The following is an 85,762-nucleotide window of genomic DNA, read 5'->3' on the forward strand; positions in this document are numbered from 1 at the left end:
TGTTCGCCCTGGCGGCGTCGGCAAAAACGAAGACATACGGCCCGAAGGAGGGCAAGGAAATTGCGCCCGGCATCAGAGTGGTGGAGGTCGGCACGGGAAACTCAGACATTCCTGCCTACAAAAGCATCTCAATCGTCGATGTCGTGTTTCAGCCCGGCGCACATGCTCCGGCGATGGTGATGGACAACGACATGGTATGCACCGTCACAGCCGGCGAATTCACGATCAAGAAGGCCGACAAGGAGTTCAAGCTCAAGGAAGGCGACATGTACACTTGCGCCAAGGGCAAGACCGACGAGGCGACGAATACGAGCGCCGAGGTCGGCGTGCATCGCATCGCCATGTTAATATCCGCGTAGGGAGGCGGGAATCCGTTTGAGCAGCGGAGGCACAGCCCGACGGGCCGGTGGCGTTGCCTTGGCATTGCCGCCGACCACCATGGTGGCCGCTTGGGTCTGGCTCACGCCAGCGTACGCTCGACAATATCGCTTAAATCCGCCGACAGGTTTTCGGCATTGGCGATCGAAAGCAGCGCTTCCCTGGCCTTGGCCTGCCGGCCAGGTTCGAGCGAACGCCACGACCGGAGCGCCGTTGCCAACCTTGCCGCCACCTGCGGATTGCGTTTTTCGACCTCGAGCACGGTCTGCGTGAAGAATAGGTAGCCTTCGCCGTCGGCGCGGTGGAAGCCGGTCTGGTTGGCACTGGAGAATGTGCCGATCAACGAGCGCACCCGGTTCGGATTGGCCATCGAGAAGGCCGGATGCGTGGTCAGGGCGCGAACCGTCTCCACCGCTTGCGGACCGGGTACGCTGGCCTGAATCTGGAACCATTTGTCCATGACCAGCGGGTCGGACGCATATGTCTCTTCGAAAGCCGCCAGTGCCTTGTTTGCCTCCGGCGAACCATGGTGGCGATGCGCGAGCACGGTCAGTGCTGCAGCGCGGTCAGTCATGTTGGTGGCCGACCGGAAGTGCTCCGCCGCAAGCCCGGCGCCGCCTGACAGCAGCGAGAGATAGTCGAGCATGACGTTACGCAGCGCACGCCGTCCGGCGGAAGCTGCGTCCGGGCTGAACGGGCCGGCGTCGGCAAGCCGCGCGTAGAGGCCGGCGAACGCATCGCGGTTAGCCCTGGCGATTGCCAGCGCCAGCGCCTCGCGGGCAGCGAAGATGGCGTCGGGTTCGATGTTCTTGCCGATGTCGCGCGCTATGTCGGTCTCGCCCGGAAGGGAAAGCGCTAGCGCCCGGTAGGCCGGCTCCAGCGTCTCGTCGCTCGCGATCCTGCCGGCAAGCTCGGTCAGTCGCGCGGTGAAGCCAGGCTCAGCGCCGCCGAGAATCTGGCGGAAGGCCAGGATCAATGCATCCGTAAGCAGCGTGTTGAAGGTCTGCCAGCGCGAGAAGCTGTCGCTGTCATGGCCGGCAAGGAAGAACTGGTCATCGGTCTTCTGCTCGACGGCAAGCGTTATCGGCGCCGAGAAGCCGCGGTTCAGCGAAACCGCCGGACGCTCGGCGACGCCTGAGAAGCGCACCACATGTCGGCGCTTGCGGATGTGGATGATGCCGTCCTCGACGCTGGCGCCGTCGACCGTGTCATAGGCGACCGGCTCGCCATCGGCGCCAATCAGACCGAAGGCGAGCGGGATGTGCATCAGCCGTTTGCGGCTTTCCGACGGGGTCGGCGGCACCGATTGCTCGATTTCCAGCGTGAATTCCCGCTCCGCCCGGTTATATGTCGAGCTCACCGCCAGGTTAGGCGTGCCGGCCTGATGGTACCAGAGCGCGAATTGCGACAAGTCGCGGCCGGACACCTCCTCGAACACTGTCAGGAAATCCTCGATCGTCGCCGCCGTGCCGTCGTGCCGCTCGAAATAGAGGTCCATGCCGGCGCGGAAGCTATCAGGCCCGAGGATGGTGCGGATCATGCGCACCACCTCCGAGCCTTTTTCGTAGACGGTCGCCGTGTAGAAATTGTTGATCTCGCGATAGCGGCGCGGCCTGACCGGATGCGCCAGCGGCCCCTGGTCCTCGGGGAATTGATGAGCGCGCAGCGTGCGCACCTCGGCGATGCGCTTGACCGCACGCGAACGTTGGTCGGCGGAGAATTCGTGGTCGCGATAAACGGTCAGCCCTTCCTTCAGGCAAAGCTGAAACCAGTCGCGGCAAGTGATTCTGTTGCCTGTCCAATTGTGGAAATACTCGTGCGCGATGATCGCCTCGATATTGGCGAAATCGGCGTCCGTCGCGGTCTCCCGGTCGGCCAGCACGTATTTGTCGTTGAAGACGTTGAGGCCCTTGTTCTCCATCGCGCCCATGTTGAAGTCGGACACGGCGACGATGTTGAAGACATCGAGGTCGTATTCGCGGCCGAATGCCTCCTCATCCCATTGCATCGATCGCTTCAAGGCATCCATGGCGTAGCCGGCGAGCTTCTCCTTGCCGGGCTCGACATAGATGCCGAGCTCGACCGTGCGGCCGGACATGGTGACGAAACTGTCGGCGACCCGGCCGAGATTGCCGGCGACCAGCGCGAACAGATAGGATGGCTTGGGGAAGGGGTCGTGCCAAATGGCATAGTGCCAGCCATCGCCGAGATCGCCCTTGTCGACCGGGTTTCCGTTGGACAGAAGCAGCGGCGCCTCGTCGCGGCGGGCTTCGATCCGCACGGTGTAGACGGAAAGGATGTCGGGGCGGTCGAGGAAATAGGTGATGCGGCGGAAGCCCTCTGCCTCGCATTGCGTGCAATAGACGTTGCTTGAGCGGTAGAGGCCCATCAGCGCTTCGTTGCCCGACGGCACCAGCTCGGTCTCGATCGACAGCCGAAAGCGACGCGCGGCCGGGGGCTTGAGGATGGTCAGTCGGTCGGGCGTCACGGCAAAATCCGTCGGCTTGGCTTTCCTGCCGTCGATCTCGACGCGCCTGAGCGTCAGCCCGTCGCCGTCCAGCACAAGCGGCGCAGAGGCCGTGACGCCATCGCGGCGCTCGACGGTCAAAATTGCCGTGACGATCGTCGCCCCTGGCGAAAGACGGAATTCAAGGCTCGTTTCCGGAATGAGATAGTCGCTGGGGCGATAGTCTTCGAGTTTGAAGACCTGGCCAGTGTCGGTGCGCATCCCGTGGTTCCTGTCTTTCCGGGCCTGTCCTGCCCGTCCAAAAATTTGAGGTCCGCGCTCTTTACACGAACCGGCGCCTCGACAAAACTGCGAGAAGGTCTATTCAGACCCTCCTTTCCAACATCGCGAGGCAGTCATGGCCGCCGTCTACGACGTCAGGCATATCGAGAGACCGGCAACGCCGGCGCGCACCTGGGCAGCCATGCGGGAAGCGGCGGGAGCGTGACAGCAGGCCCCGGCAACAGTGACAATACCGTAGGGTACAACACGCTCACTGGCATTATGCTGAAGATCGTCTCGGTGGCGGTCTTCGTCGGCATGTCGACCTGCATCAAGGCGGCGGGCACCGTGCCGGCGGGACAGATCGTCTTCTTCCGCTCCTTCTTCGCTATCTTTCCGATCATCGCCTTTCTGGCTTTCAAGGGAAATCTCGGCACGGCTTTCAGTACAAGCCGTCCGTTCAACCACATCGCGCGCGGCGTCGTCGGCGTCTGCGCCATGGGGCTCGGCTTCTTCGCGCTGACGCGGTTGCCGTTGCCGGAAGCAATCACGCTGAATTACGCCCAGCCGCTGTTGGTGGTGGTGTTCAGCTCGATTTTCCTCAGCGAAGCCATTCGTGTCTATCGCTGGAGCGCGGTCGCCGTCGGTCTCGTCGGTGTGCTGATCATCTCCTGGCCGGAGCTGACGCTCCTGAGTTCCGGCGAGGCGCTCGACGACCAGGAGGTGCTCGGCGTCATCGCCGCACTGATAGCTGCGGCGATTTCGGCCGTCGCCATGCTGCTCGTGCGCAATCTCGTGCAAAGCGAGCGCACCGCCACGATCGTGCTTTGGTTTTCGGTGACTGCGAGCGTCATGGCGCTGCTGTCGCTGCCGTTTGGGTGGCAGGCGCTGACGCCGGGGCAGGCGGCCCTTCTTGTCGCCGCCGGCTTCTGCGGCGGCCTCGGCCAGATCCTGATGACCTCGGCCTATCGTCATGCCGAGGCATCGGTCGTGGCGCCGTTCGAATACACCTCGATGATCCTCGGCGTCGTGGCCGGCTATCTCGTCTTCGGCGATGTCGCCACGCTGAACACGCTGGCCGGCGGCCTGATCGTCGTTGCCGCCGGCATCTTCATCATCTGGCGCGAACGTCAACTCGGCCTGGAACGCACCCGCACGCGCAAGGCCGCCCCACCGCAGGGGTGATCAGCACCGTTAGGCCCGCTCTTTGGCCAATCTTACCAGCGCCGTCCGCGTCTGCTCGTCGGCCGGAAAGAAGGACTCGATCGCCAGTTCCGACAGCGTCACGTCCAGCGGCGTGCCGAACACGGTGATGGTGCTGATGAACGACAGCACCTGATCCCCATGGGCAAGCCGCAGCGGATGCACGATGCCGCTCGGCTCGACCGGCGCCGGCCGCCCACTCTTCAGGCCGGACGGATAACCGCGCAACTCACGCTCCAGTTCGATCAGCACCGGATCGCCTGACGCGTCGTTCTGGTGCTTCAGGCGTTCCAGCAGGTGCGCCCGCCACTCCGCGAGATTGACGATGCGCGGCGCGACACCTCCAGGGTGCAGGCTGAGCCGCAGCACGTTGACTGGCGGCTTGAGCAGCGAGGGCTCGGAAATGTCGGCCAGGAACGGCCCAATGGCAGTGTTTGCCGAAACGAGGTTCCAGTGTCGGTCCACCGCGAGCGCCGGGAACGGCTCGTGCCCTCGAAGCACCGTCTCGACCGCCGCCATGGCCGGTGCCAGCGAAATGTCGGTCAGCGGCCTTTCGCTGAAGCTCGGCGCAAAGCCCGCCGCTAGCAAGAGCTGGTTGCGCTGGCGAAGCGGGATCGAAAGCTGCTCGGCCAGGTGCAGCACCATGTCGCGCGAGGGCGCGGCCCGCCCGCTCTCGACGAAGCTCAGATGCCGCTGCGAGATATCGGCTTCCGTGGCGAGGTCGAGCTGGCTCATCCGACGTCGGGTGCGCCATTCACGGATGAGGCTGCCGGCGGAGGTTTGAGGAGATGTCATGAGGGCATGGTTAGGGCGACGGCAGGCGCATTTCAATTACCCGCGAGGTCATGGAGAGGTGAGCGCTCTTAGCTTCGCCTTCACCTCGAGAAAATCCCGCCAGGCCAGCTTCTTGTGCGCCGGCGTCCTCAATAGATAGGCCGGGTGCAGCGTCGGCATCGCCGGAATAACGACGCCGGACGCTGTCGTGTGGGCGCGCCAGTTGCCGCGCAGCCGCAAGATACCTTCGCTCGTATTGAGAAGGGTCTTGGCCGAGGGCCCGCCGAGATTGACCAGCACCTTCGGCTTGACCAGTTCGATCTGCCTTTCGATGAAGGGCCGGCAGATCTCGGTTTCGTGCGGCGTCGGCGTGCGGTTGCCCGGCGGCCGCCAGGGGATGACATTGGCGATATAGGCGGATGTCCGGTCGAGCCCGATCGCGGCCAACATGCGGTCGAGCAGCCGGCCGGAGCGGCCGACGAAGGGCAGGCCTTCTATGTCCTCGTCACGGCCGGGCGCCTCGCCGACCAGCATCACCGATGCATCCGGGTTGCCGTCGGCAAAGACCAGGTTCTTGGCGGTGAACTTCAGGTTGCAGCCGTCAAAAGTCGACATGTGCTGGCGAAGCTCGTCCAGCGTCGAGGCAGCCGAGGCCAATTCACGAGCCAGCGCCGCCTGCGCCTCGTCGGGCACCGCCGAAATGGGCGGGCGCGCCGGCGGAGCGTTAGGCACGGCGCTCGCATCGAGACGCGGTTGGGCCGCGGGCCGCTCCGGTGCTCTGCTATCGCTCGGCGCGACAGCCGGCATCCGCTCCGCCGGCTTGGGCGCGGCTTCCGCGAAGCGGTTCACCGGCGCGTCCTCCAACGCCTCGTCGACGCCCGCGCTGGCATAGAAGGCGAGCAACTCGGCGACATCGGGTCGGCTGTTTGGGGAAGCGGCAGTCATAGCGCCACCATCGTTCGACTGGTCGCATATTGCAAGTTTGTGATTGGGGACATTGGCACAACCGGGCAATGAGGGCCTGTCTGTGGCGGCGTCATAGCTCACCGCAACCTAACCCGTCGGTATGCGCGGGTCCTGCACCAGATAAAAGGTCCAGCGCGGCGTATAGTCGGTGATCAGGAATTCGAACCTGGCGGTCTTGAGCGGGTCGACCTTGCCGTTCTTGAACAGCAGACGGTCATACGGTTCAAAATCGCGGTCGAAATCGGCAAAATTGCTCGACCAGATGTTGTCAGGCGTCTTGTTGCGCTGGTCGAACGAAAGTCCGTCCCCGAAGACGCTCGGCTGATTCAGGACCTCCTGAAGCTCGAACTGGAATTCGATCCAGGCCTGGCCGCTGTTGTTGAGCACGTCCAAGCGCAGATACATGATGCCGTTGGCGAACTCGCCCGCCTTGCCGAACGCCTGGATCGGCTTGGTTGCACGGATGGTCAACGTCACCGGCGTCGCCGAATTCAGCTCTTCGGTGATGACGAGCGGATCGTCTTTGGTGCCGGTGCCGGAAGCGCCGGTGATTTCGAACCCGCCAAGCTCGTCGGAGAAGGAGTAGGCACCGGTGGCCCAGACTTTCACCTCGTCGGCAAAGGCATGGACCGGCGCCAGCAGGGGGAGGGCCGAAAGGAACGCCCGGCAGGCCCTGCCGGGCGTCGATGGGAAGCGCGTTGATGAGAAGCCGGCTGGCCCAGGAATGCGCATGGTGCGAAGTATGGCCGATAAGCAAGCCGTCGAACAATTAAAAAACGTACGCGTCGCCGGCAGGTCGACGCAAAACGGGTGTCCTTCGGCACGATGCGCGACTTTTTGGCCAAATCCACGTTGTCACAGACGCGCCGGTTTCCTGTCGCGACTTGATGCGCTATGCAGCGCGGGAGCCAGCAAGATACGCGCAATAGCGACAAGCCAGTGCGGAGGGGTTGATGAGCGATATCGAACGCGAAAGCATGGAATTCGACGTGGTGATCGTCGGTGCGGGCCCGGCCGGCCTCGCCGCCGCCATCCGCCTGAAGCAAGTCACTCCCGAGCTTTCCGTGGTCGTGCTGGAAAAGGGCGGTGAGGTTGGCGCCCATATCTTGTCAGGCGCCGTCGTTGATCCGATCGGCATCGACCGGCTGCTGCCGGGCTGGCGCGACGAACAGGACCATCCGTTCAAGACGCCGGTCACGGCGGACCATTTCCTGGTGCTTGGCCCCGCCGGCTCTTTCCGGCTGCCCAACATGATGATGCCGCCGCTGATGAACAATCACGGCAACTACATCGTCTCGCTTGGCAATGTCTGCCGCTGGCTGGCGGCCAAGGCCGAGGCGCTCGGCGTGGAGATCTATCCGGGGTTCGCCGCGGCCGGCCTGCTCTATAACGAGGAAGGCGCCGTCACCGGTGTTGTCACTGGCGACATGGGCGTCGAAAAGGATGGCACACACGGCCCGGGTTTCGCGCCGGGCATGGCGCTGATGGGCAAATATGTGCTGATCGGAGAGGGCGCGCGCGGCTCGCTCGCCAAGCAGTTGATCGCCAGGTTCAGGCTTTCCGAGGGCCGCGAGCCGGGCAAATACGGCATCGGCCTCAAGGAACTGTGGCAGGTCAAGCCGGAGAAGCACAGGCCGGGTCTCGTCCAGCACTCCTTCGGCTGGCCACTCGACCTCAAGACCGGTGGGGGCTCTTTCCTCTATCATCTGGACGACAATCAGGTGGCGGTAGGCTTCGTCGTCCACCTCAATTACAAGAACCCCTGGCTGTCGCCGTTCGAGGAGTTCCAGCGCTTCAAGACCCACCCGGCGATCAGCGGTACTTTCGAGGGCGCCAGGCGGTTGGGCTATGGCGCGCGCGCGATTACCGAAGGCGGCTGGCAGTCGGTGCCGAAACTGTGCTTCCCGGGTGGCGCGTTGATGGGCTGCGCCGCCGGCCTCGTAAACGTCCCGCGCATCAAGGGCTCGCACAATGCCGTGCTGTCGGGAATGCTGGCGGCCGAGCATGTCGCCGAGGCCATCGCGGCCGGCCGCGCCAATGACGAGCTCTCCGCTTACGAAGCGGCCTGGCGGGCGACAGACATCGGCAAGGATCTGAAGAAGGTGCGCAACGTCAAGCCGCTGTGGTCGCGCTTCGGCACCATCGCCGGCGTTGCCATTGGCGGGCTGGACATGTGGCTGAACACTTTGTTCGGCTTCTCGCCCTTCGGCACGCTGAAGCACGGCAAGGCCGACTACGCCACGCTAGAGCCTGCCGCGAAGCACAAGAAGATAGACTATCCCAAGGCCGATGGCGTGCTGACCTTCGACCGCTTGTCCTCGGTGTTCCTGTCCAACACCAACCACGAGGAAAACGAGCCGGTGCATCTGCTGGTGGCGGACATGGAGCTGCAGAAGCGTTCCGAGCATGACGTCTTTGCCGGACCTTCGACGCGCTACTGCCCCGCAGGCGTCTACGAATGGGTCGACAAGGACGGCAATGCCGCTGCCGATCCGGCGGCAAAGGATGTGCGCTTCGTCATCAACGCGCAGAACTGCGTCCATTGCAAGACCTGCGACATCAAGGATCCGAACCAGAATATCGACTGGGTGCCGCCGCAAGGCGGCGAAGGCCCAGTCTATCAGAACATGTGAGCGTGCCGGCTAAGCTGTCACGAAGAACATGCGAGCGGCGGCGGACTTGTCTGTCGCCGTCGACCGCCTGCCTCGATCAAGCCCGTTGAAGCCTCCCGCCGAGTGTGGTCTGCTCGGATCCGACAAAGGAGGCGGACATGCGCCTGACCAGCCCGACGATGCTCGCCATGGCCTTCATGCTGCTTTGCGCATCAGCCGCATCGGCAGCCACAAAGCTCACCGTTCACATCCGCACCTATGATGTCGCTGGAAACACCGGAGCCGCCCTTGTCGAGGCGATGGACCGGCTGGGGCCCAAGCACGGCTATATGACGCGCGCCATCGCCGAAACCGGTTACGCCGTGCACTGGGATCTCGATATCGTCCGGCAGGATGGAGCCTGCCATCTGCGGCAGGCCAACGGGACGCTCAACCTGACCTACACTTTCCCGCGGCTCTCGTCGGCAAGCCCGGTCCTGCGCAAGCGTTGGGACCGTTTCATGGTCGGCGTTCGCAAGCACGAGCAGACGCATGGCGGTATCGCGAGGCGGATGATGCGGGCCACCGAGACCGCGCTTGCCGGCCTGCGGCGCCCGGACAACTGGTTCTGCACCGGCACGCACCTCGAGGCGCGGCGCCGGATCAAGGCCATCTATGTCGAATATGAAGGCAGGCAGAACGCTTTCGATGCGCGCGAACATCGCGGCGGCGGGCCTGTCGAGCACCTTGTCGAAGCGTTGACCAGGCCCTGAGAATGCCGAAGCATCAACCGCGCGGATTGTTTTGAAGGTCGCTCGCCGCGAGCGCGCTCTCATGCTCGTCATGGGGCTGCCTGTCGTCGGGGCGAAGCGAGAACTCCACGAGTACGGGAAGATGGTCGGAGCCGGTGTCTTCCAGTCGCGTTGACGACAGAATGGTCACGCCGCCCTTGCTGAACGCCTGGTCGATCGGGAGGCCTGCATAGCGGCGCAGGAAGTCGGGCAGCTTCCGGTGAATCCAGGTCGACCCGGCCGACGGCATGACGGTCAGTCCGCCGAGAGCGGCGACGCGCCGCACCGCGGCGCTCCATGGCACCGCGTTGCAATCGCCGGCCATGATGGCGGTTTGGCCGAGCGATGAAAGCTGCTCCGAGAGTTCGCCGATCTGCCAAAACTGTTCCCGGGGCCACGGCCAGCTGAGATGGATGGCGGCGACGTCGGCGCTTCTGCCGCCGAAATCGATGGTCGCAATGGCCATTGCACCCCGGCGCTCGCAATGTGGGGCGGTGCCGGCGACAAAGGGTCGCCGCGAGAGCAGCGCGACGCCGAAAACGCCGTTGGGATAGGGACAGAGGATCCGGTATGGATAGGCGCTGGCGATGTAGCCAAGCTCCGTCGCCCACATCGCCGACACCTCGTCCAGGGTGATGACGTCGGGATTGGTCCGGCCGATCAGTGACAGCACTTTCTTCGGCGTCGGGTTATCGTAGCGCAGATTCATCTGCAGCAGGCTGTAGACTGCCTGGTCGGTGGATTTGGCGACCGCCTGAACCGGCCATGGCCGGGGCAAGGCGGTCGAAGCGGTGGCAAGGGCTGCCACGGCAAAAACCAGGGCCGCGGCCGCTTGCAGGCGAAACGATGTCGCCAGCAGCGGCAGCGCGCAAAGCGCCATCAGCACGGCGAGGTGGATGCGGAAATGCGAAAATGAATCGAACGCCGGGTGCAAGGCGCCGAAGAACCCGGCCACCAGCGCGACCGAGAGCGTCATCATCACGATGAATACCAGTGAAGCCGCCATGTCTCGACTGCGTTTCATCGGATCAGATCTGCATGAGTTGCCAGCGATTGTCTTCGATCGGTTATCGGCAAAAATGCGGCTCAATCAAGATAGCGAATTGCTGGCAAGATAGCGAATCGCCGGCCAGACGGCGAATGGCTCTGGCAGCGCGCAGATCGGCTACTGGAAGGCCGTTTCCGAAAAACTTCTGAGCTTGCGCGAATGCAGCCGCTCCATCGGCATTTCCGAAAGCTTTTCCATCGCCCTGATGCCGATGGTCAGGTGCTGCGCCACCTGCCGCTTGTAGAACTCGGTCGCCATGCCGGGCAGCTTCAGCTCGCCATGCAGCGGCTTGTCGGAGACACATAAGAGCGTGCCGTAAGGCACGCGGAAGCGAAAGCCATTGGCCGCGATCGTTGCCGATTCCATATCAAGTGCGATCGCCCTCGACTGCGAAAGCCGCTGCACCGGTCCGCGCTGGTCGCGCAGTTCCCAGTTGCGGTTGTCGATGGTGGCGACAGTGCCGGTGCGCATGATGCGCTTGAGATCGTACCCCGATAGGCCGGTGACTTCGGCCACCGCTTCCTGCAATGCCACCTGGATTTCGGCCAGCGGCGGGATCGGCACCCAGACCGGCAGGTCGTCGTCCAGCACGTGATCCTCGCGCACATAGGCATGCGCCAGCACATAGTCCCCCAGCGCCTGCGTATTGCGCAGGCCCGCGCAGTGGCCGAGCATCACCCAGGCATGCGGCCTCAGCACCGCGATGTGGTCGGTGATCGTCTTGGCGTTGGAGGGGCCGACGCCGATATTGACCATGGTGATGCCGCCATGGTTCGGCTTCTTCAGGTGGTAGGCCGGCATCTGTGGCAGGCGCTGCGGCGCCACCCCTTCGCTCGGCGCGCTCTGCCCGGCTTTGGTGACCACGTTGCCCGGCTCGATGAATTCGGCATATCCGCCGCCGCCATTCTCCATCAGGTCGCGGGCGCGCGCCACGAACTCGTCGATATAGAACTGGTAATTGGTGAACAGCACGAAATTCTGGAAATGCTGCGGCGTGGTCGCGGTATAGTGCGACAGCCGGTGGAGGGAATAATCGATCCGCTGCGCGGTGAACGGCGCCAGCGGCCTTGGTTCGCCGAACGCCACTTCGAACGTGCCGTTGGCGATCTGGTCGTCTGTACCGTCGAGATCCGGCACGTCGAACAGGTCTCGGATCGGCCGCTGGATACGCTCGGCCGCCGTTCCGTCGACATGTGTGCCTTCGAGAAAGGCGAAATGCAGCGGGATGGGCGTTGTCGATTCCGAAACCGTGACCGCGACCCCGTGGTTGCGCATGATCAGACGCAATTGCTCGACCAGATAGCGTTCGAACAGGCTCGGCTGGGTGATGGTGGTGGAAAAATGCCCCGGCGTCGGCATGTGGCCATAGGCCTGGCGTGAATCGATCTGGGTGAACGAGTTCGTCGTGACGCCGATCTCCGGGTAGAAGGCGCGGTAGCGCTTGCTGCTGTCCCCGCCGGCGGCAAGCGCCGCGAAGGAGTCGCGCAGGAACTTGGTGTTGCGGTCGTAGAGGGCTTGCAGCGCCGCGACCGCCTTCTCGGCGGTGTCGAAGCTTTGCCGGCCAAAAGGCTCGGGCATGACCACAGATTCGATGGCCTGGGGATAGATTCGCTTTTCCATGGCCCAATATAGAGATTTGGAAAGGCGGTTGGGAGGGGTGTCCCGATCGAAGGCGCAATTTATCCGCGCTGCAGGCTGACCAGCAGTACGAAACCGACGCCGGATTTCTTTAGTGCCGGCGCGTCGATCGTGGAACCCGCATCGGCACGCATCATCGGCACGGCCAGGACCGGTGCGGCAAGGAACGCCAGGATGAGCGCCGCCCGCGGCAGAAGCCGAACGGTTTTGAAGAGGTTGGCGGCGATGCGGTTCATGGTCTTGGCTTTTCTTTCGAGGTCTTGGTTTGGTCAGGTCTTTGGTTTCTGTCTTTAGGGGCGAAGGCTGGTCGGGCAGGCGAGGCGGCAGGTTCTGGAACTGGCCTCGTCCCAGGAACGGGCCGAACGGCCCGCTTCGGCGACGAGGATGGCGAAGAACATTCCAAACAGGCTCACCAGCAGGCAGACGATGGTGAAGCGGCGGGCGAGCATTGGTCGTGTCTCCTTCAACACGCAGGAGAATGCCCGGGCACGACTGAACCGGCTCTGATGCCGGCGTTCATCTGCCGTTCAAATTGGTTGATGGGTTTTGAGGCGGCGCTGGCCATAAGGAGCATGGCCGCCGGCACAGCATGCCAGGATCATGGAACGAAAACGGGGCCTGCGGGCCCCGTTTTCATGTCGCAAGGATGGGGTCGATCAGAGCTTGTGCCAGGTCTGGCTCTTGCAGATCAGCCCGCCGAGCACGCAGCCGCTCATTTTCAGCGAGGTGCCCGACAGTGTCGCCTTGCCGGAGTAGGTTTTGTCGTTTGCCGGGTCGGTTATGCTGCCGGTGTATTTGTTGTCGCCGGACGCCTTGAGCGAACCGATGGTCTTGCCGGCATATTTGCCAGACTTCAGCGTGATGGAAAATGAACCCGAGCCCCCGATGGCCGCGGTATCGCCGGCCTGCGTCTTCCAGTTTCCCTCGATCGGATCGGCCCAGGCCACACCGGTCAGGATCAAAGTGGCCGCCAGGGCCAGGCTTGCTTTTCGAAACATCTTTGCTCCCTTGGATACCCGGCAGAAGGCTCCACCTCACCGGTCTGCCGCTTACGCAAACGTAAGCTAATCCAGCTTCCAGCAAAACAAAAGCGGTGCCGCTGCGGAAGCCCCGGCGATTTCAGAACCGCCAAAAGAAGCAATGTCGGCAGGGAACTGAGTGCATACGTAACCTCGTGTTTGTTTCGCGTGGTTAGCGGAGTGTTGATTCCGGTCACGGAAATTTTCGTCAAATTTGGCGCAATGGGGCTGAATCGCTGGCTTTGTATCCTTAACGAATTTCCATGTTTACCTATTGTTTTAGCTTTGTTTTCCTCAAATTAAGCACGCCATTTAACGACGGATTCAAGCCTGCGCGGCATTCTCGAAAGCATCGAACGAGCGGCCCGGACAGACAAACGGAGGCAGCTCTCGGGAGCCAGACAGGGCCGGAACAGGGGATTGAAAAATGGCACGTTTTGAAATGCTTGAAGCAGGCTTCGGCGCCATGGGGGCAACCGCCCAAGCCGACATTCTTTTCGAACTGGGGATGATGTATGCGACCGGCCGCGATTGCGAGACCGACGTCGTGGCCGCCCACAAATGGTTCAACATCGCCGCGATCAAGGGTTCGGCCCGCGCCGCGGAATTGCGCTCGGAACTGTCGGCTGCGATGTCGAAGGTCGAGATCGCCAAGGCGCTGCGCGAGGCCCGCGAATGGATGACGATGCACTGAATATAAGGCAGGGCGGCCTTCCGGTCCGCCGGACAAGGACAAGGCCGCGGTAAGACGGCCACGCGACAAAACCAAGAACGCGGTACGCCCGACAGGGCCAGCGGCGCGGCGGCCATGATCCGGTTTTCGGAAAAGAGCAGGGCCAGCAGGAAGACAGGGAAGGCGAGTTGGGTTCGAGTGCGGGGGGCACTTGAGAAACAGCTCGACAGGTAAAGCCGCGACCGGCCGGAACAAGGCCGGCGCGGCTTTTGCCTTTTTGCTCCAGCGATGCTTCGCAGGCCCAATCGAGCGCCGCCAATGCGCCTAGACAGGCCACACGAAGGATGAAATTGTCCGGCCTCTCTGGAAGAAGCGTGGCCGGGGCGGCCGCGCGTGAGTGGAGGAGTCATACCACAATGAAAAAATTGAGTATTTTGAACGCGGCCATTTTCGGCCTGATGATGAGCACGCCGGTCGCCTTTGCCGACGACATCACCTTTTCGGTGGTCGGTCCGATGACCGGACAGCTCGCCACCATCGGCGATCAGTTCAAGCAGGGCGCGCAGGCTGCCGCCGACGCGATCAATGCCGCCGGCGGTGTCGACGGTCGCCAGATCAAGCTCGATATCGAGGATGACCAGTGCGACCCGAAGCAGGCGGTTTCGGTCGCCAACCGTATCGTCGCCAACGGCGTCAAGTTCATCGACGGCCACGCTTGCTCGGGATCGAGCATTCCGGCTTCCGCCGTCTATGCCGAAGCCGGTGCCTTGATGATGAGCCCGGCCTCCTCGAACCCGGTGCTGACCGACGCCGCGGCGAAGGCCGGCTGGCCGACGATCATGCGCCTCTATACGCGTGACGACGCGCAGGGCGCCTTCATCGGTCCGTGGATCGCCAAGAAATATGCCGGCAAGAACGTCGTCATCCTGCATGACAAGAGTGCGTACGGTCAGGGTGTTGCCGATGCGGTCAAGGCTACGATGAATGCCGGCGGCCTGAAGGAAGTGGACTATGAAGGCATCAATGCCGGCGAGAAGGACTATTCGGCGCTTGTCACCAAGCTCAAGGACCTCAAAGCCGACGTTGTCTATTTCGGCGGTTACCACCCCGAGGCTGGCCTGATCCTGCGCCAGTCGGCGGAACAGGGCATCAAGTTCCAGCTGATCATGCCGGATTCGATAGCCTCGCCGGAGTTCTGGCAGGTCGCCGGCCCGGCCGGCGAAGGCACCATGTTCGTCTTCCCGTCGGATCCTCAGGCAAAGCCGGAAGCCAAGGCAGCCGTCGAGAAGATCAAAGCCGGCGGCTTCGTGCCGGAAGGCTTCACGCTGTTCTCTTACGCCACGATCCAGGCCTTTGCGGAAGGCATCAAGCGTGCCGGCAGCGATGATCCGGCCAAAGTCGCCGAGGCGCTGAAGAACGGGCAGCCGATCAGCACGGTTGTCGGCAATGTCACCTTCGACGAGAAGGGCGACCTCAAGAACGCCAGCTACGACATCAACCAGTGGCACGACGGCAAGTACGCGCCGATCCAGCCGTAATCGCGGCCTACATGGATGAAATGGCCGGGTTCGTCCCGGCCATTTTCATGTTTGCCTTGGACATATAACGGAGGTCGCGCCCCTTCTGTCCTGCCAAACATCGCGATTTGTCGTGCGGCAGCGAGGCTGTCAGCCTTGCATATCCTCGAACCGCACCAGCACGGTGCCGTCGGTAACCTGCGCGCCTTCGGTGGCGATCTCGGCGATCATGCCATCATGCGGCGCGGCGATGGTATGCTCCATCTTCATCGCCTCGAGAATAAGCAACGGTTGCCCCTTCATCACCGTATCGCCCTTTGTCGCCCGCACCAGCTTGACCAGTCCCGGCATCGGCGCGCGCAAGCTGCCTGACGCCGCCGCCATATCATCGCTTCTGGCCAACGGGTCCGGTACCGCGAAGGTATAGCCGATCGCGCCTTCGAATATCGTGATGTGGCCTGGCCAGCGGGCAAGGCGAGGAACGGCGCGAAGGTCATGCGAATTGGCGCTGTCATAGGGTGCATGGAGCGACACCTGGGAACGCCGGTCTGGCCCTACCGAAACCTTTGCCAGAATATCCTCATCGCCAAACCTCAGCCGGATCCGTCGCGCCATGCCATGGAAATGCGTGTAGCCGGCAAGCGACGACCATGGATCGTCCGATGGCGCCAGCACTCCCGCCCCGGAGGCCGCAATGGCCGCGGCCGCGACCGTTTCGCCGCTCGGCGGCGCAATCTCGGTCAGCGCCTGCTGATGCCGGCCTATCAGGCCGGTATCGACATCGCCCGCCGAAAAGTCCGGATCGGTCACCAGTGCGGCGAGGAAGGCGGTATTGACGATCGAACCGGCGACCTCGGTTCGCGTAAGCGCCACGCCGAGTGCCTCCAGCGCAGCCGGCCTGTCCCTGCCATGCACCACCAGCTTGGCGATCATCGGATCATAATAGGGAGAAATGGCGTCGCCGGCCCGCACGCCGGTTTCGACACGCATGGCCGCCCCTTGGGGGACCATGTCGGGAAATTTCAGATGATGCAGCGTGCCGGTCGCAGGCAGAAACTCCCTTGCGGCATCCTCGGCATAGAGGCGCGCCTCGAAGGCGTGACCGGCAAGCTTTATCTCGCCTTGCGTTTTCGGCAGCTTCTCGCCGGATGCGACGCGCAACTGCCACTCCACCAGATCGGTGCCGGTGACCATCTCGGTGACCGGGTGCTCGACCTGCAGCCTCGTGTTCATCTCCATGAACCAGAAGCGGTCAGGCTTCAGGCCTTGCGAGGCATCGACGATGAATTCGATGGTGCCGGCGCCGCAGTAGCTGATCGCCTTGGCGGCCTTCACCGCCGCCTCGGTCATCGCCTTGCGGAACGCTTCCGTCATGCCAGGGGCGGGGGCTTCCTCGATAACCTTCTGATGGCGTCGCTGCGCCGAGCAGTCGCGTTCGAACAGATGGACGGCATTGCCGAAATTGTCGCCGAAAACCTGCACCTCGATGTGGCGCGGCTTGTCGATATATTTTTCCACCAGCACACGGTCGTCTCCAAAAGCGGATTTCGCCTCGCGTCGCGCGCTGGACAGCGCTTCGGAGAACTCATCGGGGTGCTCGACCCGGCGCATGCCCTTGCCGCCGCCGCCGGCGCGCGCCTTGATCAGCACGGGGTAGCCGATTTCGCGTGCCTTGGAGGCCAGGATCACGATCTCCTGCGCCTCGCCATGGTAGCCCGGCACGACGGGCACGCCGGCCTTTTCCATCAGACGCTTGGCGGCATCCTTCAGCCCCATGGCGCGGATAGAGGCCGCCGACGGGCCGATGAAGGTCAGCCCCGCGGCCACCACCTGGTCGACGAAATCAGGATTTTCCGACAGGAAGCCATAGCCGGGATGAACGGCCTGCGAGCCTGTCGCCAAGGCAGCCGCGACGATCCTGTCGCCGCGCAGATAGCTGTCGCTGACAGGCGAGGCACCGATATGCACCGCCTCGTCTGCCATCTCGACATGCAGGGATTTCGCATCTGCATCGGAATAGACGGCGACGGTGCGTACCCCCATCCTGCGCGCCGTGCGGATCACCCGGCATGCGATCTCGCCCCGATTGGCAATCAGGATCTTTGTGAACATGGAGCCTCCGTGGCCTGCGTTTGCCTCGAGGATGCAACGGCCTCACGGTATAGTTCGGCTATTTGTTCGTCGAAGCAGCAGAAGATGACGGTCTGCGGCGTCGTATTTCCGCTCAAGAAGCTGTTTACGGCGCCGACAGCGATTGCTGCCGCCTCATCCCTCGGATAGCGGTAGATGCCCGTCGAGATCGCCGGAAAGGCGACCGAGCGGCATTCCTTCTCGACGGCGATTTCGAGCGAGCGCCGATAGCAGGAGGCGAGCAACTCCGCCTCGCCCTCGCCGCCGCCCTGCCAGACCGGACCGACCGCATGGACGATGTAGCGGGCCGGCAGCCGATAGCCCCTCGTCAGCTTTGCATCGCCGGTCTTGCAGCCGTTGAGCGTGCGGCATTCGGCGAGGAGTTCCGGCCCCGCCGCCCGGTGAATGGCGCCGTCGACCCCGCCCCCGCCGAGCAGCGAGGAATTGGCCGCATTGACGATGGCGTCGACATCCAGCTTGGTAATGTCGCCGACGTGAATGCGGATCCTGTCCTGCACCTCGCCCATCTCACATCCTGAACACGCCGAAGCGCGTTTCCTCGATCTCCGCGTTGAGCGCGGCGGAGAGGCTGAGCGCCAGCACCTCGCGCGTCCTTGCCGGATCGATGATGCCGTCGTCCCATAGCCTTGCCGAGGAATAGAGCGGGTGGCCTTCATGCTCGTATTTCATCAGGATCGGCTTCCTGAACTTCGCTTCTTCCTCGGCGCTCCATTCGCCGCCCTTGCGCTCGATCCCCTCGCGCTTGACCATGGCCAGCACCGTCGCCGCCTGCTCGCCGCCCATCACCGAAATGCGGGCGTTCGGCCACATCCACAGGAAGCGGGGCGAGTAGGCGCGCCCGCACATGCCGTAATTGCCGGCGCCGAACGAGCCGCCGATGATCACGGTGACCTTGGGCACGCGGGCGGTGGCGACTGCCATCACCAGCTTGGCGCCGTCCTTGGCGATGCCGCCTGCCTCATATTTGCGCCCAACCATGAAGCCGGTGATGTTCTGCAGGAAGACCAGCGGAATCTTGCGCTGGCAGCACAGCTCGATGAAATGAGCGCCCTTCAGCGCGCTTTCGGAAAACAGCACGCCATTGTTGGCGATGATGCCGACCGGCATGCCGTGAAGATGGGCAAAGCCGGTGACGAGCGTGGTGCCGTAATTCTGCTTGAACTCATCGAACTCCGAACCGTCGACGAGGCGCGCGATTACCTCGCGCACGTCATAGGGCTGGCGCAGATCCGTCGGCACGATGCCGTAGACCTCATCTGCCGGATGAAGCGGCGGAATCGGTTTCCGCACGGCAAGGCTTACGTTCTTGTTCCGATTGAGGTTCTTGACGATGCGCCGGCAGATGGCCAGCGCATGTTCATCGTCGAGCGCGTAGTGATCGGCGACACCGGAGAGCCGTGTATGGACGTCGGCGCCGCCGAGATCCTCGGCGCTGACATCCTCGCCGGTGGCGGCCTTCACCAGCGGGGGGCCGCCGAGGAAGATGGTCGCCTGGTTGCGCACCATGATCGTCTCGTCCGACATTGCCGGCACATAGGCGCCGCCCGCCGTGCACGACCCCATGACGCAGGCGATCTGCGGGATGCCTGAGGCGGACAGGTTGGCCTGGTTGTAGAATATGCGCCCGAAATGCTCGCGGTCGGGAAACACCTCGTCCTGGTTGGGCAGGTTGGCGCCGCCGCTGTCGACCAGGTAGACGCAAGGCAGATTGTTCTGCAGCGCGATCTCCTGCGCCCGCAGATGCTTCTTCACCGTCAGCGGGTAATAGGTGCCGCCCTTCACCGTGGCATCGTTGACGACGACCATCACTTCCGTGCCTTCGACGCGGCCGATACCGGCGATGATGCCGGCGGACGGAATGTCCTCGCCATACATCGACCACGCGGCGAACTGGCCGATCTCGAGGAAGAGCGAGCCGGTGTCGAGCAATTGCGCCAGCCGCTCGCGCGGCAGCAGCTTGCCGCGCGCGACGTGCCGCTCGCGCGCCTCCTCCGAGCCACCGCGCTCGACGCTCGCACCCTTTTCCGCGATATCGGCGACCAGCGCCCGCATGCGTTCGGCATTGGTGTGGAAGGTATCGGAGGAAGGGGAGATCTGGGTCTGGAGGACAGCCATGCTATACCCCCTCCGCCATGATCTCGCGGCCGATCAGCCATCGCCGGATTTCGCTGGTGCCGGCACCGATTTCATAGAGTTTGGCGTCGCGTAGCAGCCGGCCAGTCGGATAGTCGTTGATGTATCCGTTGCCGCCCAGAAGCTGGAGCGCGTCAAGCGTCATCTGCGTTGCTTTTTCGGCGGCAAAAAGAACGCAGCCTGCGGCATCCTTGCGACTGGCCTGGTCGCGGTCGCAGGCGGCGGCGACCGCGTAGACATAGGCGCGCGCGGCGTTCATCGTCGTGTACATGTCGGCGAGTTTGCCCTGCACCAGCTGGAATTCCCCGATCGCCTGGCCGAACTGCTTGCGCTCATGCACATAGGGCACCGCGACGTCGAGACAGGCGGCCATCAGGCCGATCGGGCCACCGGCCAGCACCGTGCGCTCGTAGTCGAGACCAGACATCAGAACCTCGACGCCGCGCCCTTCCTCGTGCAGCACGTTGTCGAACGGCACCTCCACATTGTCGAAAACCAGTTCGCCGGTGTTGGAGCCGCGCATACCGAGCTTGTCGAGCTTTTGCGCAACCGAAAATCCGGCAAAAGCCTTTTCGACGATGAAGGCGGTGATGCCGCGCGCATGGCGCTCCGGATCGGTCTTGGCATAGACCACCAGCGTCTCGGCGTCCGGGCCGTTGGTGATCCACATCTTGGTGCCGTTGAGCACGTACCGGTCGTTGCGCTTTTCGGCGCGCAGCTTGAGCGAGACGACGTCGGAGCCGGCGCCGGGCTCCGACATGGCCAGCGCGCCGACGCGCTCGCCCGAGCAAAGCGGCGGCAGGAATTTCTCCTTCTGCGCCGGCGTCGCCCAGCGGTTGATCTGGTTGACGCAGAGATTGGAATGAGCGCCGTAGGACAGGCCGACCGAGGCCGAGGCCCTTGAGATCTCCTCGACGGCGATCACGTGGGCGAGATAGCCCATGCCACTGCCGCCGAACTCGGGATCGGCGGTGATGCCGAGGAGCCCGAGATTGCCGAGTTCCGCCCAGAGATGCGCCGGGAATTCGTTCGAGCGGTCGATTTCCGCCGCGATCGGCGCGATCCTGTCCTGGGCGAAGCGCCGCACCAGGTCGCGCAACGCCTCGATATCCTCGTCATGCCCGAAGCTGAGCGTGTTCGTGTACATCGGGTTCCTCCTGCCGCATGACCCCGAAATCGCCTTGGATTTCGGAAAGGCCATGCGCGAAAATCAAAATGCTACAGCATCCTTTGCGCGTCCAAACGGACGCGCGGCGCTGTAGGCGTCGGTCCTCGCGCCGACGAGCCGCATTGTCATCGAAAGATATATCGCTGTGACTTCAGCGATCGACAGCCGCTCGCCCGGCCTGAACCAGACGATGACGCCGGTCATCATCTGGATCAGCGCCATGGCGGTGAGGCCGGTGTCTTCGACGCTGAACACACCTGCTTCGGCGCCGTCACGCAGAATGGCGCGCAGTTCCTTCTCATAGGCCGTGCGCATCCGCAGTATCTGCGTCAGCCTTTCGGGCGACAGGCTGCGCAGTTCCATGTTCGAAACATGCGTCGCATGGCGGCGGGCGATGTGGAAGGCGATGTGGTTCTCGACATAGGCCGAAAGCCGGCTTGCCGGATCGGCATCGGTGGGCCGTGCGGCGTTCCAGGCTGCGATCAGCTCCTCCATATGCTCGCGCATCAGCGTGAACAGCAAATCCTCCTTGGTCGGGAAATAGCGATAGAGCGCGGCCGCCTGCACGCCGACTTCGGCCGCCAGCTGGCGCATCGACATCGCCTCATAGCCGAGCCGCGCGATCAGGTTGACCGCAGCCTCGCGGGCTGCCGCCTCGGTCTTCCCGCCATCGGATCCGGTAGTGCGCGCCAAATGAGCCTCCTCGACATGAATTAATAAAACGAACGTTCAATTAATTCAAGAGCTATGCCGAACCCCGCGTCACGCGTCGATCCGGAAGCCGGTAGGGAGATTGCCGGACGCCGCATCTTCAACGTCAACGCGGGAGACCGATGCTCCCGGCGGTCCTTTCCAAAATCGTTCGATCATGGTCGAGACGGCCGCGCCTGTCCCGACAATTTCGGCGGTCACCGAGCCGTCCGCTTCATTGCGCACCCAGCCTGCAAGCCCAAGGCTGGCAGCCTGGCTCCGGACCCAGATCCTGTAGCCGACGCCTTGCACCTTGCCGCGGGCCTGCACACGCACTGCCTTGCGATCGTCAGCCATGTGTCTCTCCTGAGGCTTGTCTGCAGAATCTGGCGCAGGCGAGGGGGAATGCAACAGGCCGGTCGAATGAGAAGGAGGGCCGCGTCAAAACTGATTTAGTTGACTCAGTCCACTAAATTTCTCACACTGTGGGCCGTCACAATCTAGGGCTGAACGCAGATGCTGGACCAACGCAGCGCTTTGGTGGCCGATATCAGGCACTTCAACCGTTTCTACACCCGCACCGTCGGCCTTCTCGACGAGACCTTGACGCAGAGCTCGTTCACGCTCACCGAGGCGCGTGTCCTGTTCGAGCTTGGCCACCGGGATCGCCCGGCGGCGGAAATCGCCGGCGAGCGAGGCTTCCTTTCGGAAGCATTTGACATTGATGTCGGCCCGGCCGCTTCCGACATCGCCAAACAACTGCGTCTCGACGCGGCCTACCTGACGCGGATCCTGCGAAAATTCGCTAGCGAAGGCCTGACCGAGACCCGGACCGATCCGGTCGACCGGCGAAGGCGTATCCTGTCGCTGACGGCAAGGGGGCAGGCCGCCCTTGCCGGTCTGCAGGCCGCGGCGGACCGCGACACCTCACGGCTCATCGAGAACCTGCCCGACCACCGCTTGGCCGAACTCGGCGACGCCTTGCGCAAGGCGGCGGAGCTGCTGGGCGATCCGGCGGCTGAAGGCGAGGCGGCCGCCCCGGCGGTGACGTTGCGTCCGCATCGCGTCGGTGACATTGGCTGGGTGGTGCAGCGTCAGGCCCAGCTCTACGCCGAGGAATATGGCTGGAACATCGAGTTCGAAGCCTTGGTCGCCGAAATCGGGGCCGACTTCATCCGCAATTTCAAGCCAGGGCGCGATTTCTGCTGGATCGCCGAACGCGCCGGCCTGCCGCTCGGCGCGGTGTTTCTGGTTCACCAGGACGACGAGGTCGCGAAGCTGCGGCTGCTGCATGTCGAGGCGGCGGCGCGCGGTTTGGGTATCGGCAAACGGCTGGTCGCGGAATGCGTGAACCAGGCGCGTGCCTGCGGCTACATCAAGCTCGTTCTGTGGACGAATGACATTCTCGTCGCCGCCCGCGCGATTTATGAGCGCGCCGGGTTCAGACTGGTTTCACAGGAGCGCCATCACAGTTTCGGCAAGGAACTGACCGGCCAGAACTGGGAACTCGATCTCTGACGGGCCGGCAAGTGTCGCCGCGATGGCAACACTCGTTCAGTTTCCACGGGCGGCGGCCAGTGCGCCGGGCAGTTCCTCGGCAAAAATGTCGAGCTCGCGGTCCAGTCCGACGCTGACGCGGATGCAACGATCGAGCCCCGGCGCCATCGGCTTGCGGATGAAGACGTCGCGCGACAACAGGCCTTGCAGGATCTTCAGCGCGAAAGCGCCGTCGCGGCCGCAATCGATGGTAACGAAATTGGTCGCCGACGGCAGCGGCGTCAGCCCGTTCTGTTCGGCTATCTGCGCGATGCGCCGGCGCCCCGCCGACACCCGCGCCACCACTGAATCCAGATAATCCTGGTCGGCGAGCGCCTCGACGCCCGCGACCTGCGCCATGCGGCTGACGCCGTAGTGATTGCGGATCTTCTCGAAATCGCTGATCACCTGGGCCTCGGCGACCGCATAGCCGCAGCGTATGCCGGCAAGCCCGTAAGCTTTCGAAAAGGTGCGCATACGAATGACATTCGGCCGCGAGACGTCGATGGGCGGCAGTGCGGAGGCTGGCCCCAATTCTCCATAGGCTTCATCGAGCACGAGCATGGTGGTTTCCGGCAGCGCTTCGATGAAGCGCGTCAGTTCGGCCGCTTCCCACCAGCTCCCCATGGGGTTGTCCGGATTGGACAGATAGACCAGCGGCGCTTTCTCCCTGGCGGCCGCAACCAGCAGCCCTTCCAGATCCTCGTGGTCGTTCGCATAGGGCACGGTGACAAGCCGCCCGCCGACACCGGCAATGTGGAAGTTGAAGGTGGGATAGGCGCCGAGCGAGGTGACCACCGCATCGCCAGGCGCCACATACATGCGCGCCACCAGACCAAGCAGGCCATCGATGCCTTCGCCGACCACGATGTTCTCGACCTTCAGACTATGATGCGCGGCCGCGGCCACCTTCAGGTCGTGATTGTCCGGATCGCAATACATCCACATGTCGCGCGCGATCTCGGCCATACGGGCGATGACGCGCGGCGACGGCCCAAAGCTGCTCTCATTGGCGCCGATGCGGGCGCGGAATGCACGCCCGCGCTCGCGCTCCTGCGCTTCGGGGCCGACAAACGGCACGGTCGACGGAAGCGCTGCAACGAGCGGCATAAGGGGAGGGCGCAGACGCATGGCAAAAGCTCGCGTGAGGGAAGGGGCTTCTTGCTAGCGCGGTGAGTGGGCGGGTGCAAGTTGCGCGCAATGAGCAATCGTTGCCGCCCGCCTGATCCAAACGCCTGATGCATCCCAGAGCAATCATCGTCCGTTGCGGAATCGCGCAGTGGAAACCCCCAATGAAAAAACCCGGCGGTTGCCCGCCGGGTTTCGATATTCACGAAGCGATGGCTGTTAGAACGAGCGCTGGAAGCGGAGCATACCGCCGACGCTGTTCTTCTTATCGGCAGGTGTAAACGATGGGTTGATGAAGCCAGCATCGTCAAACCGGCCGGCATGGAGGTAGTCGACCTCGGCCGTGACGGTGAAGCCGGGAACGACGTCATAAGCAACGTTCGCCGCAACGCCGACGTTCTTCCAGTCGTCAGCAGACACCTGAAGGTTGAACGAGGTCTTCTCGTTGAACTTGTAGGTGCCGCCGCCCCAGACTGCCCAGTTGCCGCCCCACGCCTTGTAGAAGCCGCGACCATGGGCTTCGACAAAATTGCCGGCGTCGTCGTTGAGGTTGTCATCGGTGCCGTAGCCGCCCATGATGAACAGCGACAGTGCGTCGTTGACATTGACGTCCAAGCGAACCTTGCCGGCGACTTCCTCGTAGTTGCTGTCGTAGGCGACGACGCCGGTGATGGCGCCCCAGCCCTGCGTATACTTCACGCCGCCGACGACATGCGGAACATAGCTGTCGATCGTGTCGGTGCCGGTGCCTTCTTCGAGCGAGACCACGGCCGAGAAGCCGTTGCCTGCGTCGAAGTAGTACTGGACGACGTTGGTGTCGAAGTCGCCGTAAGGAACCAGCGTATCCTGGATGACGTTGCCGGCGTAGCCGACGAACGTATCGAAGGCCGATTCGTCCTTACCGACGCGCAGGCCACCGAGCTGGATCCAGGCGAAGTTCAGCGAGACGTCCCGATTGTGGGCGGCATTGATCGGCTCGTCGAAGGCATTGTCGTCACCGAAGTTGAAGCGGGTCTCGGTGTAGGTCTTCAAGGTGCCGAGCTCGGTTTCCTGGCCGGTCCAGGTCTTCAGCGTAAAGCGCGTGTTCTTGTAGTAGGTGTTGTGGTCGTCACCGTCCTGGTGATCGGCAGCCTTCGCACCGTCGAACGAGCCGGTGTCGCCCACGCCGATGTCATAACGGACATAGCCGCCGACGCGCAGGCAGGTCTCGGTGCCGGGGATGTAGAAGTAGCCAGCGCCGTAGACGTCGCAGATCTTGACGTATTCAGCGGGCTCCGGCTCGGCGACGACGACGGCGTCGGCGGCGCGCGCACCGGAAACTGCGATCAGGGCCGCAGCGGAGCCGAGAAGAAGGCTCTTGATGTTCATTTTCTGACCTCCAGTCAGAATCGAACGAAACAGCCGTTTTGGTGACGCATGTTTTTGTAGCAAGCAATTGGTATTACTACGTTTTTCCGGGAATGCCTGGATTTTTCGCAAAGGAAGGGGCGTTCACCACAGACGCTTGCTGGCGAAGGCGTGCCCGGAGCCGGATTTGAGATAGCGCTCGAATGAAGCCGCCTTGGCTTGATTCGAGAACGCCACATAGGTGACGATCTGCCATGGCAGGAACTTGGATGTATGACTGGATTTTCCGTCATGTGCTCGGCAAGCCGTCGCCTCAGGATGTGATGCCGACATAACGCTCACCGTCGGCAGTCTTGCTTTCCAGCAGGTATACATACCACACGACCGGCCCTCCTTCGCCAAGGCTTCGGAGGGCATCCTGCTTCGCGCTGAGGGTATTGCCAATCCTGCTTTTGCAAGGAAAACTAAGCCTGCGGCCCTCCTTCGCCGAGGCTTCGGAGGGCATCCTGCTTCGCGCTGAGGTCTGGACTTGTCCTGCGAAGCTCGAAGAGCGAAGCAGGATGGCGGAGAGGATGGGATTCGAACCCACGAGAAGCTTTTGACCTCTACTCCCTTAGCAGGGGAGCGCCTTCGACCACTCGGCCACCTCTCCGTTGCGCCGCTGGATAAAGAAAAGCGCCGGCACAATCAACAAGCCCCAGCCAATATCTGGGAAAAAGAAGCCATTATACGGAAAAATAAGAACGCACCGGCCTGCGGCCTTCCGCGATGCGGCGGTTCTGCGGCGATTCCCTGGCTGGTGGTTCAAGGCCTCGCCATGATTCCGTCAGCCGATCGCCGGATTCGCCCGTAAACAAGGGGCTGGGGCGGGTCGAAGGTTAATGAGAGCTTTCTGAGTGAGGCCAAATCGTGTCATTTGTGCAACAACGATGGGGGATAGCAGCCGCACAGCCCTTTCGCCTGTACGATCGTGGTTGAACCCCGTCTGCTCATGGGTAATGTCGATTTCGAAGGAGCGGCGCGGTGCGCATCTTTTTCGGTAGTGGGGATGGGGCAGGGAACGCTGTCCTTCAGCAAAGAATACCCAGACCCGTTTTTTAACTTTTGACTGGAGGTCAGAAAATGAACATCAAGAGCCTTCTTCTCGGCTCCGCTGCGGCCCTGATCGCAGTTTCCGGTGCGCGCGCCGCCGACGCCGTCGTCGTCGCCGAGCCGGAGCCCGCTGAATACGTCAAGATCTGCGACGTCTACGGCGCTGGCTACTTCTACATCCCCGGCACCGAGACCTGCCTGCGCATCGGCGGCTATGTCCGTTATGACATCGGCGTGGGCGACGTCGGCACGTTCAATGGTTCGAAGACTGCGGACCACGAGGACGGCTCGGTAAATGACACCTGGCACAAAAATACCCGCTTCACGCTGAAGACCTGGACCGGCCAGGAAACCGAACTCGGCACCTTGAAGACCTACACCGAGACCCGCTTCAACTTCGGCAACGACAACGCCATCGAGTTCGCCAACACCGCCCACAACAAGGACGTCTCGCTGAACTTCGCCTGGATCCAGCTCGGTGGTCTCCGCGTCGGTAAGGACGAATCGGCCTTCGATACGTTCATCGGCTACGCCGGCAACGTCATCCAGGATACGCTGGTTCCTTACGGCGACTTTGACACCAACGTCGTCCAGTACTACTTCGACGCAGGCAACGGCTTCTCGGCCGTGGTCTCGCTCGAAGAAGGCCAGGGCGTTGTCGGGACGATCGACAGCTACGTTCCGCATGTCGTCGGCGGTCTGAAGTGGACGCAGGGCTGGGGCGCCATCACCGGTGTCATCGCCTACGACAGCAACTACGAAGAAGTTGCCGGCAAGGTTCGCCTGGACGTCAATGTCAACGACGCACTGTCGCTGTGGGTCATGGGCGGCTACGGCACCGACGACAACCTCAACGATCCGACCTACGCTATCCCTGCTGGCGGCCGCGGCTTCTACAAGCAGTGGGGCGGCAACTGGGCTGTCTGGGGCGGCGGTACCTACAAGTTCAACGAGAAGACCTCGTTCAACGCGCAGGTGTCGTATGACGATTGGAAGAACCTGGGCATCGCGGCGAACATCGCCTACGACGTCGTCCCGGGCTTCACGGTCACGGCCGAAGTCGACTACCTCAATGCAGGCAAGTTTGACGACGCCGACTTCTCCAACTGGACCGGCGCCGACAAGAAGAGCAGCATCGGCGGCATCCTCCGCTTCCAGCGCTCGTTCTAAGGGCTGGCTCCATACAGGTGAAATCCAGCCCGGGCGCATCAACGCCCGGGCTGTTTTTGTTTCGTGACTGGATCAAGGCAAACAGAAGGAACAGGGGGTAACGGTAGCTGAATTGGGTCCGTGAGTGGTTTCGTGGGATCCGCCGCCTGGCGGATGAAATCACAACTGCGTGATTCAAAACTCTTGAAAGGATGCTTCCATGTGGGTTAGGTGGTTGACCTATCCACTCGGGGGTGTGGCGAATGATGACGACTGAAGCGATTCAAGAGGGAGACCCCTCTGATCATTTTGCGGTTTTTTCTTCTCAGAATTCGAAGTTTAACTACACCTACAACAAGATCAGAGAAGTAAAGTCGCATAGGATTGGAGATCTTTTTTCAGCGTATCGGGATATATTGTGGGATGATGGGCGGCATAAATACAATGTCAGCTCCTTCATCGGCGAGATAGACGAGATTCTGCTCGGGGAGCGTTTCAGCGCCTTTGACCAGAGTACCCTGGACAACCTTATCGGCACCTTGCGCCAGCGCGGCAACAGCAACGCAACCATCAACCGGAAGATGGCTGCCCTCAGCAAACTGCTGCGCAAGGCATACAAGATGGGAGATATCCACAGCCTGCCCGAGTTCCGCCGCCAGAAGGAGCGGTCGGGACGGATTCGTTTCCTTGAAAGGGACGAAGAGGCCAGGCTGTTTGCCGCCATCAGGAGCCGCAGCGAAGATGCTTACCGGCTTTCCGTCTTCCTGGTCGACACTGGCTGCCGCCTTGGCGAGGCGCTCGGGCTGATCTGGAACGACATCCAGGAGCATCGCGTCTCCTTCTGGATCACCAAGTCCGGCCGCAGCCGCACCATTCCGATGACCGAGCGTGTCAAGGAAGTGATCAAGCTGCCTCCCGGCGAAGGTCGTCGGCCGAAAGGCCCGTTCACCACATTCAGCCAGGCTCAATACCGTGCCATCTGGAACGACGCGAAGGCCGAAGTCGGCCTGGCCGCCGACGATCAGGTGGTGCCGCACATCCTGCGCCATACCTGTGCCTCGCGGCTTGTCCAGGGCGGCATCGATATCAGGCGCGTGCAGATGTGGCTTGGCCACCAGACCCTGTCGATGACCATGCGCTATGCGCATCTGGCCACCAACGATCTCGACGGCTGCGTCACCGTGCTGGAAGTACCCCGGTCTGGCGGCGCCGACAACGCGAAGGCAGCGCCCGAACCGTCCCCCCGCGCCGCTGCGCGCCGTGCGGCAGACGAACCGGTTGCCGTGAAGACCACGGCCAAGGCAATGAAGAAGGCCTCAAAGTCCCGATAAGTTCACGCTTTGAAGGGGCTGTAGGCGACCAATCCCGTGGGTCCCCGATCCGCGGGTCGTTGGGGCATGCTATCCAGGCTGCGAAGCCTGCCCTCGGTCCACTGCTGTCGTTTTGCCTTGCGGGCAACGGTTTTTAAAGGCGAGTCGGCAGCCGCTCGGCTCTGTTGAGGAAAGCGGCGATGTCGCCCGGCAAGGTTCCGGTTTCGAGGAAAGGGGCGTGACCCTGACCTTCAACGGTGATCGTCTGCATGGCCGGATGGTGCTCCCGCATCTGCCTGTGTGTGTCCACCGACAGCAAACTCGAATTGGCGCCGCGCATGGCGAGCATGGGAAGGGCCGACAGCGCATCGAATTGCGGCCACAGCGCCGGTAGCGGCTGCGTCAGGTCGAGATTTGCAACAGTGTCGACCAGCTTCGGGTCGAAATCCGGCAGCAGGCCCTGGTCGGTTTCGCGGTAGAGCGCCAGCACCATGCGCTCCCAGTCCGCATCGGTGAGCGCGGAAAAATCCCGGCCATGAACGCGGCGCTGGGCCGCCACTGCTTCGGCGAAGGTCTTCGGCTTCGGTTCGCGCTGGAGATACGACTGGATAAGGGCAAGGCCGGCCGGCTCGATCACCGGTCCGATATCGTTCAGCACGATCGCTTTCAATATGGCCGGCCGCAGCGCGCCCAGGACATGAATGATCAGGCCGCCGCGCGAGGTGCCGATGAAGGCGGCTTCCTCGATTCCCAAGGCCGCCAGTCCGGCAAGAATGTCGTCGGCTTCGACGCCGACAGTATAGCGGCTGACATCGGGATCATAATCGGACTGCCCGCGGCCGCGATAGTCGAAGGCGACGACCTTGCGCGGGCTTCCGGCTTTGCCGGCCAAATAGAGCGCGAGTTCATGGAAGTCGCGTGCATTGCGGGTGAGGCCGGGCAGGCAGACGACTGGCCAATGTCCCGAATTTGCTTCGCCATAGATCCGGGCATGCAGCTTCAGCCCATCCGGCGCGGTGTAGAAGAAATCGGAGAAACGTTCGCTCGCCATTGGAATGCTGTCCCTTGCTCTCGCCCGATCGTCCGTCTGCTACAGGCGGGGGAAGGGATGGTCAAATGGGGCAGTTACTTCTCCTCTTGCGGGCCGAAGGTGGCGAGGCCCTTCACTCAGCCAAGACGGGCGGATCCGCGCGAGGCCAACTCCTCTCGCAAGGAGGAACGAAAGCCGTCAACTCCGCCCGTTCACAAGATCTCCCACAATGTCGTACTTGCCGGAAATACGCATCTTGTAGACCTCGTAGTTCTCCATCACGCGCTGCACGTAACTTCTTGTTTCCGTGTATGGAATCCGCTCGATCCAGTCGACGACGGCGTCGATGTCCTTGCCGCGCGGATCGCCGTATTTCGCCACCCATTGGGCGGCGCGGTTGGGGCCTGCATTGTAGCCGGCGAAGGTCAGCACATAGGAGCCGTTGAAGCGGTCGAGCTGCTGGCCGAGGAAGGCCGAGCCCAGCGTCGCATTGTAGCCGGCATCGGTGGTCAGGCGTGCCTGCGAGAATTGCAGCCCGGCCTTCTTCGCAAGTTGCTTGGCGGTTGCCGGCATCAGCTGCAGCAGCCCCCGCGCGCCGGCGCTCGATATGGCGCCGATGTTGAATTCGCTTTCCTGGCGGGCGATGGCATAGGCCAGTGCCTTGCCCGAACCGGAAATATCGGCGCTATCGGGGATGACCCCCAAAGGATGCGACAGCGCGCCGACATCGATGCCACGCGCGCCGGCGATCTTGCCGATCTTGAGCGACATGAAGTGGTTGCCCTGCTTTTCCGCCAGCACCGCCAGCAGCGCCAGTTCGCCCGGGCTGGTCAACTGTCCTGCGAGGTCGCGATAGAGAGTCTCGGCATAGCGGTCGTAGCCTGCCTCCTGCAATCGCTTGACGGCGGCGACGGCCTCGCGGCCGGCAAAACTCTGGCGATCGGCGGCGCTCGGCGTGGGATAGGCGATGTTCAGCACCGGGCGACCAATGCGCTCGGCGGCGAGCTGGCCGTAGAATGTCGTGCCGTAGGCCGCCGCGCGCGCAAAATAATCCTTTGCGCTACCCGGGCCGCCAACTTCGGCGGCGCGGCCGAGCCAGTAATAGGCGCGCGACAATGTCATCGGCCCCTGCGCAAGGTCGGCAATGCGCGCAAAATGGGTTGCCGCAAGCGTGGGATCGTTCAAGCCGCGCAGCGCGTACCAGCCGGCATGGAATTCGGCTTCGGCGGCGTTCGCTGTGCTTTCGGCCGCATGCATGGCGACGATCTTGTAGGCGGCTTTCATGTCGCCCTTGTCGACCAGCTCGCGCGACAGTACCCGGCGCTCCACCCACCAGGCATCCGGGTCGACCAGCGCTTCGCGATCCGTCGGCGCCTTCATCACAATGGCGGCGGCGTCGGCAATATTGTCTTGCTTGCGCAGATATTCGGCCTGCGCGAAGAAATAGCCGGCCGAACGTTGTGAAGCCGGTACCGCCTTGAGTAGCTTGGCGGTGTTCTTGTCGCCCTTGTCGGCCGCCGCCCAGGCGGTGGCCAGTTGCTGCGCTTGCGCCAGGCCGGCGACGCGCTGCGCCGCGCCGACCCGGTCGGCGTAGAACATGCGCTCCATGCGGAACCGGTGATCGGCCGCCGGGATCAGCCCGCCGAACTCCTTGATCAGCGCTGTCTCGTCCTTGGCGTCCAGGATCGCGGTGCGCCAGAACGGTACCAGCACCGAAAGCGCCGCCTTGGTGTTGCCCTGCGCCACATAGGCGCGGGCAAGAAGCATGACGCCTTCGAATGTCTGCGGCTGGCTGCCGTCGAACGCTTGCACGACGACGTCGGGGGCGGGGTTTTCGCGATAGAGTGCGCGTTCGCTGTTCTTGCGCAGCGCGGTTGTCCCCGGCCAGTTGGGCAACATCTTCGCTGCGGCCGCAATGTCGCCGCTCGGCACCTTGTCGCCGCCATAAAGCGCGATCGCCCAGGCAAGGATGTGCTGGTCGAGCGAACGGGCGGGAAGGGCATCTCGCGCGGCGCGGGCACCGGGAATGTCGCCCGCCGCCAGTGCGTCCAGACCGCTCTTCAATTGTACAATGCTGGCAGAGGGGGCGGTATCGCCTGGACCCGCATCTTGCGAGCCTTGCATGCCGGGCATCGGAATGGCCGATGTCAACTGCACGTCGACGCTGCCGCCGATCGCCATCTCCGGCATCAGCGCGACGACCGCGCCCAGGAGCGCGAAAAGATGAGGCCGCCTAGTCGGCATCGTTCAGCCTTTACACATCACCAGCAGGCGCGGAAGCTTCGCGACCTGGACCAGACCGTAAGCTTAGGTCATGAAGGGCCAGTTAACAAAAGGTTATCGAGGCCGTTCGAATTGCGTTTGCTGGCAGCATGGCAATGCTTGCCGCGCAACCATGTCGAGACTATGGTGCGCCGCCTCGCTTTCGGCTAGAAGGCGCGACATTAAGACCAGAAACGAAAACCCATGCATATCGCCCAAAAGTGGCTACCGGTTTTGGGATAACGATATGCGTGAACAAAGAAGTCCCAAGGAGTTGGACGACATGCTGAGAGGCTCGCTGACCGCGCTCGTGACACCGTTCGAAAAGAGCGGGCGTTTCGACGAGAAAGCCTTTCGCGCCTTTGTCGACTGGCAACTTGCGGAGGGCACGACAGGCCTTGTTCCCGTTGGCACCACCGGCGAGTCACCGACGCTGTCGCATGACGAGCATCGTCAGGTGGTCAAGGTCTGCATCGAGGCAGCCAGGGGCCGCGCTCCGGTCGTCGCCGGCGCTGGCTCCAACAACACCGCGGAAGCGATCGGCCTGGTCCAGTATGCCGAACAGGCAGGCGCCGACGCTGCACTTGTCGTCACTCCCTATTACAACAAGCCGACGCAGCGCGGTCTCTATGAGCACTTCGCCGCCGTCGCCAAGGCAACCAAGCTGCCGATCATCATCTACAACATCCCGCCGCGGTCGGTCATCGACATGATGCCGGAGACGATGGGCCGACTGGCGCACGACTTCAAGAATATCGTCGGCGTCAAGGACGCGACCGGCAAGGTCGAACGGGTTTCCGAGCAGCGTATGACCTGCGGCAAGGATTTCATCCAGCTTTCCGGCGAAGATGCATCCGCGCTCGGCTTCAACGCGCATGGCGGTGTCGGCTGTATCTCGGTGACGGCCAACGTCGCGCCGCGGCTTTGTGCCGAATTCCAGGAGGCGACGCTGTCCGGCGACAGCGCCAAGGCGCTGGAATTGCAGGATCGCTTGCTGCCGCTGCACAAGGCGATCTTTATCGAGCCCGGCGTGTCCGGCGCCAAATATGCGCTTTCGAAGCTCGGCAAGGTCGAGAACGTGCTGCGTTCGCCGCTGGTCACGGTCGAACAATCGACTGCCGAAAAGATCGACGCGGCGATGAAGCACGCCGGCTTGATTAATTAGGGATGAGGCGCCACCTCTCCGCATTATGAATCAAGTCAGAAAAGCCGATCCCAACAACAAGACCGTTGCGGAAAACCGCAAGGCGCGGTTTTCCTATGAGGTGCTCGACACGGTCGAGGCCGGTCTGGTGCTGACCGGCACCGAGGTCAAGTCGCTGCGCCAGGGCCAGGCCAACATCCAGGATAGCTACGCCTCGGTCGAGGGCGGCGAGATCTGGCTGATCAACTCCTACCTCCCGGAATATCTGCAGGCCAACCGCTTCAACCACGAGCCGCGCCGGCGCCGCAAACTGCTGCTCAACAAGCGCGAGATGGCCAGGCTGTCGCAGAGCGTCGACCGCGAAGGCATGACCTTGGTGCCGCTGAAGATCTATTTCAACGACCAGGGCCGGGCCAAGCTGCTGCTCGCCGTCGGTCGCGGCAAGAAGCTGCACGACAAGCGGGAGACGGAAAAGCAGCGCGACTGGTCACGTGAGAAGGGCAGGCTCTTGAAGGAGCGCGGGTGACAACCATCAGGCGGTAGCCAAGCGGACGAGTGTTTGGCTTCAGGCTCGAGCCAAGGAGCCAGAAATGCCGGAGGGGACAGTCTTGAAGAACCGGATCATCCTCTGGGGATCGGTCAGCTTGGTTTTTGCAATCCTCATTGTCGCTGGCGGCTTCTTCTATTTCCATGCGTTTTCTCCAGATCGCGGCAAATATCCTGTCAGGGGCATCGACGTTTCGCATCATCAGGGCCGGATCGACTGGCGGCGCGTTGCAGCCGCCGACGTCGCCTTTGCGGTCATCAAGGCGACCGAGGGCGGCGATCATGTCGACGATGCCTTCGCCACCAATCTGCGCGAGGCTCGTGCTGCTGGGCTCGCTGTCGGCGCCTATCACTTTTTCACCTTCTGCCGGCCGGGCGCCGACCAGGCGAAGAATTTTATCGCCGTGGTGCCGCACGACCAGCCTTTGCTGCCGCCGGTTGTCGACATCGAGTTCGGCGGCAATTGCCCGCAGCGTCCTTCGCCCGAACACCTCGACGCCGAACTCCAGGCCTTCCTCGGTCCCGTTGAAGCCGCCTTTGGCAAGAAGGCTATCATCTATATGACGGACGATGCAGCAACGGCCTATGCCGGGCAGATCGCCGCCCGCCCGCTCTGGCTTCGCTCACTGCTGGTCGAGCCGGGTCGCGACGATTGGGTCTACTGGCAGTACCACAACAGGGGCCGCGTCGAGGGCATCGTCGGTGACGTCGACCTGAACGTTTTGCAAGGCGGCCAGGAGACGCTGGCCGCATTGTTCGCACCGGTATTGTAAGGCAATTCCAGACTACAAGTCGAGGAACGCCGCGATCTCGCTGAAAACGTTGACGAACATCGCTTCGGTCAGGACCCCGGTGTTGGTGTTGTAGCGCGAGCAGTGATAGCTGGAAAACAGCGTGATGCCGCCGGCCTCCTGCCGTCCGCCATGCTTGAAGGGATAGGCGGCGACGCGCTGGCCCAGTGCGCGCACGGTCGACTGGTGCGCGATCGAACCAAGTGCCAGCACGGCGCGCAAATTGGGAAACCGTGCGATCGTCGGCACAAGGAAGGTCCGGCAGGTGGCGATCTCGGCGCCCACAGGCTTGTTCTCGGGCGGCACGCAGCGGACGGCGTTGGTGATTGCCGTTCCAACGAGTTCCAACCCATCGTCAGGCCGCGCCTTGAATTCGCCGCGCGCCAAGCCGTGCGCGATTAACGTGCCGTAGAGCAGGTCGCCGGCATAGTCGCCCGTGAAAGGCCGGCCCGTGCGGTTCGCTCCGCGCAGGCCGGGCGCAAGCCCGACGATCAGCAGCCGAACCGAACCGCCGCCTTCGGGCGGCAAGAAGGTCGGAACCGGGGCGTTGAACCACGATGGCTCGCGTTGCCGCCACTCGGCAATGAAGCCATGCAGCCGCGGGCAGAGCGGGCAGTCGCGATCGGGTTCCGGGGAGGCAGCGAGACGTGCGGCCAACGCCGCCGTCCTCAGTACTCGTCCTCTTCCGTCTCGGCCGGTTCGGGTCGGCGCACCGGCCTTTCGGAGGGATCGCGGCCCACCTCGTTCTTCAACGTCATCAAGTCAATGAAATGATCGGCCTGGCGGCGCAGATCGTCGGATATCATCGGCGGCTGCGAGGCCATGGTCGAGACGATCGACACCTTGCGCCCGCGCCGTTGCAGCGCCTCGACCAGCGTGCGGAAATCGCCGTCCCCGGAGAAGATGACATAGTGGTCGACGACATCGGCCAGTTCCAGCGCATCGACGGTCAATTCGATGTCCATGTTGCCCTTGATCTTGCGGCGGCCGGTCGAGTCGGTGAATTCCTTGGCCGGCTTGGTCACGACCTTGAAGCCGTTATAGTCGAGCCAGTCGATCAGCGGCCGGATCGAGGAATATTCCTGATCCTCGACCAGGGCGGTGTAATAGTAGGCGCGCAGCAGGTAGCCGCGTTTCTGGAAGCTCGACAGGAGCTTGCGATAATCGATGTCGAAACCGAGCGCGCGCGACGTGGCGTAGAGATTGGCGCCGTCGATGAACAGGGCGATCTTTTCACGGGGGTCGAACATGGAAAAATTCCTTTTCGAAATAAGCGGCCGTCAAAACGAAATGCGACTATCAGTAGGGCTCGCAATAAACCGGCTGACCTTACGCTTTTCGAAATAACGCCAGTTTTGTGGCAATCCAAGGGTGCGTTGCCGCACTGCAAGCAATTGTGATCGCCGGCTTGGTACCGGGCGCACCGGACCTCGACTGAAACCGGTTTCGGGGGAAATCCGGCAAAGCAATGACGGATCGTCCGTTCTCCGGCCCCGGCATTCCATAATGCTTGTATTTCGGCGGCGTTCGGGTTATTGACCGCGCCTGTTTTCCATTAAATCCAGGCATGAAAGGGGCAAATCCATGGCCCGCGTAACCGTTGAAGATTGCATCGACAAGGTCGACAACCGCTTCGAGCTGGTGCTTCTGGCCGGCCACCGTGCTCGTCAGATCAGCCAGGGCGCGCAGATCACCGTCCCGCGCGATAATGACAAGAACCCGGTCATCGCACTGCGCGAGATCGCCGACGAGACACTGTCGCCCGATGACCTCAAGGAAGACCTGATCCATTCGCTGCAGAAGCATGTCGAGGTCGACGAGCCCGAAGCCGATGGCGAGGCGATCGCCGATCAGACCGGCGCAGCCGTCACGGCCGCCGATACCGATGATGCCGAGGACAACATCGCCTTCGATCGCATGACCGAGGAAGACCTGCTGGCCGGCATCGAAGGCCTGGTGCCGCCGGAAAAGAGCGACGACTACTAAGACTGCTTTGCGGAGGCGCCTGGAACAACCTTCCGGTACTTCCGTCCCGGCAGTTTCGTGGCTATCTAGTACCAACTGTCGCAAATACCAGATGCAGTTTTGGCCGCGCTTGGCATAATGCGTGAATCTGGTATTTGCGACAGTTGGTGCCGGACATGCGCCGTGCGGCAGTGCGGCGCATGATTCATTTCATCGCCGAGAGATTCCGCCCATGATGCGTCAGTATGAGCTTGTCGAGCGCGTCCAGCGCTACAAGCCTGACGTCAACGAGGCGTTGCTCAACAAGGCCTATGTCTATGCCATGCAGAAGCATGGCCACCAGAAGCGCGCTTCCGGTGACCCCTATTTCTCGCATCCGCTCGAAGTCGCCGCCATCCTCACCGAGATGCACATGGACGAGGCGACGATCGCCGTCGCCCTGCTGCATGACACGATCGAGGACACCACGGCGACCAGGGCCGAGATCGACGAACTGTTCGGGCCCGAGATGGGCAAGCTGGTCGAGGGCCTGACCAAGCTGAAGAAGCTCGACCTCGTCTCCAAGAAGGCCGAGCAGGCCGAGAATCTGCGCAAGCTTCTGCTGGCGATCTCGGAAGACGTGCGCGTGCTTCTGGTCAAGCTCGCCGACCGCTTGCACAATATGCGCACCCTCGACCATGTGCCGGAAGCCAAGCGCCTGCGCATCGCCGAGGAGACGATGGATATCTATGCGCCGCTGGCCGGGCGCATGGGCATGCAGGGCATGCGCGAGGAACTGGAAGAGATCGCCTTCCGCTACATCAATCCGGAAGCCTATCGCGCCGTCACCGCCAGGCTCGCCGAGATTTTCGAGCGCAACAAGGGTGTGCTGTCCGAGATCGAGAAAGCGCTGTCGGCGCTGTTCGAGAAGCACGCGATCAAGGCCAGCGTCAAAAGCCGGCAGAAGAAGCCGTGGTCGGTGTTCCGCAAGATGGAGGCCAAGGCGCTCTCCTTCGAGCAATTGTCCGACATTTTCGGCTTCCGCGTCGTCGTCGACAATGTCGAGGACTGCTATCGCGCGCTTGGCGCCATCCACACCGCCTGGTCGATGGTGCCCGGCCGTTTCAAGGACTACATCTCGACGCCGAAGCAGAACGATTACCGGTCGATCCACACCACCATCGTCGGGCCGTCGCGCCAGCGCGTCGAGCTTCAGATCCGCACCCGCGAGATGAACAAGATCGCCGAATATGGCGTCGCCGCCCATTCGATCTACAAGGACACCGGCGGCAAGGCGAACGGTGCGGCCCATTCGATCTCGAAGGAAACCAACGCCTATGCGTGGCTGAGGCGCACGATCGAGCAGCTCGCCGAGGGCGACAATCCCGAGGACTTTCTCGAGAACACCAAGCTGGAACTGTTCCAGGACCAGGTGTTCTGCTTCACCCCCAAGGGCATGCTGATCGCGCTGCCGAAAGGTGCCACGCCCATCGACTTCGCCTATGCAGTGCACACCGATGTCGGCGACACCTGCGTCGGCGCCAAGGTCAACGGCCGCATCATGCCGCTGATGACGGAGCTGAAGAATGGCGACGAGGTGGAGATTATCCGCTCCAAGGCACAGGTGCCGCCGGCCGCGTGGGAATCCGTCGTCGTCACCGGCAAGGCGCGCGCCGCCATTCGCCGCGCCACCAAGAACGCCATCCGCAAGCAGTATTCGGGTCTCGGCGCGCGCATTCTCGAACGGGCTTTCGAGCGGGCCGGCAAGAATTTCACCAAGGAGAGCCTGAAGCCCGTCCTGCACCGGCTGGCGCGCAAGGATATCGAGGACGTGCTGGCATCCGTCGGCCGCGGCGAATTGGCGTCCACCGATGTCATGAAAGCCGTCTTCCCAGATTACAAGGACGAGCGCGTCACGCCGGCGGCGCCCAAGCAGCGCGAGGAAGGTTGGTCGAAGATTCGCAACGCCGCCGGCATGCTGTTCCAGATCCCGGGCCGTGCCGCGCGCAAGGACAAGGACCAGCCGCGCGACGGCGCGGTGCCGATCCGTGGCGTGCGTGGCGACCTGCCGGTGCGTTTCGCGCCGGAAGGGGCGGTGCCTGGCGACCGCATCGTCGGCATCGTGCAGCCGGGCACCGGCATCACCATCTATCCGATCCAGTCGCCGGCGCTGCAGGCTTTCGACGACCAGCCCGAGCGCTGGATTGACGTGCGCTGGGACATCGACGAGCGCACCAAGGAACGCTTTCCGGCTCGTGTTTCCGTCACCGCCATCAATGCACCGGGATCGCTCGCCGACATCGCCCAGGTCGTTGCCTCGAACGATGCCAACATCCATACGCTGTCAATGGTGCGCACCGCGCCCGATTTCACCGAAATGCTGATCGATCTCGAAGTCTGGGATCTGAAGCATCTCAACCGGCTGCTGTCGCAGCTCAAGGACAATTCGAGCGTCAGCGATGCACGGCGTGTCAATGGCTGACTCGGCTGATCTACACGGGATAGACAGATGAATACGGACGAAGTGCTGGATATTTTTCGCCAGGCTGGTGCTGTCCTGGAGGGGCATTTCATCCTGACGTCGGGTCTGCGCAGTCCGGTGTTCCTGCAGAAGGCGCGCGTGTTCATGCATGCCGATAAGACCGAGCGGCTGTGCAAGGCGCTGGCCGAAAAGATCCGCGCCGCCGTGCCGGGCAAAATCGACTATGTCGTCGGTCCGGCCATCGGAGGGCTTATCCCGGCCTACGAGACTTCGCGCCATCTTGGCGTGCCGGCGATCTGGGTCGAGCGGGAAGGGGGCGAGTTCCGGCTGCGCCGCTTCGAGATCGCGCGTGGCGCGCGTGTCGTCATTGTCGAGGACATCGTCACCACTGGATTGTCTATCCGCGAGACCGTCGACTGCCTGCGCGAACTTGGCGCCGAGGTCACAGCGGCGGCCTGCATCATCGACCGCTCGGCGGGCAAGACCGATGTCGGCGTGCCGCTGATCGCGCTGGCCGAGTACGAGGTGCCGGCCTATCCGGCCGATCGGCTGCCGCCGGAACTTGCCGCCATACCGGCGATCAAGCCGGGCAGCCGCAATATCTGAGGCGCGGCATGATCGCCGGCATCGATCATTTCGTACTGACTGTGCGTTCGGTCGAGGCAAGCTGCGCCTTCTACCAGCGCGTACTGGGATTGAAGCGCCTCGACGAACCGGAACGGCCCACTGCGCTGTTGTTTGGAAACCAGAAGATCAACCTGCATGAGATCGGGCGCACCTTCGAACCCAAGGCAAAGGCGCCGACGCCCGGCTCCGGCGATTTTTGTCTCGTCGCCGCAACGCCGCTGGCGGATATACGCGCCAGCCTCGACGCCAATGGCGTTGCCGTGGAAGTCGGCCCCGTCGAGCGCAGCGGCGCTCGCGGCCGCATGATGTCGATCTATTTCCGCGATCCCGACGACAATCTGGTCGAGGTCAGTGAATATCTGGAATAGCCGCCGTTAAATCCGCGCGAGATCGAGCAGCATTGCGCAGCGCCGGCTCGCCGGCATGCCGTCCAGGCGAGGTCCGGTATGGAACGAAACGCCAGCCCGGCGGATTGCTCGATATAGGGCAACTCTTTCGCCTCGTCGTCGCGCGCTGGCCGAATGGTGGTCATGCCGGCCATCCTTCTTTTCCTCAGTTTCGCCTCAATGGCGATCTTGTTACCCCCTGCGGCAGACCATCGCGGCAGCGTTTCGTTGTTCCGAAGCCAGCCTGTCGCTATATCAAAGTCGTTGTTGCCTTTCTGCGCCCCGGAAGCGCAAGATAAGTTGCTGTGACCCGGCTTGGGGTGGCAGGACGGCGGGTATTGGTAGATCAGGAATTGGAATAGAGTGCTTTTTCGACGCCGCGAGCCTGATGGCCTCTTGGAGCGGGTGCGTACCTATCTATGGCCGCGCCGGTCGTTTTCGCGCTCGCTGCAGTACTTCTCCAAGCGCATCCTGCGGCTGAAGGCCACGCCGCATGCGGTGGCGGCCGGCGTCGCCGCTGGCGTCTTTGCTTCGTTCTTTCCGGTGGGCTTCCATTTCGCCATTGCCGCGGTGCTGTGCTGGCTCATCGCCGGCAATCTGGTGGCGGCCGCACTTGGCGCCGTATTCTTCGGCAATCCGCTGACGTTCCCGCTGCTGTGGGGCGCCTCCTGGGAGACCGGCAAGCTGATCCTGCACAACCGCCTGCCGGCGCACGGCCCGCCCGCGCACCTGGGCGAGATGCTGCACAACCTTTCCTTCGCGCAATTGTGGGCCCCCGTGCTGAAGCCGATGCTGATCGGTGCGATACCGCTCGGACTGGCCTTTGGGGTTCTGTTCTACGCCATCACGCGCTGGGGCATGAACGCCTTTCGCGAGCAGCGGCGCAAACGGCTGGCGGAGCGCGCGGCCCGCCATGAGCAAGCGTCTAACCCAAACGCCAGCATCGGTTCCACTGCGCGATGATCATCGGCATCGGCAGCGACTTGATCGATATCAGACGCATTGAAAAGTCCTTGGAGCGCCATGGCCAGCGCTTCATTCAGAGAATCTACACCGAGGTCGAGCAGGCCCGCTCCGAAAATCGTCGGGCGCGGGCGGCCTCCTACGCCAAGCGCTTCGCCGCAAAGGAGGCCTGCGCCAAGGCACTGGGCACCGGCCTGGCGCAGGGCGTGTTCTGGCGCGACATGGGTGTCGTCAATCTTCCGAGCGGCGCGCCCACCATGGCACTGACCGGTGGCGCCGAGGCGCGGCTGAACGCGATTCTGCCAAAGGGCCATCGGGCGATGATCCATCTCACCATCACGGATGATTTTCCGCTTGCTCAAGCCTTTGTGATCATCGAAGCGTTGCCCGTCGAACAAGCGCCACATTGATTGCATCTGACCACCGGCATGACGTTGCCCAGCGCGCGCCGAGACTCTATACCATCCAACGCACAATCGAGGACGACATGAGCGTGGCTGAAAAACCCCAGAAGAAATCCGGCGGGCTTGGCGAAACCGTCAGCGTCATCGTCCAGGCGCTTTTGCTTGCCTTGGTCATTCGCACGCTCTTGTTCCAACCCTTCTCGATCCCGTCGGGCTCGATGCGGCCGACGCTGCTCGAGGGCGACTATCTCTTCGTCACCAAATGGTCCTACGGCTATTCCCGTTATTCGCTTCCCTTCGGCCCGGACATCTTCTCGGGCCGCATCTGGGGCTCCGAGCCGAAGCGTGGCGACGTGGTGGTGTTCAAGTTCCCGCCGGACCCGTCCGTCGACTACATCAAACGTGTGGTCGGCCTGCCCGGCGACAAGATCCAGGTGAAGGACGGCCAGTTGTTCATCAACGGCGTCGGCGTGCCGCGCGTAAAGACTGGACAGATCGACAATCCCGACATCACGGAAAAGGATTACCCGATCGATGTCTATCGTGAGACGCTGCCCAACGGCGTCAGCTACGACACGCTGGATCTGTCGCCGAACTCGATCGGCGACAACACGCGCGAGTTCGATGTTCCGCCAGGTCACTATTTCATGATGGGCGATAACAGGGACAACTCCGCCGACAGCCGCTTCTCCGTCGGCTACGTTCCGGCCGAAAACCTGGTTGGCCGGGCCAACCTTGTTTTCTTCTCGATCGCTGGCAAGGCGAGCCCGCTCGAAATCTGGAAGTGGCCGTCGCTTATGCGTGCTTCGCGCCTCTTCCACTTCGTTAATTAGGGTCATGGCGGCGACAAGACGGCTGACCGCCGACGCGCTCGCCGAAGCGCTGGTGGAGCGCACGGGCCATGCCTTTGCCGACCGCCGGCGCCTGCAGCGTGCCTTGACCCATGCCAGCGCCCGCGGCGCCAATGCCGGCACCGACTATGAGCGCTTTGAGTTCCTGGGCGACCGGGTTCTCGGCCTGGTTGTGGCCGATATGCTGCTGGCCGCGTTTCCCGATGCGGCGGAAGGCGAATTGTCGCTGCGGTTCAACGCGCTGGTCAATGCCGAGGCGCTGTCGGAGATCGCCGAGCACATTGGTTTGCCGGAGCTGATCCGCGCCGGATCCGACGTTCAAGGGCTCGAGGGACGCAAGCGCGTCAATCTGCGCGCCGACGCGCTGGAATCACTGATCGCCGTGCTCTACCTCGACGGCGGCCTGGAAGCGGCGCGCGCTTTCATCCACAAATATTGGCAGCCGCGCTCGCAGGCGTCGGGCGCCGGCCGACGCGACGCCAAGACCGAGTTGCAGGAATGGGCGCATCAGGCGGCAAGCGCCGTGCCCGTCTACCGCATCGAAAGCCGCGAGGGGCCGGATCACGATCCGCTGTTCACCGTCAGCGTCATGGTTGGTGGGTTTCAGCCGGCTGTCGGCAGCGGCCGCTCCAAACGCGAGGCCGAGCAGGCCGCCGCCGCCGCCCTTCTGATTCGTGAAGGTGTCTGGATCGATCAGGGAGACGCGGCATGACAGCCACGGAAGACACGGTTCCGGCCGCGCCTGCTGCCGTTACGCATTCCGGCTTCGTAGCGCTGATCGGTGCGCCCAATGCCGGCAAGTCGACGCTGGTCAACCAGCTTGTCGGCGCCAAGGTGTCGATCGTGACCCACAAGGTGCAGACGACGCGCGCCATCGTCAGAGGCATCGCCACGCACGACAACGCGCAGATCGTCTTCGTCGATACGCCGGGCATCTTCAAGCCGAAGCGGCGTCTCGACACGGCAATGGTGACGACAGCCTGGGGCGGCGCCAAGGATGCCGATATCGTGCTGCTCCTGATCGATGCGGAGCGCGGCATAAGGGGCGATGCCGACGCCATCCTCGAACGCCTGAAGGATGTGCGCCAGCCGATGGCGCTGATCCTCAACAAGGTCGACCGCGTCAAGCCGGAAGTGTTGTTGGCGCTGGCTGCGGCGGCGAACGAAAGAGTGCCGTTCAAGCGCACCTTCATGGTTTCGGCGCTGACCGGCTCGGGCTGCAAGGACCTTCTCGATTACCTTGCCGAGGCGCTCCCGGTGGGGCCCTGGTATTATCCGGAAGACCAGATCTCCGACCTGCCGATGCGCCAGCTCGCTGCCGAGATCACTCGCGAGAAGCTTTACCTCAGGCTGCATCAGGAACTGCCCTACTCCTCGCATATCGAAACCGAGAAATGGGAAGAGAAGAAGGACGGCTCGGTGCGCATCGAGCAGGTCATCTATGTCGAACGCGATAGCCAGAAGAAGATCGTGCTCGGCCACAAGGGCGAGACCATCCGCGCCATCGGCCAGGCGGCGCGTATGGAAATCGCCGGCATCCTCGAGCAAAAGGTGCATCTGTTCCTGTTCGTCAAGGTGCGCGAGAACTGGGGCGACGATCCCGAACGCTACCGCGAGATGGGGCTCGAGTTCCCGCACTAGGATGGATGGATAGCAAGTCGAATATCGATGCAGCTTTGGTCAGCCGGTTGATCGCGGCGCAGTTTCCTCGCTGGAGGCATCTCGCGGTTCGGCCGATTGAACCTGGCGGATGGGACAACAGAAGCTTTCGTCTCGGCGACGAGATGACCGTTCGGTTGCCCAGTGCCGCCGCCTATTCCCTGCAAGTGGAGAAGGAACATCGCTGGCTGCCGAGGCTGGCGCCGCTGTTGCCGCTGCCCATCCCTATACCGCTGGCGATGGGAGCCCCGGCCGAAGGCTATCCGTGGCATTGGTCCGTCTACAGATGGATCGAAGGTGAGACTGCAAAGCGGGAGCGTATCGCCAACCTGGCGGAATTCGCGGCGGACCTGGCCGGCTTTCTGGTTGCGCTGAAGCGGATCGACCCGGTTGGCGCACCGGGGCCGGGCCAACACAATTTCTTTCGCGGCGGTCCGCTGAGCGTCTATGACGGCGAAACGAGACAAGCGATCGCGGCGCTCGACACCCGTATCGATGCCGGCGCGGCCAGCGCTGTCTGGGAAACGGCTCTTGCCGCCCCTTGGCAAGGCCCGCCCGTCTGGTTCCACGGCGATATCAGCTGGGGCAATCTTCTGGTTGAACACGGCAGGCTAAGCGCGGTGATTGACTTCGGCACCTCCGGCGTCGGCGACCCCTCATGCGATCTGGCGATTGCCTGGACGTTGTTCGAGGGGCAAAGCCGTGAAGTGTTCCGCGCTGGCCTCGGCGTTGACGACGCGACCTGGGCACGCGGCCGCGGCTGGGCACTGTGGAAGGCGCTGATCACCGCCGCCGGCGAGATAGACGTCAACTCGGCCGAGATCGAAAAATCCTGGCGCGTGATCGAAGCGGTGCTGGCCGACCACAAGCGCCGGTAATAATGACCAAAACCGTTGGCTGGCGGCTATCGACCAGGGACGCCGAGGCTCCGCGTAGGTCGACTTCTCAGTTGGCCAGCGCGGATTCTTGCAGACGAGTCCGCTGACGTCGGGTTGATCTTCCCATCATGGCCCGTGGTCCGTCCCTGCGTGCCCGTGACCCGCTGAAAAGATCCCTTCGAGGGGATCGGCTTCGGTTTCACGTGGCTGGGGAATGGTTAGGTAGAAACGACCACGGGAGTGGTTTTATTTACGCGAAATTTCTCAAACAATCGGCATTCGTAGAACATCATCATGAATTTGGAAACATACAAGGAATTATTACGGAAATATGACAATGTTCCATTTGTATGGTTCCGTAGTTTGAAGTGAATTGGCTAGTGTTATTTTTGCAACACGGATTTAATCTATGTCATCAATCCGGAATGTTTGTGGAATTGTCATTGAAGGCGGAAGATTGATGGGTATGTTCGCCGCGAAAAGGGGGCGCGGTGCGGGCCTTTTTCGTTATGGGTGAGGCGGGAAATATATCCGCCAACCAAAATCCGAAGCCATTTTTAACTTTGACTGGAGAGGTCAGAAAATGAACATCAAGAGCCTTCTTCTCGGCTCAGCCGCGGCACTGATCGCGGTCTCCGGCGCTCGCGCCGCCGACGCTGTCGTCGTCGCCGAGCCGGAACCCGCTGAATACGTCAGGATCTGCGACGTCTACGGCGCCGGCTACTTCTATATCCCCGGCACCGAGACCTGCCTGCGCATCGGCGGCTATCTCCGCTATGACATAGGCGTCGGCGACAGCGGCACGCTGGATGGCGTCAACAACGTTGCCGATCACATGGACGGCGATAGCCACGACACCTACTACAAGAACATGCGCTTCGCGCTGAAGACCTGGACCGGCCAGGAAACCGAGCTCGGTACGTTGAAGACCTACACCGAGACTCGCTTTCAATTTGGCAACAGCAGCGGCGACTATGAGACTGGCGGCACTGGCTGGCAGGCCGGCAACAAGGCGACCACCCTCAACTTCGCCTGGATTCAGCTCGGCGGCCTGCGCGTCGGTAAGGATGAAACGGCATACGATTCGTTTATCGGCTATGCCGGTAACGTCATCCAGGACACGATCATCCCGTACGGTATCAAGGATACCAACGTCGTGCAGTACTATTTCGACGCTGGCAGCGGCTTCTCGGCCGTGGTCTCGCTCGAAGAAGGTACCGGCGTCAACACGATCGACAGCTATGTTCCGCATGTCGTCGGCGGCTTGAAGTACAAGGGCGACTGGGGTGCGGTCACCGGCGTCGTCGCCTATGACAGCAATTACGAGGAAGTGGCCGGCAAGGTTCGCTTGGACGTCAACGTCGGCAAGGAACTGACGCTGTTCGTCATGGGCGGCTACGGCACCAACGACAACATCAATGACTTCGGCACGGGCCGCACCCAATACAAGCCGTGGGGCGGAAACTGGGCGGTCTGGGGTGGCGGCACCTACAAGTTCAACGACAAGACCTCGTTCAACGCCCAGATCTCCTATGACGACTGGAAGAACCTCGGCGTCGCTGCCAACGTCGCATACACGATTGTGCCCGGTTACACGATCACGGCTGAAGTCGATTACCTCAATGCAGGAAAATTCGACGACGCCGACTTCAACAACTGGACCAAGGCCGACAAGAAGAGCAGCGTCGGCGGCATCCTCCGCTTCCAGCGCTCGTTCTAACGGATCGACTGACCCCACCAGACCCGCCCGCAGCTATGCTGCGGGCGGGTTTTTATGCACCCTTGCGAGAGCCAGCCCAGGCACCAAGCCCGTACCTTGATTTCGCCACCCGATCGGTGAAATGCTCCAGGCATGGAATGGCGCGACGAGGGAATCATTCTCGGCACCCGCAAGCATGGCGAAACCAGCGCCATCCTCGAGGTGATGACGCGTGCGCATGGTCGCCATCTCGGCCTCGTGCGCGGCGGGCGCTCGCGCAAGCAGCAGCCTGTTCTCCAGCCCGGCAACCGAGTCGACCTGCTTTGGCGGGCGCGCCTTGATGAGCACCTCGGCACGTTCCAGGCCGAAGCGATCGAGATGAATGCGGCCAGGTTGATGGAGAGTGCCGTCGCCGTCTACGGCTTGCAGACCATGGCCGCGCATCTGCGCCTGTTGCCGGAGCGCGACGCCCATGGCGGCCTCTACGAGGCGCTGTCGGTGATGATCGTGCATCTCGATGATGTCGATTCCGCCGGCGAACTGGTGGCCCGTTTCGAGCTCCTGATCCTTGACGAACTGGGTTTCGGTCTCGATCTCAGCCAGTGCGCCGCGACCGGCACGCGGCAGGATCTTGCCTATGTCTCGCCGAAATCGGGCAGGGCGGTGTCGCGCGAGGCCGGCGCGCCCTGGCGCGACAAGATGCTGGCGCTGCCGGCCTTCCTGCGTGGCTCCGGCCTGCGCGCCGATCCGGCGGCGATCCAGGATGCCTTCCGGCTCACCGGCTTCTTCTTCACCCGTCATGTCTACGAGCCGCGCGGCATCGAGCAACCAGACTCGCGCGCCGGCTTCCTTGCGGCGCTGCGCAAGCACCACACGACCAAGGGCCTGTCCGAAGAAACCGCCGCGAGAGAAATCATCACATGAGCGAAGTGGAACTTTATCCGGGCCGGGTCTCGCCGCTCGGCCTCGGCACCATTCCGCATGCCGACATCCTTGCCTACACCGGGATGGAACTTTTGCAGCGCATCATCGACGGCAAATATCCGGCGCCGCCGATTTCCTTCCAGCTCAGCTTTGCGCTGACCGAAGTCTCGGAAGGCCGTGCCGTGTTCCGGGGTGTGCCGAACGAGCGCCACCTGAATCCGTTGGGGGGCGTGCATGGCGGCTGGGCGGCGACACTGCTCGATTCGGCGCTTGCCTGCGCCGTGCAGACGCTGCTCGCAAAAGGCGAGGCCTATACGACGGCGGAATTCAAGGTGAACCTGACGCGGCCGATCACGCCCAGGACCGGAGAGGTGGTCTGCGAGGGCAAGGTTATTCACAAGGGTCGCACGCTGGCCGTTTCGGAAGCGACGCTGAAGGATGCCGGCGGCAAGCTGCTGGCTTTCGGCACCGAGACGTGCTCGATCTTCCCGGCCGCCAATCTGGCGGCCCGATAAGGATCGTCCAAAGGCGCACTGGACGAGCGATGAGAACAGCAGGCGCCTATCCGGCTTTTTGACGTTCCACGAAATCGTCCAGGATCGCGCGCTGGCCTTTCAGGATCTTGAGACCGGCCTCCGACTCTGAAAACCAGCCGGCCCGGTCCACTTCGGGAAATTCCTTCATGGACCCCGACCTTGGCGGCCACTCCATGGTGAACATGTTGCTTCTGATGGCATCGGTGTCGACGTCGGCCTCGACGCTCCACGCACTCACGATCTTGCCGCCAGGCTGCCGATAACTGCCGACAGGCTGGAAATCGCCGTTGATGGCGACGCCGAGTTCTTCTTCCGCCTCACGTCGGGCGGCTTTCAACTCGTCCTCGCCTTCGTCGACGAGCCCTTTGGGGATAGACCATGCCCCCTCATCTTTCCTTGCCCAGAACGGTCCACCCGGATGGACGAGCAAGAACTGGAGGGCCCCGGCGTTTCGCCGGTAGATCAGCAGTCCTGCGCTTCGTTGCGGCATACGTATCCTCATGATATCGCTTGGAGAACCCTTTGCGGCCAAGGGTACCATAGGTCACCGGCGGCAGGTTTGGCAGGCAATGTTTCCGGAAACCGGCCATTCGCAACCGATGCCGAGGGTCAATAGGCGCAAGCCGCTGGCTTTCGACACCGAAACATGCTCGATCTTTCCAGCCGCCCATCCGACGCCGTTGGCTGGTCGTTTGCAGGCCACATTTGATTGTCAGTAGCAACTGGTCTGGTTTGGGGGAGCCGCCATGTTTGAAAGCCTGATCGGCCTTGTCGCCATCATTGCGCTGTTCGTCATCATTTCGCGCCAGCAGAGCCGCATTGGCCTGATCGAACGCGAGCTTGGGGCGCTGCGAAGCCTCGTCCTTTCCGGCGCCGTGCCGCCTCTCGCCAAGCAGTCCGAACCGGCGGCGACCGATGGCCAGCCGGCCGACGCCATTGTCGCTGCGGCCGTGGTCGTTTCGCCAACGGCCAGCGAGGCAGCCACCGGGCAGGCGCCGCCGGCTCTGGAAACCGACGCAGCGACTGACGAGGTCAAGCCGGGGCCATGGACAGCACGCGAGGCGGCGCCCAAGGTGGCAGAATCCGAGCCTGTCGCAGCGGTGAAAGCGCCCGGCAAACCCGATATCGAAACGGCGCTCGGCACCCGCTGGGCGGTCTGGGTTGGCGGCCTGGCATTGGCGCTGGGCGGCCTGTTTCTCATCCGCTACACGATCGAAGCCGGAATTTTCGGCCCCGGTGTGCGGCTGACCATGGCCGGGCTGCTCGGCCTTGTGCTGATTGCAGCCGGCGAATTTATTCGCCGCACCGGCTTCAGGGTGCCCGTGCAAGGCGCCGCAGGCGCCTACATCCCGGCGATCCTGACCGCGGCGGGCGCCTTCATCCTGTTTGGCGCCGTCTATGCCGCACATGGCATCTACGGTTTTATCGGGCCGGCGCTCGCCTTCACGCTGCTCGGCGCCATCGGCATAGGGACGATTGCTGCCGCCCTTGTCCACGGCCAGGCGCTGGCTGGTATCGGCCTCGTCGGCGCCATGGTGACGCCGATGCTGATCGCTTCTCAGGCGCCCAATCCCTGGGCCCTGTTCGGCTATCTGGCGATCGTGCTTGCCGCCACGAGCGTGATAGCCCGCATGCGCGATTGGAAATCGCTGATGGCGGCAGCCTTCGTCGGTACCGGCATCTGGACGATCCTCTACATGACCGATGCGCCGGGCGCGAATTTGTCGGTCATCCTGTTCATAACCGCCGTCACGCTGGCCGTGCTCGCCTTCGTCTGGCTCGGCCGCCGAGACGACGAAAGCGGATCAGCCACGGCTTTCGACTGGCCCTCCATCGCGCCGGGCCTGTTTGTTGCCCTCTCAGCGTTGGGCCTTTCGGTCGATCCGGCCTTCGCGGCCGCCGGCGATGCCCTGCCGGGAGCCATCGTGCTCGCCGCGATGGTGGCCGTCGCGTTCTATCGTCCCCCCGCGCTGCCGCTGCTTCATGCGGCCGGAGTGGTTACGGTGCTGATCTATCTCGGCATCATCCCGCCGACTTCGATCGTTTCCGACTTTTCGGGCGACGCCTTCGGCATCGATGGCCTGCCGCTGGCGGCGTCGAACGCGCTGACCTTGCGCATCGGTGTTGTGCTTGGCCTTGTCTTCATCGGCGTCGGTTTCTGGGCCGCCCGTAAATTTGCCGCCGCGACCCATTTCCGCGCTGCGTCATGGGCGGCGTGGGGCGTCATCGTGCCGTTGGTCGTCCTGCTGGCACTCTGGTTCACGTTCGGCAATCTCGACCGCGATCTTGCCTACGCCGCTGTGGCGGCGCTGCTGGTCGTGGTTTTCGCTGCCGGCGGCGAGTGGATCGCGCGCGGAGAGCAACCGCCATTGCAGGGCAGGGCGGCCGTATCCTTCGCGCTCGGCGGAGTCGCGCTCGCCGGCCTGCTGATGCTGCATATGGCCTTCAGTTCCGGCTGGACAACCATCCTGCTTGGCGCGGCCGCAATCGTGCCAGCGCTGGCCACGCGCTGGCGTTCCTATCCGGTGCTCGGCTGGATTTCGGTCGGCGCGGTCGCGGCGGTGCTTGGCCGTGTCATCTTCGATCCGACCGTCGTCGGCGCCGGGTTCCTGTCGGCGACGCCGGTCTTCAACTGGCTGCTGCCGGGTTACGGCGTGCCGGCGCTCGCCTTCGGTTTCGCCGCCTGGCAACTGGCCCGCACCACCGACGGCCGGCCACGCCTTGCCATGGAAGCTTCGGCGGCGCTGTTTGCACTGCTGACGCTTGCCATGCTGGTGCGTCACGCCATGCATGGCGGCGTCCTCAACAGCGATGCGCCCACGCTTGCCGAACAGGCCATCTACACGCTGATCGCAATCGGTGCCGGCGCCATATTCGTGGCCATCGACAGGCGCTCGCCGAGTTCCGTGCTGCGCTACGGGTCAATGGCGGCGGGCGTGATTTCGGTCGCCTTCATCATCGTGCAGCACCTGCTGGTGCTGAACCCGCTTTTCACGGACGAATCGACCGGGCGGATCCCGGTCTTCAACCTGCTGTTCCTCGGCTATCTCCTGCCGGCGGTCGCAGCCGGCGGGCTTGCGCTCTATGCCCGCGACAAGCGGCCGAAATGGTATGCCGCCATGCTGGCGCTGGCGGCGGCACTGCTTGCCTTCGCCTATGCCACGCTGTCGGTGCGGCGCCTGTTCAAGGGCGAGTTCATTGGGCTGTGGAGCGGCCTTGGCCAGTTGGAAACCTACACCTATTCGGCACTCTGGCTGGTGATCGGCGTGGCGCTGCTGACAGCCGGCGTCTGGCTGAAGTCGCAGGTGCTGCGCATAGCCTCGGCCGCATTGATCGCAGTCGCCGTACTGAAGGTGTTCCTCTTCGACATGTCGGAGCTGGAGGGTGTGCTTCGCGCGCTGTCCTTCATCGGCCTTGGCGCCGTGCTGATCGGCATCGGCCTGTTCTACCAGCGGCTTTTGACCAGAGCGGCGAAGGGGACGTGAAGCCTTGTCTCTAGCGTCTTGACGAAATTTACGATGTTGTGACGACAAAGCCGATCGGTTCCTTCAACCCGGCTTTCGTCCGCAAGATTGCTGGTCTTATTAAAGAGGCGGCTACAAAACGTCGCCTGCGCGGCTCAGTCCGAAAATAGCGGGCACCCGGTCCAACTATTCTGAGCTGCTATTCAAAACTGTCTGGACCGGAGGCCATCACAACCACTGACGAGCCGGATGCCTAAATCCGGCGACTTGCCTCGATACTATCATTTGTGGACGCGAGAGGCCTAGTTAGGTAACCCAGTATGCCCCGGGAATAAACCCGCCGCTCCCATCGTTATATCATTGCTTGGGTGACCGGGGCGGTGGACCGCTTCGCACTGGCTGCTTGCGTCGCGCCGCGAAGGCGCGTTCAATCTGATGAATAGGGCAATTCCGAAAACCAGCGGTCATGGACGAAAAGAAGGCAGCAATCCTCGGCGAAATACCGCGCCTGCGCCGCTACGCACGCTCGTTGTTGCGAGACCGCGACGCCGCCGACGATCTCGTCCAGGACTGTCTCGAACGGGCCCTCATGCGGCTCGACAACTGGCAGACGGGAGAAAGCCCCAGGAGGTGGCTGTTTACGATCATGCACCATTTGTTCATTGACCAGATGCGCAAAGTGAATCGGCGCGGCGAAGCCGCGATGCTGCCGCTGGAAGCGGGCGAGGCGGTTGCACAGCCGGCCGAGCAGGTGGAAAGCATCGCCTCGCGCGAGATCGTCGACGCATTGCAGGCGATCAGCCCCGACCGCCGTGCCGCGCTCGTCATGGTCGCGATCGAAGGCTTTTCCTATGCCGAGGCCGCCAACATCTTGGGAGTGCCGGCCGGAACGCTGATGTCGCGCATTGCACGCGGGCGCGAGGAGTTGCGCGGACTGCTGGACGACACGGCACGCCGCCGTTCGATAAGGATCGTCTAGAAATGATCCGCCGCGATTTCTCCGAACGCGACATCCACATGGCACTCGACGGCGAGTTGCCGGCCGATGAGCGCGCCGCCTATGACGCATGGCTCGACGCCACTCCCGAGATGAAGGCGAAAAGCGCCCGTTTCATCGCCGACAGGGCAGCATTGCGAGACGCCTTCGCTGGCGTGATCGACGAGCCGGTGCCGGTGCGCTTGCGCAAGGTGGTGCTTGGCGAGGCGCCAGCCAGGGCGCCAATGCCACGCTCGCGCTGGTGGCTTGCCGCCGCCGCTGCCGGGCTTCTGGCAGCGGGCGGGCTTGGCGGCTACTTTGCCGGCAGCGACGGTATTGGCCGGGAAGATCAGGCCGAGGACCAGTTGGCCGAGCAGGCGATCGCCGCGCATGTCATCTATGCCGCCGAGAAGCGGCATGCGGTGGAAGTGCCGGCAAGCGACAAGGACCATCTGCTGACCTGGCTGTCCAACCGGGTCGGATTGAAGCTGGTTGCGCCGGACTTGACCGGCAGCGGGTTCCAACTGGTCGGCGGCAGGTTGCTGCCGGCCGGCGAGAGCAAGGCGGCAATGCTGCTCTATGAAGACGACAAGGGCGAGCGCATATCGCTCTTTGTGACGGCCGAATCGGTGGAGAACGCCAGGGGAACCTACGCTTCGGAGCAAGCCGGCCCGCAGGCGGTCTACTGGCTTGACAAGGGCTATGGTTGCGCTGTCGTCGGCTCAGTGCCGCAAGAGCAATTGGCGATCGTGGCCAAGAGCGCCTACAGCCAGCTTCTGGCCGGCCTGTCGAGTTGAACAGGATCGTTTTTTGGCAGCGCCGCCTACCCGAAAACGGCGACCTTGTTCGAGGCCTTCATCCCGTCGGGCCGGCGCCGAATCTGTCACAATTCGGCCCGAATCGAGGTGCGATAGCGCTTTATGGACGCTGCCATTTTCGGCTGCTGTCCGGACGTTTCGAATAGGGCCTTCATCACAACCCAATCGAGGTTTTCCAAGCCCGCATGCCTGCCGAGATCCGCACGGCCCGCGCGACTGACGTCGATGATCTCGCCGCCATCGAGAAAGCTGTTTTCTCCAGCGATCGCATTTCCCGTCGCTCCTTCCGACAGTTCATCGAGCGTGAGACCGCCGAGACGCTGGTCGCCGAAAGAGATGGCCGCGTCGCCGGTTATGCGATCGTCCTGTTTCGCAAGGGCAGCGGCGTGGCGCGCCTTTATTCGATCGCCACCAGCCCCTTTTTCGGCGGCCTCGGCATCGGCCGTCGGTTGCTGACGGCGGCGGAGGAGGCGGCCTTCGAGCACGACCGCATGATGCTGCGCCTGGAAGTGCGGGAGGATAATGCCCGCGCCATCGGCATCTATGAGCAGGCGGGCTACCGCAAGATCGGCCGCGAACCCGACTACTACGAGGACGGCGCCACGGCGCTGCGCTACGAGAAGACCTTGCGCGGCGAACTTCCGGTCGCCACCCGCGTGCCGTTCTACCAGCAGACCTGCGAATTCACTTGCGGTCCCTGCTGCCTGATGATGGCCATGGCCAATTTCGATCATGACTTCGTGCCGGACCCGGTCAGGGAAATCCGTCTTTGGCGCGAAGCGACGACCGTCTTCATGATGTCGGGCCCGGGTGGCTGCGAGCCGTTCGGCCTCGCGGTCGCCGGCTATGAGAGCGGCCTTGCGGCCGAGATCTACGTGTCGTTCTACGGCGCGTTGTTCCTGCAGTCGGTACGCAGCGCGGACAAGCGCCGGGTGATGGAGCTGGCCCAGGTCGACTTTCGCCGACGCGCGGAACTTTACGGCATCCCGGTGAATTACCGTTCATTCACCATTGACGACATTCGCGCCGCGATCGCGAAAGGAAAATTGGTGCTTGTGCTGATCAGCGGCTTCCTGATGTTCGGCAAGAAGGTGCCGCACTGGGTGTTGGCCATCGGCGACGACGGCGACCATATCCTGATCCACGATCCCTGGGTCGAGGACGAGAGGCAGGAGACCATCCTTGATGCCGCCAACATTCCCGTGCCTTACGGCATCTTCATGAACATGGCGCAGTTCGGCCGCGACGGACTGCGCGCCGCCATCACTCTGGGGAAGCGCTGATAACAATGACCTGGGTTATCTTAACTGGCCGGCAGAGCGATCTCGACCAGGTGGCGACACCGCACAAGATCATCACCAACCGCGACTATCTCGCGCATCCGGCGCTGTTTCGCGGCCAGCGTCCCAAAGTCATCAACCTGTCGAACAATTACGGCTACCAGAGCCGCGGCTATTATGCCTCGCTGCTGGCGGGTTCGCGCGGCCACAAAGTCATCCCGACCGTCGAAACCATGATCGATCTGTCGGAGCGCAAGCTTTACGAACATGCGCTGCCGGAACTGGAGCTGGCGCTCAACAAGTGCCGCAAGGATCTTGGCGGCGCTTTTCCGGCGAAGGTCTGCATCTTCTTCGGCATTGGCCCGTCCAAGGTGTGGGACCGATTCGCCAAGCTCCTGTTCGACTGGTTCCGCGCGCCGGCGCTCGAGGTCCACGTCAAGGACAGCGCCGAATGGGCCTCGATCCGCAAGATCGGCTTTCATCCCCTGGCGCGCATGACCGAGGAGGAGGAGAGCTTCTTCCTGCGATGCCTGGAGACCTACACCAATCGCGAATGGCGCGACACCAAGGGCCGCACGCCGGCGCGCTACACCTTCGCCACGCTGGTCGACCCGCATGAGGAATTGCCGCCGTCGGAAATCTCCTCGCTGCGCTACTGGGCCAGGATCGCCGAAAAGATGGGCGTCGAAATCGAGCCGATCACCAAGAGGGATCTTGCCAAGCTCGCCAATTACGACGCGCTGTTCATCCGCGAGACCACCTCGATCTCCAATCATACCTATCGTTTCGCGCGCCGCGCCCAGCAGGAAGGCATGCCGGTCATCGACGACCCGCTGTCGATGATCCGCTGCACCAACAAGGTCTATCTCAACGAACTGATGGCCTACAACAAAGTGCCGGTGCCGCCGACCGTGATGATAGCCGGCGCTTCCGACCTTGAGCTGGCGGCGCAGACGCTGGGTTTTCCGCTGGTGCTGAAGATCCCGGATTCCTCCTTCTCGCGCGGCGTCAAGAAATGCGCCAATTTCGAGGAATTGAGGACGCTCGCCACGGAATGGCTGGAGGATTCCGACCTTCTGATCGCGCAGAAATTCATCCCGACCGAATATGACTGGCGTGTCGGCGTGCTCGGCGGCCAACCGCTGTTTGCCGTGCACTACCTGATGGCCAAGAAGCACTGGCAGATCGTCAACCACAAGGCCAGCGGCAAGCCCGACCAGGGCGGCATCAAGACCTTCACGCTGAAGGAGACGCCGCCCCATGTCGTCGAGACGGCAGTCAAGGCGGCGCGCTGCATCGGCGACGGCCTCTACGGCGTCGACCTCAAGGAAACCAAGGACGGCGTCTTCGTCATCGAGGTCAACGACAATCCCAACCTCGATCATGGCTGGGAGGACTCCGGCGAGAAGGACGAGGTCTGGGTACGGCTGACGCAATGGTTCCTGGAGCGTTTGGAGCGGCCGGGCCGATAATCATTCAAGCGGGGGCAGAGATGCTGTTTTTGGTGACCGAGGATTTTCGCGGCTGCGACCGCAAGGAGATCTACCGCCGCTTCCGCGATCGCGGCCGCCTGAAACCCGACGAGCTTCTGGTGCACCATAGCTGGATCGCGGCGGACATGAGCCGATGTTTCCTCCTGGTGGAGGCCGACGACGTCACGCTGCTGCAGCGCTGGGTGATCGAGTGGGCGGATCTGGTGGAGTTCGAGATCGTTCCCGTGGCGGCGAACAAGGACATGGTCGAAGCATTGAGCGGGCACCTCTGAACCGTCGCCGCTTGCCCACTCAACCGAGCGCCGGCGAGCCCACCACCCGCTGGCATTCATCGATCAGCCAGGCGCGGAACACTGCCACGGCGTCTCTTCTTGCGCTCCGCTGCGGAATTGTCAGGCAATAGGGCTGGCGCAGCGCAATCGCGCCGGCGACAGGCCGGACCAGCCGGCCGTCCTCCACGGCCTCGGCGCAATAGATCCCTTGCGCCAGCGCCACGCCCAGACCCGAAATGGCGAGGTCGAGCGCCGCGCGCGAGGAGTTTGCCGACAGGCCGCGCTGAATGCCGCGTCCAGGCGCGATGCCGGCCGCCTCGAACCAGCTGCGCCATGAGGGAAAGGAAGCGCCGGTCGGTCCCCAGTCGGTGTGGATCAGGGGCAGCCCGGCGAGCGGACCGCCATCCGGCTCCAGCACGCTGGCAAGCTTTGGTGCGCAGACGGGATAAACCGCGTCCTGGACAATGTCCTCGGTCGGGTGCTCACGATAGTGCGGACCGTAGGAGAGCCTGACGTCGATCAGGTCGCGGTCGAACGACACCGGGTCGTCATCGCCCCTGAGAGATATGTCGACGGCACCGTGGATGGCGATGAAACCGGCAAGGCGCTCGGAAAGCCAGCCCATGGCCATGGACGGAGGGACCGAGACGACGAGCCGTGGGCGGAACGCATCGCCTGCAAGCTGGCGCGAGACGCTGCCGATTTCCTGGAAGGCCATGGTCAATCGGGGCAGCATCTCGACGCCAGCCTCGGTCAGGACGACACGCCGGTTGGCGCGGTGGAACAGCTTGCGGCCAATTTGCTCCTCGACGATGCGGATGAGCTGGCTGACTGCGGCGGCGGAGACCGAAAGCTCTTCCGCCGCAGCGGCGAAGCTGCCGGTGCGCGCCGCCGCCTCGAAGGCCTGAAGACCTCGCAACGATGGAAGTGCGACCATGGCGGTGACCCAAAAGGATAAGTTCAGCTTATCTATATTGCAGAAATCCTCGTTGTTAGAAAAGTTTCTTGCTGGGGTATGCTGATCGAATGAATTCAATCGGCCGGAATGCCCCTATGGATCATCGCGACGTGATCGCCTCGCTGACGAATGAGGAGCGCAGCCGGCTAACCGGCAAGTCGGATGGGCCCGGCCTCGTTCAGCTCGCTTTCCACCTTGGCGCGATCTTTCTCCTCGGATCGCTGATCGCCGCCAAGGTGCCGTTCTGGCCGCTGTTGATGCTGCCGCAAGGCATGCTGATCGTGTTCCTGTTCACGCTGCTGCATGAGACGGTGCATCGCACGGCTTTCGAAAGGCAATGGCTGAACGACGCAGTCGCGCGTGTCTGCAGCCTGGCGATCGCGCTGCCGGCCGACTGGTTCCGCTATTTCCATTTCGCCCATCACCGTTTCACACAGGATCCCGAACGCGATCCGGAGCTGGCTTTCCCGAAGCCGGAAACCTGGCGGCAGTACCTGGTCCACGTTTCCGGGCTTCCAGTGTGGTTGGGGCATCTGAAGACGCTCTACGCCAATGCAATGGGACGTTGCCAGGACAACTACGTTCCCCCGAAGGGGCGTCCGAAGGTACGCGCCGAGGCGCGCGCCATGATTGCCTTCTATGCCGTCGTGCTGATGCTCGCGCTGTGGTTCAAGGCAACGGTGCTGCTCCATGTCTGGATATTTCCCGCGCTGCTCGGCCAGCCGTTCTTGCGGCTCTACCTGTTGGCCGAGCATGGCCGCTGCCCCTTCGTCGCCAACATGCTGGAGAATACCAGGACGACGCTGACCAACTGGGCTGTGCGCAAGCTTGCCTGGAACATGCCCTTCCATGCCGAGCATCACGCCTATCCGGGCGTGCCCTTCCACCGGTTGCCGGAGTTTCACGCGCTGATCGAGCGGCATCTGAAGGTAGTCGAGCCGGGTTATGTCAGCTTCCACGAAAAATACATCGAGACGCTGCGCTGATCTATGCCGTCAGCCGGTCTGGCTGCGCACCGCGCTCGATTTCAACAGGTGCCGAATCTCCGCAGCGTTTGACGGCACGCCAATCAGATAGCCTTGCGCCTCGACGCAGCCGTTTCGGCGCAGCATGTCGAGCTGTGCTTCGGTTTCTACGCCTTCGGCGGTGACCGTGATCCCCAGTTCGGTGCCCAGCCCGATGATCGTGCGCACGATTGCCGCGGTGTCGCGATTGCCGATATCGGAAATGAAGGAACGGTCGATCTTGATCTTGTCGACGGGAAAGCGCCTGAGATAGCCGAGTGAGGAATAGCCGGTGCCAAAGTCGTCGAGCGCGATGCGGATGCCGAGTTCGCGCAGCTGTCGCAGTCTCCTCAGGACGTCTTTGCTCTCGTCCATCAGGACGGTTTCGGTGATCTCCAGTTCCAGTCGTCCAGCCGGCACGCCTGAGAAGGCCAGGGCAGAGATGACGCTGCGAGCAAAGCCGCCGCTTTTGAGCTGCACGGCGGAGACATTGACCGCAACGCGCAGGCCAGGCGGCCAGGCTGCCGCTGTCGCACAGGCCTTCCTCAGCGCCCATTCGCCAAGCGGCACGATCAGCCCGGTTTCCTCGGCGACCGGAATGAACTCATCCGGCGCCACCGTGCCGCGCGAGGGCGAGTGCCAGCGCATCAGGGCCTCGGCGCCGACGATCTCGCCCGAAGCTATGGCCATGATCGGTTGGAAATCGAGATCGAATTCGCGGCTCGGCAGCGCCGTCTCGAGATCGGCCTCAAGCGCCCGGCGCGCGCGCACCGTGGCATCCATGCCGGGCTCGAAGAAACGGTACAAATTGCGCCCTTCGCTTTTTGCCCGGTAGAGCGCCATGTCGGCGTTTGTCAGCAATGTATCGGCGTCCCTGCCATCGCCGGGAGAAAGCGCGATGCCAAGGCTGACGCCGACATGCATGTCCCGGCTCTTGTCATGAAACGGTTTGGCGATGGCCTCGACAATGCGTTTTGCCAGTTTTTCCGCGCTGGCCAGTCCCTCGACGTTGAACTGGACGATGACGAATTCGTCACCGCCAAAACGGGCAACGATATCCGCGTCGTTGTCCACGCAGCGCAGCAGTCTTGCGGCCACGCCTTTCAGCAGCCGGTCGCCGGCCGGGTGTCCCCACGTGTCGTTGACGGCCTTGAAGCGGTCGAGGTCGAGGGAGAAGATTGCCAGCGGTCCCGCCGCCGCATCCTCCAGTGCCCGGTCGAGCCGGTCGCGAAACATCGAGCGATTGGGCAGCCCAGTCAGCACGTCGTGATGCGCAAGATGGGTCATGCGCTCCTCGGCAAGCCTGCTCTCGGTCACGTCGTCGAAAGTGGCGACCCAGCCGCCGCCGCTCATCGGCCGGCGGGCGATCATCAGCGTTCGTCCGTCGGCGAGCCGGCGGGGCGTCGACCGCGTCTGGCCGGCCAGCAGGCGAGCCTCGGTCCTCGAAACTTCGTCCTCGACATCTATGGGCGCATAGACGCCAAGGCGCACCAGCCGTTCGAGGAGCTCGCGGTGAGTCATGCCGAGCGGCAGATCCGCCTCGGTCACACGATAAAGCTCCAGGATGCGCTGGTTGCGCACGATCAGCCTGCCGCCGGCGTCATACATCAGCAGGCCCTGCGACATGTTCGCGAGCGCCGCGTCGAAGCGGCGATGCTGTTCCTTGAGATCCTGTTCGGCGCGCCGTTGCTCGGTGATGTCTTCGTAGATCGAAACCCAGCCGCCCGATGCCAATGGCCGGTGCGAGATGCTGATGATGCGTCCATCAGAGAGCGCCTCCTCGTAGGACGAGGGTTTCGCTCCATCGATATAGGGCTTGCGGATGGCGTAAAGTTCTTCGGCGCTTTGCGAGGCGATGCCGACATCGACGCTGTGCCGCAGGATGTCGATGAAATGGATGCCCGGCCGCGCTACGTTGGCGTCGAGGCAGAAGATGTTGATATAGTTGCCGTTGCAGATGATCATGCGCTCGTCGGCGTCGAACATGCAAAGGCCATGCGACATGTTCTCGATGGCCGCCGAAAAGCGTTCGTTTTGTTTGCGCAGTTCGTCTTCCATTTGACGGGGACGATCCACGCCTTCGGCCCCCTGTTCAGGGACGGCCGAACCATCCTTGGCGTCAGCGACGGGCATAAGGCTTGCCTGCGGCTCGTGATCGAACACCGCAGTGTCAGCCGTTCCGGTTAATTTAGCGTTTTCTACCCTACCGCTGCTGTAATCTTGCGCCGCGACTTCTCGATAGCGGAAAAACGCTTCAGGAAGGCATTCTGTGCCCAGGTTACCGAGCGCGGCGTGAAATCGAAGCGCTCGGCACTGAAGCCGCGCGGCCGGCCGAAGAACTGGGTCGCCTCCGCGGTCGAAAAACCGGCGAGCAGCGTTGCCTCGAAATAGGCGGCGATCTGGTCCGCGCGCTTGATCTCCTTGCGCAGGCCGGCGCCTGGTTCCGGCGGCAGCGAGAAGCGCAGATGGATGGCGCGTTGCAAGCGCAGTTCACAGTCCTTGTAGCTGCCGCCCATCACCGATTTGAACGGCGAGATCATGTCGCCGATGACATATTCGGGCGCATCGTGCAGCAATGCCATAAGCCGGGCGTCCGCCGGCGCCTCGGGCATCAGGTCGCAAAACAGCGCCTCCACCAGCAGCGAATGCTGCGCGACCGAGAAGGCGTGCTCGCCGCGGGTCTGGCCGTTCCAGCGCGCGACGCGGGCGAGCCCATGGGCGATGTCCGATATCTCGATGTCGAGGGGCGAGGGGTCGAGCAAGTCCAGCCGGCGGCCGGACAGCATGCGCTGCCAGGCACGTGGCGGCGCACCGATGCGGTCGGCCGCCATCAGGCCTCCTCCGTGCCGACGGCTTCCTGGGGAAAGCTGAATTTGGCGAAAGGTGGAATGGCCACCGTAACCGGCACGTCTCCCGCCAGGATCGGCTGACCCGCGTCGAGCGCTGCCTTGATCCTGTCGATACGGGCGATGCCGAGGCCGATCGTGCCGGCGTTCGAGCCGAGCGTCCCCACCGATCGCCCGTCGACGGTCAATTCGACGCCGGCATCAGGCAAGGCCCGTTCGGCCCTGACGATCAGCACCCGCCGCCTTGCGGTGCCACGATGCTGCATGCGCGAGACGACCTCCTGGCCGACATAGCAGCCCTTCCTGAAACCGACGCCACCGGTCTCGTCGAGCAGCACGTCATGCGGGAAGGCGTCGCCGAGCTGGTAGTCGGTGCCGCTCTCGGCAATGCCATGCGCGATGCGCAAGGTCTGCCATGCGGCGCCGTCGTCAGTCTCTTGAGCGCTGCCATAGGAGCGGGTGACGCTTTCATCGCGAAAGCGCCGGTCGGCCAGCACGGTTGAATCCTTTTGTGAGGGAGCTGACTCATTTCCCCAGGCAATTGAGACAAGCGTCTGTTCGGATTTGGCAATCTCGACCTTGGCGCGCAACCTGTACAGCATCAGGCGGCGTACGAAATCGTCAGCGATGTCGGCGCGGCATTCGAGGCGGAACGCGTTTTCACCAGCCCGTGAGATCAGGAAGTCAAACAGGATCTTGCCTTGCGGCGTCAAAAGCGCGCCGGGTTTAGCCTCGCCGGCGCCGAGCGCGTCGAGATCGGTGGTCAGGATGTTCTGCAGGAAGTGTTCGGCATCAGGGCCGGAGATGGAGATGAGCGCGCGGTCTTTCAGCAGGGCAAAGGGCATGGGGCGGATAAAAGCCTGATCTTGCAAAACGGTTGGCCATTACGTAAGCCGCTGACACTCCCCCCGCAAGAGATCGATCAGCATGGCCAACACCTACGACCTCATCCTGACAGGCGGCATGGTGGTCAACCATGCCGGCGAGGGGCAACGCGATGTCGGCGTGAAAAATGGGCGCATCGCCGCCATAGGCGATCTGCACCAGGCCTCCGCCAGCGAGACGATCGACTGCCGGGGCCTGCATATCCTTCCGGGCGTCGTCGACAGCCAGGTGCATTTCCGCGAACCGGGGCTGGAACACAAGGAGGACCTGGAGACCGGATCGCGGGCGGCGGTGCTCGGTGGCGTCACAGCCGTGTTCGAAATGCCCAACACCAATCCGTTGACCACCAGCGAAGAAACGCTTGCCGACAAGGTCCGGCGCGGCACCGGCCGTATGCACTGCGACTTCGCCTTCTGGGTCGGCGGCACGCGCGAGAACGCCAGGGATGTCGCCGAACTCGAGCGCCTGCCGGGCGCTGCCGGGATCAAGGTTTTCATGGGCTCGTCCACCGGCGACCTGCTGGTCGAGGACGATGAAGGCGTCGCCTCGATCCTCAGGAACACCCGCCGCCGCGCCGCCTTTCATTCGGAAGACGAGTTCCGGCTGCGCGAACGCCTTGGCGAGCGCATCGAGGGCGATCCTTCATCGCATCCGGTCTGGCGCGACGAGATCGCCGCCTTGCGCTGCACCGAGCGGCTGGTGCGCGTCGCGCGCGCCGTCCGTGCCCGCATCCACGTCCTGCACATCTCCACGGCCGAGGAGATACTGTTCCTCGAGCAGCACAAGGATGTCGCCACCTGCGAGGCGACACCGCACCATCTGACACTGTCGGCGGACGACTACAAACGGCTCGGCACGCTCATCCAGATGAACCCGCCCGTCCGTGCCCCGCGCCATCGCGACGGCGTCTGGCACGGCATCGCCCAAGGCATTGTCGACGTACTCGGTTCCGACCATGCCCCGCACACATTGGCCGAAAAAGCAAAACCATATCCGGCATCGCCCTCGGGCATGACCGGGGTGCAGACGCTGGTGCCGATCATGCTCGACCACGTCAACGCGGGCAGGCTGACCTTGCAGCGCTTCGTCGATCTTTCAAGCCATGGCCCGCAGCGCATCTTCGGCATGGCCAGGAAAGGCCGCATCGCCGCCGGCTATGATGCCGATTTCACAATTGTCGACATGAAGCGGCGCGAGACCATCACCAATGCACAAGCCGGCTCGAAGGCCGGCTGGACGCCTTATGACGGCAAGGAAGTCACTGGCTGGCCGGTCGGCACTGTCATTCGAGGCCAGCGCATCATGTGGGAGGGCGAGATCGTGACGCCGGGCCAGGGCAGGGCAGTGGAGTTCTCCGAGGCGTTGCCCGCATAGCCATTTCACATCGTTGGATTCGCCTGCCCGACGTTTCAATCCCCGGCGACGAAAAACGTCCATTGCCCGGCGGGCGTGATGCCGACGCGGTAGAAGATGTAGGCGCCGAACTGCTTCATGTCGTCGAAGTCGCTCGCGGTGACGATCTTGAACAGCTCGACCCGTTGCCTGGCGTCGAGCTTGTCCAGGGGCAGGGCAAAGAAATACGGCCAGACATAGAGCTCTTGTGGCGTCCCGGCATCGACATGGACATAGCCGGCATTGAGCACCTCCTCCAGTATGGCAAGAATCTCCTGGCCATCCTGGTCGCCGGAGAGCCCCTTGAGGAAGGTAATGGCGTCGCCATCTATGTCGGTCAGCGATATCTGGGTCATGCCGTCGCCCTTGCCGATCAAAGGCCTCAGTCTTTCGATGTCGCCGCTCTCGCAGGCTTCGATGATCAGGTCATGCATGCGCCGCACCGGTTCAGGCAGCTTGCCGAGGTCGTAGACGACCTCCGGCGTGGGCGCGTCGGGATCGACGCGCGGCCTGTTGGTGGCACCGTCGCCGTTCGGCGGGGTGACCGGCTCGGCCTTGTCCGGGGCGGTTGGCTGGCTGGTCGAAGATGGCGTTCCGACCGGATCGGGTATCGGCACGGTGCTTCCCGGCGACGACACGTCATCGTCTTGGACCGGCGAGGGGAGTTCTTCGCGCTTGATCTCGCTCAGCGCATAAGCGGGACTGCTTGTCAGGCACGCAACCAAGGGAATCGCGGCACTGCACGCGGCGAAACAGATGCAAAGGACCAAGCCGTGCGGCTTGCCTGACATAGAAAAGTTCACTGCCCGTCTCCCTGCTTCCGGGCATGATGCCCGAGCGGCATTTGCCGTCAAAGAACCGGACGTCGGTTCAGTGCCGCAGCCGTTCGGGTTCGAAGGCGCCAGCAATCACCTTCTCACGCATGCGGTCGAGCAGGGCAAGGGCCGATGTCTCGCCGTTAGCGCGCAGCATTTCGCCGAACGCGGTTTCAAGCGCTGCTTCGGCGATGATCTCGGGTTCTATGCCTGCCGAAAGACCTTCGGCCCAGGCCTCGCTGTGGCTCTCCACCGCGGTCAGGCGCTTTTCTTCCCTGACCAGCGCGTCGATGTCATTGACACCATGTTCCATAAGCGATGTCCACCCTTGCAAGCAGCGATCCGTCGATGGATCAGGCTTGATCTGTTCCGTTTACACGCAGCCGCAAATAAGTCTTTGTAAATACGACATTTTTTTGATCGTTCTTTACAGGAGGCCGGTTGCGCTTGCGAAGCTGCTTTCAATCCTGCTCAAACTTAGCCGATTAGGCGTGCCTGCGGGGTGAAAACCTTCAGTTTGAGTTAATTCCACATCCGTGCGCTAACGTTTCATTAACGCTGTTGCATAAGCGCAACAAAAGGATTGCACCAGGACAGTTCTCGACACAAGCTGGATATGCCCATAGCCGCCGGCAATGGACCGGATATCTGTTGATGAAGGCCGGATGCGCTCTTGTGAGGGCACTTTGGCGAGATGCGCTAGTTGCCGTAACGCGAGGCGATGTCGCGCGACAGGGTCTCGCCTTCCTTCATGTAGCGTCCGATGGCTTCGGTCGCCGACGCGGTGCATTGCGTGTAGGTGCCGCCGAATGAGCGGTAGCCGCGATTGAAGCTGGCGATGAAGCGGGCGCGCCGTTCCGGATCCGGGTTTTCCGATTCGAGCAGCTTCTGCATCTCGCCGCGCCACTGGTCACCCTTTTCGCCGCACAGATTGCGCAGGAAATGCAGCGATCCCAAAACCTCCGCCAGCCGCATCAGCCCCGGTTCGAAGGGTGCCTCGGCGCTGAACGCCGGCCGTGCCGCCACGGTGCTGACGGCGAGGCATGTCGCGAGAAGGAGAGGAAGGCAACGCATAAGTCAATCTGGCCAAACAATTTGCCGCCTGCAAGGCGATTGTGCCGGGCGAATTCCGGATTTCAGGGTCGCTCAGGGTTTTGCGACGCCCGTCCGAGCAGTTCCTCGGCGACCGCGAGCACCGAACCGGCAAGCGGCAGATCAGTCATTTCGGCCAGCGTGTAGAAGGCGGCGGTCTCGGCGTCGTCGCTGGCCACGGCCTCGCCGCCGGCATGGGCCGCACCGAACACCGTCAGCTGGTAATCGACCGCATGGCCGTCGAGCGTGCCGTCTATGAGAATTTCGCGCAGCCGCCGGTAGCTTTCGGCCTGCAATTGCGTCTCCTCCAGCAGTTCGCGCCGTGCCGCCTGTTCCAGCGTCTCACCGGCTTCGACCTTGCCGCCCGGGAATGCATAGAGCCCTTGCGAGGGTTGTCGCGCCCGCTTGACCAGAAGTACGGCGTCGCCGCGCACAACGGCGACCGAGACCGCGGGAATGACTTTTCGCACTTCGTCCATGGATATCCGATCACCCTGATTGCGGCAGCCTGTTGTGGACCGGCCGACGCCAGACAGCTTTAACGGTTGCAGTGCTGCTGTTCCATCGCCACTTTCGAAACCGGACATCAGGACCAATAGACATGTGCGGACGTTTTGCCTTGACCGCGACACCGGACCAGACAGCCGCTTTCCTCGGCCTGGCGGAGGTGGAGCAGTTTCCTGCGCGCTACAATATAGCGCCGACGCAGCCGGTGCTGATGGCGATCTCAGGCCCACCGCGGGCGCCGGGTTCCAACCTGCCTGACCGCCGGCCGATGCTAGTGCGCTGGGGCCTGATCCCCGCCTGGGTAAAGGATGTCAGCGAATTTCCGCTGCTGTTCAACGCACGCTCCGAAGGCGTAATCGAAAAGGCCTCGTTCAAAGCCGCCATACGCCATCGCCGGACGCTGGTGCCGGCATCCGGCTTTTACGAGTGGCGGCAGGCGCGGCCCGGAGAGGCGGGCGGCAGGAAGGGGCAGCCTTACTGGATCAGGCCGCGGCATGGCGGCTTGGTCGCCTTTGCCGGGCTGGTTGAAACCTATGCCGAACCGGGCGGCTCGGAAATGGACACCGGCGCCATTCTGACGGTCGCGGCCAATTCCGACATCGCGCATATCCATGACCGCATGCCCGTGGTGATCGCACCTGAAGACTTCGCCCGCTGGCTCGATTGCCGCGGGCTTGAGCCGCGCGACGTTGCCGACCTGTTGCGGCCGGCGCAGCGCGACTTCTTCGAAGCAATTCCGGTCTCCGACCTCGTCAACAAGGTCGCCAACACCGGGCCGGAGATTCAGGAGAAGGGGGAGATCGGGCCCGAGCCCGAGAAGGTCAAGCGCCGCAAGCCCGACGCGGACGACAGTCAGATGACGCTGTTTTAGCAGGAACTCTGTTCGAGGTGCGGTTAGGCGCCTCGTTCGGACCCTTGGGCCAATCGCGCACTGCTTCAGGCAGCGCGGGGCGATACGATTTTCTGCACCGGCTTTTTCTTCTTCGCGGTGTGGAGAAGGGCGGCGACGATCGCGGCCGGGCCGATTGCGCGATAATGGCTTGCCAGCGCCGGTTGCTTGGCGCGGTTGGCTTCCTGCTTGCTTCGAGGCATGTGTCTCTTCCCAGATAACGTTTGCGTGTTTGCGTTTGGCGGCCGAATCCGACCAAATCGTGACGCAGGTTGATCTAGCCGGCGTATGTTTCATGACTGTGCCGACATGTTTAATAAAATGTTTCAGTGGCTGATTCCGTGTGATCGGGCGACGCATTTGCCAGTTCTGGCGTCGTTTTTCTCGGCATGAGCGACTTGACGGCAACACTGCCCAAGGCGATAAAGCCGCCTATGAAAACGTCTTTCGCCATTTGTGGCATTTGCATTATTGGCTAGCTTCGCGCTGGTCCGGACGTTTTCGCCTCATCTTCCCCTAGATTGGACAAACGCCCCGGCCAGCAGGCTGGAGTCCGTTTTGCGCCTCGGCGCGGAGCTGTGGTTTCATCCAGGCAAAAGTTCTGAACCGGAAAGGCATGGAATGTCTGACGCATCGAAGGGCCTGCGCCTCTACAACACGCTGACGCGCGCGAAGCAGGATTTCGTCCCGATCGACGCGCTGAACGTGCGCATGTATGTCTGCGGTCCGACCGTCTACGACTTCGCCCATATCGGCAATGCCAGGCCGGTGATCGTTTTCGACGTGCTGTTCCGGCTGCTACGCCATCTCTATGGCGAGACGCATGTCACCTATGTGCGCAACATCACGGATGTCGACGACAAGATCAACGCACGCGCACTGCGCGATTTCGGCAGCGAGATATCAGCCGGCAGACTGTCGCTTAACGAGGCGATAAGGCGGGTGACGGAGAAGACCGCGGGCCAATTCCACAAGGACGTCGCGACGCTCGGCTGCCTGGAGCCGACAGTCGAGCCGCGCGCTACCGAGTTCGTCGAGCCCCGCGCCGACGGCAAGGCAGACATGATCACCTTGATTCAAAACCTGATCAAACGCGGCCATGCCTATGTTGCCGCAGGCGAAGTGCTGTTCGACACCGCTTCGATGCCCGACTACGGCCAGTTGTCGAAGCGAAATCTCGACGAGCAGCAGGCCGGTGCTCGCGTTGCAGTCGACGCGCACAAGAGGAATCCTGGCGACTTCGTGCTGTGGAAGTTGTCGTCCCCGGAGGAGCCGGGCTGGCAGAGCCCATGGGGCAGGGGCCGGCCGGGCTGGCACATCGAATGCTCGGCCATGTCCGCCGCCTATCTTGGCGAGGTCTTCGATATCCATGGCGGCGGTCTCGACCTGATCTTCCCGCACCACGAGAACGAGATCGCCCAGTCACGCTGCGCGCACGGCACCGATGTGATGGCCAACATCTGGATGCACAACGGCTTCCTGCAGGTCGAAGGGCAGAAGATGTCGAAGAGCCTCGGCAATTTCTGCTCGATCAACGAGTTGCTGGAGACCGAAACGTTCGGCGGCCGCAAATGGCCCGGCGAGGTGCTGCGGCTGGCGATGCTGATGACGCATTATCGCGAACCGATCGACTTTTCCGTGCGCAAGCTCGAGGAAGCGGAGAACACGCTGCGCAAGTGGAAACGCGCGGCCGATCTGGCGCCGGCAGTCGGGCAATTGCCGGCCGAGGTCGTGCAGGCGTTGTCGGATGATCTCGCCACCTACGCCGCCTTCCAGGTTTTGACCCAGTTGGCCGGCGAGGCGGTCGACTTCGGCGGCGATGGCGAAAACGCCGCCGCCGCGACACTGAAAACGGCACTCACCTTTCTTGGCTTTGATGTCGGCGCGACCAGGGTGGACGAAACCGTGATCGCCAAAGCGATTGCCGAACGCCTGACGCTTATCGCGGCGAAAAACTGGAAAGAAGCCGACCGCGTGCGCGATGAACTTCTGGCGCAAGGCGTGCAACTGAAGGATGGCAAGGACCCGATCACCGGCGAGCGCATCACCACGTGGGAGGTGAAGCGGTGAGGATGGCTGCTCACATGGTGGAGAGCCTGGCGGGACAGCGCCCCCCTCTGTCCTGCCGGACATCTCCCCCACAAGGGGGGAGATCGGCCGGCGGCGCAGCTTTCGCCAATCTCCGACGTTGCGGGATCGAGCGAGGCGCCGAAGTCGCCAATCTCCCCCCACGTGGGGGAGATGTCCGGCAGGACAGAGGGGGGCGCCGTAGAGCGCTAACTTCGACTGTCATTGATGGCAGGAGCTGTCTGCCGAGCTTCTGGAACGGCGACGTTATCCGCGATATCGACATTGTCGGCGCGCCGCCTGTCGGGCGTGCGTGCGGAGCAACGGAGGAGGAGTTCGTTCCATGATCGATCATCTCGGCATCGACGTTGCCGATTTCGACGCTTCGAAGGCTTTCTATGACAAGGCGATGGCGCCGCTTGGCGCCTCGCTGCTCTATATGGTGCCGCTGGAATACACAGGCGGCGCCAAGGTCGGTGGCTACGGCCGCGATCGGCCGGTGTTCTGGCTCCAGGAAGGCAAGGAGGGGCAAAAGGCCCGCCAGCACGTCGCCTTCACCGCGCGCAGCCGCGCCGAGGTTGATGCTTTCCATGCCGCCGCTCTTGCCGCCGGCGGCAAGGACAATGGCGGGCCGGGCCTGCGCCCGCACTATCATGCGAACTACTATGGCGCCTTCGTCTTCGATCCCGACGGCAACAATGTCGAGGCCGTCTGCCATGGTGTGGAGTGACCTGCCATGAGCCTCGACAACCGGCCGATCTACACCGGCGGCTGCCAGTGCGGCGCCGTACGCTTTCGCGTCGAGGGCGCACTCGGCGATGCCTCGGTCTGCCATTGCCGCATGTGCCAGAAGGCGAGCGGCAATTTCTACCTTCCGCTGGTCTCGGTGCGCGGCGCCAAGGTGGATTGGACGCGCGGCGAGCCCAAGCGCTTCCGCTCGTCGAACGCTGCCTGGCGCGGCTTCTGCGCCGAATGCGGAACGCCGCTGACTTTCGAGGCGCCGGACGGCATGGCGCTGGCAATTGCCGCCTTCGACGATCCGGCTGATATCGCGCCGACCATCCAGTGGGGCACGGAGGCAAAGCTGCCTTACGTCGATTCCATTCCAGAATTGCCGGGCGAGGATACGATGGCGGACATGGGTTCGGCTCCCTATCTGGCCGAGCTTGTCTCCTACCAGCATCCCGACCACGATACCGAGCAATGGCCGCCGGAGAAAACACCATGAGCGAAACCGTTCGAACCGGCGGCTGCCAGTGCGGCGCCGTGCGCTTCCGCATCAAGGGCAAGCTTGGACGCCCGTCCATCTGCCACTGCCGCATGTGCCAGAAACAGTTCGGTTCCTTTTTCGGCGCCCTGGTGACGGCGCCGAAGGACGGCGTCGAATGGACCCGTGAGGAGCCGAGCTATTTCCAGTCCTCGGTCAACATCGATCGCGGTTTCTGCGCCCGCTGCGGCACGCCGCTGACCTACCGCCAGCCTGGCGGCCTGGAGATCGCCATCGGCGCTTTCGACGATCGCTCTGACCTGGCGCCGCAGATCCAGGTCAATTACGCCGCGCGGCTGCCTTGGGTGGAGACGATCTTCGATCAGCCCGTCCACCAGGATCCAAACTATTACGCAAGGCAGGAGCAGATCATCTCCTTCCAGCATCCCGACCATGAAACAACGGACTGGCCGTCCAAAGGTTTGCAACTATGAACTCTGAACTGCGCACGCTTTATCCCGAGATCGAAGCCTTCGAGAGCGGTATGCTCGACGTCGGCGACGGCCACCAGGTCTATTGGGAACGCTCCGGCACCAAAGGCGCCAAGCCGGCAGTGTTCCTGCATGGCGGGCCGGGCGGCACCATCTCGCCAAAGCATCGGCGGCTGTTCGATCCCGATCTCTACGACGTCATCCTGTTCGACCAGCGCGGTTGCGGCAAGTCGACGCCGAATGCCTCGCTGGAGGCCAACACCACGTGGCACCTGGTCGCGGACATCGAGCGCCTGCGCGAAATGGCCGGTTTCGACAAATGGCTGGTCTTCGGCGGCTCCTGGGGTTCGACGCTGGCGCTCGCCTATGCCGAGACCCACCCGCAACGCGTCAGTGAGCTCGTTGTGCGCGGCATCTACACGCTGACCCGCCCCGAGCTCGAATGGTATTATCAGTTCGGCGTCTCCGAAATGTTTCCCGACAAGTGGGAGCGCTTCCTGGCGCCGATCCCCGAGGCCGAGCGCGGCGACATGATGGCGGCCTATCGCAAGCGGCTGGTGGGCTCCGACCGAAACGCGCAGATCGAGGCGGCCCGCGCCTGGAGCCTGTGGGAGGGCGAGACGATCACGCTTTTGCCCGAGCCGGAGACCAGCGGACCGTTTGGTGAGGACGACTACGCCATCGCCTTCGCCCGCATCGAGAACCACTACTTCGTCCATGCCGGCTGGCTGGACGAGGGGCAGTTGCTGCGTGATGCCTGGAAGTTGAAAGACATCCCCGGCACCATCGTCCACGGCCGCTACGACATGCCGTGCCCGGCACGCTACGCCTGGGCGCTGCACAAGGCCTGGCCAAAGGCGGACTTTCACCTGATCGAGGGCGCCGGCCATGCCTATTCCGAGCCGGGCATATTGGACCGGCTGATCCGGGCTACGGATGGGTTTGCGGGGAAAAACTGATGTCTGCGCTCACCCCCCTCTGGTCTGCCGGCCATCTCCCCCTCAAGGGGGGAGATTGGCTGTCACCCGGGGTTTCGCAAATTTTCGGCGCCGCAGGTGGTGGCGGGACATTCGAACTGCCGATCTCCCCCCTTGAGGGGGAGATGGCCGGCAGGCCAGAGGGAGGCGTTCAAGCGCCCACAGGACGATGAAAAAACAACGCCTCTACCTCTTCGACACCACGCTTCGCGATGGCCAGCAGACGCCCGGTATCGACTTCTCGGTCGAGGACAAGATTGCGATTGCAAAACTGCTCGACGAGTTCGGCCTCGACTATGTTGAAGGCGGTTACCCCGGCGCCAATCCGACCGACACGGCCTTCTTCAGGGAAAAGCGTACCGCGCAGGCAAAGTTCGTCGCCTTCGGCATGACCAAGCGGGCGGGTGTGTCGGCCTCCAACGATCCCGGGCTTGCCGCACTCGTCCAGTCGCGGTCGGACGCCATCTGCTTCGTCGCCAAGAGCTGGGACTATCATGTCCGTGTGGCGCTCGGCTGCACCAACGAGGAGAATCTGGAGTCCATCAAGGCTTCGGTGGAAGCCGCCATTGCCGCGGGGAAGGTGGCGATGGTCGATTGCGAGCATTTCTTCGACGGGTTCAAGGCCAATCCGGACTATGCGCTGGCGTGCGCCAAGACCGCCTATGATGCCGGCGCGCGCTGGGTGGTGCTTTGCGACACCAATGGCGGCACGCAGCCCTCGGAAGTACGCGCTGTCGTGGAAAGGGTCGTCGCCGCGGGCATTCCCGGCGACTATCTCGGCATCCATGCCCATGACGACACCGGCCAGGCCGTGGCGAATTCGCTGGCCGCGGTCGAGGCAGGCGTGCGCCAGATCCAGGGCACGCTTAACGGCATTGGCGAGCGCTGCGGCAACGCCAATCTGATCTCCATCGTGCCGACGCTGGCGCTGAAGCCGGCCTTCGCCGACCGTTTCGAGACGGGGATTTCCGCCGAGGCGCTGACTGGCATTTCGCGCCTGTCGCGCGCCTTCGACGAACTCTTGAACCGCGCTCCGGAGGCGCAGGCGCCCTATGTCGGCGCTTCCGCCTTCGCCACCAAGGCCGGCATCCACGCTTCGGCGCTCGCCAAGGAACCTGCGACCTACGAGCATGTGCCGCCGGAAGCGGTTGGCAACCGCCGCCGCGTCATGGTTTCCGACCAGGGCGGCAAGGCCAATTTCCTGGCCGAGCTGAAGCGGCGCGGCATCGATGTGCCGAAGGACGACCACCGGCTCGACGCATTGATAGCGGTGGTCAAGGAGCGCGAGGCCTCCGGCTACGCCTATGAGGGCGCCGACGCCTCCTTCGAGCTCCTGGCGCGCAAGATGCTGCACGGCTTGCCCGAGTTCTTCCACGTCACCTCCTTCCGCTGCATGATCGAACGCCGCTTCGATGCCAATGGCCAGTTGAAGACGGTGTCGGAAGCGGTGGTCAAGGTGCTGGTCGAGGGCGAGGAGAAGATGTCGGTGGCCGAGGGGCACGGCCCCGTCAATGCGCTCGACATCGCGCTGCGCAAGGATCTTGGCAAATACCAGGGCGAAATCGCCGATCTGGAACTCGCCGACTTCAAGGTGCGTATCCTCAATGGCGGCACCGAGGCGATCACTCGCGTCCTGATCGAATCGCATGATACGACCGGTGCCCGCTGGTGGACGGTTGGTGTTTCCGAAAACATCATCGACGCCTCGTTCCAGGCGCTGATGGATTCCATTATCTACAAGCTGATGAAGAACCGGGACATGGCGGGTCTGGTGGCGGCGGAGTAAGTTTGAACCATCAGCGAAAGTCCATTGATCCATCAGAACTTTGCGATGGTCTTGCCAAGGTTACTGGGCCATAGCGTTGGGCCATGGCCGCTGAAGCAACTACCCAGGACACAGTTTCAAAAGCCCGCCGCGGCTTCCTGCTGGCGCTGGGTGCCTATTTCTTGTGGGGGCTGCTGCCTTTCTACATGAAAGCGGTTGCGCACCTGCCGCTTGCCGAGGTGATCGCCCACCGCATCGTCTGGTCGGTGCCGATCGCCGCCGCGGTTCTGGTCTGGGCCGGCCGCACGGCGGATTTCAAGGCGGCAATCCGTTCGCCCCGCACCATCGCCATGGCGGCGCTCACGGCGGCGCTGATCTCGGTCAATTGGGGGGTCTACGTCTGGGCGATCGCCGTCGACCGTACCGTCGAGACCGCCCTTGGCTATTACATCAATCCGCTGGTCAGCGTCGTGGTCGGCGCCCTGCTGCTCGGCGAGCGGCTCGACCGGCTGCAGATCGCGGCCGTGGTGCTTGCGGCGATCGCGGTTGCCGTCCTGACGATCGAGGCTGGCAAGTTGCCCTGGGTATCGTTGGCGCTGGCCTTTTCCTTCGCCGCCTACGGCTTTTTCCGCAAGACGCTGCCGATCGGCCCCAGCCAGGGTTTTCTGCTCGAAGTGCTTCTGTTGTCGGTGCCGGCCTTGGGTTATATCGCTTGGCTGATCGCCACCGGACAGGACCATTTCGTTTCCGGCAACGGCGTCGATACGGCGTTGCTGGCCGGTTGCGGGCCGGTGACTGCGGTGCCGCTGCTGCTGTTCGCATTCGGCGCCAGGCTTTTGCGCCTCTCCACCATCGGCATCATGCAGTATATTGCGCCGACCATTGTGTTCCTGATCGCCGTGCTGATCTTCAAAGAGCCGTTCGACACCACCCAGGCTGTCGCCTTTGCCCTGATCTGGGCGGCGCTGGCCATGTATTCCTGGTCGATGCTGGCGACGGCGCGCAGGGCTACATCTGCCCGAGCCGCCTGACGAAGAGATAGGTCGCTCCGGCGATCAGCATCGAAACCGCGGTCACCACCCAGAAGCCTATGGGCGTGTTGACGAGCGGCAAGCCGCCGACATTCATGCCGAACAGGCCCGAGATGATCGTCATTGGCAACAGCACCGCGGTCATCACCGACAGCACGTAGAGCAGCCGGTTCGACTGCGTCGTCAGCTTGGCCATCAGCTCGTCCTGCAACAGCCTGGCGCGCGCCTGCAACTGCTCGCCATCATAGTGCAGCGTCTGCGCGCGGTGCGAAAGCCGTGCTGCCATGTCGTTGATCGAATCGGGCAGGTCGTTGCGGTGCGAATGGTCGAGATGGCGAAACAGATTGGTCAGCGTCGCCATCTGCCGGTGGATCACCACCAGGTGCCGGCGTGCATCGACGAGTGCCTGCCGCTCATTGTGCCATGCGTCGCAGACGATGCGGTCCTCGATGCCGTCGAGACTGTCGGCAAGTGCAGCGAGTTCCACCGCCATGCCGTCGAACGACTGGCCCACGACCGCCTCGATCAGCTCGGCCGGCGAGCGAAACTTGCGCGAGCCGTTCTCGATCGCCTTGCGGATATTGTCGACCGACTGCAAGGGCTGCTTGCGGGCGCCGATCAGCATGGTGTCGTTGAGGGCGAAACGAAAATGGCCGAGCCCGCCGGCTTCCACCGAATAGTCGTGGCGCAGATCCGGCAGGTCGCCGTAGAGCCAGTCATCCTCGAGGTCGATGTGACAGCCATGGCTGGCGGACAGGAAGGCTTCGCGCACAGGCGCCGGCAAGGCCTGTTCTGCGGCGATCTCGTGGCGTGCCCGCATGTCGGAAAGCTGGTAGCTGCGCCACGTCCATTGCGCGCCGGCGGCATCCTTGGTGCGCAGGCCGTCCGCGGTGAAATGATAGATGAAGAACAGCCCATGCTCGTCTGGCAGGTAGGGCGACAGGTCGGCGCCTTCCGGGGCGAGAGCAGTATCCATGGTGTAGTGCCGGATGCATATTTCGAGCATGGCACCGCGTGACAGCGCCTGATCCCTACACTTAGCACGGGCGGAGCGGTTTCGTGTGACGGTTCCTTGACAGCCGATCACAGCCTCTCGAGCGGCCGCATCAATGCGTCCGCGCCTTTCGCCGCCACCGCATTGCGATTGCGGCCCTTAGCGCTTCGGACCGAAACCGGGATAGGGGTTCAGCGGCACGTGTCTTCCCCTACTGCCTTACTGCCCTATTCCCCTATTCCCCTACATCTTGTCTATCACCGACTGCACGCCCTCCGTCGGGGCATCGACCGAGGAGCCTGCCACCATGATGGCGGCGACGATTGCCTCGGGGTCAGTGACGACCAGCGGCTTGACGCGCTGTGCGGTGTGAATGAAGCCTTCGGTTGTCATATGGTCGATGAGCGCCAGCATCGGATCCCAGAATCCCCTGACGTTGGCGAAGACGATCGGCTTGCGGTGATGGCCGAGCTGCGCCCAGGTCATGATCTCGACGATCTCCTCGACTGTGCCGATGCCGCCCGGCAGCGCCACAAAGGCGTCGGATTTCTCGAACATCTTATGTTTGCGCTCGTGCATGTTTTCGGTGATCACGAGCTCGTCGAGCCGGTCTAGCGCGGTTTCGGTTGCTTCCCTGTTGATCAGGAAGCGGGGAATGATACCGGTGACCTTACCGCCGGCCTTGAGCGCGCCTTCAGCGACGGCGCCCATGATGCCTTTGGTGCCGCCGCCATAGATTAGCCTGAGGCCGGAGCGCGCAAGCGATCGCCCGAGCAGGTGACCAGCCTTGGCATAGGTTTCATCGCGGCCCGGAGACGAGCCGCAATAGACGCAGACGGATCGAATCGTATTCATGCCGATGATTGGTGATTGGGTCTGAAAGCGCGGTCAAGCCCTAAGGGCCGAGAAGTCCGGGCTTTTTCTTGTCGGTGATGGTAAAACACGCTAGACCGGCGTTAGGTGGCTAAGGGGCAGGGAAGTAGATGGCGATCAATCCGTTGAAGGCGTTTCTGTTCGCGGCGGGTGGGACCGTCGCGGTCGCGGGAACCGCCTATGTGTCGGGCGCGCTCGACCCGTATTTCAATCGCACGCCGCCGGCGGGCGTCGCGGCGCAGGCTCCGACTGTGGCGCCGAAGCCGGCCAATCCGGGCACGGAAGCGCGGCTGCCGCAGGCCGCGGTACCGGCCGCTCCCACCTCGGAGGCAACCGCGCCTGCCGTCGCGGGTCCGATCGCCCCGACCTTCGACGTGGTGCGCGTCGAAGGCGATGGTTCGATCGTCGTCGCCGGCAGTGCCGCGCCCAATTCAAAGGTCGAGATCCTCAACGGTTCGACCGTGATCGGCTCGACGGTCGCCGGTCCGGATGGCGCCTTCGTCATCGTGCTCGATGATCCGCTGAAGCCCGGTGACTATACGATTGCCTTGCGCTCCACCGCCGGCGATGTCGTGACCGCTTCGGCCCAGACGGCCGTCGTCTCCATTCCCGCCAATGCGAGCGGCCAGGTGCTGGCCATGGTCGAGGAACCGGGCAAGCCGGCCGAACTGCTGACAGTGCCCCAGCCGCAGACGACACCGGAAGCGCCTGCAGCCGCGGCTCCGGCGCCAGGCGCGTCCGCCGCCGTCGAAGCAACGCCTGCTCCTGCGGCGCCGACAACGCCCCCCGCGGCATCCGTGGCCGAACCCAAGATCGTCGTCGAAGCCGTCGAGATTGACGGCAGCAAGATCTTTGTCGCCGGCCTCGCCGACCCGGGTAGCAAGGTGCGCGCCTATGCCAACGACATCCTGCTTGGCGAGGCGCAGACATCGCCGGATGGCCATTTCCTGGTTGAGGCGAGGCGCGACGTACCGGTCGGCAGTTACACCATCCGTGTCGATGGCCTCGATGCCGACGGGGTGAAGGTAGTGGCCCGCGCCGCCGTGCCGTTCGAGCGCGAACCGGGCGAGGCGGTCGCCGCCGTGGCGCCTGCTGGATCCAAGGCGGCCGATGCAAAGCCTGCTGAACCGTCGGCTGCCGCTGAAGCGCCCGCCGCTGTCGCGCCCAATCCGGCGGAACCGGCTCCGGCCGATGCAGCGGCCACGCCGCCTTCCGATGTGGCCGAGACCGTTTCACCTAAGCTCGAACATGCCGATGGCGCCGTGATCATCCGCCGTCACGACACGCTGTGGCGGATTTCGCGGCGCGTTTACGGTTACGGCATGCGCTACTCGACGATCTATCTCGCCAACCAGGACCAGATCCGCAATCCCGACCGCATCTGGCCGGGACAGGTGTTCAAGGTCCCGCCACGGTCGAAGGAAGGTGAGGCCGCCGACCTCAAGGCGATGGGTGACCAGATGACGACGAATTCGGCGAAGACGGAGTAGGCAAGCGTCAACGGGACGGCTGCAAGCCGATCCTTCGCAGCCCTTCGCCTGCAATCTCCCCATCCGGCCAGCTTGCCTCGTCACTGTTCATCGTCTATCGCCGATGAACGATGACCGAATCCCTGCCTGAACCGGACCGCGCGACGAGCGCGCCAACCTCTTGCACCACCGACAGCCACTCCATCGCTGCCCGCCTCGCCGCGCTCTCGCACCCCGCGCGCATCGAGATCCTGAAACGCCTGTCTGCCAGCGGTTTCTGCTGCTGTCGCGACGTCGTCGACCATCTCGATCTCGCCCAGTCGACCGTCTCGCAGCATCTGAAGATCCTGGTCGAGGCGGGGCTGGTGCGCTTCGCGCCTGACCGCCAGCGCTCGCGTTACGAGGTGGACCAAGCCGCGCTTGCCGGCGTGTCGGCTTCGCTGAGCGCGCTCGTCGTTTCCTGTTCGACCAGCCGCTGACCCTCTCACCCAAAAGGCAAGAAAAGTGGCCGAAAAAACCGTCTCCGCCGATTCCCCGACCTTCAAGACGCTGCTTAACCTCTGGCCCTATATGTGGCCGGCGGATCGTGCCGATCTGCGGGCGCGGGTCACCTGGGCGACAATTCTGCTGGTGGTTGCCAAGCTGACATTGGTCGCGGGACCCTATTTCTTCAAATGGGCGACCGACGCCTTGGCCGGCGGCGGCAAATCGACGCCGCCGCTGCCCGCCTTTCTGCTCGCCCCGGTCATGTTGGTTGTCGCATACAATGTCGTTCGGCTCGTGCAACTCGGCTTCAACCAGTTGCGCGACGCGCTGTTTGCCCGCGTCGGCCAGTACGCGGTGCGCCAGCTTGCCTTCCGCACCTTCGTCCACATGCATCAGTTGTCCCTGCGCTTCCATCTCGAGCGGCGCACCGGCGGTCTGTCGCGCATCATCGAGCGCGGCACCAAGGGCATCGAGACGATCGTGCGCTTCATCATGCTCAACACGGCGCCGACCATCCTCGAATTCGCGCTGACCACGGGCATCTTCGCCTACACCTATGGCTGGAAATACGTAGCCGTGGTGGCGGTCACCGTCTGGCTCTATGTCTGGTTCACGGTTCGCGCCAGCGACTGGCGCATTTCGATCCGCCGCGACATGAACGACAGCGACACCGACGCCAACACCAAGGCGATCGACTCTCTGCTCAATTTCGAGACGGTTAAATATTTCAACAACGAGGCCATGGAGGCCGAGCGCTTCGACCGCTCCATGGCGCGCTATGAGATGTCGGCGACCAGGATCTGGACGTCGCTCGGCTGGCTGAATTTCGGCCAGGGCGTCATCTACGGGCTTGGCACGGTCATTGTCATGTGCATGTCCGCGCTCGAGGTGCAGGGCGGCACGCAGACCGTCGGTGATTTTGTCTTCATCAACGCCATGCTGATGCAACTCTCGGTGCCGCTCAATTTCATCGGTTTCATCTACCGCGAGATTCGCCAGGGCCTCACGGATATCGAGCAGATGTTCGACCTGCTCGACGTGCCGCAGGAGATCGTCGACAAGCCCGGTGCCAGGCCGCTCGCGATCGAGGCCGGCAAGGTCGAATTCCGCGACGTGCATTTCTCCTACGACCCGAACCGCAAGATCCTGAAAGGCGTCAGCTTCGAGGTGCCGGCCGGCAAGACGGTCGCCATCGTCGGTCCTTCGGGCGCGGGCAAGTCGACCATCTCGCGGCTGCTGTTCCGCTTCTACGACATCCAGTCGGGCCAGGTGCTGATCGACGGCCAGGATGTCAGGGAGGTGACGCAGGAGAGCCTGCGCGCGGCGATCGGCATGGTGCCGCAGGACACAGTGCTGTTCAACGACACCATCGCCTACAACATCCGCTACGGCCGCATCGGCGCCAGCGAGGAGGAGGTGCGCAAGGCGGCCGAACTCGCCCAGATCGGCCCCTTCATCGAGCGGCTGCCCGAAGGCTACCGCTCGATGGTCGGCGAGCGCGGTCTGAAGCTTTCCGGCGGCGAGAAGCAGCGCGTGGCGATTGCCCGCACCATCCTCAAGGCGCCGCCGATCCTGATGCTCGACGAGGCGACCTCGGCGCTGGACAGCCATACCGAACAGGAGATCCAGGCCGCGCTCGACCTGGTCAGCCGGGGCCGCACCACCATCGTCATCGCCCACCGGCTGTCGACGGTGATCACGGCCGACGAAATCATCGTGCTCAAGGACGGCCAGATCGCCGAACGCGGCACCCATGCCGACCTGATGCGCAAGCACGGGCTTTACGCCTCGATGTGGGACCGCCAGCGCGAGGCGACCGAAGCCGAGGAGCGTCTGCGCATCGCCCGCGAAAGCGACGAACTGGGCATAGTGGTGCGCAGGCGCACGTCGGAGCTGTCTTAGCGGCCGCTTTCCTTCTCCCTCGTGGAAGAAGGTGGATCGGCGCATGGCGCCGAGACGGCTGAAGGGTACTGGCGCCGTATTTGCCAAGCTGGAACACCCCTCCCCATTGTCGCGTTGCGGGCGGAGGGTGTTTCGGTTATTGAGGCCGGACCTGAAACAGGGACTGCCCCATCCCATGAGCCTTGTCGATACGGTCAAGAACGCGTTCGTACCGATCCATCGCGAGGGCTATCCGTTCATCGCCGCCTTCGGCGCGGGCACGCTTTTCCTCGGATATTTCTCCTCGATCCTGTTCTGGATCGGGCTCATCCTCACCGCCTGGTGCGCTTATTTCTTCCGCGATCCCGAGCGGGTGACGCCGGTCGATGACCGTCTGGTGGTGAGCCCCGCCGACGGCGTCATTTCGGCGGTCGGCCCGGCCGTGCCGCCGCGCGAGCTTGGCCTCGGCAGTGGCGAAATGACCCGCATATCGGTGTTCATGAACGTCTTTTCCTGCCACGTGAACCGCGCTCCGGTGCGCGGCAAGATTTCCCGTATCGAGCATCGGCCCGGAAAATTCCTCAACGCCGAACTCGACAAGGCAAGTACCGAGAACGAGCGCAACGGGCTGGTCATCGACAGCCCCAACGGCACCGTCGCGGCGGTGCAGATCGCCGGCCTCGTGGCGCGGCGCATCGTCTGCTGGGCCGAGACCGGCGGCTCGATCGCCATAGGCGAACGTTTCGGCCTGATCCGCTTCGGCTCGCGCGTCGATGTCTTCCTGCCGGAAGCGGCGACGCCGCGCGTGGCCGTCGGCCAGACGGCGGTCGCCGGCGAAACGGTGCTGGCGGAATTCGGCGGTGTCGCCGCCACGCCTCTCGTGCGGATCTCCTGACCGGTGGGCGCGCCGTTCAAGAAATTCGAGGCGCATGCCAGCGGCGGCCCGCGCATCCGCGAAATCCCGATGCGCATGGTGCTGCCCAATCTGGTTACGGTGCTCGCCATCTGCGCCGGCCTGTCCGGCATCCGCTTCGCCTTCGAGAACCGCTTCGAGCCCGCGGTCGTCATGGTGCTGCTTGCCGCTTTCCTCGACGGCATAGACGGCCGTCTGGCACGAATGCTGAAGGCGACATCGAAATTCGGCGCGCAGATGGATTCGCTGGCCGACATCGTCAATTTCGGCGTGGCGCCCGCGCTGGTGCTTTACGCTTTCCTGCTCGACCGCGCCGGATCGCCGGGCTGGATTGCTGCCCTTTTGTTCACCATCGCCTGCGGCATGCGGCTCGCCCGCTTCAATGTTCTTGACGAGGAAAAGGCCGAGCGGCCGGCGTGGCAGACCGAATATTTCGTTGGCGTGCCGGCGCCGGCGGGCGCCGTGCTGGTAATGCTGCCGCTCTATCTGTATTTCCTGCGGCTCGGGCTGGAGCCCAGCCGCCCGGCCGCCTTCATCGCCACCGGCTTCACCATACTGGTCGCCTTCCTGCTGGTCAGCCGTTTGCCGGTCTATTCGGGAAAAAGCGTCAAGGTGCCGGGTGACAAGGTGTTGCCGGTCATCCTGGGCGTCGTGTTCTACATTCTGCTCTTGATGACCTATCCCTGGTACACGCTGACGGCCTCCGTCGCCGGCTATCTCGTCTTCCTGCCCTTCAGCGTGCGTGCCTATTCGAAGCGCGCCAGGCTGGAAGGGGAGCAGGTGCCGCCTTCGGATATCGGATAGCGCTGTTTTCTCTCCCTTGCGGCCGCGATGTCGCCGAAGCCGACAGAGGGGTCGCGGCGCATTGAGCCCCAACGTTTTCCGCCCAGGCGTGCGATTTTATGCGAGACGATCCTTTCTGGCCGTTTCGCTTACGCCGCCGCGCTCAGCCCCAGACGATCGATGGCCAGTTTACGGGTCGACACATAGTCGGTCTTGCCCGAGCCCAGCGCCGGGATCTCTTCCACCTTGACGATGTCATTGGGCACCATCAGTTCGGCGGCCCCGGCTTTCTTGCCGAATTGGCGCAGTTCCTCGGCACTTGCATCGTCGGCGGTGGTGACCAGCACGATGCGCTCGCCGCGTCTTTTGTCGGGCACCGCCACGGCGGCATGGCGTTCTTCCGGCCACAGCGACTGCACCAGCATCTCGACCGCACCCAGCGACACCATCTCGCCGGCGATCTTGGCGAAACGCTTGGCCCGGCCGCGAATGGTGACGAAGCCCTCGCGGTCGACCGAGACGATGTCGCCGGTGTCGTGCCAGCCGTCGAGTCGCTGCAATTCGCCCGGCCGGTCGGCGGTCATGTAGCCCATCATCATATTCGGACCGTCGAGCCACAGACGGCCGGCGCCCTCGATCCCTTCGACGGGTTCGAGCTTCATGCGGATGGCCGGCAGCAGCCGCCCGACGGTGCCGTCGCGGCTATGGATGGCGGTGTTGACGGCGACCACGGGCGCGGCCTCGGTCAGCCCAAAGCCTTCGATGATCTCGGCCTGGAAACGCTCGCGATAAGTGCGGCGGGTTTCCGGCTTCACCGCTTCGGCGCCGGCGACGACGAAGCGCAGGCTGGAAAAATCGCCGTCCTTGGCGGTCCGCGCGTAATTGGCGAGGAAAGTGTCGGTGCCGAACATGACCGTCGGCTTCACCTTACGGGCGATCTCGGGAATGATCTTGTAGTGGAGAGGCGAGGGGTACAGGAAGAGTTTCACCCCTGTGACCAGCGGAAGGATGGTGCCGCCCGTCAGTCCGAAGGAGTGGAACACAGGCAACACGTTGAGCAGGATATCGGCCGGCGAGATGGTGATGCGAGCTTCCGCCTGCATGGCATTGGCGTAGAGGTTCTTGTGCGACAGCACCACCGCCTTCGGCGTGCCTTCCGAGCCGGAGGTGAACAGGATCACCGCGGGTTTGGCCGCGTCCTGGCGCTGCAGCGGCCAGCGCCACAGCAAGGCGGCGGCAAGCTTCTCCAGCGCCGTCAGGCCGGCGCGCGTATCCTCCAGCCAGAGAAACTTCGCGCCGCCCTTTTCGACCGCCGCGACGATATCGCCGAGGTCGGCCTTCTCGATGAAGGCGCGGGACGAGACGACCGTGCGGATCACCGCCGTGCGGATGGCGGCGGTGACGCTGGCCGGACCCGCGGTGTAGTTGATCATCGCGGCCACCCGACCGGCCGAGAGCAGCCCGACGAAGGACAGCACCACGCCATTGGCGTTGGGCAGGAGCAGGCCGACCGCTTCGCCGGGCGCCGTCGCCGCCTCGAAACGTCTGCCCAGCACACGCGCGCCGATAAACAGTTTTCGATAGCTGAGCGCCCCCGAGACGACGTCCTCGATGATCGGATGCGATGCGCCGACCCTGGTTGCGGCGTCACGCATGGCCAGGAACAGGCCGCGATCGAGATCGGCGGCTGCGAAGCGGGCCTCTGCGAAGCGGTCGAACAGCGCGTTGGTGTTCGAGGCTTGGTCGGGAATGCGCGCCACCAGCTCGGCTATGGTCATTGGTTCCAATGCGCTGATCGACAGGCGCGGGAACCAGCGCCGTGGCGCGATGCTGGCCGGCGTCAACGAGACCGGAAGGTCGCGGGCGCCGCCGACGAAGATCGGCACGATGCGGGCGTCGGCCTGCATGGCGATGCGCGTGACAGCGCGAAACAGCCGGAACGACTTGACGTCGGGCTCGACCGCGTCCGGCAGGTAGACGGCAAGCCGGCCCTTGCCCTTCAGCACGCGCACCAGCCTGCGGCTGACGAAGACGTGCTCGGCGTTGAAGGCGATGGTGCGGCCAAGCTCGCGCCACGGCTCCAGCCATGGCGCCCTGGCCGAGGCTCCGTCGAGTATGTGCAGCGTGTCGTCGGGCAGCAGCGACAGCATCAGCGCCGGTTCGAAGTGCGACTGATGTGAAATGACATAGATGACTGGCGCCGCCGCGTCGCTCGCGATCGCGATGCGGCTGTCGCTGATCCGGTAGGCGAGCTTGAACGGCACGTAGAGCAGCGCCTGGGCAAAGCGCAGGCCGAGGCGGAACTTTTCCACCACGCCGATCAGCAGCCAGGCCACGACCAGACCCGCAAGCAGCGCCAGTGTCAGGATCATGCCGCGTCTCTCCCAACGTTCCTTGCACCTCGGCTCTGCGGCCGCTTCGGCAAGAACCTAGACGATGTGCGGGCAAGGTCAATGAGGAAGGCCTCTCGCCGCCTCTCACGAAGGGACGGGCAAAAGCGGCATTCCTTTACGCCGTCTTCAGTCTCCCGCTGATGAAGCGGAATTCCTGCGTTTTGCCGCCATAACCGTAGGCGGCGGCCGGCACTTCATGGACGAAAGCGTAGCTTTCTTCGTGCACGGACCCGAGCAGGCGCCCGAAGGCGGCGAAGATCGCCTTGAGATAGGCTTCCAGCTCGAGCTTGGTGTTGGTGCCGTCGACCACCTTGATGTCGAGCCAGAACGTATTGGTCCCATGCTCGGCCAGCGATGTGCCGCCGGCGAACCAGTGCTGCGGATCGAGATAGGAGACGGCAACCGCCGTTATGGTCGGATCCTTGCGAAGGTGTGTTGCGGTGAGTTCGGTCGCCTCCTTGGCGATCCTGGCGGACAGCGCGGCGTCGGGCTTCCCGGTGACGCTGATGTTGATGATGGGCATTGTCCTTCTCCTTGGTTCGGGCGGCCTCTGTCAGCCGATGACGCAACCATGCCACCAGCCATGAGTCATGAAAATCGAATTGTTTTTAAATAATAGTTCGATAATATCGAATTATGAAAACGCTCGATCCCGACCTCCTGAGGACATTCCTCGCCTTCGCCGACGGCGGCTCGCTGGCGCAGGCGGCCTCTGTTGTCGGCCGTTCACCGTCGGCGGTGACGGCGCAGATGCAGCGGTTGGAAGAGGCCGTCGGCGAACCGCTCCTGGCGCCGCAGGGCAGGGGTCGCGGCCTGACGCCGACCGGTGAGGAGCTTGTCGGCTACGCCCGGCGTATCCTTGCAGCGCATCGTGAAGCCTGGCTCGGCCTGAAGGGCGCGAAGGCCGACGGACGCATCGCGATCGGCACGACGCAGGATTTCGCCGACAGTGGCTTGCCCGATCTGCTGCGTGCCTTCGCCGAAAGCCATCCACGCGTCAGGATCGAGCTGCGCGTCGGCCGCTCCGCCGAACTGGCGCAAGCCCTTCAGGGTGGTAGCCTGGATCTGGCGATCGTCATGCGGCAGGCGGCGACGCCGGACGAAATCGGCGTGCTGCGCGAGCCGATGATGTGGTTGTGTTCGCAAAAAGGGCTGGCTGCGCGACAGGACGAATTGCCGCTTGCGCTGCTCGATCCGCATTGTGGCTTCCGCGAAGCGGCAATCTCGGCGCTCGATGCGGCCGGCCGGCGCTATCGCATCGCGGCCGGCAGCGCGAGCCTGGCCGGCCTGCGCACGGCGGTCAATGCCGGCATTGCGCTGACGCTGCGTACCGCGCGCTTTGCCCATTCCGGGATTGTCGAAGCACCCCACATATTCGACCTGCCGCCCGTGCCCGTTGCCCAATTCGCCATCCGGCTGCGCGCCAATGCCGAGAACCCCGCGCGGGACCTGGCCGCACTGCTCGGCGCCGGCCTGGCACTGCCAGGACTTTTTGGCTGACAGCGGTCTGTTTTCCGGCGCGGGGCCAAAGAAAAAGCCGACCTTGCGGTCGGCTTGGAGTAGGACGGACCGAGGGGTTTGGGGG

Annotated in this window: 82 protein-coding genes and 1 tRNA gene (1 of these 83 only partly in view); 47 read left to right on the forward strand and 36 right to left on the reverse strand. The window is 63.2% G+C overall.

Annotation, left to right across the window (positions count from 1 at the left end):
• Window positions 1–359, forward strand: the 3' portion of a protein-coding gene (locus tag LB551_RS14950; protein WP_140553904.1) for a cupin domain-containing protein. The gene continues 55 nt to the left of window position 1, outside the view; only the last 359 of its 414 coding nucleotides appear in the window; the start codon falls outside the window, past its left edge; it ends in the stop codon at window positions 357–359.
• Between the two features lie 101 nt (window positions 360–460).
• Here LB551_RS14950 and pepN read toward each other — a convergent pair whose 3' ends face one another.
• Window positions 461–3,106 (reverse strand): aminopeptidase N, encoded by a 2,646-nt coding sequence (gene pepN / locus LB551_RS14955; RefSeq protein ID WP_224659663.1) that lies wholly within the window; start codon window positions 3,104–3,106, stop codon window positions 461–463.
• 282 nt (window positions 3,107–3,388) lie between these two features.
• On the opposite strand from pepN, the gene LB551_RS14960 reads away from it, so the two are divergent.
• Window positions 3,389–4,291: a DMT family transporter gene (locus tag LB551_RS14960; RefSeq protein WP_263495870.1), complete on the forward strand. Its 903-nt coding sequence runs from the start codon at window positions 3,389–3,391 to the stop codon at window positions 4,289–4,291.
• A gap of 9 nt (window positions 4,292–4,300) precedes the next feature.
• On the opposite strand, the gene LB551_RS14965 is transcribed toward LB551_RS14960, so the two are convergent.
• The 3 genes from LB551_RS14965 to LB551_RS14975 all read right to left on the reverse strand — a co-directional run bounded on the left by LB551_RS14965 (window position 4,301) and on the right by LB551_RS14975 (window position 6,781).
• A complete protein-coding gene (locus tag LB551_RS14965) occupies window positions 4,301–5,104 on the reverse strand; it encodes a helix-turn-helix domain-containing protein (protein ID WP_224659665.1) in 804 nt (267 codons plus the stop codon).
• Window positions 5,105–5,152: 48 nt separating this feature from the next.
• A complete protein-coding gene (locus LB551_RS14970; protein WP_224659666.1) occupies window positions 5,153–6,028 on the reverse strand; it encodes a uracil-DNA glycosylase family protein in 876 nt (291 codons plus the stop codon).
• A 108-nt stretch (window positions 6,029–6,136) separates the two neighbouring features.
• Window positions 6,137–6,781 (reverse strand): hypothetical protein, encoded by a 645-nt coding sequence (locus LB551_RS14975; protein WP_140517982.1) that lies wholly within the window; start codon window positions 6,779–6,781, stop codon window positions 6,137–6,139.
• Between the two features lie 221 nt (window positions 6,782–7,002).
• Here LB551_RS14975 and LB551_RS14980 point away from each other — a divergent pair, with 221 nt between their 5' ends.
• Complete coding sequence (locus LB551_RS14980; protein WP_224659667.1) at window positions 7,003–8,682, forward strand: electron transfer flavoprotein-ubiquinone oxidoreductase; 1,680 nt, start codon at window positions 7,003–7,005, stop codon at window positions 8,680–8,682.
• A 137-nt stretch (window positions 8,683–8,819) separates the two neighbouring features.
• The gene (locus LB551_RS14985; RefSeq protein WP_224659668.1) at window positions 8,820–9,413 is read left to right on the forward strand and encodes a DUF922 domain-containing protein; all 594 of its coding nucleotides are present in this window, start codon (window positions 8,820–8,822) and stop codon (window positions 9,411–9,413) included.
• A gap of 13 nt (window positions 9,414–9,426) precedes the next feature.
• Here the strand turns inward: LB551_RS14985 and LB551_RS14990 are convergent, their stop codons facing one another.
• The 5 genes from LB551_RS14990 to LB551_RS15010 form a co-directional block, all read right to left on the reverse strand.
• Window positions 9,427–10,455: an endonuclease/exonuclease/phosphatase family protein gene (locus LB551_RS14990; protein ID WP_140553892.1), complete on the reverse strand. Its 1,029-nt coding sequence runs from the start codon at window positions 10,453–10,455 to the stop codon at window positions 9,427–9,429.
• A 141-nt stretch (window positions 10,456–10,596) separates the two neighbouring features.
• Window positions 10,597–12,057: an AMP nucleosidase gene (locus LB551_RS14995; RefSeq protein ID WP_224622954.1), complete on the reverse strand. Its 1,461-nt coding sequence runs from the start codon at window positions 12,055–12,057 to the stop codon at window positions 10,597–10,599.
• Between the two features lie 101 nt (window positions 12,058–12,158).
• Complete coding sequence (locus tag LB551_RS15000) at window positions 12,159–12,353, reverse strand: hypothetical protein (protein WP_140494649.1); 195 nt, start codon at window positions 12,351–12,353, stop codon at window positions 12,159–12,161.
• Between the two features lie 54 nt (window positions 12,354–12,407).
• Window positions 12,408–12,566, reverse strand: a complete 159-nt coding sequence (locus LB551_RS15005) for a hypothetical protein (RefSeq protein ID WP_181172646.1) — start codon at window positions 12,564–12,566, stop codon at window positions 12,408–12,410.
• A 207-nt stretch (window positions 12,567–12,773) separates the two neighbouring features.
• Window positions 12,774–13,115: a DUF2147 domain-containing protein gene (locus LB551_RS15010; RefSeq protein WP_140517988.1), complete on the reverse strand. Its 342-nt coding sequence runs from the start codon at window positions 13,113–13,115 to the stop codon at window positions 12,774–12,776.
• 448 nt (window positions 13,116–13,563) lie between these two features.
• Here LB551_RS15010 and LB551_RS15015 point away from each other — a divergent pair, with 448 nt between their 5' ends.
• Window positions 13,564–13,830, forward strand: coding sequence for a sel1 repeat family protein (locus LB551_RS15015; protein WP_010915070.1), 267 nt, complete (start codon window positions 13,564–13,566; stop codon window positions 13,828–13,830).
• A 395-nt stretch (window positions 13,831–14,225) separates the two neighbouring features.
• A complete protein-coding gene (locus LB551_RS15020; RefSeq protein ID WP_140553885.1) occupies window positions 14,226–15,347 on the forward strand; it encodes a branched-chain amino acid ABC transporter substrate-binding protein in 1,122 nt (373 codons plus the stop codon).
• A gap of 129 nt (window positions 15,348–15,476) precedes the next feature.
• Here the strand turns inward: LB551_RS15020 and LB551_RS15025 are convergent, their stop codons facing one another.
• The 6 genes from LB551_RS15025 to LB551_RS15050 all read right to left on the reverse strand — a co-directional run bounded on the left by LB551_RS15025 (window position 15,477) and on the right by LB551_RS15050 (window position 21,825).
• On the reverse strand, window positions 15,477–17,438 hold the full coding sequence (locus LB551_RS15025) for an acetyl/propionyl/methylcrotonyl-CoA carboxylase subunit alpha (RefSeq protein WP_224659669.1): 1,962 nt from the start codon (window positions 17,436–17,438) through the stop codon (window positions 15,477–15,479).
• Window positions 17,420–17,983: an O-acetyl-ADP-ribose deacetylase gene (locus LB551_RS15030; RefSeq protein ID WP_224659670.1), complete on the reverse strand. Its 564-nt coding sequence runs from the start codon at window positions 17,981–17,983 to the stop codon at window positions 17,420–17,422. The genes LB551_RS15025 and LB551_RS15030 overlap by 19 nt, the downstream gene beginning before the upstream one ends.
• Before the next feature lies 1 nt (window position 17,984).
• Window positions 17,985–19,592: a carboxyl transferase domain-containing protein gene (locus tag LB551_RS15035; protein ID WP_224659671.1), complete on the reverse strand. Its 1,608-nt coding sequence runs from the start codon at window positions 19,590–19,592 to the stop codon at window positions 17,985–17,987.
• Between the two features lies 1 nt (window position 19,593).
• A complete protein-coding gene (locus LB551_RS15040) occupies window positions 19,594–20,757 on the reverse strand; it encodes an isovaleryl-CoA dehydrogenase (protein WP_224659672.1) in 1,164 nt (387 codons plus the stop codon).
• 63 nt (window positions 20,758–20,820) lie between these two features.
• On the reverse strand, window positions 20,821–21,471 hold the full coding sequence (locus LB551_RS15045) for a TetR/AcrR family transcriptional regulator (protein WP_224659673.1): 651 nt from the start codon (window positions 21,469–21,471) through the stop codon (window positions 20,821–20,823).
• A gap of 69 nt (window positions 21,472–21,540) precedes the next feature.
• Entirely contained in the window at window positions 21,541–21,825 is a 285-nt protein-coding gene (locus LB551_RS15050) for an acylphosphatase (RefSeq protein WP_224659674.1), read from the reverse strand.
• Window positions 21,826–21,984: 159 nt separating this feature from the next.
• Between LB551_RS15050 and LB551_RS15055 the strand changes: the two genes are divergently transcribed.
• The gene (locus tag LB551_RS15055; RefSeq protein WP_224659675.1) at window positions 21,985–22,986 is read left to right on the forward strand and encodes a bifunctional helix-turn-helix transcriptional regulator/GNAT family N-acetyltransferase; all 1,002 of its coding nucleotides are present in this window, start codon (window positions 21,985–21,987) and stop codon (window positions 22,984–22,986) included.
• Window positions 22,987–23,022: 36 nt separating this feature from the next.
• Here the strand turns inward: LB551_RS15055 and LB551_RS15060 are convergent, their stop codons facing one another.
• From LB551_RS15060 to LB551_RS15070, 3 genes are all read right to left on the reverse strand, one after another.
• Entirely contained in the window at window positions 23,023–24,135 is a 1,113-nt protein-coding gene (locus LB551_RS15060) for a pyridoxal phosphate-dependent aminotransferase (protein WP_224659676.1), read from the reverse strand.
• A 216-nt stretch (window positions 24,136–24,351) separates the two neighbouring features.
• Entirely contained in the window at window positions 24,352–25,500 is a 1,149-nt protein-coding gene (locus tag LB551_RS15065) for a porin (protein ID WP_224659677.1), read from the reverse strand.
• A gap of 540 nt (window positions 25,501–26,040) precedes the next feature.
• Window positions 26,041–26,131, reverse strand: a tRNA-Ser gene (locus tag LB551_RS15070).
• A 470-nt stretch (window positions 26,132–26,601) separates the two neighbouring features.
• Between LB551_RS15070 and LB551_RS15075 the strand changes: the two genes are divergently transcribed.
• A complete protein-coding gene (locus tag LB551_RS15075) occupies window positions 26,602–27,741 on the forward strand; it encodes a porin (RefSeq protein WP_224659678.1) in 1,140 nt (379 codons plus the stop codon).
• 242 nt (window positions 27,742–27,983) lie between these two features.
• Window positions 27,984–29,051, forward strand: coding sequence for a tyrosine-type recombinase/integrase (locus LB551_RS15080; protein WP_224659679.1), 1,068 nt, complete (start codon window positions 27,984–27,986; stop codon window positions 29,049–29,051).
• A 133-nt stretch (window positions 29,052–29,184) separates the two neighbouring features.
• Here the strand turns inward: LB551_RS15080 and LB551_RS15085 are convergent, their stop codons facing one another.
• Window positions 29,185–30,081, reverse strand: coding sequence for an alpha/beta fold hydrolase (locus tag LB551_RS15085; protein ID WP_140549349.1), 897 nt, complete (start codon window positions 30,079–30,081; stop codon window positions 29,185–29,187).
• A gap of 177 nt (window positions 30,082–30,258) precedes the next feature.
• Complete coding sequence (locus tag LB551_RS15090) at window positions 30,259–32,304, reverse strand: lytic transglycosylase domain-containing protein (protein ID WP_224659680.1); 2,046 nt, start codon at window positions 32,302–32,304, stop codon at window positions 30,259–30,261.
• 301 nt (window positions 32,305–32,605) lie between these two features.
• Between LB551_RS15090 and dapA the strand changes: the two genes are divergently transcribed.
• The 3 genes from dapA (at window position 32,606) to LB551_RS15105 (ending at window position 34,785) form a co-directional block, all read left to right on the forward strand.
• On the forward strand, window positions 32,606–33,487 hold the full coding sequence (gene dapA / locus LB551_RS15095; protein ID WP_224659724.1) for a 4-hydroxy-tetrahydrodipicolinate synthase: 882 nt from the start codon (window positions 32,606–32,608) through the stop codon (window positions 33,485–33,487).
• A 25-nt stretch (window positions 33,488–33,512) separates the two neighbouring features.
• On the forward strand, window positions 33,513–33,992 hold the full coding sequence (gene smpB, locus LB551_RS15100) for an SsrA-binding protein SmpB (RefSeq protein WP_140549347.1): 480 nt from the start codon (window positions 33,513–33,515) through the stop codon (window positions 33,990–33,992).
• Window positions 33,993–34,074: 82 nt separating this feature from the next.
• Window positions 34,075–34,785: a GH25 family lysozyme gene (locus LB551_RS15105; RefSeq protein WP_224659725.1), complete on the forward strand. Its 711-nt coding sequence runs from the start codon at window positions 34,075–34,077 to the stop codon at window positions 34,783–34,785.
• Window positions 34,786–34,797: 12 nt separating this feature from the next.
• Here the strand turns inward: LB551_RS15105 and LB551_RS15110 are convergent, their stop codons facing one another.
• Both LB551_RS15110 and LB551_RS15115 read right to left on the reverse strand, forming a co-directional pair.
• Window positions 34,798–35,460, reverse strand: coding sequence for a uracil-DNA glycosylase (locus LB551_RS15110; RefSeq protein WP_224659681.1), 663 nt, complete (start codon window positions 35,458–35,460; stop codon window positions 34,798–34,800).
• A gap of 11 nt (window positions 35,461–35,471) precedes the next feature.
• Window positions 35,472–36,053 (reverse strand): NYN domain-containing protein, encoded by a 582-nt coding sequence (locus tag LB551_RS15115; RefSeq protein WP_140494612.1) that lies wholly within the window; start codon window positions 36,051–36,053, stop codon window positions 35,472–35,474.
• A 334-nt stretch (window positions 36,054–36,387) separates the two neighbouring features.
• On the opposite strand from LB551_RS15115, the gene rpoZ reads away from it, so the two are divergent.
• The 13 genes from rpoZ (at window position 36,388) to LB551_RS15180 (ending at window position 48,135) form a co-directional block, all read left to right on the forward strand.
• Window positions 36,388–36,789, forward strand: coding sequence for a DNA-directed RNA polymerase subunit omega (gene rpoZ, locus LB551_RS15120; RefSeq protein ID WP_140494610.1), 402 nt, complete (start codon window positions 36,388–36,390; stop codon window positions 36,787–36,789).
• Window positions 36,790–37,000: 211 nt separating this feature from the next.
• Window positions 37,001–39,229: a RelA/SpoT family protein gene (locus LB551_RS15125; protein WP_140549345.1), complete on the forward strand. Its 2,229-nt coding sequence runs from the start codon at window positions 37,001–37,003 to the stop codon at window positions 39,227–39,229.
• Between the two features lie 27 nt (window positions 39,230–39,256).
• Window positions 39,257–39,835, forward strand: a complete 579-nt coding sequence (gene pyrE, locus LB551_RS15130; protein WP_224659682.1) for an orotate phosphoribosyltransferase — start codon at window positions 39,257–39,259, stop codon at window positions 39,833–39,835.
• Between the two features lie 8 nt (window positions 39,836–39,843).
• Window positions 39,844–40,224: a VOC family protein gene (locus tag LB551_RS15135; protein ID WP_224659683.1), complete on the forward strand. Its 381-nt coding sequence runs from the start codon at window positions 39,844–39,846 to the stop codon at window positions 40,222–40,224.
• A gap of 381 nt (window positions 40,225–40,605) precedes the next feature.
• Window positions 40,606–41,205, forward strand: coding sequence for a DUF2062 domain-containing protein (locus tag LB551_RS15140; protein WP_140549343.1), 600 nt, complete (start codon window positions 40,606–40,608; stop codon window positions 41,203–41,205).
• Window positions 41,202–41,615, forward strand: a complete 414-nt coding sequence (gene acpS, locus LB551_RS15145) for a holo-ACP synthase (RefSeq protein WP_140494597.1) — start codon at window positions 41,202–41,204, stop codon at window positions 41,613–41,615. The genes LB551_RS15140 and acpS overlap by 4 nt, the downstream gene beginning before the upstream one ends.
• A 77-nt stretch (window positions 41,616–41,692) precedes the next feature.
• Entirely contained in the window at window positions 41,693–42,442 is a 750-nt protein-coding gene (gene lepB, locus LB551_RS15150; protein ID WP_140517805.1) for a signal peptidase I, read from the forward strand.
• Window positions 42,443–42,446: 4 nt separating this feature from the next.
• Entirely contained in the window at window positions 42,447–43,172 is a 726-nt protein-coding gene (rnc, locus tag LB551_RS15155; RefSeq protein WP_224659684.1) for a ribonuclease III, read from the forward strand.
• Entirely contained in the window at window positions 43,169–44,101 is a 933-nt protein-coding gene (gene era, locus LB551_RS15160; RefSeq protein ID WP_224622919.1) for a GTPase Era, read from the forward strand. Before rnc ends, era begins: the two co-directional genes overlap by 4 nt.
• Window positions 44,102–44,106: 5 nt before the next feature.
• Window positions 44,107–44,997, forward strand: a complete 891-nt coding sequence (locus LB551_RS15165) for an aminoglycoside phosphotransferase family protein (protein WP_224659685.1) — start codon at window positions 44,107–44,109, stop codon at window positions 44,995–44,997.
• A 583-nt stretch (window positions 44,998–45,580) separates the two neighbouring features.
• Window positions 45,581–46,717, forward strand: coding sequence for a porin (locus tag LB551_RS15170; protein WP_224659686.1), 1,137 nt, complete (start codon window positions 45,581–45,583; stop codon window positions 46,715–46,717).
• A 132-nt stretch (window positions 46,718–46,849) separates the two neighbouring features.
• Complete coding sequence (gene recO / locus LB551_RS15175; protein WP_224659687.1) at window positions 46,850–47,620, forward strand: DNA repair protein RecO; 771 nt, start codon at window positions 46,850–46,852, stop codon at window positions 47,618–47,620.
• Window positions 47,617–48,135 (forward strand): PaaI family thioesterase, encoded by a 519-nt coding sequence (locus tag LB551_RS15180; RefSeq protein ID WP_224622911.1) that lies wholly within the window; start codon window positions 47,617–47,619, stop codon window positions 48,133–48,135. Before recO ends, LB551_RS15180 begins: the two co-directional genes overlap by 4 nt.
• A 46-nt stretch (window positions 48,136–48,181) precedes the next feature.
• Here LB551_RS15180 and LB551_RS15185 read toward each other — a convergent pair whose 3' ends face one another.
• Window positions 48,182–48,646 carry an NUDIX domain-containing protein gene (locus LB551_RS15185; RefSeq protein ID WP_140549403.1) on the reverse strand — a complete coding sequence of 155 codons (465 nt, stop codon included), beginning with the start codon at window positions 48,644–48,646 and terminating at the stop codon, window positions 48,182–48,184.
• A gap of 256 nt (window positions 48,647–48,902) precedes the next feature.
• Here LB551_RS15185 and LB551_RS15190 point away from each other — a divergent pair, with 256 nt between their 5' ends.
• The 6 genes from LB551_RS15190 to LB551_RS15215 all read left to right on the forward strand — a co-directional run bounded on the left by LB551_RS15190 (window position 48,903) and on the right by LB551_RS15215 (window position 56,459).
• Window positions 48,903–51,641 carry a DUF2339 domain-containing protein gene (locus LB551_RS15190; protein WP_224659688.1) on the forward strand — a complete coding sequence of 913 codons (2,739 nt, stop codon included), beginning with the start codon at window positions 48,903–48,905 and terminating at the stop codon, window positions 51,639–51,641.
• Between the two features lie 445 nt (window positions 51,642–52,086).
• The gene (locus tag LB551_RS15195; protein ID WP_140549337.1) at window positions 52,087–52,599 is read left to right on the forward strand and encodes an RNA polymerase sigma factor; all 513 of its coding nucleotides are present in this window, start codon (window positions 52,087–52,089) and stop codon (window positions 52,597–52,599) included.
• A gap of 2 nt (window positions 52,600–52,601) precedes the next feature.
• Window positions 52,602–53,393, forward strand: a complete 792-nt coding sequence (locus LB551_RS15200; RefSeq protein WP_224622907.1) for an anti-sigma factor family protein — start codon at window positions 52,602–52,604, stop codon at window positions 53,391–53,393.
• A 206-nt stretch (window positions 53,394–53,599) separates the two neighbouring features.
• Window positions 53,600–54,697 carry a GNAT family N-acetyltransferase/peptidase C39 family protein gene (locus LB551_RS15205; protein WP_140549335.1) on the forward strand — a complete coding sequence of 366 codons (1,098 nt, stop codon included), beginning with the start codon at window positions 53,600–53,602 and terminating at the stop codon, window positions 54,695–54,697.
• 5 nt (window positions 54,698–54,702) lie between these two features.
• A complete protein-coding gene (locus tag LB551_RS15210) occupies window positions 54,703–56,166 on the forward strand; it encodes a RimK family protein (protein WP_224622905.1) in 1,464 nt (487 codons plus the stop codon).
• Between the two features lie 20 nt (window positions 56,167–56,186).
• Entirely contained in the window at window positions 56,187–56,459 is a 273-nt protein-coding gene (locus tag LB551_RS15215) for a DUF3303 domain-containing protein (RefSeq protein WP_140549333.1), read from the forward strand.
• A 19-nt stretch (window positions 56,460–56,478) separates the two neighbouring features.
• Here the strand turns inward: LB551_RS15215 and LB551_RS15220 are convergent, their stop codons facing one another.
• The gene (locus LB551_RS15220; RefSeq protein WP_224659689.1) at window positions 56,479–57,396 is read right to left on the reverse strand and encodes a LysR substrate-binding domain-containing protein; all 918 of its coding nucleotides are present in this window, start codon (window positions 57,394–57,396) and stop codon (window positions 56,479–56,481) included.
• A gap of 116 nt (window positions 57,397–57,512) precedes the next feature.
• On the opposite strand from LB551_RS15220, the gene LB551_RS15225 reads away from it, so the two are divergent.
• Window positions 57,513–58,403, forward strand: a complete 891-nt coding sequence (locus LB551_RS15225) for a fatty acid desaturase family protein (RefSeq protein ID WP_140549331.1) — start codon at window positions 57,513–57,515, stop codon at window positions 58,401–58,403.
• Between the two features lie 9 nt (window positions 58,404–58,412).
• On the opposite strand, the gene LB551_RS15230 is transcribed toward LB551_RS15225, so the two are convergent.
• The 3 genes from LB551_RS15230 to LB551_RS15240 all read right to left on the reverse strand — a co-directional run bounded on the left by LB551_RS15230 (window position 58,413) and on the right by LB551_RS15240 (window position 62,112).
• Window positions 58,413–60,554 (reverse strand): putative bifunctional diguanylate cyclase/phosphodiesterase, encoded by a 2,142-nt coding sequence (locus tag LB551_RS15230; protein WP_140549330.1) that lies wholly within the window; start codon window positions 60,552–60,554, stop codon window positions 58,413–58,415.
• Between the two features lie 65 nt (window positions 60,555–60,619).
• Window positions 60,620–61,252, reverse strand: a complete 633-nt coding sequence (locus LB551_RS15235; protein ID WP_140549329.1) for an HD family hydrolase — start codon at window positions 61,250–61,252, stop codon at window positions 60,620–60,622.
• Window positions 61,252–62,112: a YgfZ/GcvT domain-containing protein gene (locus tag LB551_RS15240; protein ID WP_140549328.1), complete on the reverse strand. Its 861-nt coding sequence runs from the start codon at window positions 62,110–62,112 to the stop codon at window positions 61,252–61,254. The genes LB551_RS15235 and LB551_RS15240 overlap by 1 nt, the downstream gene beginning before the upstream one ends.
• 82 nt (window positions 62,113–62,194) lie before the next feature.
• Here LB551_RS15240 and LB551_RS15245 point away from each other — a divergent pair, with 82 nt between their 5' ends.
• Entirely contained in the window at window positions 62,195–63,526 is a 1,332-nt protein-coding gene (locus tag LB551_RS15245; protein WP_140549327.1) for a dihydroorotase, read from the forward strand.
• A gap of 35 nt (window positions 63,527–63,561) precedes the next feature.
• Here the strand turns inward: LB551_RS15245 and LB551_RS15250 are convergent, their stop codons facing one another.
• The 4 genes from LB551_RS15250 to LB551_RS15265 form a co-directional block, all read right to left on the reverse strand.
• Window positions 63,562–64,335, reverse strand: coding sequence for a hypothetical protein (locus LB551_RS15250; protein ID WP_263495871.1), 774 nt, complete (start codon window positions 64,333–64,335; stop codon window positions 63,562–63,564).
• Window positions 64,336–64,414: 79 nt separating this feature from the next.
• Window positions 64,415–64,672 (reverse strand): hypothetical protein, encoded by a 258-nt coding sequence (locus LB551_RS15255; protein ID WP_008874920.1) that lies wholly within the window; start codon window positions 64,670–64,672, stop codon window positions 64,415–64,417.
• 386 nt (window positions 64,673–65,058) lie between these two features.
• Window positions 65,059–65,433: a TIGR02301 family protein gene (locus tag LB551_RS15260; protein ID WP_140637542.1), complete on the reverse strand. Its 375-nt coding sequence runs from the start codon at window positions 65,431–65,433 to the stop codon at window positions 65,059–65,061.
• A 62-nt stretch (window positions 65,434–65,495) separates the two neighbouring features.
• Window positions 65,496–65,930, reverse strand: coding sequence for an NUDIX hydrolase (locus tag LB551_RS15265; RefSeq protein ID WP_224659692.1), 435 nt, complete (start codon window positions 65,928–65,930; stop codon window positions 65,496–65,498).
• Between the two features lie 122 nt (window positions 65,931–66,052).
• On the opposite strand from LB551_RS15265, the gene LB551_RS15270 reads away from it, so the two are divergent.
• Window positions 66,053–66,829 carry an SOS response-associated peptidase gene (locus LB551_RS15270; RefSeq protein ID WP_224659693.1) on the forward strand — a complete coding sequence of 259 codons (777 nt, stop codon included), beginning with the start codon at window positions 66,053–66,055 and terminating at the stop codon, window positions 66,827–66,829.
• Between the two features lie 65 nt (window positions 66,830–66,894).
• Here LB551_RS15270 and LB551_RS15275 read toward each other — a convergent pair whose 3' ends face one another.
• Entirely contained in the window at window positions 66,895–67,050 is a 156-nt protein-coding gene (locus LB551_RS15275; protein ID WP_140549323.1) for a hypothetical protein, read from the reverse strand.
• A gap of 418 nt (window positions 67,051–67,468) precedes the next feature.
• Here LB551_RS15275 and cysS point away from each other — a divergent pair, with 418 nt between their 5' ends.
• The 7 genes from cysS (at window position 67,469) to rarD (ending at window position 74,385) form a co-directional block, all read left to right on the forward strand.
• Window positions 67,469–68,917 carry a cysteine--tRNA ligase gene (gene cysS / locus LB551_RS15280; RefSeq protein WP_224659694.1) on the forward strand — a complete coding sequence of 483 codons (1,449 nt, stop codon included), beginning with the start codon at window positions 67,469–67,471 and terminating at the stop codon, window positions 68,915–68,917.
• 340 nt (window positions 68,918–69,257) lie between these two features.
• Window positions 69,258–69,644, forward strand: coding sequence for a VOC family protein (locus LB551_RS15285; RefSeq protein ID WP_224659695.1), 387 nt, complete (start codon window positions 69,258–69,260; stop codon window positions 69,642–69,644).
• A 6-nt stretch (window positions 69,645–69,650) separates the two neighbouring features.
• Window positions 69,651–70,142 (forward strand): GFA family protein, encoded by a 492-nt coding sequence (locus LB551_RS15290; RefSeq protein ID WP_140549320.1) that lies wholly within the window; start codon window positions 69,651–69,653, stop codon window positions 70,140–70,142.
• Window positions 70,139–70,615, forward strand: coding sequence for a GFA family protein (locus LB551_RS15295; protein ID WP_224622886.1), 477 nt, complete (start codon window positions 70,139–70,141; stop codon window positions 70,613–70,615). The genes LB551_RS15290 and LB551_RS15295 overlap by 4 nt, the downstream gene beginning before the upstream one ends.
• Window positions 70,612–71,571: a prolyl aminopeptidase gene (gene pip, locus LB551_RS15300; RefSeq protein WP_224659696.1), complete on the forward strand. Its 960-nt coding sequence runs from the start codon at window positions 70,612–70,614 to the stop codon at window positions 71,569–71,571. Before LB551_RS15295 ends, pip begins: the two co-directional genes overlap by 4 nt.
• Window positions 71,572–71,758: 187 nt before the next feature.
• Complete coding sequence (gene cimA, locus LB551_RS15305) at window positions 71,759–73,375, forward strand: citramalate synthase (protein ID WP_224659697.1); 1,617 nt, start codon at window positions 71,759–71,761, stop codon at window positions 73,373–73,375.
• An 83-nt stretch (window positions 73,376–73,458) separates the two neighbouring features.
• On the forward strand, window positions 73,459–74,385 hold the full coding sequence (gene rarD / locus LB551_RS15310) for an EamA family transporter RarD (protein ID WP_224659698.1): 927 nt from the start codon (window positions 73,459–73,461) through the stop codon (window positions 74,383–74,385).
• Here rarD and LB551_RS15315 read toward each other — a convergent pair.
• Window positions 74,363–75,361 carry a transporter gene (locus tag LB551_RS15315; RefSeq protein ID WP_224659699.1) on the reverse strand — a complete coding sequence of 333 codons (999 nt, stop codon included), beginning with the start codon at window positions 75,359–75,361 and terminating at the stop codon, window positions 74,363–74,365. The two genes, rarD and LB551_RS15315, sit on opposite strands and share 23 nt — an antisense overlap.
• A gap of 261 nt (window positions 75,362–75,622) precedes the next feature.
• Window positions 75,623–76,234, reverse strand: a complete 612-nt coding sequence (locus LB551_RS15320; protein ID WP_140549313.1) for a TIGR00730 family Rossman fold protein — start codon at window positions 76,232–76,234, stop codon at window positions 75,623–75,625.
• A gap of 128 nt (window positions 76,235–76,362) precedes the next feature.
• On the opposite strand from LB551_RS15320, the gene LB551_RS15325 reads away from it, so the two are divergent.
• The 5 genes from LB551_RS15325 to LB551_RS15345 all read left to right on the forward strand — a co-directional run bounded on the left by LB551_RS15325 (window position 76,363) and on the right by LB551_RS15345 (window position 81,805).
• Complete coding sequence (locus LB551_RS15325) at window positions 76,363–77,742, forward strand: LysM peptidoglycan-binding domain-containing protein (RefSeq protein WP_224659700.1); 1,380 nt, start codon at window positions 76,363–76,365, stop codon at window positions 77,740–77,742.
• Window positions 77,743–77,852: 110 nt separating this feature from the next.
• Window positions 77,853–78,200, forward strand: coding sequence for an ArsR/SmtB family transcription factor (locus tag LB551_RS15330; protein WP_224622874.1), 348 nt, complete (start codon window positions 77,853–77,855; stop codon window positions 78,198–78,200).
• Window positions 78,201–78,225: 25 nt separating this feature from the next.
• Window positions 78,226–80,109, forward strand: coding sequence for an ABCB family ABC transporter ATP-binding protein/permease (locus LB551_RS15335; protein WP_140549310.1), 1,884 nt, complete (start codon window positions 78,226–78,228; stop codon window positions 80,107–80,109).
• A gap of 175 nt (window positions 80,110–80,284) precedes the next feature.
• Window positions 80,285–80,983, forward strand: a complete 699-nt coding sequence (locus LB551_RS15340; RefSeq protein ID WP_140549309.1) for a phosphatidylserine decarboxylase — start codon at window positions 80,285–80,287, stop codon at window positions 80,981–80,983.
• Window positions 80,984–80,986: 3 nt separating this feature from the next.
• Window positions 80,987–81,805, forward strand: coding sequence for a CDP-alcohol phosphatidyltransferase family protein (locus LB551_RS15345; protein ID WP_411970946.1), 819 nt, complete (start codon window positions 80,987–80,989; stop codon window positions 81,803–81,805).
• 128 nt (window positions 81,806–81,933) lie between these two features.
• Here the strand turns inward: LB551_RS15345 and LB551_RS15350 are convergent, their stop codons facing one another.
• Window positions 81,934–84,156 (reverse strand): AMP-binding protein, encoded by a 2,223-nt coding sequence (locus tag LB551_RS15350; RefSeq protein WP_224659701.1) that lies wholly within the window; start codon window positions 84,154–84,156, stop codon window positions 81,934–81,936.
• 136 nt (window positions 84,157–84,292) lie between these two features.
• Window positions 84,293–84,700: a tautomerase family protein gene (locus LB551_RS15355; protein ID WP_140549306.1), complete on the reverse strand. Its 408-nt coding sequence runs from the start codon at window positions 84,698–84,700 to the stop codon at window positions 84,293–84,295.
• Between the two features lie 113 nt (window positions 84,701–84,813).
• On the opposite strand from LB551_RS15355, the gene LB551_RS15360 reads away from it, so the two are divergent.
• Complete coding sequence (locus LB551_RS15360) at window positions 84,814–85,677, forward strand: LysR substrate-binding domain-containing protein (protein ID WP_224659702.1); 864 nt, start codon at window positions 84,814–84,816, stop codon at window positions 85,675–85,677.
• The last annotated feature ends 85 nt before the right edge of the window (window positions 85,678–85,762 follow it).

This window comes from Mesorhizobium sp. BR1-1-2 (assembly GCF_020165435.1).
Classification (GTDB): domain Bacteria; phylum Pseudomonadota; class Alphaproteobacteria; order Rhizobiales; family Rhizobiaceae; genus Mesorhizobium.

Excerpts from the sequence above, each read along its gene's own strand:
- LB551_RS15265 (WP_224659692.1), bottom strand. The coding sequence starts at position 65,930 with ATGGACGAAGTGCGAAAAGTCATTCCCGCGGTCTCGGTCGCCGTTGTG.
- LB551_RS14975 (WP_140517982.1), bottom strand. The coding sequence starts at position 6,781 with ATGCGCATTCCTGGGCCAGCCGGCTTCTCATCAACGCGCTTCCCATCG.
- LB551_RS15215 (WP_140549333.1), top strand. The coding sequence starts at position 56,187 with ATGCTGTTTTTGGTGACCGAGGATTTTCGCGGCTGCGACCGCAAGGAG.
- LB551_RS15275 (WP_140549323.1), bottom strand. The coding sequence starts at position 67,050 with ATGCCTCGAAGCAAGCAGGAAGCCAACCGCGCCAAGCAACCGGCGCTG.
- LB551_RS15325 (WP_224659700.1), top strand. The coding sequence starts at position 76,363 with ATGGCGATCAATCCGTTGAAGGCGTTTCTGTTCGCGGCGGGTGGGACC.
- LB551_RS15210 (WP_224622905.1), top strand. The coding sequence starts at position 54,703 with ATGACCTGGGTTATCTTAACTGGCCGGCAGAGCGATCTCGACCAGGTG.
- LB551_RS15035 (WP_224659671.1), bottom strand. The coding sequence starts at position 19,592 with ATGGCTGTCCTCCAGACCCAGATCTCCCCTTCCTCCGATACCTTCCAC.
- LB551_RS15350 (WP_224659701.1), bottom strand. The coding sequence starts at position 84,156 with ATGATCCTGACACTGGCGCTGCTTGCGGGTCTGGTCGTGGCCTGGCTG.
- LB551_RS15115 (WP_140494612.1), bottom strand. The coding sequence starts at position 36,053 with ATGTTCGACCCCCGTGAAAAGATCGCCCTGTTCATCGACGGCGCCAAT.
- LB551_RS15225 (WP_140549331.1), top strand. The coding sequence starts at position 57,513 with ATGGATCATCGCGACGTGATCGCCTCGCTGACGAATGAGGAGCGCAGC.
- cysS (WP_224659694.1), top strand. The coding sequence starts at position 67,469 with ATGTCTGACGCATCGAAGGGCCTGCGCCTCTACAACACGCTGACGCGC.
- LB551_RS14965 (WP_224659665.1), bottom strand. The coding sequence starts at position 5,104 with ATGACATCTCCTCAAACCTCCGCCGGCAGCCTCATCCGTGAATGGCGC.
- LB551_RS15055 (WP_224659675.1), top strand. The coding sequence starts at position 21,985 with ATGCTGGACCAACGCAGCGCTTTGGTGGCCGATATCAGGCACTTCAAC.
- LB551_RS15015 (WP_010915070.1), top strand. The coding sequence starts at position 13,564 with ATGGCACGTTTTGAAATGCTTGAAGCAGGCTTCGGCGCCATGGGGGCA.
- LB551_RS14985 (WP_224659668.1), top strand. The coding sequence starts at position 8,820 with ATGCGCCTGACCAGCCCGACGATGCTCGCCATGGCCTTCATGCTGCTT.
- LB551_RS15270 (WP_224659693.1), top strand. The coding sequence starts at position 66,053 with ATGTGCGGACGTTTTGCCTTGACCGCGACACCGGACCAGACAGCCGCT.
- LB551_RS15170 (WP_224659686.1), top strand. The coding sequence starts at position 45,581 with ATGAACATCAAGAGCCTTCTTCTCGGCTCAGCCGCGGCACTGATCGCG.
- pepN (WP_224659663.1), bottom strand. The coding sequence starts at position 3,106 with ATGCGCACCGACACTGGCCAGGTCTTCAAACTCGAAGACTATCGCCCC.
- LB551_RS15220 (WP_224659689.1), bottom strand. The coding sequence starts at position 57,396 with ATGGTCGCACTTCCATCGTTGCGAGGTCTTCAGGCCTTCGAGGCGGCG.
- LB551_RS15260 (WP_140637542.1), bottom strand. The coding sequence starts at position 65,433 with ATGCGTTGCCTTCCTCTCCTTCTCGCGACATGCCTCGCCGTCAGCACC.
- recO (WP_224659687.1), top strand. The coding sequence starts at position 46,850 with ATGGAATGGCGCGACGAGGGAATCATTCTCGGCACCCGCAAGCATGGC.
- LB551_RS15360 (WP_224659702.1), top strand. The coding sequence starts at position 84,814 with ATGAAAACGCTCGATCCCGACCTCCTGAGGACATTCCTCGCCTTCGCC.
- LB551_RS15180 (WP_224622911.1), top strand. The coding sequence starts at position 47,617 with ATGAGCGAAGTGGAACTTTATCCGGGCCGGGTCTCGCCGCTCGGCCTC.
- LB551_RS15085 (WP_140549349.1), bottom strand. The coding sequence starts at position 30,081 with ATGGCGAGCGAACGTTTCTCCGATTTCTTCTACACCGCGCCGGATGGG.
- era (WP_224622919.1), top strand. The coding sequence starts at position 43,169 with ATGACAGCCACGGAAGACACGGTTCCGGCCGCGCCTGCTGCCGTTACG.
- LB551_RS15075 (WP_224659678.1), top strand. The coding sequence starts at position 26,602 with ATGAACATCAAGAGCCTTCTTCTCGGCTCCGCTGCGGCCCTGATCGCA.
- LB551_RS15185 (WP_140549403.1), bottom strand. The coding sequence starts at position 48,646 with ATGCCGCAACGAAGCGCAGGACTGCTGATCTACCGGCGAAACGCCGGG.
- rpoZ (WP_140494610.1), top strand. The coding sequence starts at position 36,388 with ATGGCCCGCGTAACCGTTGAAGATTGCATCGACAAGGTCGACAACCGC.
- rarD (WP_224659698.1), top strand. The coding sequence starts at position 73,459 with ATGGCCGCTGAAGCAACTACCCAGGACACAGTTTCAAAAGCCCGCCGC.
- pip (WP_224659696.1), top strand. The coding sequence starts at position 70,612 with ATGAACTCTGAACTGCGCACGCTTTATCCCGAGATCGAAGCCTTCGAG.
- LB551_RS15010 (WP_140517988.1), bottom strand. The coding sequence starts at position 13,115 with ATGTTTCGAAAAGCAAGCCTGGCCCTGGCGGCCACTTTGATCCTGACC.
- LB551_RS14970 (WP_224659666.1), bottom strand. The coding sequence starts at position 6,028 with ATGACTGCCGCTTCCCCAAACAGCCGACCCGATGTCGCCGAGTTGCTC.
- LB551_RS15040 (WP_224659672.1), bottom strand. The coding sequence starts at position 20,757 with ATGTACACGAACACGCTCAGCTTCGGGCATGACGAGGATATCGAGGCG.
- LB551_RS14980 (WP_224659667.1), top strand. The coding sequence starts at position 7,003 with ATGAGCGATATCGAACGCGAAAGCATGGAATTCGACGTGGTGATCGTC.
- LB551_RS15065 (WP_224659677.1), bottom strand. The coding sequence starts at position 25,500 with ATGAACATCAAGAGCCTTCTTCTCGGCTCCGCTGCGGCCCTGATCGCA.
- LB551_RS15030 (WP_224659670.1), bottom strand. The coding sequence starts at position 17,983 with ATGGGCGAGGTGCAGGACAGGATCCGCATTCACGTCGGCGACATTACC.
- LB551_RS15080 (WP_224659679.1), top strand. The coding sequence starts at position 27,984 with ATGATGACGACTGAAGCGATTCAAGAGGGAGACCCCTCTGATCATTTT.
- LB551_RS15020 (WP_140553885.1), top strand. The coding sequence starts at position 14,226 with ATGAAAAAATTGAGTATTTTGAACGCGGCCATTTTCGGCCTGATGATG.
- LB551_RS15240 (WP_140549328.1), bottom strand. The coding sequence starts at position 62,112 with ATGCCCTTTGCCCTGCTGAAAGACCGCGCGCTCATCTCCATCTCCGGC.
- LB551_RS15000 (WP_140494649.1), bottom strand. The coding sequence starts at position 12,353 with ATGAACCGCATCGCCGCCAACCTCTTCAAAACCGTTCGGCTTCTGCCG.
- LB551_RS15315 (WP_224659699.1), bottom strand. The coding sequence starts at position 75,361 with ATGGATACTGCTCTCGCCCCGGAAGGCGCCGACCTGTCGCCCTACCTG.
- LB551_RS15235 (WP_140549329.1), bottom strand. The coding sequence starts at position 61,252 with ATGGCGGCCGACCGCATCGGTGCGCCGCCACGTGCCTGGCAGCGCATG.
- lepB (WP_140517805.1), top strand. The coding sequence starts at position 41,693 with ATGAGCGTGGCTGAAAAACCCCAGAAGAAATCCGGCGGGCTTGGCGAA.
- LB551_RS15190 (WP_224659688.1), top strand. The coding sequence starts at position 48,903 with ATGTTTGAAAGCCTGATCGGCCTTGTCGCCATCATTGCGCTGTTCGTC.
- LB551_RS15005 (WP_181172646.1), bottom strand. The coding sequence starts at position 12,566 with ATGCTCGCCCGCCGCTTCACCATCGTCTGCCTGCTGGTGAGCCTGTTT.
- LB551_RS14995 (WP_224622954.1), bottom strand. The coding sequence starts at position 12,057 with ATGCCCGAGCCTTTTGGCCGGCAAAGCTTCGACACCGCCGAGAAGGCG.
- LB551_RS15195 (WP_140549337.1), top strand. The coding sequence starts at position 52,087 with ATGGACGAAAAGAAGGCAGCAATCCTCGGCGAAATACCGCGCCTGCGC.
- LB551_RS15200 (WP_224622907.1), top strand. The coding sequence starts at position 52,602 with ATGATCCGCCGCGATTTCTCCGAACGCGACATCCACATGGCACTCGAC.
- LB551_RS15050 (WP_224659674.1), bottom strand. The coding sequence starts at position 21,825 with ATGGCTGACGATCGCAAGGCAGTGCGTGTGCAGGCCCGCGGCAAGGTG.
- LB551_RS15320 (WP_140549313.1), bottom strand. The coding sequence starts at position 76,234 with ATGAATACGATTCGATCCGTCTGCGTCTATTGCGGCTCGTCTCCGGGC.
- LB551_RS15295 (WP_224622886.1), top strand. The coding sequence starts at position 70,139 with ATGAGCGAAACCGTTCGAACCGGCGGCTGCCAGTGCGGCGCCGTGCGC.
- LB551_RS15060 (WP_224659676.1), bottom strand. The coding sequence starts at position 24,135 with ATGCGTCTGCGCCCTCCCCTTATGCCGCTCGTTGCAGCGCTTCCGTCG.
- LB551_RS15290 (WP_140549320.1), top strand. The coding sequence starts at position 69,651 with ATGAGCCTCGACAACCGGCCGATCTACACCGGCGGCTGCCAGTGCGGC.
- acpS (WP_140494597.1), top strand. The coding sequence starts at position 41,202 with ATGATCATCGGCATCGGCAGCGACTTGATCGATATCAGACGCATTGAA.
- LB551_RS15340 (WP_140549309.1), top strand. The coding sequence starts at position 80,285 with ATGAGCCTTGTCGATACGGTCAAGAACGCGTTCGTACCGATCCATCGC.
- smpB (WP_140549347.1), top strand. The coding sequence starts at position 33,513 with ATGAATCAAGTCAGAAAAGCCGATCCCAACAACAAGACCGTTGCGGAA.
- LB551_RS14960 (WP_263495870.1), top strand. The coding sequence starts at position 3,389 with ATGCTGAAGATCGTCTCGGTGGCGGTCTTCGTCGGCATGTCGACCTGC.
- LB551_RS15285 (WP_224659695.1), top strand. The coding sequence starts at position 69,258 with ATGATCGATCATCTCGGCATCGACGTTGCCGATTTCGACGCTTCGAAG.
- LB551_RS15025 (WP_224659669.1), bottom strand. The coding sequence starts at position 17,438 with ATGTTCACAAAGATCCTGATTGCCAATCGGGGCGAGATCGCATGCCGG.
- LB551_RS15230 (WP_140549330.1), bottom strand. The coding sequence starts at position 60,554 with ATGCCCGTCGCTGACGCCAAGGATGGTTCGGCCGTCCCTGAACAGGGG.
- LB551_RS15135 (WP_224659683.1), top strand. The coding sequence starts at position 39,844 with ATGATCGCCGGCATCGATCATTTCGTACTGACTGTGCGTTCGGTCGAG.
- LB551_RS15165 (WP_224659685.1), top strand. The coding sequence starts at position 44,107 with ATGGATAGCAAGTCGAATATCGATGCAGCTTTGGTCAGCCGGTTGATC.
- LB551_RS15355 (WP_140549306.1), bottom strand. The coding sequence starts at position 84,700 with ATGCCCATCATCAACATCAGCGTCACCGGGAAGCCCGACGCCGCGCTG.
- LB551_RS15330 (WP_224622874.1), top strand. The coding sequence starts at position 77,853 with ATGACCGAATCCCTGCCTGAACCGGACCGCGCGACGAGCGCGCCAACC.
- pyrE (WP_224659682.1), top strand. The coding sequence starts at position 39,257 with ATGAATACGGACGAAGTGCTGGATATTTTTCGCCAGGCTGGTGCTGTC.
- dapA (WP_224659724.1), top strand. The coding sequence starts at position 32,606 with ATGCTGAGAGGCTCGCTGACCGCGCTCGTGACACCGTTCGAAAAGAGC.
- LB551_RS15245 (WP_140549327.1), top strand. The coding sequence starts at position 62,195 with ATGGCCAACACCTACGACCTCATCCTGACAGGCGGCATGGTGGTCAAC.
- LB551_RS15090 (WP_224659680.1), bottom strand. The coding sequence starts at position 32,304 with ATGCCGACTAGGCGGCCTCATCTTTTCGCGCTCCTGGGCGCGGTCGTC.
- LB551_RS15125 (WP_140549345.1), top strand. The coding sequence starts at position 37,001 with ATGATGCGTCAGTATGAGCTTGTCGAGCGCGTCCAGCGCTACAAGCCT.
- cimA (WP_224659697.1), top strand. The coding sequence starts at position 71,759 with ATGAAAAAACAACGCCTCTACCTCTTCGACACCACGCTTCGCGATGGC.
- LB551_RS14990 (WP_140553892.1), bottom strand. The coding sequence starts at position 10,455 with ATGAAACGCAGTCGAGACATGGCGGCTTCACTGGTATTCATCGTGATG.
- LB551_RS15255 (WP_008874920.1), bottom strand. The coding sequence starts at position 64,672 with ATGGAACATGGTGTCAATGACATCGACGCGCTGGTCAGGGAAGAAAAG.
- rnc (WP_224659684.1), top strand. The coding sequence starts at position 42,447 with ATGGCGGCGACAAGACGGCTGACCGCCGACGCGCTCGCCGAAGCGCTG.
- LB551_RS15250 (WP_263495871.1), bottom strand. The coding sequence starts at position 64,335 with ATGTCAGGCAAGCCGCACGGCTTGGTCCTTTGCATCTGTTTCGCCGCG.
- LB551_RS15205 (WP_140549335.1), top strand. The coding sequence starts at position 53,600 with ATGCCTGCCGAGATCCGCACGGCCCGCGCGACTGACGTCGATGATCTC.